We start from the raw sequence: 88,252 nt of genomic DNA on the forward strand, positions 1-88,252 counted from the left end.
GCGATGCGCGAGGGCGAGGGCGCGGCGCTTGCCACGGTGCTGGCGGCGCAGCTTGACGAGATCTCGCGGCTGACCCGGTCGGCTGCCGAGGCGGTGGAGGCCCGGCGCGACGATCAGGCCAAAAAGCTGGCGCTGGCGCTGGCGCGGGTCGGCGATGCCGCGCCCGGCATGGATCCCACACGCGTCGCGCAGGAGCTTGCGCTGATCGCCGTCAAATCCGACGTGACCGAGGAACTGGACCGGCTGGAGGCGCATGTGGGGGCGGCGCGCGAGCTTCTGGCGGCAGAGGGCGCGGTGGGCCGCAAGCTCGATTTCCTGATGCAGGAATTCAACCGCGAAGCGAACACGCTCTGCGCAAAATCTGCCTTCGCGGCATTGACGCAGATCGGTCTGACCCTCAAGACGGTCATCGACCAGATGCGCGAACAGGTGCAGAATGTGGAGTGAGACATGACCGACAGGCGCGGCCTGCTCATCATCCTGTCCTCGCCTTCGGGCGCGGGCAAATCGACCTTGGCCCGGCGGCTGCGGGCATGGGATCCGTCGATCATATTTTCGGTCTCGGCCACCACCCGTGCGCCGCGCCCCGGCGAGGTGGACGGGCAGGATTACCATTTCATGTCGCAGCCCGATTTCAAACGCGCGGTCAGCGCGGGCGAGATGCTGGAACATGCGCATGTCTTCGGCAATTTCTACGGCTCGCCCAAGGGCCCGGTGCGCGAGGCGATCCTTGGCGGGCAGGATGTGCTGTTTGACATCGACTGGCAGGGCGCGCAGCAGATCACCAATTCCGAACTGGGCCTGCACACGCTGTCGATCTTTCTGCTGCCGCCCTCGATTGCCGAACTGAAGCGGCGGCTGGTGTCGCGCGGGCAGGACGGCCCCGAGGTCATCGCCGGACGGATGCAGAAAAGCTGGGACGAGATCAGCCATTGGGGGTCTTACGATTTCGTTCTGGTCAACAACGATCTGGACGAGACCGAAGCGCGGCTGAAAAGCATCGTCACCGCCTCGCGGCTGCGGCGCAACCAGCAGCCCGGGCTTCTGACCCATGTGCGCGCCCTGCAGGCCGAATTCGAGGAGAGCGGAGAATGACCCTATACGCCCTGGACGGCATCGCGCCGCAGATCGACGCCAGCGCATGGGTCGCGCCGGGGGCGCAGCTGATCGGGCGCATCGTGATGGAGGCCGACAGTTCGGTCTGGTTCGGCTGCGTGCTGCGCGGCGACAACGAGGAAATCCGCGTCGGTCAGGGCTCGAACCTGCAGGAAAACGTGGTCTGTCACACCGATATGGGATTCCCGCTGGTGATCGGGCCGGGCTGCACCATCGGCCACAAGGCGATGCTGCATGGCTGCACCATCGGGGAAAACTCGCTGGTGGGCATGGGCGCCACCATTCTCAACGGCGCGCGGATCGGTCGCAACTGCCTGATCGGTGCGGGCGCGCTGATCCCCGAAGGCAAGGACATCCCCGATGGCAGTCTGGTGATGGGCATGCCGGGCAAGGTGGTGCGGATGCTGGACGAGGCCGCCATCGAGGGGCTGCGCGCCTCCGCGCGGGGCTACCAGCAAAATGCCCGGCGCTTTCGCGCCGGGCTTAGCGAAGTCTAGGCCAAGGCGGCCCCGGTCTCTGGCGGTCAGACCGCCGCCAGGGCACTTTCCAGTTTCGCGCTGATCTCGGGCTGAAGGCGCCGGGTCAGCAGCGGAGTGGGGATGCCGCGCAGGGCAGGCTTTCGGTTCGGCGCGCGTTGCTTTTCCTGCAGGAAATCAAGGATCAGCTCGGCATGGGCCCGGTTGCGCGCGACAAGGTGATGGCCGCGGACGGTCCATTGCCAATACGCATCTTCGGGCCAGTTGATGGTTGCGGGTTCAAAACGTTTGCAGCCCTTGCACCAGACCATGCCTTCATGGTTCAGCCGATAGCCCACGCCGGGCTCGTCTGACTGCAGGAAGTTCGGTTTGGGCGAGTCGGGCTGCGTCCAGCTAAAATGGTCGGGGAACAGTTCTTCGACAACAACTCGTCCCCAGGAATGGGCGTTTTCCGGAATTTCCTGATGACGAATGACACAGGTAAAACGGAACGGCTCGAAGAACTGTGCTACATGTCCGCAAGCGGAGCAACGCACATCGAGAGGGTCGTTTTGCATCGTTATGACGCTCCTGTGGGTGATAGGCGCCCCCACCTATACCTTGGGATTAAGAATGAAACACTCACCTCTGGCAACCTACATTTCTGCAAAACGCTACTTCCAGTTGTGCAATACGCTCCGCAAAGAGCGTGGCACAGAGGTCGTTGCAGAGGACTGGTTACCGAAGGAAAGACTGGAACACGCCGCGCGGGACCGAAACACCTGATCCTCGCGTTACCAGTTGTTACATAATAGACAAACATCCGCTGGTTGCAAGGCGGCATTCGCCCGCAAGTGCGCCAGATCGCCGCTGTCGTGACGTCATGCAGGGCGGCTTGTCTCGCTCCCGGGGCTGTGCAAATCCTTGCGCCAGCACAGGAGATTTCCATGGACATCCGCAAGACGCTTATCCGCCCGGTCGCTATGCCTGCCTCGTCTTCCTCGGCGGTGGTGACCCCGATCATGCCCGCCGTGGTCTATGCCTCCGACAGCCCGGACGCGCTGGATGCGCAGTATGAAGGGCGCAGCCCCGGCTACACCTATGCGCGCGAAGGCCATCCCAATGCCGATATCCTCGCCCGCCGCATCGACGCGCTGGAAGAGATGGAGGGCGGCATCGTCACCGGATCCGGCATGGCGGCGGTGGCGGTGGTGCTGATGGGGCTGCTGCGCGCGGGCGATCACGTTCTGGGGGCGGACCAGCTTTATGGCCGGTCGCTGCGGATGATGAAGGAGGATCTGCCGCGCATGGGCATCGCCACCTCGCTGGCCGATCCCACCGACGCCGCCGCGATGGAGGCGGCGCTGCGCCCCGAAACCAAGCTGGTGCTGATCGAGCTGGTGTCGAACCCCACGCTGCGCATCGCCGATCTGGACGGCATCGCCGCGCTCTGCAAGGCGCGGGGAATCCTGCTGGCGGTGGACAACACCTTCACCACGCCCGCCGCCATCGCCCCGGTGACGCGCGGCGCCGATATCGTGATCCATTCGGTGACCAAGCTGCTGGCAGGCCATGCCGATGTGACGCTGGGCTGGGTCGCGGCGCGCGATCCGGAGGTGGCGCAGCGGCTGCGGGTCTTTGCCGTCACCACCGGCATGACGGCGAGCCCCTTTGACTGCTGGCTGGCCGAACGCGGGCTGATGACCTTTCCGCTGCGGTTCGACCGCGCGCAGCAGACCGCGCAGCGGCTGTCGGAGTTTCTGTCCGGGCGGGCAGGGGTCGCGCGCGTGCTGTATCCCGGCCGCGCCGACCATCCCGATGCGGCGCGGGCCCAGTCGGTGCTGCGCGGCAATCCCGGCACCATGCTCAGTTTCGAGCTGGAGGGCGGGCGCGCGGCGGCCAATGCCTTTACCGAGGCCGCGAAGGGCATCGCCTTTGCGCCGACGCTGGGGGATGTGGGCACCACGCTGTCGCATCCGGCCTCGTCCTCGCATCGTGCGCTGACCGCCGAGGGCCGTGCGGCGCTTGGCATCTCGGAAGGGTTCTTCCGGGTGTCGCTGGGGCTGGAGGATCCCGACGCGCTGCTGGCCTGCTTCGCCGACGGGCTTGATGCCGCGCGGCAGGCGCGCGGCTGATGCGCGCCGAGGCCGGGGATCTGGTGGCGGCGATCCCGCTGCCTGCCGTGCTGATCCAGTGGGACGAGCGCATCGCCGCCACCAATATCGAGGCGGCAACCCTGCTGGGCGACGGTCTGGCGGGGCGGCATTTCATCACCGCGCTGCGCCAGCCCGCGCTGCTGGACGCGATCGAGGGCACGTTCCGGGACAGCGCGCCGCGCCGCACCCGCTACCACGCCACCGAAGACCGCCAGAATGCCAGCTTTGACGTGTCCTGCCGGGCGGTGAAGCTTGAATCGGGGGCGGGCGTGCTGCTGTGCTTTCAGGATGTGACCCATCTGGAGCAGGCCGGACAGATGCGCCGCGATTTTGTCGCCAATGTCAGCCATGAGCTGCGCACGCCGCTGACGGCACTCTTGGGGTTCATCGAGACGCTGCAGGGCCCGGCGCGCGAGGATGCCGGGGCACGGGACCGGTTTCTGACCATCATGCAGACCGAGGCCACCCGGATGGAGCGGCTGGTGGGCGATCTGCTGTCGCTGAGCCGGGTCGAGGCCGAGGAGCGGGTGCGCCCGACCGAGCCGGTGGATCTGCCCGGGCTGCTGCGGTCGGTGCTGAACGGGCTGGCGCCGCTGGCCGCCGAGGCGGGGGTGACGCTGCGCCCGGAATTTCCCGAAACCCGGCTGGAGGTGCCCGCCGATCCCGACCAGCTGCGGCAGGTGGTGATGAACCTTGTTGAGAACGCGGTGAAATATTCCGGGCGCGGCGCCTCGGTGACGGTGCGGCTGAGCGGGCCGGGCTATCAGCCGCGGCTGCGGGTCGAGGGGGTGGAGATCGCGGTGACCGATACCGGTCCCGGCTTTGATCCGATGCACATTCCCCGGCTGACCGAGCGGTTCTACCGCGTCGACAACCACCGCTCGCGCGAGATGGGCGGCACCGGGCTGGGGCTTGCCATCGTCAAGCACATCGTCAACCGGCATCGCGGGCGGCTGCGCATCGAAAGCGAGCCGGGACGCGGCAGCAGCTTCTGTGTCATCCTGCCGCTGCGCGCGTGAGACCGGGAGCACGGAGGGGGCGCTGCCCCCTCTGCGGCTGCGCCGCATTCACCCCCGGAGTTCAGGGGCAAGATGAAGGGGCGGCGGGCGGCGGGGCTTGTGCCCGGGGCAGAAGGCAGGTATAGGCGCGCGCACTGAACCCCGCAGGCGGGGTCGGGCCCTTGGGGGAGACATCCCCATCCGGTCCACCGGTTGTCCCCTATATGGGATGAGCCCCCGCCGAGGATACCGAAACCGGAAAGGAAAACGGACATGGCTCTTCCCGAGTTCAACATGCGTCAGCTGCTTGAAGCTGGCGTGCATTTCGGCCACCAGACGCAGCGCTGGAACCCCCGCATGGGCGAGTTCATCTATGGCGCGCGCAACGGCATCCACATCATGGATCTGACGCAGACCGTTCCCATGCTGGACGCGGCGCTGAAGGCCATCCGCGACACTGTCGCACGTAATGGCCGCGTGCTGTTCGTCGGCACCAAGCGTCAGGCGCAGCAGCCCATCGCCGATGCCGCAGAGCGTTGCGCACAGTATTACATGAACCACCGCTGGCTGGGTGGCACGCTGACCAACTGGCAGACCGTGTCGCAGTCCATCAACCGTCTGAAATCCATCGACGAGCGCATGGAATCCGGTGCCGAAGGCCTGACCAAGAAAGAACGGCTGGGCATGGAGCGTGACCAGACCAAACTGCAGGCGTCGCTGGGCGGCATCCGCGACATGGGCGGCCTTCCCGACATGCTGTTCGTCATCGACGTGAAGAAGGAAGCGCTGGCTGTGGCGGAAGCCAACAAGCTGGGCATCCCCGTCGTCGCGATCGTGGACACCAACTGCTCGCCGGATGGCGTGGATTACATTATCCCCGGCAACGACGACGCGGCCCGGGCCATCGCGCTTTACTGCGATCTGGTGTCGCGCGCGGCGCTGGACGGCATGACCGGCCAGATGGAAGCCGCCGGTGTCGACCTTGGCGCGCTGGAAGATGCGCCCGCCGAGGAACTGCTGGCCGGCGCGCAGCAGAACTGAGCCTGAGGCGGCGGTCCTGCGGGGCCGTCGCGCCAGTGTCACGAAAGCATGACAGGAGCGGGTGGCCCGGGGCGGGGCCGCCCCCAACGAATTTGAGATGAGGAGAGCCGAGATGGCGATCACTGCTGCACAGGTGAAAGAACTGCGCGAGATGACCGGCGCAGGCATGATGGATGCCAAGAAGGCGCTGACCGAGACCGATGGCGACATGGAAGCGGCGGTCGACTGGCTGCGCACCAAGGGTCTGGCCAAGGCGGCGAAGAAATCCGGGCGCACCGCGGCCGAAGGTCTTGTCGCCGTGCAGGTTCAGGGCGGCACGGGTGTCGCGGTCGAGGTGAACGCCGAGACCGATTTCGTCGCCAAGAACGCCGATTTCCAGGACATGGTGGGCAAGATCGCCGCGGCAGCGCTTGGCGCGTCGGACACGGCCGCGCTGGCCGATGCCGAAGTGGACGGCAAGAAGGTGTCGGACATCATCACCGACAAGATCGCCACCATCGGCGAGAACATGACCCTGCGCCGGATGGTGAAGATCGAAGGCGGTCAGGTCGTGACCTATGTGCACAATGCCGCAGCCCCCAACATGGGCCAGATCGGCGTGCTGGTCGCGATGACCGGCGGTGACGAAGCCTTTGGCCGTCAGGTTGCCATGCACATCGCTGCGGCCAACCCCGCTGCCCTGAACTCCGACGCGCTGGATCCGGCGGTGATCGAGAAAGAGCGTCAGGTCCAGATCGACATCGCGCGCGAATCCGGCAAGCCGGACGCCGTGATCGAGAAGATGATCGAAGGCCGCATGAAGAAGTATCTGGCCGAGATCACGCTGCTGGGCCAGCAGTTCGTGGTCAACCCCGACATCACCGTCGAACAGGCGGCCAAGGAAGCGGGCGCCGAGATCACCGGTTTCGTGCGTCTGCAGGTCGGCGAAGGCATCGAGAAGAAAGAAGAAGATTTTGCCGCAGAAGTGGCGAAGGTCGCGCAGGGCTGAGCCCGCGCGCGGGCCGGGTCATCCTGGCCGGGCCCGCGTCTGTCTGCTGAAAAATCCGGAGCCGCCCCTCGGGGCGGCTCCGTTTTCCTTTCCCGGCCCCCCGTGAACATTGGGGATGAGGCAGGGTGCCGAGGCGGGGGTGCCGGGCGGTCGAGGCGGTAATTGCCCCGGTCCGGCCCGACTCCGGCATAAACCGGCGGAGACGCAGCGCCCCAAAATCAGAGGGGATGCGCGCCCGTTGCTCCATGGCCAAAGCCACCACTCACGGAACGTAACGTAATCTCTCAATTTCTCTGGAACATTGAAAGTCCGGGGCGGTTAATTCGTGCCAATTTTGCGGGGCTTCCGGTAACGTTTGCGCGGATTTGCGCCCACTTTCCGGATTTTGGAAACCAACTCTCGCGATTCATAAAGTTGCAAACCCGGTTTTCCCGTAATGCGGGTATTGCGCTAACATGGATCACCGGAATTTTGCGGCGATCCGAATCGCGGTGCGGGGCAGGGGGCGGATCGAAGCCTCAGATATCCAAGACAAACATCTGGTTCTGGAACGCCGCCTTGGCCACGGCCTGTGCCGTGGTGTCGACATTCAGCGCCTCGCGCGCCAGCCGCAGGTGTTTTTCGACCGTGGCCTGAGTGAGCCCCATGATGATGGCGATGTCCTGCATGGTCTTGCCGTCGCCGACCCATTCCAGCGCCTCGCGCTGGCGCTTGGTCAGCGACTGGTTCGGCGGCACATAGGGCAGGGTGAGCACCTTGAGATGCAGCAGGTTGTTCATCAGCACGATCAGATCGCCCTGCGCCTGCCAGAGCGCGTCCACCGCGTCCTGATCCATGCCGGGGCGCGCGGTCAGCGCGATGGCGCCCTTGGCGCGGCTCGACACGGTGCGGAAGCTGACCGAATAGCCCGCCACCACGTTGCGGCTGCGGTTGAAGTCGATCACCCGGCGCTGGTCCGGGGTCAGGCTGCCGCTGGTCATCATCTCGGCCAGCACGCGCCATGAACAGGCGCCGTCGTGATCCAGCGCCCAGCGGACCATCGGCGCATGGCGGTAAAGCCCGTCGCCGATGAAGACATCGGTGTAGTCGCGGCTGTGATTGGTCAGCAGCAGGAAATCGGCGGGATCGCCCAGCGAGCTTTGGGTGCGGTAGCGGGTGAAGCCATAGAACAGCCGGTCAAAGCCGAATTCGGCCATACGCGCCACATGCAGGGCCCACGCGCATTCGATGCTGGGCGCGTGGGTAAGATCAAGCAGCCAGTCGCGATCCGCGGGCGTCACGAACGGCTCTCGTGGTGATGCAGCAGCGCGTCCATGGCCAGCGTATAGCCGCGCGGGCCGAAGCCGCAGATCACGCCCACGGCCACGCGGGCGATGTAGCTGACATGGCGAAACTCCTCGCGCGCGTGGACATTGGACAGGTGCAGTTCGATCGCGGGCACTTCGGCGGAACTGATCGCGTCCATCAGCGCGAGCGAGGTATGGGTGTAGGCGCCCGCATTGAGGATCAGCCCGTCCTTGGTGCCGCGGGCGGCGTGGATGGCATCGACCAGCGCGCCTTCGTGGTTGCTTTGCTGGAAATCCAGATCGACCCCCAGCGTTTCGGCATGGGCGCGGCACATCGCCTCGACATCGGCCAGCGTGGTGCGGCCATAGACCTCGGGCTGGCGCAGGCCCAGCAGGTTGAGATTGGGGCCGTTAAGGATCAGAAAGGCGGGCATGTCAGCGATCTCCGTAAGGTGATCCCAGATAGCGTTGATCCTGCGGTTTTGTCCAGAAAACTAAGGCTCCCGGGGGGATCTGTCCCTCATATTTTACCATAATACTGATTATAGGATAACTGTCTTCTTATCCTGCCCCGGGCAGATGCGCCACTCTGGCGGCGGTTTCGTAAAGGATTTCGCGCAAGGCACCGCCCGGTTCCCAATGCGCGGTCTGCACCGGCAAAGGCAGATCCTCGGGATCGGCGCCCAGACAGACCCGCGCCAGCGCCTGACCCAGCACTGTGCCCGGCGCGATGCCCCGCCCCGAATATCCCGTGATCGCATAGCCCTGCGGGCCGAGCTGCAGGATTTTGGGGATATGGTCGCCGGTCATGGCAATGCGGCCCGACCACCAGCAGGCAAAGCGCTGACCGGCAAGATGCGGATAAAGCCGCGCCAGTTTGCGCCGTGCCCAGCCCAGATGCAGCCTCTGGCCCAGCACATCCTCGGGCCGTCCCATGGCGCCAAGGATCAGCCGCCCCTCCGTGTCGCGCCGCCATGACGTCATGATTTTTGCGGTATCCCAGCAGCCTTCATGGCCCGGCAGCACGGGATCAGGCAGCGGATCGGTGGCGGCCTGAAAATAATACACGGCAGGAATTTTAGGAATATCAATGCCCTGAGTGCTGATGTGATAGGCATTTGTGGCGACCAGCAGCGCGCGGGCACGGATCTGGTGCTGCCCTGCCTGCAGCAGCCAGTCCGCGCCGTCCCGGCGGACGCTGCGCACCGGGGTCTGGCCGCAGAGCGTGGCGCCCGCCGCCTGCGCCGCGCGGGCCAGCCCGCGCAGATAGGCCAAGGGCTGGATCGTGCCCGCGCGCGGATCGTGCAGCGCGCCCCGCAGGCCAGCCACGCCGCTGCGCGCCTGTGCGTCTTCTGCGGAGAGCAGCACCACCGGCGCGCCTGTCGCGGTCAGCTGGCGGTGACGGTCGCGCAGATCGGCAAGCCCGCGCGCGTCCGGGGCGCAGTGCAGCGTGCCCGCACGCTGCGGCTCGCAGGCGATGCCATGGCGCGCGATCAGATCAAAGACCAGCCCCGGTCCCTGCCCCAGCATTGCGGTCAGCCGCGCCGCCCGCGCAGGCTCCAGCCCGCGCGCCAGCGCCTCTGGCGGCAGCCACAGCCCGGCATTCACCAGCCCGACATTGCGTCCCGATCCGCCATGTCCCGGCGCCAGCGCCTCGCAAAGCAGGACCGAAGCGCCCGCCTCTGCCGCTGCCAGCGCCGCCGCGCAGCCGGTAAAGCCGCCGCCCAGAAGGACCAGATCGCAGCTGCGATCGGTATCGAGCGGCGGTGTCTCCAGCCGCTCCTGCGCTGTTTGCTGCCACAGGTTGTCCGCGCGCATCTGGTCTCTCCCCCGGGGTCGCGGCCAGCAAAGCGCGCGCGCGGCGGCATCGCAACGGAAACCTGCGGCGCCGCGCGCAATCCACTTGCCGCGGCGCGGGGCTGCGGGCAAAACACCGGCATGACCACACGTCCCGACATTCTCTGTATCGGTTCCGTCCTCTGGGACGTGATCGGCCGTTCCGCCAGCACCATGCGTCAGGGATCCGACGTGCCGGGCCGCATCACCCGGCTGCCCGGTGGCGTGGCGCTGAACATCGCCATGACCCTGACCCGGTTCGGCCTGCGCCCCGGCCTGCTCAGCGCCGTGGGCCGCGATGCCGAAGGCGAAGATCTGGTGCGCGCCTGCGACCGGCTGGGCTGTCTGACCTGCGATCTTTACCGCTCCGACGATCTGCCCACCGATGTCTATATGGCGGTCGAGGGCGCCAATGGCCTGATCGCCGCCATTGCCGATGCGCATTCGCTGGAACAGGCGGGCGCGCGCATCCTCGCGCCGCTGCGCGATGGCCGTCTGGGCAGCGATGCAGCACCTTGGGCCGGGCCCGTGGCGCTGGACGGCAACCTGACAACGGCGCTGCTGGAAGAGATCCTGCACATGCCGGCGCTGGCCGCCGCCGATCTGCGCATCGCCCCTGCGAGCCCCGGCAAGGCCGACCGTCTGCTGCCCTTCCTGCGCGCCGGGCGTGGCGCGCTTTATGTGAACCTCGAAGAGGCCGGGCTGCTCTGCCAGCACGACTTTGCCACCGCGCCTGAGGCGGCGCAGGCGCTGCTGGCGCGGGGGGCGGCGCGCGCCGTGGTCACCGCAGGCGGCGCCCCTGCCGCCGATGCCACGCCCGAGGGCGTGCTGACCGAAAGCCCGCCCGAGGTGCTGGTGACCCGCGTCACCGGCGCGGGCGACACCTTCATGGCGGCCCATGTGGCCGCCGAACTGCGCGGCGAAGACCGCGCTGCGGCGCTGCACCGCGCGCTTCAGGCTGCCGCCGCCTATGTTTCCGGAGATATCCCCTCATGAGCCTTCTGCATCTTTCGCCCGATGTCGCCCGCGCGCTCAAGGACCGCGCGCCGGTCGTGGCGCTGGAATCCACCATCATCACCCATGGCATGCCATGGCCGCAGAACCTCGAGATGGCGCGTTCGGTCGAGGCCGCGATCCGCGACGCGGGCGCCACCCCCGCCACCATCGCCGTGCTGGAGGGCAAGCTCTGCGTCGGGCTCGATGACGCGCAGCTGGAACAGCTGGCCCAGACCAAGGGCGCGGCGAAGCTGTCGCGCGCCGACATGGCGGTGTGCATGGCGCGCGGCGGCACCGGCGCCACCACCGTGGCCGCCACGATGATCGCGGCCCGTCTGGCCGGGATCGAGGTCTTTGCCACCGGCGGCATCGGCGGCGCGCATCGCGGCGCCGAGACCAGCTTCGACATTTCCGCCGATCTGCAGGAACTGGCGCAGACCCCGGTGACGGTGGTGGCGGCGGGCGCCAAGGCCATTCTCGATCTGCCGAAGACGCTGGAGGTGCTGGAAACGCTTGGCGTGCCGGTCATCGCCTATGGTCAGGCGCAGCTTCCGGCCTTCTGGTCGCGCGATGCAGGCCTTGCCGCGCCGCTGCGCGCCGATACCGCCGCCGAGATCGCTCGCGCCCAGCGGATGCGCGCCGCACTCGGCCTGCCCGGCGGCCAGCTTGTCGCCAATCCCATCCCGGTCGAGGCCGAGATCCCGCGCAGCGAAATGGACCCGATCATCGCCCGCGCCATGGCTGATGCCGCCACCCATCGCATCACCGGCAAGGCGGTGACGCCCTATCTGCTGCAGCGCATCTACGAGCTGACCGGGGGCCGCTCGCTGGAGGCCAACATCGCGCTGGTGCTGAACAATGCCCGTCTGGGGGCCGCCATCGCCCGCGAACTGGCCAGCCTGCCCGCCACCTGACCCGATGCGCGCGGCGGCCCATTGTGGAACGCCGTGCGACCGCCTACCTTACGTCAGACATCTGCGGCTTCCGGGAACCCCATGACCAGCCCATTCGACGAGAAACCGCGCCGCCCCGGACTGTTTGCCGGACTGCGCGCCAGCTTCCTGACCGGCCTTGTGGTCATCATGCCGGTGGGGCTGACCATCTGGCTCATCTGGTCGCTATTCGGCTTCGTGGACGGGTTCGTGCTGCCGCTGGTGCCGTCCCGCTTCAACCCCGAAGCCTATATCGGCATCAACCTGCGCGGCGTGGGCGTGATCTTCTTCCTCGTCTTCACCATCGTGGTGGGCTGGATCGCCAAGGGGCTGATCGGCCGCTCGCTGATCCGCTTTGGCGAAAGCCTCGTGGACCGCACGCCGGTGGTGCGCTCGATCTATTCCGGGCTGAAGCAGATCGCCGAGACGGTCTTTGCCCAGTCCGAACGCAGCTTCGAAAAGGCCTGCCTCGTGCAGTATCCGCGCAAGGGCATCTGGGCCATCGGCTTCATCTCCACGCAGGCGCGCGGCGAGATCCGCGACAAATCGGCGGTGATGGGCGATCTGCTGTCTGTCTTCGTGCCGACCACGCCCAACCCGACCTCGGGCTTCCTGCTCTATTTCCCCGCGGAAGACGTGGTGGAACTGGACATGACCATCGAAGACGCGGCCAAGCTCATCATCTCTGCCGGGCTGGTCTATCCGCCCGACCGGGTGCCGCGCCCGCCGCAGGTCGAACCGGTGCGCAAGGCCTCCTGACGCTCAGCCGAACATCCGGCGCAGATCGACGGTCTGGCGCACGCCCAGACTGTCGCGATGATCCGACAGGAACGTGCCCGCCGCGCGCCGCCCCGCCTCGCGCAGCTGCGCGATGACCGAGGGCAGCGCCACCATCTTGGTGGCCACCGACAGCTGGTTCATCAGCGCGTCATCGGAAATCATGTGAACCCGCAGCTTCTTCATCGCGCCCTCTTCCACCACGCCCGAGCCGATCAGCCGCTGCACAAAATCGATGGCACGCAGATCGCGCAGCAGCGAGGAGTTGAAGCTGATCTCGTTGATGCGGTTCTGGATTTCCGGCGGGGTCACCGGCACCGCCTCGCGCACCACGGGATTGATGTTCACGATGACAAGATCGTTGGGCAAATGCTTGGCATATAACGGAAACAGCGCGGGATTGCCGGAATAGCCGCCATCCCAGAACGCCTCCATCGCGCCGGTTTCCGGATCCTCGATCTCCACCGCCTGAAACAGCGTCGGCAGGCAGGCCGAGGCCATGATCGCCTTGGGGGTCAGCCGGTCGCCGGAAAACACCCGCACCTTGCCATCGCGCACCGACGTGGCGCAGACAAAAAACTCCGGCCCCTCCGCCGAACAGATGCCGCTGAAATCCAGCCGCTCCACGATGCGCTCCAGCGGGTTGCGGTAAAACGGCCCCCAGGCATAGGGCGACATCATGCGCCCCACCGCCTCGCCCGCAGCGAAAGGCACCGAATATTGCAGCGACCGGCTGATGAAGCCGGGATCGGGTAGGAACGGATGCATCCATTCCGGTACCGCCAGATCGCGCATGCCCGCCACCTCGGACCAGAGCGTGTCAAGCACCTCGCGCGCGCCCTCGCGCCCGCCGCGCACCATCCCCGCCTTCAGCGCGGCACCGTTCAGCGCCCCCGCCGAGGTGCCGGTGATCGCGGCGATCTCCAGATCCTCCTCCTGCAGCAGCCGGTCCAGCACGCCCCAGGTAAAGGCGCCATGCGCGCCGCCGCCCTGCAGGGCCAGATTGATCTTCACCATGCTCTCGGCTCCCTGCCCTTCATCTTGCCCCTAAACTCCGGGGGTGAGCCCCGCAGGGGCGAGGGGGCAGCGCCCCCTCACCCGGTCACAGCGCGGTCCAGCCGCCATCCACGGAAATCGTCGTGCCGGTGATCTGCTCCGCCGCGTCCGAACACAGGAACACGGCGGTGCCGCCGATCTGCTCCACCGTCGCGAACTGCTTCGAGGGCTGACGGTCGAGAATCACCTTCTCGATCACTTCCTCCTCGGTCATGGCGTATTTCTTGGCGGTGTCGGGGATCTGCGCCTCCACCAGCGGGGTCTTCACATAGCCCGGGCAGATGGCATTGGCGGTGATCGGCTCTTTGGCGGTTTCCAGCGCCACGACCTTGGTCATGCCGACGATGCCGTGCTTGGCCGCCACATAGGCGGATTTATAGGGCGAGGCGGTCAGCCCATGCGCCGAGGCGATGTTGACCACCCGGCCCCAGCCCGCCTTGCGCATCATCGGCAGCGCGGCGGCGGTGCAGTGAAAGGCGGAGCTGAGATTGATGGCGATGATCGCATCCCATTTTTCCACCGGAAACTCGTCCAGCGGCGCCACATGCTGGATCCCGGCATTGTTCACCAGAATGTCGCAGGCGCCCGCCTGTTCGACCAGCGCGCGGCATTCGTCGCCCTTGGACATGTCCGCCTTGATATAGCGCACCTCCACGCCGAATTCCGCCGCCATGTCGCGGGCCAGCGCATGGTCCTCCTCGCGGTCGGTGAAGGAATTCAGCACCACCGCCGCACCGGCGCGGGCCAGTTCGCGCGCCACACCCAGCCCGATGCCGGAATTGGACCCGGTGACGATGGCCGTCTTGCCTTTCAGGGACATAGGAAACACTCCTCATTGCTGCAGGTGCAACATAGCACGCTGCATCGCAAAAATAAGGGCTTGTGGCTGCTCACGCCATGCCGCTATGGGTGTTGCCTTCGCTCCACAGTGGCAGAAAAACCGCTCTGGCCAAAAAAAACGCCGGCGCAAGGCCGGCGTCAAGTCGTTGAGGCAGGTTTCATACAGGCAAGAAACCTATCGAGCAGTGAGACTGTTATACGCGCTTTACCGCTGGAGTCCAACCTAAAAGTTTGAAAAGACGTGAAAGCCCGGATAGGCTCAAATGCCAAGAAAACAAGGGCAGGGCATGACTGTTGCATTTTTGGATACAATAAGTTTCCGCAATTCCGGGGTGGCATTTGTTGCTCTGGCGTTATCTTCATTTGTTGGAATCAGTGCGTCCGCAGACCCTGCTCATGCCATATCCATGTATGGTGCCCCTGCCCTCCCCCCAGATTTTGACTCCCTGCCCTATGTGAACCCGAATGCGCCCAAAGGTGGCCGCGCGGTCAGCGGTGAAGTGGGCAGCTTTGACAGTCTCAATCCGCACATCCTGAAAGGCAGCCCGCCCTGGCAGCTGCGTTTCCTTGCATATGAATCACTTATGGGGCGAAGCTGGGACGAAGCCTTCACGCTTTACTGCCTGCTTTGCGAGACGATCGAGACCGGACCGAATCGGTCTTGGGTGGAATTCACCCTCCGCCCCGAGGCGCGGTTCTCTGATGGCTCCCCCGTCACCGTCGAAGACGTGATGTGGAGCTACGAGACCTTGGGCACGCAGGGCCATCCTCGCTATCATGCGGCATGGGCGCGCGTCGCCGCGATGGAACAGACCGGGCCGCGCAGCCTGCGCTTTACCTTCACCGAACCCGACCGGGAACTGGTGCTGCTGATGGGGATGCGCCCCATCCTCAAGAAAGCCCAGTGGGAGGGTCGCGATTTTGCGCAGAGCGGGCTCGACGTGATCCCGATCACCACCGCGCCCTATGTGATCGATCAGGTGGTGCCGGGGCGGACGCTGGTGCTGAAACGCGACCCCGAGTATTGGGGCCGCGACCTGCCCTTCATGCGCGGACAGGCCAATCTTGACGAGCTGCGCATGGAATTTTTCGCCGATGGCACCGCGATGTTCGAGGCGTTCAAGGCCGGGCTGCTGAACGTGAACCGCGAGAACAACGCGGAAAAATGGGCCACGCAATATGATTTCCCGGCGGTGCGCGGCGGTGATGTGGTGCTGTCGGAGATCCCGCATGGCCGCCCCTCGGGCATGACCGGCTTTGCCATGAACCTGCGCCAGCCCGCCTTTGCCGACTGGCGGGTGCGCGAGGCGCTGCTGCAGGCCTTCAACTTCGCCTATATCAACGAGACGATGACCGGCGGGCGCCAGAAGCGCATCACCTCGTATTTTTCCAACTCGACGCTGGCCATGGATCACGGCCCCGCCTCGGGCCGGGTGCGCGCCCTGCTGGAGCCCTATGCCGAGGATCTGCTGCCCGGCGCGCTGGAAGGATACAGCCTGCCCGAAGGCGATGGCACCGCGCGCAACCGTGACGGGCTGCGCCGCGCGCTGGATCTTTTTGCCGAAGCCGGGTTCACGCTGGATCAGGGCCGCATGATGGATCCGTCCGGCCGCCCCTTCCGGTTCGAGATCCTGCTGCCGCAGGGCATGGGCGAGGAAGCCTCCATGCTCGACATCTATGCCCGCGCGCTGGACCGGCTGGGCATTGGCGTCACGATCAGCAGCGTCGATCCCGCGCAGTTCAACATCCGCACCGCCGAGTTCGATTTCGACATGGCATGGACCCGCATCGGGCTGTCGCTGTCGCCGGGCAACGAGCAGCGGCTTTACTGGGGCAGCGCTGCCGCCGACCAGCCCGGATCGCGCAACCTCATGGGCATCGCCTCGCCTGCGGTGGATGCGATGATCGACCAGATGCTGGCCGCCGAGGAGGAGGCAGAGTTCACCGCCGCCGTGCAGGCGCTGGACCGGGTGCTGACGACGGGGCGCTATGTCATCCCGCTTTATCAGTGGGACAGGACATGGATCGCCCATGCCAAGGAATTGACCTATGATGCGGCGCGTACGCCGGTCTATGGCGATTGGGTGGACTGGATGCCCAATGCGTGGTGGTGGCAGGACTGACCGCCGCGCTACATTCCAGAGACAACAAAAACAGCAACAACGAGCAGATCGATGAAACAGGCCCTTCTTCTTTCCCTTCTGGCGGCTCTCGCCGCCTGCGGCACGGTTGATGGCGTAGGCCAGGACATCTCTTCCGCCTCGCGGACGGTGCAGAGCTGGTTCTGAGCCCGGCTTCGACCTTTTGACACAGGACTCGGCTCCGCCCCCGCGCTAGTCTGGGGCGGAAGCTAACAAGAGGCGTCATGGCCATGGACCACCGGGCAACCCTCCTGTCCCCGACCGGAGACAGCCGCGCGCTGGTGGTGGATGACCATCCGCTGTTCTGTGACGCGCTGACGCTGACGCTGCAGTCGCTGGCGGGCTTTGCCCGGATCGACACCGCCGGCACGCTGGAGCGGGCGCTGGAACTTGTGTCCGACGGGGATCCGCCGCATCTGGTGATCCTTGATCTGACCCTGCCCGACGTGACCGGGCTGGACGGGCTGCTGCGGCTGCGGCGCGCGGTGCCGCGCGCGGCGCTGCTGATCGTCTCCTCCATGGCCGACAACCGCATGGTGTCGCATGTGATGAAGGCGGGCGCGGACGGGTTCGTGCCCAAACATGCCCAGCGTTCGGTGTTCCGCCGCGCCTTCGAGGCGGTGGCGCGGGGCGAGCCCTTCCTGCCCGACGGCTATATCGACCCGCAGGCGCCCGGCAGCGGCAGCGGCGCGGCAGAGGCGCTGGACCGGCTGGCCACGCTGACCGCGCAGCAGGCGCGCATCCTGTCGCTGCTCTGCGAGGGCAAGCTGAACAAGCAGATCGCCTATGAGCTTGCCATCGCGGAAACCACGGTAAAGGCGCATGTGACGGCGATCATGCGCAAGCTGGGGGTGCATAGCCGCACGCAGGCGGTGCTGATCGCGCAGGAGGCGCGGTTTGCGCAGGTCTTGCCAAGGGAGGCTGGCAGTCCCTAATCTGCATCACCACGCGAAAGGACAAGGATTTGGACGGAGCAGGCCATGGCTCCGGGGGGGAGGACAAGGGGCGGGCCGGTGCCCTCTGCGTCGCGCAGGTTGCCTGCGACGCGCCGGACCCGATCAGCGCGATCCACGCCCAGCTGGGACCGGGGCCCTTTGCGCTTGTCTGTCTCTTTGCCAGCCCCCGCGCCGATTTTATCGCCCTGACCCGGCAGGCGCAGGGCCGGTTCGGCGCGGCAGAGGTGCTTGCCTGCACCACCGCCGGAGAGATCGGCCTCAACGGCTATGAGGATGGCCAGATCATCGCCACCGGCTTTCCCGCCGATCTGTTTGCCGTGGACAGCTACGCCATCGACGGGCTGGACCAACTGGAAGCGCAGGCCACCATCGACGAGGTGATCCACCGGCGCCGGGCGCTGGCCGCGCGCGCGCCGCAGATGCCCTATGATTTCGCCTTCCTCATGGTGGATGGCCTGTCGCTGCAGGAAGAGAACCTGACCTCGGTTCTGGCCTCGGGCATGGGGTCGACGCCGCTTTTTGGCGGCTCCACCGGGGATGGCACCAGTTTCTGCAGCACATGGGTGGCGCATAACGGCGTGATCCGGCGCAATGCCGCCCTGCTGGCGCTGGTGCGGTCGCATTGCCCGGTCAAGGTGTTCAGCCTTGACCATCTGGTGCCGACAGAGGTGCGCATGGTGGTCACCGCCGCCGACCCGGACCGCCGTCTGGTGCAGCAGATCAACGCCGAACCCGCCGCCGCCGAATATGCCCGGCTTCTGGGCAAGGATCCCGGGCAGCTGGACGCCTTCACCTTTGCCGCGCATCCCGTGGTGGTCCGGCTGGGGGACAGCCACCATGTGCGGTCGATCCAGCGCGTCGACGAGTCGGGCCATCTGGTGTTCTTCTCGGCCATCAACGAAGGCATGGTGCTGACGCTGGCCCGTCATCAGGACATGGCCCGGCATCTGGAGGAGGGGCTGCGCGCCCTGTCGCATCCGGTGATGCCGCAGCAGATCCTTGGCTGTGACTGCCTGTTCCGCCGGATCGAGGCCGGGCAGTATCAGCAGACGCGGCGCGTCTCCGACATCCTGTCGCGGTTCAACGTGGTGGGGTTCAACACCTATGGCGAACAGTATGGCGCGCTGCATGTGAACCAGACCCTGACCGGGGTGGCCTTCTACCCGCCCGAGGGCCGCGGCTGATGTCGCTGGTCAACCCGCTGGATTCGCTGGAGCGGCAGAACGAAAAGCTGCTGAAGATCGCCGAGGCGCTGATGCGGCGGGTGGAATATGGCACCGCGCCTTCGGGGGCCGCCTATGCCCAGTTCGAACGCGCCGCCCTGCTGGAAAAGCGCGTGCGCGAGCGGACGCTGGAACTGGAACGCACGCTTGAGCTGCTGCATCAGTCCAACAGCCAGCTGGCGCAGGCCCATCACGACACCGAGGCGGCGCGGCGCAATCTGGCCGATGCCATCGAGACCGTCTCCGAAGGTTTTGCGCTGTTTGATCCCGGCGACCGGCTGGTGCTGTGCAACGCGCGCTTCTGCCGGGATTTCCGCGACACGGTGCATGATCTGCGCCCCGGCCTGCCCTTTGCCGATTATGTCGAAAGGATCAGCCGCTCGCGCCGTCTGGTGCTGCCCGAGGGGGTCAGCGCCGCAGGCTGGGCCGAACAGCGCCTGCGCCGTCATCAGGACCGCAGCGTGATGTTCAACGTGCGCCATACCGTCGACCGCTGGCTGCAGGTGTCAGAGCACCGCACCGGCAATGGCGGCACGGTGGTGGTGCAGACCGACGTCACCGACATCATCCGGCTGGAGCGGCAGGAACGGCTGAAGCTGCGCGACAAGCAGACCCGGATGATCCGCGCCACGCTGGACCATCTGGATCAGGGCGTCTGCATCTTTGACGAGACGGCGCGGCTGGTGGCGTGGAACCTGCGCATCGGGGCGCTGCTGGGCCTGCCGGTGCGGCGGCTGCATCTGGGCGCCTCCTTTGCGGCGCTGCTGGCGCGTCTGGACGAGGAATTCACCTTCGCCCGGGGCGAGGAGCGCGCGGGCTTCGCGCGCTGGGCGGCGGCCTCTGGCCCGCGCGATCCGATCCGGGTCGAGGTGATGCGCCGCGACGGCACCGTGCTGCGGATCTTTGGCAGCGACATGCCGGATGGCGGCTTTCTGTTTTCCTGCACCGATGTGACGGCGGAACGGGAATCGGCCCGCAAGCTGACGGAACTGAACGAAATTCTGGAACAGCGCGTGATGGAGCGCACGCTGGAGCTGGAGGATGCGCTGTCGGCGGCGGAACGGGCCAATGCCTCCAAATCGCGCTTCGTCGCGGCGGCGAGCCATGACCTGCTGCAGCCCCTGTCGGCGGCCAAGCTGTTCCTGTCCTCGCTGGCGGACCGCTGTGCCGACCCGCGCGAGGCGTCGGTGCTGGCCAAGGCGGAAAGCGCCATCTGTTCCGCCGAACAGATCATCGACGCGCTGCTCGACATCTCGCGGCTGGAATCCGACGGGCTGCGCTTTGACATCCGCCCGGTGGCGCTGTCGGACATCCTGCGCCCGCTGCGCGACGAGATGGAGGTGCTGGCGGCGCGCAAGGGGCTGGTGCTGCGCATGGTCGACAGCAGCCTGACCGTCAGCACCGATCCCGCCTTCCTGCGGCGCATCCTGCAGAACCTGATGGCCAATGCCATCCGCTATACCGACCGGGGCCGGGTGCTGGTGGGGGTGCGGCGCCATGGCGGTGCGGCCCGGATCGAGGTGCATGACACCGGGCCCGGCATCGCCGCCGAGGACCAGTCCGCCATCTTCGAGGAGTTCCGCAGGCTTGATCCCCGCGCCAGCCGCAATGACGGGCTGGGCCTGGGGCTGGCCATCGTCGAGCGCGCCTGCATCCGGCTTGGCCATCCGCTGGGGCTGCGGTCCGAGCCCGGGCGCGGATCGTGTTTCATGGTCAGCGTCGGGCTGGCCGGGGCGGTGGCGCCGGTGCGGCAGGCGGCCCCCGGCCCCGCCCGGCCTGCGGGGCTGGCGCAGGCCGGGCTGATCGTGCTGCTGGTGGAAAACGAGCCGCAGCTGCGCCGCGCCATTTCGGTGCTGGTGGAAAGCTGGGGCGTCAACGTGATCGAGGCCGGGGATGCGGCGGCGGCGCTTGATCTGCTCGACGATCTCGATCTGACCCCCGACGCGCTGCTGCTGGATCACCAGCTGGGATCCGGCCTTTCCGGTACGGCGCTTTTTGAGGAGATCAGCGCCCGGCTGGGCCGCCTGCCCTGTGCCATCCTCTCCGCCGACCGGTCCTCGGCGCTGCGCGACACCTGCGCGGCGCTGGCGGTGGAGCTGCTGCCGAAACCGCTGGACCGCCACAGGCTGGGGCAGTTTCTGGATGCGGCGGCACGGCGGATGGCGGCGGAGTAGCTTCTGCCCGGCGCCGCAGGGGGCTCTGCCCCCATCCCCCTGCGGGGGACTCCCCCGGGATATTTGCAGCCGCTGGAAGCACAGGGCAAGGCACGGTGGCGCGGGCGTCAGCGTGCCCTGAAGAGCGATCCCAGAATACCGCGCACCAGACGTTTGCCGGTGGTGCCGGAAAGCTCCTTGAGCACGGCCTGCCCCAGCGCCTCGGTCAGGGTGGCGGGGGCGGCGCGGGCCGGGCGGCGGTCTGCAGGCGTGTAGCGGCGGGCGCGGCTATGGGGGCGGCTGCCGGGGCTGTCGGCGTCGGGGGCTGGCTCGGGGGTGGCGGCGCGGGCGGCGGCCTCGGCCCGGGCGGCCAGCAGTTCATGCGCCGAAGGCCGGTCGAGGGGCGTGTCATACTTGCCCGCGACGGGCGAGGCAGCCATGGTCTCCGCCCTCTCCACGTCGGTGATCACGCCAAGGCGCGAGGCGGGCGGGCGGATCAGGGTGCGCTGCACCATGCCCGGCTCGCCCTTTGTCTGCAGGAAAGAGGTGACAGCCTCGCCGGTGCCGACCTCACGGATCGCGGTTTCGGTGTCGAAGGCGGGGTTGGGGCGGAAGGTTTCCGCCGCCTGCCGCAGCGCGCGGGCCTCGCGGGCGGTGAAGGCGCGCAGCGCGTGCTGCACCCGGTTGCCAAGCTGGCCAAGGATGTCCTCGGGGATGTCGGCAGGGGACTGGGTGACAAAATACACCCCCACGCCCTTGGAGCGGATCAGGCGGGCCACCTGTTCCACCTTGTCGATCAGCGCCTTGGGTGCATCGTCAAAAAGCAGATGCGCCTCGTCGAAGAAGAACACCAGTTTCGGGCGGTCGGGATCGCCGACCTCGGGCAGGGTTTCGAAAAGCTCGGACAGCAGCCAGAGCAGGAAGGTCGCGTAGAGCCGCGGCGCCGCCATCAGCGCCCCGGCGGCGAGGATATTGACCTGCCCCAGACCTTCGGGCGTGACGCGCAGCAGATCGGCCAGATCCAGCGCCGGTTCGCCGAAGATCTGCGCGCCGCCCTCGTTTTCCAGCACCAGCAGGCGGCGCTGGATCGCGCCCACCGAGGCGGCGGAGATATTGCCGTAGCGCAGCGACAGGTCGCGGGCATTCTGCCCCAGCCAGACCAGAAGCGCCTGCAGATCCTTGAGATCAAGCAGCGGCAGCCGCTGTTCGTCAGAGATCCGGAAGGCGATGTTCAGCACGCCCTCCTGCGCCTCGGAGAGATCGAGCAGCCGGGACAGCAGCAGCGGCCCCATTTCGGCCAGGGTCGCGCGCACCGGATGCCCGTCGCGGCCAAAGAGATCCCAGAACACCGCCGGAGTTGCCGCATAACGCAGATCCGGCAGCCCGATCTTGGCGCTGCGGGCGGCAAAGGCCGCGTGCAGCGGGCCCTCCGGCGATCCGGGGCGCGACAGCCCGGCCAGATCTCCCTTCACATCCGACAGGAAGACCGGCACCCCTGCGGCGGAAAACCCTTCGGCGAGGATCTGCAGCGTCACCGTCTTGCCGGTGCCGGTGGCGCCCGCGATCAGCCCGTGCCGGTTGGCCAGCCGCAAAAGCAGATGCTGCGCCTCGGCATGATCGCTGCCGCCACCGCCTACAAAAACGCCGCTCCGCATGGCATCCTCCCGCACCGCACGCAGGCTACCATACATCCTTAACCTTTTGGTGCCAGTGTGAAATCTGCCCGGGGTGACATGTCCTCTCCTGCTCCGGGCGGACTTCCTCCCTGTCTGACTGGCCGCGCCCCTCACAAGGCGCGGTCTTTTGTTCAAAAGTGAAGCTGCGGACTTGCAAACCCTGTTGACCGTTCCCAAAGGGTTTCGTAACGTCTTGGCAATGACATAGTCGGCCGGTCCGACAGGGAGCAAGGGAAAGGGGGTCGCAAGGCCCCTTTTCTCTTTCGTTTGAAGCGCTTCGCAGCTTTCCGCCGGTGCCGCGGCGGGTCCGGAATTTCCGGCCTGACACTGCGTGGGGCGCATGCTAAGCGGGCACCGAGACCGTTTCCAGAGCTCAGGGAGTTTCCATGACCAGACCTCTTACCTTGCTTCGTCTGCTGCCGCTGGTGGCGGGGCTGGCTGCCCTGCCCGCGCAGGCGCAGGAAGCCACCCAGACCGAGACCCCCGAGGCGGCGCAGAGCGCGCAGACCCCGTCCCCCGCTGATACCAGCGTCGGTGGCGGTCTGACGCTGGGCGAGCCGGCAGAGGGCGAGGCGGCGGCGCCCGCCCCGGGCCAGCAGCAGCCCGAGACCTATGTGAAGTCCACCAATGGCGACTGGGAGCTGCAGTGCCTGCGCGTGCCCGAAGGCACCGATGCCGAAGATCCCTGCCAGATGTATCAGCTGCTGCAGGACGGCAATGGCGGCAATGTGGCCGAGGTCAGCATCTTCCGCCTTGCCAATGGCGGTCAGGTCACGGCGGGCGGCACCTTTGTCGTGCCGCTGGAGACGTTGCTGACCCAGAAGCTGAGCATCGCCGTCGATGGCGGTCAGCCCAAGCGCTATGATTTCTCGTTCTGCACGCAGGTGGGCTGTTACGCCCGCGTCGGCTTTACCGAAGAAGACGTGGCCCGGTTCAAGGCCGGTCGCGGCGCCACGATCACCATCGTTCCGGCCATGGCGCCGGACCAGCAGGTGACGCTGGACATGTCGCTGTCGGGCTTCACCGCGTCTTTTGACGAAAGCTCCGCCCTGCGGCAGTAAGCGCTGCCCTCAAGGCTGGACATCCGCCCCCGGAGCCGCGGCTCCGGGGGTTTTTTATGGCAGGGGCTTTGGGGTATTGAGCCCGTCCAGCACGGCCATGGCGGCGCGGGTGCCGGGGGCGGCGCCACCCTGCCCCAGCCTTTGCATGGTCAGCGCCATGGCGGCGCGCTGCGGCTCCGGCGCGTCCAGCACCTGCAGCAGGGCGGTGGCGATGGAGTCGGGGCGGCAGGCCTTGCCGATGAATTCCGGCACGCTGCGCGTCTCTGACACCAGATTGACCAGCGTCACCGTGTCCACCCGCAGCATCCGCCCGATGATCTGCCGGGAGAGCCAGCCCATGTCATAGGCGATGACCATGGGCGTGTCCGCAGCCGCCAGTTCCAGCGACACGGTGCCCGACGCGGCCAGCGCCACATCGGCGGCGGCAAAGGCTGCCCGTTTCTCCGCCCGCCCCACCTCGCCCGCGCCGCGCGGGTCAAGGATCAGCGGCGCGCCCGGCCAGCCCGTGCAGAGATCGCTCACCAGCCCCGCCACCGGCGAGGCGGCGGGCAGCACGAAGCGCAGATCGGGGCGGGCTGCGTAGAGCCGCGCCACCACCTGCGCAAAGACCGGGGCCAGCCGCGTCACCTCCGACCGGCGCGAGCCCGGCAGGATCAGGCAGAGCGGCGCCTGCCCCAGCCCGTGCCGCGCCCGGAACTCTGCCGCCTGCTGCGGGCTGGCCTGCGGGTCGGTCACCACGGGATGGCCGACAAAATCGCAGCGCATGCCCGCCGCTTCCATATAGGGCGGCTCGAAGGGCAGCAGCGCCAGCACCTGATCCACATGGCGCGCCATCTTGACCGCGCGGCCCGGACGCCATGCCCAGACGGTGGGGGCGACGTAATGCACCACGCGGATGTCGGAGCGCGCCTTGACCAGTGCCGCGACGCGCAGGCAGAATTCCGGAAGATCGATGGTCACCAGCACATCGGGGCGCGCGGCGATGATCGCGTCAGCGGTCTGGCGGATGCGGGCCTTGAGCGCACCATACTGGCGCAGGATCTCGGTGATGCCCATGACGCTGATCTCGTCCATGGGAAACAGGCTGTTGAGCCCCTCGTCCAGCATGCGCTCGCCGCCGATGCCGTCGAAGCGGATGTCGGGGACCATCCCGGTCAGCCCGGCCATCAGCGCTGCGCCCAGCTTGTCGCCTGAAGGCTCGCCCGCGATCAGAAACACCTTCATGCGCCGCGCTCCCGCACCCAGAGATACATGCCCGCCGCGTCCAGATCGCGCAGCACGCGGTCGCGGTCCAGCACCATGACGCCGCCCGCCTCGATCACCAGCCCGTCAAGCCCGGCACGGGCGGAGCCCGCCACCGTCGCGGGGCCGATCACCGGCAGATCGGCGCGGCGGTCCTGTCCGGGCTTGGGCGCTTTATACAGCAGCCCGCCCTGACCGGGCGCGAGGCGGGCGAGCATGGCATCGGTGCCCGCGTCATCCTCCTGTGCTGCCACCCTGCCGCCGCGCAGCACCGCCGCCTGCCCCAGATCGGCCCGGCCCTGCGCCGCGCTGACCCTGTCGCCCAGCAGGGCAAGGGCTGCGGCCTCCGGCCCGGGCTGCGCCGCGGTGAGGATGCCAGCGGGCGGCAGCAGATCGGGGGCGGCCTCATGCGCGCCCAGAACCTGAAACCCTGCGCCTTCAAGAATGCCGATCACGATGCGCAGCGCGCCATCATCGCCGCGCCGCAGGGCACGCACCACCCGGGGCAGCAGCCGCAGCGTTGGCAGATCCAGCGCCCGCAGCGACAGCGCGGGCCGGGTCACCCGCCCGCACATGCAGATGCGCGTCACGCCCCGGCGGCGCAGGGCGCGCAGAAAGCCGCCCAGCCGTTCCAGCCGGAACACCAGATCGGGCTCCACACGGTCGGGCAGCGCATGGGCCAGCGCGCAGACCAGCACCGGCTCCGGCGCGGCCTTGGCCACGGCGCGCGGCAGATCGCCCTGCCCTGCGATCAGCGCCAGCACGGGCTTAGCCCGGGGTCAGGAAGTGGCGGTCACTGTCGCCAAGGATGAATTCGACGATCTCGCGCACATAGGGGCTCTGCGTTTCGTCCCCCAGCCGCTTTGCCCGGTCGGCAAAGGCGCCTTCGCCCTGTGCCAGCATCTGGAAGGCGGCGCGCAGCGCGGTGATGTCGGCGCGGCTGACGCCCCGGCGTTTCAGCCCGACAAGGTTCAGCCCGTCGAGCTTGCCGCGCGGCGCCTGCACCAGCCCGTAGGGGATCACGTCATTGGTGACCATGGTCAGCGCCCCGATGATGGCACCGCGCCCGATGCGCACCCATTGGTGCACGCCGGACAGCCCGCCCACGATCACGTCATCCTCCAGCACGCAATGCCCCGCCACGGCGACATTGTTCACAAGGATCACGCGGTCGCCGATCTGTGCGTCATGGGCCACGTGGCAGCCCGCCATGAACAGCCCGTCATCGCCGACCCGGGTGACGCCGCCACCGCCTTCGGTGCCGCAGTTCATCGTCACATGTTCGCGGATGCGGTTGCGGGCGCCGATCTGCAGTCTGGTCTTTTCGCCGCGGAATTTCAGATCCTGCGGAATCTCTCCGATCACCGCGAAGGGAAAGACCACGGTGTCTTCGCCGATCTCGGTCATTCCGGTGACGATGACATGGGATTTAAGCTCCACCCGCGCGGCCAGCACCACCTCGGGACCGATATGGCAGAAGGGGCCGATGCGGCACCCCTCGCCGATCTGCGCCCCCGGCTCCACGATGGCCGACGGATGGATCACGGTGCCGGTCAAGACGGCAGATCCATCATCGCGGTGAATTCGGCCTCTGCCGCCATCTCGCCCTCGACCTCGGCCATGCCGGAGAATTTCCAGACCTTGGCGCCCGGCTTGCCGCGCTTGGTGGTGATGCGCATCTTCAGCACGTCGCCCGGCACCACCATGCGGCGGAACTTGGCGCTGTCGATGGCCATGAAATAGACCTTCAGATCCTTGTCCGCCAGATCCAGCGCCGTCCCCACCATGACCGCGGCGGTCTGCGCCATGGCCTCGATGATGGTGACGCCGGGCATGATCGGCCGTCCCGGGAAATGTCCCTGGAAATGCGGTTCGTTCATGCTGACATTCTTGATCCCCAGCGCAGAGGAGAAGCCGTCGATCTCCACCACCCGGTCCACGAGCAGGAAGGGATAGCGATGCGGCAGGATGCGCTGGATGAGGTCGATATCCGCGCGCAGCAGGGTCTCGGTCATCGGCGGCCTTTCTTCTGAAAACAACGCCCCGTCCCTAGCAACCGGCGGGCGGCGGGGCAAGGCACCTCAGGGATCGGTGCCGGGCGCCGCAGGGTCAGGCAGCGGCGGCTCGGGCAGCAGATCCGGCCCTTCGCCGATTTCGGCATCGATCCGCGAAATGGCGGTTTCGGTGATGTCGATGACCTCGGCGGCCAGCAGCACCTGCCGTTTGTCGAGGATGACCGCAGCCCCCGCCTCGCGCATCAGCTCGGCCAGAACCGGCTCCGCCTCGGCCAGAAACTGCCGCCGCCGGTTGTCGGACAGATCCCCCAGCATGCGCGCCTTGGCATCCTGTTCGCGGCGCAGCGCCTGCACCTTCTGGTCGAAGGCATCGGCCAGCGCGCGAAACTCGGCAGGCGGCAGGCTGCGGCGCTGCTCGGTCAGGCGGCGTTCCTCTTCGGTCAGATCGCTTTCGATGCGACGGTTCTCGGCGGCCAGATCGGCGCCCTGCTCCTCCAGCGCGGCGCTGACCTTGCGGCCATAGGCGCTGTCCGCATAAAGCCGGTCGACCTCCAGCGTCAGGATCGGGCTTTGCACCACGCCCGCCCGCGTGGCGTCCTGCGCGCTGGCGGCAGCTGCCGACAGCACGCAGGTCAGGGCCAGCAGCAGCGCGCGGACCCGTCCCGCCATGTCAGAACTGGCTCGACAGCGACAGGCTGAAGTTCTGCTCTTCGTCGTATTTTTCCTTCTTCAGCGGCTGCGAGAAGTTCAGCCGCAGCGGCCCGAGGATGGAGTCCCAGAAGACCGACACGCCGATCACGTGGCGCGCGCTGGCCTCTTCATAAAGGATGGAGTTGCTGCCCGCCGCGGCTGCGGTCGAATCCGACAGCCCCCAGACCGAGCCCACATCGTAGAAGACGCCGCCCGACAGCCCGTATTCTTCGGGCAGGCCCAGCGGGAATTCCGCCTCGAACCGGGCGACGGCGAAATAATCGCCCCCGATGGAATCGTCCACATCCGCCGCGTCCGAATATTCGCGCGGGCCGATGCCGCCATAGGCAAAGCCGCGCATCGTGCTGTCATTCAGCAGGAAACGGTCGGTGACCCGGCTTTCGCCGCTGGAATAGTTCAGCGCCCCCGCCTCGAACGAGGCGCGCAGCGTGACTTCTTCGTTCCAGACGGTGGTCTGGGCCACGGCGCGCAGGTTGGTCTTGATGAAGGTGGTGTCGCCGCCGACCCCGCCAAAATCCTGACCGAATTCCAGCAGCACGCCGGAATTGGGATCAAGCCCGGTGCGCCGGGTGTCATAGCTGAGCGTGTAGCCCACCGAGCTGTCGATGCGTTCGCCCAGATCCTCTTCGGACCGGATGACATTGCCTGCATCGCCATCATAGGCGTCGGAAATGTCGCTGAGCCGCGCGGTGTAGCGCAGGCCAAGCCGGGCACGTTCCGACACCGGGAAGGTCAGGCTGGGCCGGAACACGCCTTCGGTGGTGTCATACTGCGTGTTGCTGTAATCGGTGGTGTTGTAGGCAAGGTTCAGGCCAAACGCCACGTCCCGGCCCAGAAACGCCGGTTCCACGAAGCTGAACGTGTAGGACTGGGTCGAATCCGAGGTGTTGATGCCGAAGGACAGCCGCTGCCCCCGCCCGAGGAAGTTCTGTTCGGCAAAGCTGATCGCGGCGCCAAACCCCGAAGAGGTCGAATAGCTGCCGCCAAAACCGATGGAGCCGGTGGGCTGTTCGGTCACGTTCACGTCGACGATGACCTGCTGCGGCGTGGTGCCTTCGCGGGCCTCCACCTCGGCATTTTCGAAATAGCCAAGCGCGCGGATGCGTTCGGCGGCCTCGCGGATGGCGCGGGGGTTGAACGGATCGCCTTCGGCGGTGTCGAACTGCCGCCGGATCACCCGGTCAAGCGTGGTGGTGTTGCCTTCGATGTCGATGCGTTCGACAAAGATGCGCGGGCCGCGGGTCAGCTGGAAGGTCACGTCCAGCGTCAGGTCGCGGTCATTGCGGGTGATCTGCGGATCGATCCGCACGAAGTTCAGCCCCTGCTGCACCGCCAGACGTTCCAGCCGCGCGATCTCGTCCTCGACATCCGAAGGCGAATAGGTCCGGCCCGACCGCAGCGACAGCACGTCGCGGAACGATTCCACGTCAACCTCGGCCAGATCGCTGGCAACATCGATCTGCCCGAACGAAAACTGCTGGCCTTCCTCGACGTTGAAGGTCAGGAAATAGCCGTCCTGTTCGTTGGCGAATTCCGAATTCACGCCGGTGATGCGGAAATCCACATAGCCGCGCGAGGCATAGAAATCCTGCAGAAGCTGGCGGTCAAAGGCGACGCGGTCTTCGATGAAGGTGTCGCTGCGGATGATGGCGCGCAGCAGACCGGCCTGTTTGGTCTGCAGCACGCGGCGCAGGCGGCGGTCGGAAAAGGCCTGATTGCCGACAAAGCCGATCCGCTCGATCTCGCTCACGCCGCCTTCGAAGATCTCGTAAACCAGATCGACGCGGTTGTCGGAGCGGCGGATCAGCTTGGGCTGCACCCTTGCTGCCAGACGGCCCTGCTGCACATAGGCCTCGGCAATCGCCTGCGCATCCTGTTCGGCGACACGCGGGCTGTAGACGCGGCGGGACTGCGCCCGCACGATCGTGGCCAGTTCCTCGTCATCGATGCGGTCATTGCCTTCAAAGGCGATGCGGTTGATGGTGGGATATTCCCGCACCTCGATCACCAGACGCGACCCCTGCGGGGTGATCTCCACCGTTTCGAACAGGCCGGAGGCGAGGAGCCGCTGATAGGCGTCGTTCAGTTCCGCAGCGCTGACCGTCTGGCCCCGTGCGATCCCGGCGTAGCTGAGAATTGTGCCCGCCTCGATCCGCTGGTTGCCTTCGATGGCCACGCTGTCAAAGGCGTAGGACTGCGCAAGGGCCCGATCCGGCACCCCCGCAAAAGCCATTGTCAGTGCTATGGAAACCGCCGCCGCAGACACGCCTGCCCGGTAACCGCACCCTTTGCGAGGGGGGGTGACCCCCGTGAGCAATTTGCCCATGCCAGTATCCACTCCGCCACGTTTTAGGAGTGACTACCGGGAACGGCTGGACTTGTCAAAACCGGATCCGGTCCCCGGTCAGAGCGAGCCCAGAAAGGCGCCCAGATACAGCGCCGCCAGAATGGTCAGCGGGAACAGCAGCCTGTCCCAGTTGATCGTAAAAAGAAGGCTGAGGCCCTGATAGCCGTGCTTGAGCGTCTGCATGGGATCACCCGGACTCCGGTTGCGTTTCCCGTGCAATAGTCTGGGAATATGGCCGAAATTGGGCTGCGGGGCGGGGTTTCCTTGGCGGTTGTCCCCGCCCGCGCAACGATCAGGGGCAGAACAGGTCGTTTGTCAGCGCAAAGACCATCAGCGACAGGATCAGCGCCAGCCCGACCGACATGAGAATCCGCAGCGCCTTGTCCGAGGGCGGTTTGCCGGTCACCGCCTCGTAGCCGAAGAACACCAGATGCCCGCCATCCAGCACCGGCACCGGGAACAGGTTCAGAAGCCCCACCGCCGTCGACAGCACCGCGATGAAGGTCAGGAAGCTTTGCCCGCCCTGCGAGGCCATGGCGCCCGAGGTCTCCGCGATGCCGATCGGCCCCGACAGGTTGCACGAAGAAATATTGCCCGCCACCATGTGCCAGAGCCCCGACAGCGAGCCTTGCGCGATCTCCCATGTGCGTGACACCGCTGCCCCTGCCGCCGTCAGCGGCCCGGTGGTTTCGGTGGCAGGCTCGAAGAACAGCCCACCGACGATGCCGATGCGATAGACGGTGCGGAAGCCGCCTTCGGGCAGCGGCTCGTCGGTGCGTTTGGGGGTCAGCGCCAGATCCAGCACCTGCCCGTCGCGCCAGACCTCCAGCCCCAGCGTTTCGCCATTGGAGCCTTCGACCCGCTGGCGCAGCTGTTCGAAGGCAAAGATCGGCACGCCGTCAATGCCAGTGATCACGTCGCCCGGCTCTACCCCGGCGGCGCTGGCGGCAGAGCGTGGCGCGATGGAGGTTGCAAGCGGCGGATAGACATAGGGGCCCGCCACCACCTCTTCGCGACCGTCGCGGGACACTGTATAGTCCAGCGTCGCCTGCATCGGCAGCGCCTTCAGGAAGGCGTCAAAGCCTGCCGCATCCTCGAAGGCGGGCGGTGCTGCGCCCTCGATTTCAAGGATCACGTCACCCTGCTGCAGTTCTTGCACCGACGGTATGGGCCGCAGGTCGCCCACCGTCAGCGGCTCGGCGATGACGCCGCGGAACATGAAGAGCCCGGTGAACAGCAGGATGGTCAGCGCGAAGTTGAACACCGGCCCCGCCGCCACCGTGGCGGAGCGCGCCCAAAGCGGCGCGCCGTTCATGGTGCGGCGCAGTTCTGCCGGGGTCATCTGCGACAGCGTCTCGCCATCCGCCCCGCCAGAGGCATTGGCGTCGCCCTTGAATTTCACATAGCCGCCAAATGGCAGCGCGGCGAGCTGCCAGCGCGTGCCGCGCCGGTCCACCCGCGACAGCAGCACCGGCCCGAACCCCAGCGAAAACACCTCGGCATCGATGCCGGACCAGCGGCCCACGATGTAATGGCCATATTCATGGATCGCCACGATCACCGACAGGGCAATGACAAAGGCCAGAAGCGTCCAGAGGACGCCCCCGAATTGCGGGATCAACTGGGGGATGTCCAAGTGCTCTGCCTCTCAGGTTGGTGTCATGATCTCGTCGGCGGATCTACGCGCGAAATGGTCGGCCTGACGGACGTTATCAAGGGTGATCCCGGCCTGCAGCAGCCCGGGCTCGCCCGTGGCGCGGTCCAGCACCTGTTCCACCACCTCCGCCATCTGCAGAAACCCGATCTGCCGCGCGATGAAGGCATCCAGCGCGCGTTCCTTGGCGGCGTTGAACACCGCCCCGGCAAGCCCGCCCGCAGCCATCACCTCTCGCGCCAGCCGCAGCGCGGGCCAGCGCGTCTCGCAGGCGGGGCGGAAGGTCAGCTGCGCCAGCTTGGCGAGATCAAGCCGCTCTACCGGCAGCGGCGCGCGCCCGGGATGGTTCAGCGCAAAGCCGATGGCATGGCGCATGTCCGGCGCGCCCATATGCGCCATCAGCGCGCCGTCGCAGAACCCCACCAGCGCGTGGATCAGGCTTTCAGGATGCACCACCACATCGATCTGATCGGGGCGCAGGTCAAAAAACTCTTTGGTTTCGATGACTTCCAGCGCCTTGTTGAACATCGACGCGGAATCGATCGTGATGCGCTGCCCCATGGCCCAGTTGGGATGGGTTGCGGCCTGCTCCGGGGTGGCATGGGCCAGATCCTCGGCGGGCCAGTCACGGAAGGCGCCGCCGCTGGCGGTCAGGATCACCCGTTCGACGCAGGCGATGTCTTCGCCGATCAGCGCCTGAAACACCGCCGAATGCTCGCTGTCCACCGGCAGCACCCGCCCGCCATGGGCCGCGGCAGTGGCCAGCACCAGAGGCCCGGCGCAGACCATGCTTTCCTTGTTGGCCAGCGCCAGCGTCGCCCCCTGTTCCAGCGCGCGCAGACCGGGCGCCAGCCCCGCCGCGCCGACGATGGCCGACATGACCCAGTCGGCGGGCCGCAGCGCCGCCTCTTCCAGCGCCTCTGCGCCAGCGGCGGCGGCGATGCCGCTGCCCGCCAGCCGGTCACGCAGATCGGGCAGCAGCGCGGGATCGGCGACCACAGCCAGCTCTGCGCGGAATTTCATTGCATCTTCAGCCAGTTGCGCGACGTTCCTGCCACCGGTCAGCGCCACGACCTGATAGGCCTCGGGCGCGCGGGCGATCAGATCCAGCGTGTTCTGTCCAATGGATCCGGTGGCCCCCAGAACGGAAACGCGCCTCATTGCAGCCCCGGCGGGAAGTCCACGATCTGCCCGGCGATCAGCAGGAACAGCGCCGCCCCCAGCATCCCGTCAAAACGGTCCAGCAGCCCGCCATGGCCCGGCAGCAGGTTGGAACTGTCCTTGACCCCGGCGCGGCGCTTGACGGTGCTTTCGGCCATGTCGCCGATCTGGCTTGCCATGGAGATGGCGATGGACACGCCGACAAGACCGATGCCGACCTGCGACACGTTCATGAAGGCGATCCCCACCAGTGCCGCACCGACCCAGCCCGCCACGGCGCCGGACCATGTCTTTTTCGGGCTGACGCGCGGCCAGAGCTTCGGCCCGCCGATGGCGCGACCGATGAAATAGCCCGCCACATCGGTGATGACGACGACAGAGGTCAGCCACAGCATCCAGACCAGCCCGAATTCGGCCCGCAGCGCCATGATGCCATAACCCGCAAGCAGGATCATCGCGGTAAAGACGGCATAGGTCACGCCGCCCCGCTCCATCTGACCGAACCCGGCCATGGAGGGCAGCAGCAGCAGCGGCAGCGCGAACAGTTCCAGCGGCGCGGGCAGCTGGATCGAGGCCAGCGCGCAGCCCCCCGCCACCAGCGCCAGAATCCGGGCGGACCGGCGGCGGTTGGTGTCCACCATGTTGACCAGTTCCCAGACCATCACCCCGCAGAACAGCGAGATCAGCCCGCGCCACCAGATGCCGCCCAGCCAGACCGCAATCAGGCTGATCACGATCAGCACTGAGGCCGACAGCATGCGGGGCCCCAGATCGGTCCAGCGCTGCGTGCTCATGCGATCACACCGCCGAAGCGCCGCTCGCGCTTGCCATAGGCGCCGACCAGACCGGCAAATTCCTCGGCGGTGAAATCCGGCCAGAGCGTGTCGACAAATTCATATTCCGCATAGGCGGATTGCCAGAGCAGGAAGTTGGAGATGCGCGCCTCGCCGCTGGTGCGGATCACCAGATCGGGATCGGGCAGCACGCAGGTGTCGAGGTATTTCGGCAGCGTCTCCACGTCGATCTCCTCGGGGCGCAGGCGGCCTTCGGCCACGTCCTGCGCCAGCCGCCGCGTGGCGCGTGCCACCTCGTCGCGGCCACCGTAATTGATCGCGATGGTCAGGTTCACCCCGGTGCAATGCGCGGTCATCACCTCCAGCTCGTCCATCAGCGTGATGAGCTTGCGGTCAAGCCGCACCCGGTCGCCGATGAAGCGCACGCGGACGTTTTCGCCCATCAGGGCGCGGGCTTCCTTGGTGATGTAGCGGCGGAACAGGCTCATCAGCCCCGCCACCTCGGTCTGGGTGCGTTTCCAGTTCTCGGTGGAAAAGGCGAAGATGGTCAGATAGCGCACGCCCGCATCCGGGCAGGCCTCGACAATCTCGCGGACGCGCTTGGCGCCTGCATGATGGCCGAAAAGCCGGGGCCGGCCCCGGCTCTGCGCCCACCGGCCATTGCCATCCATGATGATGGCCACATGGCGCGGGCCGGTGCCCTCGCGGATGGGTTTGGGCATCGGCCCCCTCCTCCTGTCAGGCTCAAGCCCGATCAGACCTGCATGATCTCTTCTTGCTTGGTCTCCAGCGCGGCATCGATCTTCTTGATGTAGCTGTCGGTCATCGCCTGAACTTCGGATTCCCAGAACTTCTGGTCGTCTTCCGACAGCCCGTCGGCCTTGGCCTTCTTGATCTGGTCCATGCCGTCGCGGCGCAGGTTCCGGATCGCCACGCGGCAATGCTCGGCATACTGGCCCGCCACCTTGGTCAGATCCCGGCGGCGTTCCTCGTTCAGCTCGGGGATCGGCAGCATGATGATGGTGCCGTTAAGCTGCGGGTTGATGCCCAGCCCCGACTCGCGGATCGCTTTCTCGACCTTGCCGACAAGGCCCTTGTCCCAGACGTTGATCGTGACCATCCGCGACTCGGGCACGTTGACCGTGCCCACCTGGTTGATCGGCGTGGGCGAGCCATAGGCATCCACCATCACCGGCTCCAGCATGGAGGCCGAGGCGCGCCCGGTGCGCAGCGAGGCAAATTCCGTGCGCAGATTCGCCATGGCGCCATCCATGCGGCGCGTGAGGTCTTCGGTGTCGAGTTCAAAATCGTCAGACATGGTCATGCTGCCCGTTCAGGTCGTTCCATTCGAAAGGCGTTCTATGACAGGTGCGCCCGGATGTATAGCCTGCAGCGCCGCCGTTCCCGCCCTGCGGCGGCTCAGGCCGCGTCGGCCTCGGCCCGGATCCGCTCTACCATGGCGCGCAGACCGTTCGATCGCTGCGCCGAAAGATGCTCGGTGAGCCCCAGCCGCCCCAGTTCGGCGCGGGCATCGGTGGCCAGAACCTCCTGGGCCGACAACCCGTCATAAAGCCGGTGCAGCACCGCGATCAGCCCGCGCACGATCATCGCGTCGCTCTCGCCCTGAAAGCGCAGCCGCGGGCCGTCCCATGTCACATGCAGCCAGACCTGACTGGCGCAGCCTTCCACCTTGGTGGCGGGCACTTTCAGCGCCTCGGGCAGTGCGGCCATGTCGCGGCCCATCTCGATGACCATGCGGTAGCGGTCTTCCCAGTCCTCAAGGAACTCGAAATCCCCCACCAGTTGCTCGAAGCCAGCCTGTGCCATGCGCCCTCCTGTTCCGGCCCCAGAGGTAGGCGGCGCCCGGCCAAAGGTCCAGTGCCCGCGAAGGATGCTTTTCAACTTCGGCAAAACAGGCTAGTCCCGGAGGCGACAAGACGGGACCAAATCGCATGTTCAAACCCTTCACGTTGCTGGTGATCTCTGCGGGACTGCTTGCGGGCTGCGCCAGCGTGCGCGACTCGCGCGTCAATCCGTTCAACTGGTTCGGCGGCGGCAGCGGCCCCGTGCGGTCGGCCGGGGCCGAAGCCGGCAGCGCCAATCCCCTGATCCCCGAACGCAGCCGCGTCAGCCTGCTGACCCGCGAGGCGCCCGACTATGCCGGCCGCCCCGTGGAGCAGATCAGCGAAGTGCTGCTGGAACGCCGTCCCGGCGGCGCCATCCTGCGCGTCACCGGCGTGGCCGACCGCGTCGGCCCCTTCGACGTGCGGCTGGTCGAGGACGAGACCGCGCGCGGCACCGGCAGGCTGGCCTATACGCTGGCCGCGCTGCAGCAGGCGGGCCCGCGCAACACCGGCGCGCGCGCGCGCATGGTCACCGCCGCCGTCTGGCTCACCGATCAGGAACTGGCCAGCGTGAGCGCGATCCGCGTCGCGGGCCGCAGCAACGCGCTGGAAACCCGCCGCTAGGCGGCCCCACACGCCCCGCGCCGGGGGGGAGAGCCACAGCCCGCGCCGCACGGGCTCTGCGGCACATGCCGGTTTCCATTGGCCAGAAATATCCCGGGGGAGTCCGCGCCAGCGGACGGGGGCAGAGCCCCCATCCTGCTTCGTCCGGCCCTCGCACAGGGCATCCGCCCGTGACGGACGCTTCCCTTTGGCGAAAGAGGAGAGCAGCCCCCTCCTCCGCCCCCGCCAAGCGGCTCAGATCTCGATCACCGCCACGGTCTTGCCCTTGGCCGCCAGCGCGATGCGCCCTTCGCAGAGCCGCAGCGCGTCGGCGCCGAACACCTCGTGCCGCCAGCCCTGCAGCGCCTTCACGTCGCGCTGACCGGCGGCGATGGCGTCAAGCTCCGCCGCAGGCGCGATCAGCCGCGAAGCCACGCCCGAGCTTTCGGTCTTGGCCTTCAGCAGCACCCGCAGCAGATCGGCCAGCGCGGGGTTCACCTGCAGCTGGTCGCGCTCGTCCTCGGCCTGCGGCAGCTGCTCCTTGGGGCAGTCGAGCCCCGCCTGCACCGCCGCAAGGATGCCCTCGGCGATCGGACCCTTGCGGGCTTCGCGCAGCAGCAGGCGCGACCGGCCCAGATCGTCCAGCGTCGCGGGCTTGGTCGAGGCCAGTTCCACCAGCGCGTCATCCTTGTAGACCCGGGTGCGCGGGATGTTGCGCGACTGCGCATACTCCTCGCGGAAGGCGGCCAGCGCCCGCACCAGCGCCAGAAAGCGCGGGCTGGAGGACCGGGTGCGGATCTTCTGCCACGCCTCGTCGGGGCGGGTGATGTAGGTCTCCGGATCGGTCAGCACCGCCAGCTCTTCGGTCACCCAGCGGGCGCGCCCGGTCTCGGCCAGCTTGTCGGCCAGAAACTCGTAGATCACCCGCAGATGGGTCACATCGGCCAGCGCGTATTTCTTCTGGGCATCGGTCAGCGGGCGGCGCGACCAGTCGGTGAAGCGCGAGGACTTGTCGAGCTGCTGCTTGGCGATGCGCTTGACCAGCGTCTCGTAGCCCACCTGTTCGCCAAAGCCGCAGACCATGGCCGCGACCTGCGTGTCGAACAGCGGCTCCGGGATCACGCCATGATCGATGTAAAAGATTTCCAGATCCTGCCGCGCGGCGTGAAAGACCTTGATCACGTCGGTGTTGCGGAACAGCTCCAGCAGCGGCTCCAGCGACAGGCCGCTCTCCAGCGGATCGACCAGCACCGCATCCTCTTCGGCGCTGCCCGGAATGGCCAGCTGCACAAGGCAGAGCTTGGAATAATAGGTGCGTTCGCGCAGGAACTCGGTGTCCACGGTCACATAAGGGGCGGAGGCCGCCCGCGTGCAGAACTCTGCCAGATCTTCCGTCGAGGTGATTGTCTTCATGCGGGCTCCGGCCATCTTGCGTGACATAACTGTTCGCGCCTCCTACACCCGCAGGCGCGCAAGATCAAAGACCTCCGCGCGCGGCAGCCGCGACCTGTGGCGGAATGGGCAGAAACGCTGCAGGCCGCGGTCAGGGCAGCAGCAGCGGGCTGCGGTCGCCTTGGGCAAAGCGGCGCAGCACGGCGGGATAAAGCTGATGCTCCATCGCCAGCACGCGCGCCGCCAGCGTGTCGGGCGTGTCGTCCTGTGCCACCGCCACCCGCGCCTGCCCAAGGATCGGGCCCTCGTCGAGTTCCGGCGTCACCTCATGCACGGTGCAGCCATGTTCGGCATCCCCCGCCGCCAGCGCCCGGGCATGGGTGTCGAGCCCGCGATATTTCGGCAGAAGCGACGGGTGGATGTTCAGCATCCGCCCCGCCCATGGCATCACGAACCCCGCCGTCAGCACCCGCATGAACCCGGCAAGGCACAGGATGTCGGGGGCGGCGCGGTCAAGCTCGGCCTGAAGCGCTGCCTCGAACCCGGCCCGGTCACCCTTGAAGGGCCGGTGATCCACCACCGCCGTGGCGATGCCGCGCGCGGCGGCAGCGGCAATCCCGCCCGCATCGGCGCGGTTCGACAGCACCAGCACGGGCCGGCCCGGATGATCGCCGGTCATGCTGTCGACCAGACGGAGCATGTTCGACCCGCCGCCCGAGATGAAGATCGCGACGCGCTTCACCCCAGCTGGCCCTCGTAGCGGATGCCCTGCCCTTCGGTCACGGTGCCAAGCGTCACCACCGTCTCGCCTTCGGCGCGCAGCAGATCGGCCAGCGCGGGCGCGCGGTCCGCCGCCACCACCAGCACCATGCCGATGCCGCAGTTGAAGGTCTTGAGCATTTCCGCCGCCTGCATGCCGCCGGTCTGCGCCATCCAGCCGAACACGCCGGGCAGCGCCCAGCTGTGCAGATCGATCGTGGCGCCGCAGCCTTCGGGCAGCACGCGCGGCAGGTTTTCGGTCAGGCCGCCGCCGGTGATATGCGCCAGCGCATGCACGCCCCCTGCCCGCACCGCCGCCAGCGCCGGCTTGACGTAAAGCCGCGTCGGCGTCAGCAGCACCTCGCCAAGGCTGCCTTCGGCCCAGGGGCAGTCCGCCTCCCAGCCCAGCCCCGAGATCTCCACAAGCTTGCGCACGAGGCTGTAGCCGTTGGAATGCACCCCGTCAGAACCAAGCCCGAGCAGCACGTCGCCCGCGCTGACCTCGCGCGGCAGATCCTGCCTGCGCTCCATCGCGCCCACTGCAAACCCCGCAAGATCGAAATCCCCCGCCGGATACATGCCCGGCATCTCTGCCGTCTCGCCGCCGATGAGCGCGCAGCCCGAGCGCACGCAGCCTTCGGCGATGCCCTCGATCACCCGCGCGGCGCTGTCGGTGTCGAGCTTGCCGGTGGCGAAGTAATCCAGAAAGAACAGCGGCTCCGCGCCCTGACAGACCAGATCGTTGACGCACATGGCCACCAGATCGATGCCCACCCCGTCCAGATGCCCGGTGTCGATGGCGATGCGCAGCTTGGTGCCCACGCCGTCCGTGGCCGCCACCAGCACCGGATCGCTGTAACCCGCCGCCTTCAGGTCGAAGAGCGCGCCGAAGCCGCCCAGCCCCGACATGGTGCCGGGACGGTTGGTGCGCTTGGCGGCAGGCTTGATCCGCTCCACCAGCGCGTTGCCCGCGTCGATATCCACCCCCGCATCCGCATAGGTGATGCCGTTCTTGCTGTCGGTCATGCCGCCCTCCAGGCCAGTTTCGCGCGGCTTTAGCGCAAGCCGTGCGCGAAGAAAAGCGTCCATCCCCCAACCGACCCGCCCTCCGCCGCGCCGCCCGTCTTGACCCGCGCGCCCGGAATGGTAGTGAACCCCAAGGTGGGCCTGTAGCTCAATCGGTTAGAGCAGGGCGCTCATAACGCCTTGGTTGGGGGTTCGAGTCCCTCCGGGCCTACCAAAAACCCGAAAAAATCCAGCAAAATCAATGGGCATGTGGACCGCGAAAGCGGTCACGCGGTCCATAATAAATCAATGGCTTGCGAGCGATGTGGACCACGCTTCCCGGCAGGCCTCAGTGCGATTCCACACAGGAGGAACCGATGGGTGATTTGATCGTAGGGCTGAGCTCATTCCTATTCACGGTCTATGTCTTGTTCGGGCTGGCGGCGGGCATCAGCTGGCCGTTCTGGCTGATCCTGTGGCTGGTGAAGGGGTGACCTGGCATTACCTGATCCGCCCCTGTCGCAACGGTGCGCCCGGCTGGCTCGCCATGGCGAAGCGCTCCCCATTTGTCGGCGACGTCTGGGGGATGGAGCCGGGCCAAGTCTGGTTCCAGTTCGGCGACAGCGAGGAAGAGGCGCGGGAGAAGATCGAGGCTGAGGTGGGGCGGATGTCGCAGTGACGGACACGGCATGTCGCGGACCGGAGTAGTGTCCTCATCTTTCGCGCGGCGCCTCGACGACGCCGGAGGTATTGAAGCGGTAGAAAAAAGGATGGATTTTGAAACTGACTTGCAGGACATCTCTATGGGAGAGCGAAAGTAATTTCTCAGCGCCGGGCTTTTAGTTCTCAGGTCAGTGATTATTGCTGCATGACGCAATATCTCCGCTAGCGCGGAAGTTTGATGTTTGGGTTGGGGTGTGCAGGACCGCTGATACGGTCTACATTTGGCCACACGAGGTAGGCAGCCCAGTTCCGTCCGTCAGGCGTACAATAGACGAGGTATTCACCACTGTTCCGAGCACTAGGCTTGTGGTGAAATTCGCCGCATCCCCGAACGTTGTTCGAAATGAGAGTACGTGTAATGTTGCTGGGCGCATCGGATCTCCATTTTCCGAGGTAATCCTCAGCGGTCTCTTGTCTCGGACTAGCGATCTCTTCTTCTGTAAAGAAAAGCCAACTGCCGCTCCAATACGCGACAGTGGCGAACAGAAAGCAAAAGCCGACCAAAATCGCATTCCCTACCGCCCCAGGACGGGTGTCATCTTCCCCGAGGTTGAGCGCGATCAACGTAACCAAAGCGGTGATCACCAAAAAGCAGAATCCCGCGAAGATCGCCCCCACAACAAGTGTCAAGTATCGTTTCCTCGGGTAGAGTTCTCTTGTTCCCGATGAATCTACAGCATTAAGGAGGGCAATGCGAGCCCTCTTCAGAGTCCGTCAAAACGAGCGTTCGGTCGAAGCCGTCTCGGGGTGGCGCTCCAGCCCGGCCCACAGATCAACCATGGGGCGGCGCAGTCCATTGCAGATGCCGGGCACAGGGGCGGACCGGTCTGCGTACTCCACCTTGGTGACTACAACAAGATGCCCGCTCACCGCCGCCGATCCACATCCGTCTCCGGAAGATCATCCGTCGCGCCCTGCCTGACTTTCTCCAGCGCCTGTTCCAGCGATTCCGCATAGCCATGCACTGACGGATAGGTCCATGTGCCCCACCACCAGACTAGATCCCCGCCCGCGCTCATGCCGAGACGCTGCTGCATCACCCGGCCCACGTCCCGCCCGTCGCGCTTCACCACGAAATCGTTCGGGCGTGACGTGCCAGCGATGATGCAGGGGCGATAGGTCCAGCGGGTCATGCCCGGCAGATAGGGCGCAGGCACAAAAAAAGAACCCCGCGCCAAGGATGGCGCGGGGTCAAGCGTAGTCGATTAGGGATTTCGTTTTCTAAGAATCTTGAAATGTTCCAGGCAGACTCTCGATTTCACGAAATACCAAAAGCGGCGTGACTCCATAGGCGTCGCGTGGCCGTCCGAGCATCTGCCGAACTACTGGTGCAAGCGCCTCAAAAAGCTTAGCAAGCATTTCCTCCCCACCCGGTGTCTGGTCTCGCACTTTCACGTCGCGGTCCATAAGTGGATGGGCATCCAGAATTCCCAAAATGGCCCACTCTCCTGGGATCGAAACACCGTGATTGAGCGTGATATTTCCCGCAGCAACCGTGAGCCCGCCCTTCTCTAAGCTACTCCAAACCTTAACGCCATTTGAACCGGAAACACTTGATTGTACAGTGTGCGGCAGAAGCGGAATTATCTCTGAGAATAAGTTCAAATGATCTTCGGCAGCGCTTCTCGTGGCCTTCACTGCCTTCTGCGCTTGGATTAATGTTGCGTTATTTCTAAGCGATTTTGGTATTTCTGGTATGTCCGGAAGAGATTTAGTCATAAATTTTCGCATTGCCGGAGCTCGCCATATCCCCGCAAGCATTTCCAAATCGTATATTGAGAGGTCACCAGTAAATAAAACAATTTGACCGATTTGTGCAGAAGAAATATCCCGAACGATTAGCCCTCGACCGTCCAGTTGATCTAACAATTCCCGCGCATTTGCCCACATCGGATCATAAACACGTGAAATTTCTTCTTCATGAGCGCGATGTACGTGTTCCTTATTTGCGCTTTGTAATTTAGCGATGGCAGGAACGCCGCCCGATGTCATTATGTCAGTAGTGCTATCTCTTGCCCGCCTTGCAGAGCGACCCTCTGACAGCTGCGTGAGGTGACCAGACGGGTCGAACTGCGCGAGAAGAGATGCAATCCTGCGACCGTCATGATAAAGGAAGTCATAAACGGAATCTGTGATCTCCTCTTCTTGCACCCTTTCTGATTTCTCGTTGAGCTCTCTGTTCATCTTCCTTGATATCCTTCGCTTCCTCGCGGATTTCCCGATCTTTTTGATCGATTCTATCCGAAACCGAGGAAAAGCGTCTTAGCAGGCGCAGGCAAGGTATCTTTTTCATGCCTTCCTTCCAGTTCACCATCTTACCCCCAGTGGGTTTGCTTCATCGAAGCTTAGCTTGGCTACGGCGATCCTACCAGTAAGCAGTTAGTGTAATCCTAACGGTCCCGCGCCGGGGTGGCGCGGGGTCAAGCGATCAGAACAGGCTCAGCTGCGCCGGGGGCGGCGCGCGTCGCGGCGGATCACGGGGGCGGCATTTCGGGCACCGGCAGTGGTGGCCATTCGCCTGCAGCCACTGCCCCGCCTGCGCCAGATCGATGACGCCCCAACCCTTCACCTGCATCACCATGATGGCGAACGCCTCCCCCCGCTCCGCCGCCAGATCGACAGCGACAGAGAAGCGGAAGGCGTCATGGCCGGTGCAAGCCTCAAGTCTTACCGCCAAGCGCCTTGGCCCACCGCGACCACGCAAAGGTGCCGCCGCTCACGAGGCCATACAGAACCACGGCCAGCGTGATCGATGCCGCGTTCACGTCGATGGTGAGCAGCCCCGCCGCCTTGTCAAAGGTGACGAACGGCAGCGTCGCGGCGAGGCCAGCGAGGGGCAGCAGGATGAACACCCGCAGCAGCAGGGCGATTTGTCCGGTCATGGTCTTTTCCTTTCGGGGGATGCGCCACAGGCGCAGAGGTTGCGCGGCAGGCAGCCGCAGAGAGGACCAGCGCCACGCGCCAGTCGGTGATCGGGAGGAGGAGGCGCATCAGTCGAGCCGCGACAGGCGCTGCAACGCATGCACCGCGCCCTCATAGACGGCCCGGGATTCCGGCCGGGCACGAGGCGTCACCTTGCAAGCCAGCAGGATGAGCCGTCCGGCAAGCCACAGGCGGTATTCCTGCGCCACAATCGCGATCTTATGCCGGATGCGCGCCATCACGCGGCCCACCCGGCAGGTGCCCAGTCCTCGGGCGTGACGACGAAGCCCGGGCAGAGCTTGGCCGCGAACTCATTGTGCCCGGCGATGCGAGTGATGGGCGTGCGGGCACAGGCGCGGGCGATCACGCCGCGCATCGCGGACAGGGTGGCCTCGGTGTAGAAATCCTCTGCCCGGCCCATGCGGGTGATGGTGCGGATCGGCACCATGGAATAGCCCAGCGATCCGGCGTTGTGGCCGACCACATGCGCGCCGATCTCGCCCCAAGGGCGGCCCTCGATGATCTCGCCATCGGGAAAGATCACGCCGTGATAGCCGATATCGCGCCAGCCCTTGTCCATGTGCCAGCGCCGGATCTCCGCGAACATCTGAGCGTTGGTTTTGCCCTGCCACCAGCTGGTCGGTGTGGCCGTGGTGTGCAGGACGAACAGCCGGACCAGATGCCCCGCCCTGCCCTGAAACAGCCGGTTTCCGTGCCCCGGGCGCAGCGGCGGGCTGGCGGGCTGCGTCGTGGCCTCGATGACGGCCCCAGAGCGCGGCAGGCCATCGGCGGCGATCAGCTCGCCAAGGGTCCGGTCCAGCTCCGGCGTCCATGCCCGGCTCAGCGGCCCTTCGGTCAGATAGCCCAGGTCGATCAGCGCCCGCCCGATCTGCAGCACCGGGTCACCCCAGCGACCCTGATGGGCATCGCGCAGCGCCTCCAGACCGGCGCGCGTCTTCGGCCCCCACAGCCCGTCAGCCGGGCCGACCGTGAAGCCAAGCGCCGACGCAGCCGCCTGCAGCAGGCGGATTTCCTGTCTCATGGTGATCTCCTTGCAAAGGAAAGCCCCGCGCGATGGCGGGGCTTGATGGGTAAGCATCGATAGTTCGGATCGGAGGGGCGGAAAGCGTGAGTGCTTCAGCCCAGGACACGCACCGCATGAGTGGCGCCTCGAATGTCGCGCTCACATTCCGAACAGACGAGCGGCGCGCTCGGGGGGAGAGATAATGCTGTTCTTTGGGAAGCAGCATTTCGTATTTGCAGAAGCCGATCGCCGCCGGTATCTTTTTGGCTGAGCGCGGCAGGTTGATGTTCAACGTCCGACGTATGCCCCTTACCTTAGGACAGCCGCGCTCACTTCTTCACAAAACTGTTGCTTTCATGTGCAACTGCACCCCAAGTGATGGGCATGAGCACAGTTTGTGGTTTTAACGAGTTTGGACCGCAAACTTTGCCAGCTGCGCTCATGCGGTCCGCCATCACTTCTGCCCCTCCCCGCCGCCTGCCCCGGCGCGCAGCAGCGCCATGACGAAGCGGGACAGCGCGGGGGCCTCCACCCCCAGCGCCAGCAGGCCCAGCATGGGATAGACCCACTCGGGCACTTCCTTGGCGAGGATATCGAGGCCGATATCGGCCACGAACAGGGCGATGATCGCCAGAAGGCTCAGCACCTGCGCCCAGCGGACGCGCTTTTCTGTCTTGCTCATGCGGCCCCGTGGTGGATCCGGCGCAACGTCCGGGTCACGAATCTGACGGCAGACCATGCCGCCAAGAAATGCAGCGCGCCGGGCGCGGTGGTCAGCGCCAGCAGCGTGACGACAGCGAAGGGCACCAGCCCGGCATACAGATCGAGATAGTGCCGCGACAGCGCGGTGAGGAGTGCGGGGATCATCGCGCCACCTCAGCCCGGCACGCACATCATTTCAAGCCATGCGACCGTCATGATGCGCCCGCCGCTTACGGCATCCGGATGGATATCGTCCGACGAAAACAGGGGGAAATCAGCGTCGCTGTCGTAGTCATCCGGGTGGTCGCCAAAATACGGCTGCAGATCGAGGTAGGCGGTGCGATTGGCAATGGCCAGCCGCCGCCCCTCCTGCGCATAGGCCGCGATCGGATGCACACGCGAGGTCTGCGCGTTTTCGGGCGGCATCATGATCATCAGATCCGGCGTCGCTGCGGCCAGCCGCACACGGTCGATCAAGGTCTGCATATCTGCCGACCACTCCGCTGTGGTATCGCCCTGCGACTGGCTGTTGGTGCCATCCATGATGGTGACAGAGTGCAGCCCCAGCAGCGCCCACGCGGCCACCTGCTGTGTCTGGTCCACGCTGGCCCACTGGTCGATCCACGATCCACTGCAGCCCAGCTTGTGGAACCTGACACCATCGGCATCGCTCATCGCGTTGTCGCCGCAGAGCGTGACCGTGCCGCTCACCACCTCGATCTGCACGGTATGCGCGCCGCCGGTCAGGGCGATGTCAAACGACCCGATATTGCCAACCGTGCCCTGCACATTGACGTTGCTGGACCATGCCCCGCCGTCGATCCGGTAGCGCACGACGCCATCCGCAGTCCCGATATACAGCACCCGCAGGGCCGTATGGTCGGGTGTCGCGGGCACGCCGCGCTCGATGTAGTCTCCTGCAGTGCTCGACGTGACCGCGCCCATGTCGGGCGAGACCGTGCCGGTATAGGTGCAGGCCCACGTGCCGCTGTAGCTCACCGGGTATTCGGTCGCCCGGACGTTGCCGTTGACCCCGCCGGGCTGGTTCGAGGGAATGACATAGGGCGTGGAGCCGGGGTTGAAAAAAGCGTAGCCGGTCCAGCCGCCGCCGCCGTCACCGTATTTCGCCACCAGATGCCGCGCGGCGTTTTCGGTCCACCGCGCCGCGCTCTGGCTGTAGCTGTCTCCGATGGCCGCGAAATTGATCTGATCTTCATACCCGAACTGCAGCCGCCCGAGCCTCATTTTGCCCTGCTTGAGCCGCGCCTTGTTGAGCGTCGGCTCCAGCGCAGACCCGACGAGCATATCGACCGGCACAGACATATTCAGCACGCGCCGCTTGTTTTCGTAGAGCGTCGCCTTAGCTGCTTTCTCAACCTGAAAAACTGTTTCGCTATACCGGAAAACAGTCGCCCGGATGAAAGCGATACCTTCCGGCACGGTATAGCTGCTGATCGTGCTGTTGCTGCCTGCCGCGCTTTGCGGCGCTTTACTCGAGTCAAATGCCGTCAAAAATCGCGCCCCTCCGCCGAGGGGGGGCATTCTCAGGCTATAGGTTTCGCCCTCCTCGACGGGGATGTAGTCCGAGACGGAGTAGGTCGCACTGGCAGTCAGCGCGCCAGCAGCATTCATGAAGAAGTCAGGCAGGATCGTGGAAGCGTCGTAGAGGTTACTCCCCTCCGCGGTAAACGACGCCTTTTCAGGCGACACAGACCCATCCTCGAACGATTCAGAAGTCAGGCCAAAGACTCGCGCAGGGGCGATGGCCCCGCCAAACGGGCGATAGATTTCCAGCGCCTCTGCGCCCTGGACAATCCAGTAATTGTCCGGTGTCGTATCGCCCGTGGTGTCGTATCCAGTGCGCGAATAGGCCGCTTCGTCAGGCGCAGTAAGGGTGTTTACTGAGCTGGCCGCAACGCCGGAAATGAATACCCGCGAGGCATCATACCAAGCGGTATTGTGCCGCTCCTTGAAGGTGTATTGCTGCCCCGCCGTGACCGGGATGAACCCGGTGACCGCAGTCCCCACGTTGTTCGCAAGTTCGCCATTCGAGGTGATGACGCGGAAATCCTCTGCCGCATCCGGATCGTTTTTATTGAAGATGTTCGGGCTGGTCGTCAGCACGTCCGCCGTGGCCGCCAGCGCAGTCACCACCGATGTGCCGCCCACGCTCAGGTTGCCAGACACGGCCAGATTTTCCGCCGTGGCATCGCCGGTCAGCGCGGCGTCGGCTGCGGGTGCTTTGGTGGCAAGAGCGGCGGTCACCGTGGCGGCATCGGCCTTGTCAGCAATCGCCGCCTCTGCCGCGTCCATGTCCTCCTGGGAGGCGGCGCCGATGTTGCCACGCACCTCACCCGCAAACGGGCCGCTGAACTCAGAAAGCCGGGCGCTGATGGAGAGTTTGCTGGCAAGCCCGCCGCCGTCCACCCAAGTCCACTGCCCCGCGCCGGTGCCAAAGGCGGTGTAGCGTCCGGCATTGTCGACAGTCGCGCTGGTCTGCGGATCGGAGTGGGTGCCGGTATCGTCAGGGCTGACCTCGGCCTGCTGGCCGATACCGTCGGGCGCGAGCGTGGCGAGGGCGGTCCAGCTCTCGCGCAGGATGCTGGCATAGGATAGAGCCGTGCCAAACTCTTGGTATTCGTCGCGCATCTCCGTCAGGAGCGTGGTCATTTCCGCAGGCACAGGGCGCTTGTTCGGATCGACTGGGCTGCCTTCAATGACCTCTTGCGGCGTCTTGCTCAGAGCCATGTGCTACCTCGTGCGGTGATTTGTGTCAGGAGATGGTGGTGGTGATGGGGCCAGACGCGGTGCCCGGGATCCCGGAGCCGTTGATCGGCGTCAGCCAGTAATAGACGGTCCCGGGGGCCAACCCTGCTTCGGTCAGCGTGCCGTTGGCATTGGCCGGGGTGATGACCGTGCCGACAAGGGTGGCGTCGGCATAGGTGGTGGTCAGGCCGCGCCGGATCTCGACGGCGCGCATGTTCCCGTCATTGGCCGCCGTCCACGCCAGATCGGCCTCGCCCGTGCCACCGGTGGCCGAGGCGCTGACGAGTGCCGCAGGCGGCGTGGCGTTGGCCGTGACGGTGATCGTCTCGATGTCGCTCCACTCTGTGCCCTTGCTGCCGCTGCTGGTGACCGTCTTCCATTGCACGTCATAGGTCGTGCCATCCGCGACCAGCGCGGAATAGGCCTGCAGCTCGTCCATATCGACGGTGAAATATTCATGGGCGAACGTGCCGGTCGGGGCATAGCGGAACCGGAAAAACAGATCGTCCCGCGCCGGGGCATCGAACACGGCCCGCATGCGCACCGCCTGCCCGCTGTCGGTCTGGATCGCCTGCGAGGTCAGCACCACGCCGGTGGCGTCGGGCAGGCCGTCGTCAATCTCCAGCTCGGGCGTGGGGGCCGGAGGCGCACCCTCTTCGCCAGCATTCAGCGTCCAGCGATCGGGCGCCAGCGGCACCACGGCCATGGTGCAGGCCGCGCCGTCGGCGCCCTCCTCGACCGGCCCGACAATCTCATGAGGCCCGTCGAAGACGGCGTCATAGGTCAGATCGATCGCCCGCTCCCGCTTGGCGAGGATGCCCTTGACGGTGGTGCCGAGCGCGGCCCGGAACCGCGCCTGCTCACGCCCGCCGATCGCCTTGGCCAGCCGCACCGCCTGATTATGCGACTGGCATGCCAGCACATCGACAATCAGGAAATTCGGCTCGCGCGCAGGGTCATAAAAGTCGGGATTTTGCCACGGCGCGCAGGGCTGCTTGGTGTAGCTGTGATCGGGGGAGAGGTAATTGACCACAACCCCGTCCATGGGCTGTTCGCCGTCATCCACGCCCTGCGTTGCCGCCGTGAAGATGTCGCGCGCCGCCGTGAGCGACAGCGTCGGCGCCCGGTATTTGCCCGGCACGGGATAGGCGCGGCCCTGATCGTCATAGGCCACGAAGGCGTCCATCGCCTTCAGGATCTCCTGTTCCCCCTCGTGCCGCGTCTGCGTGTCGGGGATTGCCACCCCGGCCCGATACCGCGGCACAGTATCGCCGTTGCGGTCGGTCAGAATGTCGTCGCAATCATCCGCCGCCGCCGCCACCATGTCCCAGTTGATCAGCGTGTGATCCTGCGCGCGCCCCCATCGGTTCAGTCGCCACCAGGCCCAGAGGATCGCCGGATTGCCGTCGCCCGGCAGCCATGTGGACGGGTCGGAGACGTCGACACCCTCGACGCGAGGATCCGGGACGCGGCTGAAATTGGCCACCAGCTGCACCGCAGGTTCGCCAATGCCGATCGGGCCGCGGAATCGCCGCATCCGAGAGAGTGCGGGCTGGCGGATCGACGCGCAGCGCACGATCGAGTAGCAGACCCCGGCCAGAAAGAAATCCTCGGGCAGCGCCGGGAAGGATTCGGTAAACCATTCGGGCAGATCGCCATATGGCTGGTCTGCGGTCGGGCTCACGGTGAAGACGTGATAGGCCAGCCGCTTTTCGCCGTTGTTGTCCCAGATCTCTGCATCGTCGTTCCAGCAGAATTCATCGGTTATGACCGACCCCGCGCGCAGCGCATCCGACCAAGGATCGGTCAGCACGAACTCCACATCATCGGTCCCGACCACCACATCGGTGGTCAGCTCCCACCGGCCAGCCGAGAGGCCGCCGCCGAACCCCCCGAAAGCGGAAGGCGGCGGGATCAGCAGGCCGCGCTCGACGCTGGCGCCGCTGGCCATGTCTGAGGCGCGGGAAAGAGAGAAAAACGGAGTGCCAGAGCCATCGGTCAGGCCGGTGGCGTCCAGCTCATAGGTTCCGTTCTCGCGCGCGTCGGTCTGGCCGGTCAGCAGGACGCGATCCCCATCCTCGCGCGAGGTGCTGGCCAGCATGCCGGACAGAACCAGATTGGTGGTGAACACCTGATCCACGGCGGTGCCGATGCGCTGGTCATACTGCTGCAGCTCGACCGGGATGCCATCGAGGTAATACTGCGGCTCGCCGACCAGCTCAGCGTCGCCGTGGATCACCACATACCAAAAGTTCCCGCCGGAATCGTATTCGGCAAAGGCGCCCGCCGCGCCGCCGATCTTGACCCGCCCGCCCAGCTGATAGCGCTCCGCCTGCGCGATGCGCGTGTTGACCTGCGCTTGTTCGATGCGCGGCGGCTCGGGCTGATCGGGGCGCAGCAGATAGGCGATGCCGACGTTCAGGAGCAGCGTTCCGAGGATATTTTGCCCCAGAAATGCGCCCAAGGCATAGCCGACGGCGGTCAGGCCACCGATGGCGCTTGCCGTAGCCGCTGCGACACCCGCCGCACCGGAGCCCGTGAAGCCCGCGATGAAGGCCGAGACCGGGTCAGCCGCCGCCAGCGTGGGCGTGATGATGGCCGTGGTGGTCAGCAGGATCAGCCGCATCACGCGCATGGCCACGCCTCCAGTACCGGCGCCGGCCAATCGACCAGCCCGCGCCCTTCCAGTCTGAGCATCGTCTGCCGCCCCCCAAGGAATATGCCTGTGATTTCGTGGCCGAACATGTCGACCACCACCGCCGCGCCCGGCACCGGCTCGCCCGGCACGAACCCGGCCCGCGCCATGCCGTGCCGCATCAGCCCCAGCGCGGCGCCGTGGCGCAGGCAGATCGCCTCCGCGCCCTCGGGCGTGCAGTAGCTGCCCCGCCACGGCGCCGCCGGATCGATGCCGGTGCGGTCCAGCAGGTAATCGCAGACGCTGATGATGCAGTCCGCTGCGCCCCATGCGAACGGCTCAGACCGCCAGCGCGCCCGGGCCCGCTCAACTGCCGGGTGAAACCTACCCGACACGGAATGTCCTCTGGCTGTTCTTGGCGACGAAGACGCATCCGCTGTCGCTTTCCAGCCCCAGCAGCCGGGCGCGGTCGCGCTGGCTGGTGTCGGTATAGGTGCCGCCCGGGTAGCGGGACCGGCCAGCCTCGCCAGAGCGCGCGGTGACGGTGGCGGAGTAGATGCGCTTGATCACGCCATCCTCGCGCTCCTCCAGCGCCTGGGAAAAATCCACCTTCTGCATCGTGAGCCGCCAGGCAAAGCGCAGCGGAGTGGCGGGCAACAGCCCCTCATCTGCAAGAAATATCGCGTGGTAGCAGGTCAGGCTGCGCCCCGCGGCCTTGGCCTGATCTGCCTTGATCGCGCTGAAGGTTTCATGATCCAGAAACGGCAGGCCGAATGTGTAGTTCGGGGCCGTTCCGTCCCGGTCATCTGCCACCGCAGGCGCCTGATGCACATTCCCGCCCATGCCATCGCGTGTTCCCAGCCATTCGGTGGCGGCCACCATCTGCCCGTCTGGCAGGGTCATCGGGTCACCCACGCCCACCGTCGTCGTCAGCAGGCCGACGCCATCCCACAGCCGGACGGGAGAGCCGTCGAAGTCATAGAAAAAGCAGCGCCTGACTGCGGCGCGGATATCCCATGCATCATCTGCGCCCCCAAGGGCGGCCAGCAGCTCCTCTTCGAACGTGCTCACAGCAGCGCCTCCACAAACTGCAGCTCACCGAGCGAAATCCGGTTTCGGCGGGTCAGCCCGACCAGGGCGGAGGCGGCATTGCGGCAGACCACCATGACGCGCGGGCGGAACTGCATCGCGTCGTCCGTGGTCACGGCCCGGCGCAGCGGCGGGCTGACAGAGATCGTCGCCACGTCGCCAGCGCTGTAGCTGATGTCCATGACCTTGTGGGCGAAATCCAGATTGCCCTGGCTGAACCCGATCACATCACCAATCACCAGCACCTGCCCGAATTCCGACAGATCGGCCTGAAACGACGCGCTGCCCCGCGCAGCCGAAGCCGCCACCGGTGCGGCCGGGCGCCAGCCCCAGTTTTCGCTGTTGGCCCATGGCTCGCCATTTGCCCACGGCTGACCGGCATCAGTGCCCCCCAGATCGGCGGCGGACACCAACTGGACAGAGGGCAGCAGGGGGATGCGCATGATCGCCCCCGCCGACAGCCGGGTGATGGTCCATGACGCATCCTTGTTCCGCGCGCGATCCTTCCAGAACGGCGGAAAGCTCATGCGCAGATGATACCGGCCACCCGGCTCCGGATTCTCGGTCAGGAATCCGCCAAGCGTCATGCCGCCCATGTCGGACTGTCCGGGCTGCAGGAACACCTGCCCAACATTGCAGAGCCGGGACCGCCAGTCGTAAATGGGGGGCATCACGGCGCTCCGTAAATCTTGGTGTTGCGGTTCCACGCAGGCAGATTGCGTTTCACCGTGTTCACGGCAGACGCCTCTGCGGCGCGTGAGCCCTGGATGACTGCCCGCTTGACGTAGGCTTGCACCCTGCCGTCATCATCGACGGTGACGCCGATTTCCCCGGTCAGCACACCCGCCACACTGCTGGAGGCTTCTGACCGCCGGGCCATCGGAATCTGCGGCGCGACACTGGGCATCACCGGGCCGCCATTGGCATAGCCGCCCATGCCCCGCCGCATGGCCTCCACCATGCCGACGCCGCCCGCGCGCCGCACATCCGACTGCGACCAGACCACCTCGCCCTTGTGGACGATCCCCGCCGGCGTCTTGCGCCCCCCGGGGCCGGTATAGCCACCACGCTCAAAGCCGATCGCGCGCAGGAAGGTGCCCACGGTGCCGCTGAGACCGCCGCCAGACCCAGCCCCGCCCGGCCCATCCCAGAGCCGCTCAAAGCTCTTGTCCAGAGTCAGCTCCAGCAGCTTGGCCCCGATCTTGGCGAGCGCATCTTCGAACGTCAGGGCACCGGTGATCAGTCCATCAAAGACGCCCTCGGTGAATGACCTGAAGTCGCCAAGCTGCGCCTGAAATTCTTCGTGACGCTCCGCCGCCATGGCCAGCGCGGTGTCCGCCTGCTGCCACTGTTCGGTCAGGTGGCGGACCTGCATCGCCAGTTCGGCGGTGATCGGCACGCCCTTGTTTTGCAGCTGCTGCAGCAGCTCCGCCTCTTTGCGGGCCGCCGCGACCGCAGACCCATAGAGATCTTGGCCGAGCGTCAGTTCGTTCAGCGCGTCAGCTTCGGCGCGCATGCCCTCGATTTCTTTCAGGATCGCGTCGTCATAGCGCTCCACGGCTTTTTCGGTGGAGCTTTTACCTTTGGATCCTCCTCCGCTCCGAGGGCTTCTGGCGTCGTCAGCGGCGAGGTTACCGGTCGCGATCGCGCGAATCTGATCCTCCGTCAGCGCCGCACCCGCTTTGGCAGCGTCGGTTCGGACAGAGGCCATTTCTCTTTCCAGCGCCAGCTGGTCTTTGGTCAGCGCCTGCAAGCGCTCCTGTTCAGCGATGAATTCTGCGCTGGCCTTAGCAGCCTTCGCATCAGCGCGGCGCCGGGCGACCTCAGCATTGCCATCGCCGCGCCCGGGTGTTGCCCCTCCTGCAGCAGCAACAGCAGCAGCGGCTGAGACGGCGGCGGCGCGAAGCGAATCCAGCACACCGATTGCGTTCAGAACATTGGCGATCAGCGGGCCGAAGCCGGGGGCCGACTCCCCAAGATCATCGATGGCGGCCCTGGCATCATCCGCCGACCGCTCCCCCTTCTCGAATTCGTCGATGATCGCGACGATCTGTTCTACCACGGGCGCGGCAAAGTTCTTTTGCCCCAGCAGATCCAGTTCATCCCGATAAGCCCGCAACTGGTCATTGGCCTCGCGCAGCGCCGGACTGTCGCCCAAGGCTTCCTGCTGTCGGATAAGCGCCTCGGTAAACGGGGCAGCATCCCTCAGCCTATCAACCAGTTCTTTAGCCGGAGCGCTGATGTCGAGCTGCTCAAGAGCGTTGAGGCGATCCCGAAGCTCCAACGCCGACATGCTGCCTTGCATAAGAGCGGCAGAGATCCGCTCGACTTCGGCAAGAGCTTCTTTGTCGCTGCTTTCGAACGGGCTGCCCCAAATCCCCGCCATCTTCTGACCGCGAAATGCTTCCTCGCGAATGACTGGCAGGGTGTCATTTTCGCGGCCCAGGAGCTGCCCCAACACCGTTCCATCCCGCAGCCGTTCAAGTTCTTCGCGGATTTCTCGAATCTTGCGCACACGCTCCGCCTCAGTCAGGTCGTCGATCGACGTTGCCACTTCGTCGATCGCATCCGCAGCCTGCGGCGCATAAAGCCCCAGCTCCTCCATTTCCGCCTTGAGGCGATTGGTGCGCTCCTCCGCCTTAGAACTGGCATCCGAATACAGCACCATCGCCGTGGCGGCTGTGGCGCCCAGCAGGAGGCCAATCGGACCAGCCGCTGCTGACACACCAGCCAGCGCCGTGGCGATGCCCGTGATGCTGGACGCTGCCCGCGCCGCCGCAACGAACTTGGTGATGGCGCCTGCAGCGAGGCCAAGCTTGGCGATCATGCCCCCGATCGACCGCCCCAGCAGGCCTGCAGCGAAGATGCTGGCCACCTTCAGCGTGACATCGGCCACCGTGTCGAAATTGTCCGCCAGAGCCGTCAGACCAGCCACGAGACGCTGCGACGCTGACAGGCTTTCATCGGTCTGGCCGATGTATTGGGTGAAGGCATTGTTCACCCGCGTGACGCCATCCTGAATGGTGGCGTTGGTGGTGGCGAACGCGGCCTCAATCTTCGGCTGTGCCGCAAGGATCGCGCGGAAGACGCCCTCTGAAGTGATCTTCCCCTCTTCCCCGAGCTTTTTCAGTCCGGCGATGTTCACCTGGTAAAAATCGGCCAGCGCCTGGGCGAGGATCGGCGCGTTTTCCCGGACCGAGCGCAGTTCATCCCCCTGCAAGATACCGCTGCCCAGACCCTGCGAAAGCTGCAGGATGCCAGCAACCTGTTCAGATGCTGCAGCACCGCCCGCCTTGAACGCCTTGTTGACGATCTCTGTGGCGCGGGCGACCTCCAGTTCCGACTTGGCCACGCCCGCCGTCGACCGCAGCAGTTTGGAGTAAAGGTCCGCCGTCTCTGCAAGCCCGCTGCGCGTGTCATCGGCGATCTTGTTCAGATCTTCTAGGCTGCGGGCCTGCGTCCCGGCGATCTGAGCCGAAGCCGCGATCTTGTTGCCGGCCACTGTCCATGCGTCCGCGTAGCGGGCCACTTCACGAACCGAAAGCGCGGCACCGATACCAGCCAGCGGCGCAATGATCGACTGAGCCGCGCTGCGCCCGATACCGTCGAGATTTCGGCTCATATTGCGGTAGCGGTTTTCAATCGCCTTTGCCTGTTTCTGCGAAACGCCGACCGCCTTGCGCATCTCCCGCTCGTATTGCTTGATATCCGCAGAGAGCTGGACAATCAGCTTTTCGACATCAACTGCCATTTCAGACCCTCAGGAGATTTCATGAAACTTCGCATGCGTTTTTCGCCAACCGGCTCGCTCGGCGCGATCTTCTTCATCGGTTCGGTCGCGATCAGCGGTTATTCCTACGTCGCGACCATGGAGCGTCTCACCCGCGGGCAATCGCCCGTCGGCATCCAAGGTGAGCCTTATCTTTACGTGCTTCTTTCGACGATCGCCGCGCTAGGCATTGCAATGATGCTTGGAGGTCGAGAGATAGTTTCCGATGGAGATTTGATCGTCGAGGACTCGGGGCCTGACGGCATCCCTACCCGCTCCGATCAATGACGCCCTGCCAAAGATCGTCCTCTTCCTCGGGCGTGATCGCGGGGCCATCCTTGGCCCCGTGCGCAGCGCTCCAGCCTTCTATCGCCGCGTTGAACTGCCACCATGAGCAGCGTCCGACCTGATCCGGGCTTAGGCCGATGGCGGCGCCGCTTCCGTAGATCTGCGCGAACCGGACTTTTCCTCGGGGAAGTGGTTCGCGCTGGTCTCGCCTTCCCCCTCCGGCTTTTCCGGCTCATCTTCCGGCACGCCCTGCAGCGCGACGCTGATCACAGAAAACGCCACCGGCATGTTTTCCGCAAACTGGCCGGGGCCGACATAGGCGCGGACCTTTTTGAGCGCCGCCATCGCCTCCATACCGCCTCCGATCAGGCCAAGGCGGATCACCTCGGACACGTAGGCAGGCGACATGTCCCGAGGGGGCGGAGAACCGATGCTGCTGGCCAGCATGGCCGACTGCAGCGCCCACTGGACATACCACGGCCCTGCGTCGCACTTCTCCTGCAGCTCGGTCAGCTGCGCGATGGTCAGGGCGAACGGATAGGTTCCGTCCGCCCAGTCCAGCGTCACGCTACCGCTGCGGCTCATGCGCCCGTGGTCCGTTCATAGGTGATCGGGCCATCGGACTGCATCGAGATCGACGCGGTGACCCGCTCACCGCGCGTTCCGGTGATTTCGAAGGATTCGAGGTGGAAGGCGCCGGTGTAAACGTCGCTGTCGCCATCCGGGTATTCGAATTCCACCTCGCACTCGATGCTGTCTTCGCTCGCGAACGCAGCTTCCCAAGCGGGAACGGCGCTTTTTGCCAGAACTCCCTCTCCAGTGATCGAGCCCGACCTGCTCTGGGTATCGCGGACGCTCCAGGGCGCGAGGTCGGGGTTATCGCAATCCGGCAGGTTCGTCTCGCCAAACGTCTTCGTGCGGTTGAAGGATTTGCTGGTGAAACCGCAGGGCGCGGCAAAGGTCGGGGTTTCTGCCCCATCGGAAAGCCGGACGAAGAACTTTCCGAACTTGATCGTGGTGGGAAGTGCCATCTCAGGGCTCCATAGAAAAGCCCGCTGGATCAGCGGGCATCGGCTTGCCGAAGGCCATGTCTCAGCACCCTGCCGATGGCAGGCATTTCAGCGCATGCGGCGTCAGCCGCCCTGCGCCGTGGCGCGCGCCGCATCGCGGACGGCTTTGCGAACCTCGCGGCGCACCTCTTTGCGGTAGGCGCGCCAGCTGACATAGAAATACGGGCTGGCGGGCATCTTCGTGGTCCCGAATTCCAGCCACCGCGCGTAGAAGGCGATGGTGCTGCCCGCGTAGATGGTCAGTGTCAGGTCACCGCCGACGCCCGCCCCTTTCAGCGTGGCGATGGCAAAAGACCCTTTCGGCGCCTGCCCCCATGTCCAGCCGATGCTGTCACGCAGCGTGCCGGGCGGCTGACCATGCGAGCCGTCAGAGCTAGATGGCGCCAGCCTCTTCATCATGGCGACGATCTTGTCGGCGCCCTTTTCCATGGCCGCGCGGATGCGCGTTTTGGTTGCGGTCGGAAGCCGTTTCAGCTTCCGGTCAAGTCGCGCCAGATTGAGGATCTTCGTCGGCATCGGCCTCGCCCTCCGCGCCTTTGACCGCCTCGATCTTGACTGCGGCGCCGGTGGAGATGGCCTTTTCCGCGCAGCGCCGGGTGACGTTCTTCCGCGTGCCTGCGGCATAGCGGGTCGAGGTGTTCGGCGTAGCGCGCCAGCGGAACACCCGTGTGAATTCAACCCAAGGCATGGCGTCTCCCTTCTCAGGTTTCGGTTTCGATGATCGACCGCACTGAAATGACCGCGTGCGCGGTCAATCCGTCCGGGTCTTGGAAAGCTCTGATCGAGGCAACTTCGATCAGCGCCAGCGCATAGGGGTCAGGCAGCGCGAGGTCGGCCCGGTGGAGAGCTTTTCGGATGGCGTCTGCGATGCGCTTGGCGCTAGAGAGGCGCCCGTAGTCCTGCGCCCAAACGTCGAGCTGCAGGACGTGCTCCACCCCGTCGATGCAATCGGCGTCCGCATCGTCGCTGTCTGCAGGACCGAAGGTCACATCGGGAAAGACTCGCGCACCCTTTGGCGGCGGCGCCTCATAGACCCGGTTATTGACCAGCGCCACGACAGCGGCGTTGGCCAGCAGCGTCTCTTCGACCAGCTGCTGAAAGGCATCGGCGGAACTCATGTCGCGACCCCGCTTTCAGCCGTGATCTCCAGCCACTGGCGATCGACGGTCGGCACCACGGCCCGGACGTTATATCGGGTGCCACCGCGCACATCGCGCATCACCCAGTCCGTCGTGATGGAATCCGCCACAGACGAACGCCGAATAGTCACGACGACAGGTTGCTTGCCGTCCAGCCTCGCTGCCTGCACCGACTCACCACCACGAAGGTAGCGAACTTTTCCGTTACAGATCAGCAGATCAGGCTGCATCCCGACTTGAACGCCACGCGCATCATAGACTGGGCCATCAAATGCAAAACGGTCCCTCAAGTTCCCCGCAGGCTGCTGAAGCCTTTGGCTCTTCCGCTGACCGATCATATGACAGACCAACGATAAGGCGCGATCAACCGATCGTACGCGGGCTCAGCGATGGAAATGCCCTCCCGTTCTGCAAACATGTGAGCGACCATCTGCAGAATCGCCACTTTTATCGGAAATGGCACCTGTGCAGCGGACGCGAACCCGCAGGTGAATTCCACGAAGATCGGCGCAGGGCTGTTCTCATCAAGCGGCGGATTTGACCAGTCACGCGGCAAGCGCAGCAGGGTGCCGGTCGCGATCGCGTGACGGGTGACGCTCGGGCCCGGCTGCTCTGCTCCGTTGGGGTCGAGATACCGGATTTCAGCTGCGGAAACATCCGGCGCTGGCAGGATCAGATCTCCGCGCCAACGGTCCAGATGCAGCTGCCAGGTCTGGCTGATGATCGCCCGCCCGAGCACGCCGGAAAAGCCGTCAAAATGGGCCGTGGCCGCGGCAATCAATGCGGTGATCTCGTCATCAGATTCGCTGTTCTCGACAACGGCGTGTTTGCGGCAATCCTCGACCGTGACCGGCATCTCCGCCGGGGCCGTCACGAGAGTGGGCCGAAAGGGCGCGGTCACTTGGAGGCCTTGTGCTTCGGGGCCGACACGCCCTTGTTCTGCACCGGCGGAGCCGCCTTGTTCAGAACATCAGGCGCCGCCTTGCGCAGCACGCCGCGGTCGACCAGTTGCTGCACCTCGACCTCGCGCGCGTCGCGCGTGTCCCCGACTCCATACCATTTGTCGCCTTGGTGGGCGCGCAGAACATCGAATTTCATGGGCTGTCCTCCTTCGGCTCATTGAGAGGGCGGGATGACCCGCCCTCCTTAAGAACCGACCTCACTCGGTGACGAAGCCGAGATCCCCGTAGATGAAGGCCTCGGGGCGGTAGACCGCCAGCGCCAGCCGCTCCTCACCCAGCAGGGTCACGAGGTTGCGGGTGAAGTCGTCGTTGACGTAACCCGCCTCCACGCGCGCGTCCCAGCGGTCGAAGATCTGTGCCCCGAGCCGGAATGCGCCGGTCAGGAACTTGTCGACACCCATCGCCTGCGTGGCGACCACGGGCAGGTTCCAGAGGGTCGGGCTGATGCCGCCCTGCGGGTTGCCGATGATGTAGCGGCCATCGGCATCCTTGGTCAGTTCGATCCGGGCCCAGTCGATGGGGTTCATCACATGACCGGTGGCCGGATATTCGGCCAGCGCCGCCTGCAACATGGCGAGCCGCATGGTGTCGATCGCGGTGGCCGAGGCCGGTGCGAAGGCGGCGGAATAGGCCGTCGCATTGGTGATCAGGCCCGACAGGTTCTGACCAGTCCCGTCGCCATTCAGCAGCTGGTTCTCTTCGGCAAAGGCAAGGCCGTAGATCAGGCGCTGATCGATCATCGAACGCAGGAACGAAACGTCATCGAGCGCCTGACGGCTGACCTTCATCCAGTGGGCGATAACCTTCGCGGAGGAGCTTTTCAGGTCCAGCTTGATGTCAGACGACGGCTTGACCGCGCCTTCCGCCACCGGCGCCGCGTTGTTGTTGAACCCCGTCTCCTGAACGTATTCGATCGAGGTGCCTTCCATCCGCCCGGACGACAGCAGGTCGCGCACAGTCATGCGCCGCTGCGGCAGTTCCTGCACCCCGGGGAGCCGCGTGGGTGCTGCACCGTCGCCGACCGAGCCATCGGCGTCGGTCGTCAGCATGGTCAGATTCGCCTTCACGCGCAGATCAGCCTTGCCGCTGCTCGGGCTGCTTTCGAGCCATGCTTTGACGTTCTCGTCCTCGACGAAGCGCTGACCGAGCGATTTGCGCTGGATGTCATCCTGACCGCCGCCGCGTGCCATCTTCTGCTCGAGATCAGCCATCTGGCCGGTGAGCTCGTTCATCTTCAGCAGCGCTTCGTCGGCCTTCTCCTTCAGCGTCGCGGTCAGAGCCTCGCCGGCCTTCGCCTTGCCAAGCGCTTCGTCGGCGATGCCCTTCACGTCATTGATCGACTTTTCGTGCGCAGCTCTGATCTCGGCGGCAAGTTGCTCCGCCGTTTTGGTTTCTCCCGCCATGGGAACCTCCGATATGTGGGTGTGTGGCCGTCAGGCCGAGAGGGCGCGCAGAAAAGCGAGCCCTTGATCCGCATCGGCAGGTTCCCCCTGCCCTTTCAGGTGGAGGCGCGCGGCACGCTCCGCCTGTGCATTCGAGAAGCCCAATCCCTTGAGCCACAACTCGAATTGCCGCTCTGTCAGCCGGTCCCCGGCCTTGAGCATTTCCGAAAGATCATGATGCGCTTTCGCCGCCTTCACGCTGGCGACGGTGGCATTCTCATTGGCGCCGATGGAGACCACCGACACCTCGCGAAGGTCCAGCTTCTCCAGTGTCCAGACTTGGGTGTCGGTATCGACCGAATATTCCCGGATCCGATAGCCGATCGACAAGCCGTCGATGTCGCCTTCCTTCAGCAGCGCATAGGCCTCCTTGGCCTGCTGCACAGCCATGTTGAGCTTTCCGCGCATCAGCAACCCACGCGCATCTTCGCTGGCCTCCAGCCATTTGCCGATCGGGCGGCTGCTGTCGTGCTGCCAGAACATCTTGGGCATCGTGCCGCGACTGCGGTGCTCTTCAAGGCTTTCCGTGAAGGCGCCCGGGGCGATCACATCGCCATACACATCGGGATCACCGCCAAAGGTCGAACCGTATCCCTCAAATTCCCCCGTTTCCTTCAGAGCCTTGATCTCTAGGACCGGGCTGGCAACCTTATGCATTGCTTCCATCACCTGTCTCCATGTTCGATCCGGCTTCCGTGATCGGGACGTTCTGCATCTGCATCCGTGGCACGTCACCGCCTTCGACAGGCGGCAAGTTCTCGCGCTCGCGGACTTCGTTGATGGTCAGCCAGCCATTGCTGAGGCCGGACTTGTAGAAATTCGACCGGCTGACGCTGTCACCGCGCAGCAGGCCCTCGATATTGAACTCGACGTAGAAGCCCCGCGCGCGATCGACGGGGGTCAGCAGCTGCTTGTTCACCGCCTGCTCGATCCGCTTGAGCCTGCGGCGGAGCGTGAATTTCTGGAAGGCCAGGGTCTGCTGCTCCAGCCCGGTGCCCCAGCTGCTGCTCTTCTCGGTGTGGCCGATCATGTGCGGCGGAACGCCGAAGAAACGACAGACTTCCTCGACCGAGAATCTCCGGCTTTCCAGCATCTGCGCGTCTTCCGGATTGATCGTCAGCGCCTCCCATTTGGTGTCACCTTCCAACACCATGGGGCGCCCGGCATTCTGCGCACCGACGAATTTTTCCACCAGCTTCGATTCTGCCACCGCGCGCTTCTCGGGACTGAGCCATTCCTTGAAGGTCAGCGCGCCAGAGGGCCGCATTCCATTTTTGAAGGTGGTCGACGCCGCCTTGTCGACCGCGCGGGCAAGGCCAAACGCCTGACGCCCGAAATGGAGCGTCGACATTCCACCCAACGGATTTCCGCCGAAACCGCGGATGTGGAGCATGCCGGTGTCAAGCCGCACCTGATGGCGGCCCTCATCGGTCCATCGGTATTCAAGAGCACCATTCGGCAGGCGTCGAACGCTGACAAAATCGGGGCGGATCGGGACCAGTGCCGTCAGCTTGCCGCCGCTGCCCCTTTCGATCGACGCATAAGCATTGCCCCAAAGCTCCAGAGAGGCCGACACAAATTCCCAAAAATCCAGCGCGGTCTGATCGTAGTTCGGACTGTCATGCAGCAGGCGAAACAGCGGGTGATCCCGCGCCACCTCACGGGTGCCATCCCCAGCCCGATAGGTCATCACCGGCAATGAGCCGATCGTGCCGGCCAGGAGGTTGGTGCAGGCCCAGACTGCGGAAAGCCCGAGCACGGTGGCATCGCTGACAACCTCGCCGCTGTCTGCAACCTGCGTCGATGGCGCCCACCCCTCCGGATCTCGCACCGTCAGCGGACGGACGATGGCGGATTTTATCCATTCCGTCAGCTTCAACTCGATGCCTCCAATGCGGCGAAATAATCATCGGACCCCGCAACACCAGTCGCGATAGGGTTCCAGCTCATCAGCATCACGGCGTTGAACATCGCCATCAGCGGGTCGATCTTGGCCGAGCCGCTCACCGCTTTCGTCACGATCACCGCGTTGCCGCGGGCTTCGGTCTTCGCGTTACCCACGCACCAATCCATGATCCGCTGACCGCAATGGATCATGGACCCGTTCTTCAGCTTCACCGGGGCCATCTTGATGGCGGCGTTGAGCTTGTAGCCCTGACTGACCGGGCGGATATCCTCGATGCGGAAGCTGGCCTCGGTCAGCGCGTCGATGATGCTGCCGACTCCCTCCGGGTCCATCCCGATGCCATCCTGCTCCGGCATCCGACCAGCCAGCTTCAGGCGGCTGCAGATATCGACGATTTCCGGGTTGGCCTCAGCCTCGATATTATCGACCAGCTCCAGCTCGCCCGCCGCCACCAACTCTTCCAGCTCGGTCGCAATGCTCTTGCGCAGCGCGAGCACATCCCGATCGGCCCATGCCTTGACCCAGACCTGCCACGCCTTGGTTTCAGCGTGACGACCCATCACACAGAGGCCGAGAAGGTCATCCAGGCCGCCGCCGTCGATCCCGACCACACAGACCTCCGACGTGCGGATGATCTCGTCGAGCGTGAGCACCTCGCGCGCCGCTTTGCCCCAGTAATCCGCACCCACCCAGCGGTCATCGTGGAGGCCAAGGCCGATCTCGATGTTGAGGTGCTGCGACACCCAGACCTGTTCGGCCTCGGGCGAGATCGAGCCGTTGTTGGTATAGTCGTCTTCCAGCCGCTGGCGGTTGATCGACCGCCCGAGGTTGGGCAGCAGCAGCCCCCAGTTTTCGCGCTTGCGCCAGAACGCCTCCATTTTCTGGAGTTTTTCCGGGAACTCATACAGCACCGGCAGCATAATCGGCGCCAGACCGGCCTTGCCGTCGCGGACCGCACGCGCCTTCTGGAGCTCGGATTTCCAGATCCCCGCGGGGCGCTTGTCCGACTGGGTGGTGATCATCATCAGCTGACCACCGTTCATGGTGATCCCGCCGCCCCTGATCTGCTGCATCACCTGAATCGCGCCGGCCTTTTTGCCCAGCTCGTGCAATTCGTCGATGAAGGTCGCCACCGGGATCTCACCGGTGATGATCGAGGTGTCGAACGTCTTGACGTCCAGATGTGTCCCCGTCTTCACGCGGGTGATAGTCTTCGTGTGATCTTGCACCGAAAAGATGCGCTTCAGATCAGCGTCCAGCCGGATCATGCCCTGCGCCTGCGCAAAGCAACGCGCCGAGATGTTCTGCGACGGGCCGATCAGCAGCATCTGCCCGTTCGGCACCTCGCAGAGGTAGAGCGCGGTGAGCGCCAGCGCCGCCGTGTAGGTGCTCTTGCTGTTCTTCTTTGGCACCATGCACAGGCATTCCCATACCGTGCGTTCCAGCGTTTCCGGATCCTCGCTGGCCAGAAACGCCACCAAGACTTCCTTGAACCAGTCTCCGCAGGCCTCCCGCATGGTTGGGTTGCCTGGCACGTCAGGCAGGCGAAGTCGGTTAAAGAAGGCCAGCGCCTTCGCGGCTTTGTCCGCATTCAGCGGCACATCCGCCATCGGCGTTTCGCCCGCCTTCAGCTTGGCCCACCAGTCCGGGCAGGCGAAGCGCGGCAAAGCCTCAGTGACGATGACCACCCGAGGCCTCACGCTCCAGTTCGGCCATCAGCTGGGCATCGGCCTCTTCGGCGGCGCGCGCCGCCGATTCCTTCTTGCCGATCCGCTCCTTAGGCTTCGGTTCGTCTTGATCTGGGCGCCCCATCCGTCCCTCGGCCAGCATCATGTCGTTCTTGTCGACCAGCTTGTCGAAGAACCGCATGGCGCCGACATTGCCCTGTTCGAAGGCGGCGGTGGCCGCGACCTCCAGCTGCCGAGCAATCAGCCGATCGCGGGCGAAGTCGCGTTCCTGAAGCTCGGATCTAAAATACCGCTTTAGCGTCGGTTCCGAGATGTGCTTGCCGGTGCGTGGGTCGATGATGCAGCGCGCGATCCGCGAGTTTGACCAGCCCATTGCCAGCAACATACTGACTTTGTTTGCGTTTTCCTGCGTCCGCTCAAATGCCGGTCGACCGCGCTTGCCCTTGCGGGTGAAGACGCGGTTGCCCCACAGATCGACCACCTCCGAATTTTCGTCTTCCAACAGAAAAAATCCCTAGATGTGGGGGACGCGGGTCTGGGCCGTTTGTTCCCCCAAAGTTCCGCCTACCCCCCCCCTGTGTTTCCCTGACACCACACTTTCGGCCCAAACCGCGCCTTTTCGGCAACATTTCGGCCATTTCCGGGGCCATCGCGCAACTTTATTGCGCCGCGCCCGGCCCCGCGGCGATCTCGGGCCGGATACCCGCCGGGATGCCAATCAGGCCAGCCCGCGCCGCTCCAGCCGCTGCTTGGTGCTGTCGTGCCATGCCTTGCTGACCGACTGGAGGTTGTCTTCGTCCCAGAACAGCGCCGGATCGCCGCGATGCGGAATGATGTGGTCGACCACCGGACTGTCGGGCGCCGGGTGCTTTCCGATCAGCAGCACCCCGGTCTGGCGGCAGATGTAGCTGTCGCGCTCCAGCACCTTCAGCCGCACCCGCTGCCAGCGCGACGTGTTCAGCCAGTCCTTGGATCGGCGCGCCGGGTCTTCCTTGGCCTGCGCAGGCGCCTGCGCGCTAAGCCGGGAGCGAGGCGGGCCAAGCCGGGGCGGCATGCCGCGCCCTTTCAACTGTCCCATGCTCTGCCTTGATGTTGATGGATCGCCGCCCCGCCGCTGCAGCGTCCCTGCTCAATCGCGCCTGTCGGCGGGCGCGCTGGGGTATCCCCTGACATAAGAACGCCCGGCAGAGGGGTTTCCTCTCCGGGCGCACAAGGGTTCTGTGGCAAAATGTCAATAGAGTGGTGCTGAAGTCAAGAGCCTTTCGACCATGGCGTGCGCGGCGGCATCGCATCGGTCACCTCGAAGGCGCTCAGGCCATAGGTCTGGAAGGTCGCGCGCAGCTCCAGAAGCGCGCCCCACCACTTCAGCCACTCCCTGCGCCGGCCTGCGTGCTCCCTTGCATCGCCCTCATACCGGACAAGGCAGACATAACCGTCACCCTTGCCCAGATGGTTCGCCGGCCAGCGTGCAACCCGTGCATCGCCCGTCCAGAGCGTGCGCTCGGCATAGGCCCCGTATCTGCACTGGCGCCAGCCCATCGGGACGCAGCGCGGCGGCAGGTCAGACCCCCAGTCCGGCATGACACCCGCCCGGGCCAGCTCGGCAATCCAGATCGCCATGCTGGCGCCGCCGCAGCCCTCGGGCAGCACCGCCAGCGCAGAGGCGACCATATCGGCATCAGGATGCGAGTCTGACCGGCCACCGCCATCCACCGCGCAGCCAAGGTGACCGCGCTGCATCAGGATGTATTCGATGCCCACGGCTGGACGCTCACCTGCCAGCCGCGCCAGTTCGTCAAATTCGATCGACACCCGCTCCACCTGAAAGGCCCAGACCAGCAGTTCCCAGATGCTGACCGGGCGCTTAGCGCCGCGTCCGGGCCGGATTTTTGCGGCAGAAGCTGCCCCGGTTTGCTCTGCGCGTCGCTCCTGTTTCAACATATCGGTTATACCTCGCCTCTTTTATCAAGATGTTGATTTCGGATGTTTTGAAGATGGGTCGAATGGGTCGAAACCGGAAAAGATGGGCAGCAAGAAAGCCGCAGGACCATGGATCGCAAGCCATTGACCGGAAACGGGAATGTCGGAGGTGATGGGCCGCTTGGGTGGGTTGGGCAGATTTGTGCAGGAAACGCATGGAACACATATCTCCCCCGAACCCCGGCAAATCTGTGTCGCGCGCGGCACCTGACAGAAGCGGCCCAAGCGGCCCAACAGACCCAAGCGAGGCGGCAAACCCTTGTCGTGCATAGATTTCCCCCCGACCCCACCGCAGAGGCATTCGACCCATGGCAGGGCCGAATGGGCCCAAGCGGCCCATGATTTTCCGAAGGAAGGTTGTGGGGGTGCGGGGCGCGGGCGGCATCTGGCCGCAGGCGGGCGCCCCGCAGGGTCATGGCAGTCGCCTCGATGGGGTGATGCGATGCCGGGCGCGCGTCACTGGTCTGCGCTCCCCTGCCGAGGTACGGGCTGGCCTTTGGCATCGCGCGGGGCCATGTCGAAGTCGCGCTGGAACTCGCTGGCAAGCCGGATGCCGATGAACTTCTTCACCCCGCTCTTGATGCGGGTGAAGGTCTGGCCCTGCGGCCCCTTGTGGCGGCCCGCCCGGTCATTGAGCCGCCGCCCGATGGTGTTGGGTGTCCACATGTTGTGACCGTTCAGCGCCGCCCAGAAGTTGAAGGCGCGGCCGAGATCGGCGGAGAAGATGCCGTGCGACGGATCGCCGGTGATCTCGCAGACGCCATCGAGGAACTGCCCGATCGGATCGCTGTCGGCGCGGTATTCCTCGGTGGCCAAGCGCACCTTGTCCGGCTCGCGCAGTCCCACCTCAAGGTATTCGAGCAGCCCGTCGACCACCCAGTTCAGAATCCCCGACCGTTCCTCGCGCCAGATCGTGGCGCCAAGGCGATCATCACGTTCCTCGCGCGGGATCTGCACCTCAAAGGGCACCAGCAGCACCCGGCGCCAGATCCCGTCATCGGTGCCACGGATGTCGGGCTTGTGGTTGCCCGACATGGTCAGCTTGAAGAACGGCTCGCGTTCGATGAAATCGCCATGGAGCTTGCGGACAAGGATCGGCTCGCCGCCGGTGATCTCTTTGATCAGCCCCTCCTGCAGGCGCTCGCCCTCCTCCGGTTCCGAGGTGCGCACCATGCGCGCCCAGATCAGCGGGAAGATGTCGGGGGTGGCCTCGCCGCCCTTGCGGCGGTTGGCGCCGGTGAAGCTTTCGATCTTGGCGGAATGCGCATAGCCCGCCAGCAGCCTGGCCATCAGATCGACCAGCACGGATTTGCCATTGGCGCCGTCGCCATAGAAGAACGCGAATTTCTGGATCTTGAGCCCGGTCATCGACAGGCCGAACCAGCGCTGCAGGAAGCGACGCATCTCCGGATCGGGCTGGACGCGGGCAAGGAAGGCGTCGAATTTCGGGCACTTGGCCTCGGGATCATACTCCGCCGGGATCACCTTGGTGATCAGCTGCGGCAGGTCCATGCCCTCGACCGGCACCAGCCGCCGGTGCGGATCGCAGCGGATCGTGGCCACCGGCGAATGCCCAGCTTCGGGACCGCCCTCCACCCCGAAGCGCAAGAGCCAGTTCAGCGTGTTGACGGAAAGCGGGTCGGCATCCATCTGGTCGATCGAGCGCGACAGCGGCACTTTGGCCTCTTCCAGCAGGTTGTTGATGCCGCCGGTATTGCCGGAGGATTTGGCGAAGCCCAGATGGCGCTGCCGGGTCGATCCGCGCCCCCAGAGCTTCTCCCGGAGCCCTTCGCGCTCCGCCTTCATCTTCCCCACGGTCTCGGCATGATCCTCTGCCGACATGTCTGCGGGACAGGTCTTCAGGTCATCGAGGCGGCGCTCGAGCGCCAGTGCCCGCTCTTCCATGGCGCGTTCGGAGCTGCTGAGGCGCAGATGCGGGATCTCGTCATGGATCTTGTGCTGGATCTGCTGCGCCTTGCGCCGCACCTCCACCTTGTCGTCATCAAGCTTCCAATGGGTGCCATCCCAGAGATGCCATTCGACGCGCGGGACATGCATGACATCTTCGCCAAAATAGAGCGCGAAACGCTGGCCATTGCCGGTATCGTTCAGCGGCAGCAGCGCGCCCTGCGCTTCTGGCGGCTCTGCGGTGTCGGCCTGCCCGTCCTGCCCTCCGCCGGCGCCGTGATCCCGTTCGCCAGCATCACGCTCGTGCATGCCGACATCATCCTGCTGTGGCGCATCTGCCGCCACGGCCTCGGGCAGGTCGACATCCTCTGCGGCGGCAAAGCGCGCGCGCACCTCTTCTCTGCGATCGGTCATCGGTCGGCGGGCCTCCCGAGTTCGGGGGATCGACGGTGATGCGCGTATGTCAGGAAATCCGGCCGGGCGTCGGCGGGCAGCGCGCACCAGTCCAGAAACACCCGTTCGATCTGCGACCGGCGGCCCGATTCAATCTCCCGCAGGCGGGCATTCAGCACCGCGGCGGCCTCGGCAAAGGCGTAGACCCCGACCAGCTGCAGCACCACATGCTGCACTTCACGGTCTCGAGGCGAGGCCTCCGGCAGCGCAATCTCGGTCATTCGTTGTCCCTCGTGTCGTCTTGTTTGTCCCGTCCCGTCAGGACATCGTTTAGATCCACCCCCTCCCCAGGATGGACGATCTGGCCGCGCAGGCCGGGCCGCAGCGCCATGGCGCGGCGCAGCCCGCATTCGAGCTTGTGCCGCGTGGCGCGCGGGTCGGAATCGCCGTCCTGGATGAAGATCAGCCGCCGCACCCAAGCGGGCGGCACGAAGGCTTCGCGGTCCTCGAGATCGGGCAGACCGGCATAGCGCAGCCCCTCGCCGCGCCGCGCCCGGCCCGCCATGTTGCCCAGATCCACCCCGGCCCAGTAGGCGGCGCCCGGCACCGCGCCGGCCGCCATGGCGGTCAGCGTGGTTTCGATCCCCTCACCCATCACCAGCGTGTCGGCGCCCTCGGGCGTGCAGAGCCGGATCGCGGCGCCCTTCTTGGATCCGCGCACCATCTTGGCGGGCATCGGCGTGCCCTGCCATGTGATCCGCGCCTTGCCGTGGGGCGGCTCTGGATCGACCCAGGTCTGATGCACCGCCGTCAGCGCGCCCCCGGCATCGAGCACGCCCGCGATCATGCAGGGGCCGCGATGCACGGTCACCAGCTCGTGCCCGATCTTCTTGACGCAAGGGTGATCGACCAGAAAGCGCAGCGCCTCGGGCAGCTCCGGCAGCATCTCGGGGGTGAAGCCGCGCGCCCGCAGATAGGCGCGCACCACGCCCTGCGAGCCGGGCCGAGACCGGGCCCAGATGTCGCGCGCATCGCGCAGGCTCTGTTCACGATAGCGGTTCTGCGCCTCGCGCTGGCGCTGCTCTGCCGCCTCTGCCAAGGCCCGGCGCCGCGCCGCCTCCTTGGGATCGATCGACGCGGGCGCTTCGCCGCAGGCCCAGGTCAGGGCGTCGGGGAAGCTCAGGTTCAGCACCTGCCGCACAAGCTCGATCGAGTCGCCGCCGGTGATGCCGCATTTGCGGCAGAGGAAGGCGCGGCTGTGCAGGTTGATGCCGAAGCGGTCCCGGCCACCGCAAAGCGGACATGGCCCGACCAGCTCGCCGCCAGCAACCCGCAGCCCGGTGATGCCCAGCCGGTCGACCAGCTCGCGCACCGGGATGGCTTTGGCCTCCGTCAGCCGAGGGTCCATGACGCCTCCTGCCGCAGATCGAGGCCGAGCAGATCGGCCCGCGACGTCAGCGCCGCCATCTCGCCCGGGAAACAGGCGCGCTGCCGCGCATGGCGCAGCTGCCAGAGCCAGTCCTTAAGCTCCGGCCGGGGCAGGTCCGCGATCATCGCCAACTTGGCCTGTGGATCCAGCACCGCATCAGCCATGGCCAGACCCCTTGATCGGGGGAACGCATTCCGCGACATGGCGCCAGCCTTCGGGCAGCGGCCCGGGCGCCTCGCCCTGCACCACCGCCAGCACATCGCCCGGCCAATTGTCCGAAATCACCACCAGCCACGCTTCCAGCCAGCCCTGCAGGAACCGCCCGGCGCAGGGCACGTCATGCCGGCACAGCGCCAGAAACTCCCGCACCGCATCGCGGGCGCGGGCATCCCCGGCGGCCCAGTCCAGTAGGGCCTCGACCAGATCGAGCATGTCCCGCTCCGACAGGCACGCGGCCTGCGCCTTCACCGCGACCGCCTGCGCGCGCAGCCCGAAGGCAAGGATGGGATCGGAGGCGCGGATCATGCGGAGGGCGCACCACGCAATTCGGCGATCTGCTCTGCGCTCAGCCGCTCGCCATTGATGGCAAGGGAAGCATAAACCTGCCGCGCCTCGGTCAGCGGCAGGAGCGGAGCGCAGCCGGCCATGGGTCCGGTAGTGATGAAATCGGGAGTAAGACGGCGAACAGTGATCATCGCAAGGAATCCTCTATCGGGGGGTGTGGGGCAGTTGGAGAAACGGCACTGACCAATCTGCCGGGCGCGGCACGAGCCGCCCCGCGTCCAGCAGGGCGGCGACATTCGCCGCCTCTGAAGGTCGATCGAACGGAGCTTCCAGAACATGGCGCCAAGCGGCGTCCGAGGTGTCGCGCGGAATCGGCTTGTGGCCATCGGAGAATGCGAGCGAGCTCATGCTTGCCCCCTCCACCAGCGCGGCTTCATCCCGCCGTCGCGGTTCGCCTTGCGCCGGCACAGGCAGTCCAGCGGCTCGACCTTGTCGACACGGAACATCTGCCCCAGCACCGCACTGCGCGTCATGCCGAAGCGGGTGGGGATCTGGCCAGCCGTCCATTGCTCCACATCGCGCAGATGCAGCATTTCCAGCAGCCGCAGATCATCGGCGCGGGTTGCCTGATGCCCATTCATGCGGCGCCTGCCCGGCGCGCCGCGCGGCCTGATCCGGGCGCAGAGCCGCTGGCCCCGCGCGATCTCATCGTGGCGATGTGCGTCATGGTTACCTCACAAAAAGGCCCCGCGCCGCGGGGGCGACGCGGGGATCCAGTCTGACAGGAAGCAAACCCGCGCCGATGACCCCCGGCACGGTTGGGGATGACGTGCGGCGCGCGAGGACATCGGGGAGGATGGGGGACACCCCGCGCGCCGGGCGGCGGGGCACGAGGGCACCCCGCCGCGCCGCACCGTATCCGTCCGGATAGGCGCGGTATCCTTGATGCGCCGCAGTGCAGCGCAAAGATGTATTCAGGTTGTGGAGATAGCGGGTCACGCGAGTCATTCGGCGACCTGCTGTGAAATTAGCTGAGGACCCTTCTCTTGCGAAACGATGGAATCCGCGTCGCAAACCTCTTCAAGCCAGACAGTGACCGGAACATGATCGCTAGTCGCTTTTTGGATACGTACAGCAAGCGACAGCCCTGGCTGCGCGCGTCCGGCCTCTAGCTTGGAGATGATGCTTTGATGGACGCCAACGAGGTCAGCGAACTCGCGCTGACTTATCCCGACCTGCTTCCGATATTCTGCCAGTTTTTGCATGAGGCAGAAAATGCATGATGTGCATCAAAACGTCAAGATGCATGATGCTCAACATGCATTTGATGGATTCTCAGCCCTCATGCATCATCTGCATATGGATATTTCACGCTTCAGGAAGGCAAAGAACCTATCGCAGCGCGACGTCGCTGAGATGATAGGCGTTGATCAGTCTACAATCCAAAGAGCCGAAGCGCTGCACAAGAGCGCAAAGATGGCCACCTACCTGCAGTATGCCAGCGCACTTAACCTCGAACTTCGCGACCTATTTTCTGAAGACGTCTCGGAAGTTGAGATTGACCTTCTGAGGGCGTTTCGCCGCATCCCCGAGTCGAAGCGCCCCGAACTTCTGGCACTCCTTCGTTTAGTTCAGGAAAATGATCCTGCATCAAGCGAAGAAGCCTGACACGCTGCGAGGACGTTAGCGCCGCCACTGCGTCGATGAACTCTTTCTCTTCCAATTGCCCACCCGCGTTCACTTTGTGTTCAGACTAAAACGCAGCAGCGGGCAGGGTCAAGAGGTGCGGACGCTGGTTAGCGGCAGCCTGAGAACGGGAAACCCCCATCACCCTAGCGCCATCTTTAGGCCCGCCCCTTGGCGGGCTTTTTCTTGCGCGGCTATGGCCCACCTCTAGAAGCGACGCCGTTCGCTGCGAATCAATTGACGCACCCCATTGATGCACTTTGTGCATATTTACACTTGACCGTAAGATGCATGATGTGCATTTTCTGCCCTACACCACCGCGGGCAGAGGCCAGCGCCGGGGCACCTGACCGCCCCTCAACTCCCGGCGCGGAGACACACAGTGTTCGGAAAACTCAAAGAACGTCTGACCGGCGGCGCCAAGCGCCTGCAGGGCAAGACCGACCTGCTGGAAGGCGTCTGCTCGATGGCGGCCCTTGTCGCCTGCGCTGATGGCGACATCGAAGACAGCGAGGTTGAGGCCACGCTTGACGCGCTGATCGGCCACGCCACGCTTGGCGAAGCGTTCGGCCCCTCCGAGATCGAGCGCGCGCTGGACAAGCAGCTCAAGCGCGCCAAGGGCGGCGCGGCTGGCAAGCTCGCCCTCAAGCGCGAGATCGAGGAAATGAAGGCGAAGAACGCCGCCGATGACCTCGAAATGGCGCTGATGATCGCGCTCGACGTGGCCAGCGCCGATGGCGAAGTCGAGCCCGAGGAGCGCAAGGTGCTGGACGATCTGGCCAAGCGCCTTGGCTTCAATCTGGCGAATTACCTCTGATGGACTGGCTGCGCAGCCACGTCCTTGGCTGGACCACTTCGGCAGCCGCCGCGCTGACCGCAGCCCAGATCGTCACGCCGAGCTTCGCCGACTGGATCCTGGATTGGATCGTGGTCGGGCTCGTCGCGGTCGCCGCGCGCCTCGCCAAGCGGACCTGACCGATCGGTGCGCGCCCGTGCTGCGGGCGCCATCCAATCGGACAGAAAGGAGCCTTCACATGTCCCTTATCGAAAGCCTATCCAGCGAAACGCAGGCATCTTCGGAGCCAGGTCCGGTCACGTTGGCCGATCTGCATTGTCAGATTTTGGCACTGGCCGTTAGCGCCCCCGGAAACGGCACTGTGCGTCGGAGGCTGCTGAAGGCAGCAACAGACACCGCAGATTGGGCCGGAGATGACACGGCCGAGCGAACCGCCGCCGCGCTGGCGGTGGTCAACGCTGCAACGCTTCGGGCTTTCTACGAAACTCACGCCCGCCAGATCATGGAAGCCGGGAGACCGTTCGTATGCAGCTGCCTGTTTTGGGCCGCAACCGAACTGGAGGACGCAGAAGCTGCAGCCGAGGCTATTTCGGAATGAGTTTTGCGTCGGTCAACAGGTTTTTGAGATCCGAGATCCGCAGCTTCAGCGCCTCAAGCTCCGTGTTTACCCCCCTTAGGGTAATGGGTTTGCCGCTGGTGCTGAAGCTGCCGCCGTCCGAGCTGAACGAGTCAACTTGGCCTCTGAGGTATTCGACCGTCTCCTTGAGCTCATCGATTTCAGCCTGCATCGCAGCGATCCGCTCGTCATTCTCATCTTCCATTTCCCGCGTCTCCTTGCCGCTGGCGTGGGGAATCGCGGGGGGCGTTGCAGCGCCTCCCGCACCTTTCACGGATCATCCCGGATTCACTGCCGCCGACAACCCCGCATCGCGCTGACCGATTGGTGCGCGCCTGCAGCGCGGGCGCCATCCAATCGGACAGAAAGGAGCCCTCACATGCCCGAAATCGAAACCCATCTTGCCGCGCTTCGGGACGCCGCGCTGCGCGACGACGAGGACGCGGCAGCAGAGGCAGCGCGTCGCGTCACCCGTGCGCTGCGCCCCATGCGCGTCAGCCTGCCACCCATGCCGCGAGCGCTGATCGAGGAGGCGCTGGCATGCTGACCGATCCCATCCTGATGACCGGCCTTGGCATGGTGGCGCTGGCCGTCTGGGCTGCCGTGTGCATCGAACGCGCGGCGCGGCAGCAGCAGGCGATGCTGCCCGATTTCAGCGCGCCGGACTTTGCCCGCGAGATCGAGCGGTTCAACAGCGTCGGGCTCTGCGCCCATGCTTGGCGCCTGATGACGCTGCGCGACCCGGCACCGCTTTACGCCGCTGCGACCCAGACCACGGAGGGCGCGACATGCTGAACGATCCCTTGGCCACCGCGCACGAGGCGCCCGATTCCAGCCTGCCGCCGTTTACCTGGCACGTCATGGCGCAGGGCGACGTGGGCGCCATGATGCCGCTGCCCTGCCCGGTATCGCGCGCAGGCGCGTTCGACGCGGCGCGCGCCGCCATCGCTGCCGGGCGCCGCGTCCGGGTGGAGATGGTCCAGCGCAACACCTCAACAGGTGGCGCGCTAGCCATCAGCGACGTGACCGGGCTGGTGCTGGCGCTGCCCGGTTTGCTGGACAGCGACGATGCCTTGACGCTGGCCGATCACCCCGCGCCGCGCTGCGGCCCAGACCGCCGGGCAGAGGCGGAAGCGCTGGCCGAAGATCTGCGCCAGATCGACCGCATCGAGCGGCTGGAAAAGCTGCGCCGCCGCCGCTGCCACAGTGACCTGTCCGGCCTACAGGGCGGCGCCGTGCTGCGGCGCTGGGGCTGGACAGCATCCTGACCCGCGTGCTGCGCGCCCTGCGGATCGGGGGTGCGGCATGACCGCCGCACCCGAAGACATCGACCTGCATGCCGAGATCGCCTTCCTGCTGGAGGCGGTCCCGGCGGAAGATCAGCCCGACACCATGCGCAAATTGGTCGAACGCACCGGCGGCTTGTGGCTGGTGCCGGAAGATGCGCCGGGCGTCACACACTATCACGAGCTCATGGTCGGCGGCATCTGCGCGACGGGATCGACGATGTCGGAAGCAGTCGGGAATTACCTCGAGCTTGCGGCGGGCAAGGGCAGCAGGACGGCAGCCACCACTCACGAAACCACCGTCCCGACCCTGCGCGAGGCCCGGGCCACGCTGGCGGATGCCGCTCACCATGCGCCCGGCGATGTGCTGACCGCCTGCATGGTGATCGAGGATCAGACCGACGATCCTGCCGAGGCCGCGCAGCCCCGCGATCTGCGCGCGGTGCTGGAGTGCCAGGCATGAACAGCCCGCTCTATCGCACCGCGCCCATCCTCACCAGCGTCAGCAAGCGCCGCCGCGCCGTCGAGCGGGCCACATTTCAGTTCTACGAGCGCGTGCAGAAAGCGAAGTCGGACGCAGAGCGCCTGGCCGAGCTGGAGCGCCATCTGCGGCGCATCGGCAAGCTGATCCATCCGCCACCCAGCAACTGAACCCCCAAGGAGGGCACCATGCAGGAAGACATGGCTGACACCGCCCGAGGCAAGGTCAAATCCTTGCCGACGGTGCCGAAGGCAGAGGACGGGCTCGACCTGCGGTTTGTCCCTCTGGAAGACATCGTGATCGATCAGGCCTATCAGCGTCGGATCAGTCGGGGCGGCATGTCTCGCATCACGAAGATCATCAGCGGATTCGACTGGTCACGCTTCGGCGCGCTGACCCTGTCCGAAGGCGATGACGGGCGGCTGTATGTGGTCGACGGGCAGCACCGAATGGTTGCGGCGCGGGCTCTGCGCATCACGATCGTTCCGGCGGTCATCACCCGCAACACGCAGGCCGGCCAGGCGTCGGATTTCGTGGCGATCAACACGGTGCGCACCACCGTCGCCTCGATCGACAGCTTCCGGGCGCGTATCGCCTCGGGAGATGCCACCGCCAAGGCGGTCCAGCAGATGCTGGATCAGCTGAACATTTCCACCGATGTCCCTGCTGGCGCGTCTATTGGCCCGCGCGAGACGCGGGCCGTGTCGCTGCTGGAGAAGATGCTGAACCGCCATGAACAGGGCATCGTCTTCACCGCCCTGGAAATGATGATCGACGCGCAGCCACACCAGAAGAACCTTCTGACGGCGTTCGCGATCGGCGTCACGGTCCCGGTGGTGGCCAAGATGATCGCCGCCGGGCGCGACCTCGACCGGCTGGCCACGATCCTCGAGGAAACCGATTTCGACACCCTCAAAGAGGAAGCCGCGCAGCTGGTGAAGCTGACAGGCGGGCAGACGCAGGGGCGCGGCACGGAGCTGCTGCTGCAGAAGGTCAACAAGGGCCTGCGGGAGAGGCTTGGATGAACCGCACCATCATGGAGAAGATCGACAGCTTCAGTGACCTGCGCGACCGCGCGCGGCACAAGGCGCGGACCTCCCGGATTCCCCGCCTGCAGGTGGTCTATGCGGCGATCGCGGCTGAGGCTGACCGGCAGGTGCGCAATCTGCGTCGGGCCACCCGGGAACTGCAGGAGGAGGCGCTGTGATGCACCAGCTTGACCTCTTCGCCCCGCAGCCGCCGCGCCTTGAGCCGGTCGATCCGAACGGCCCGGTGATCCAGGGCGAACCGGACATCGTGCTGCGCCTGCCGCATCCGCGCTTGGCGTGGGCGCTGGCCGAGATCGAACTGCACCAGCATGACGATGGCCGCTGGATGTGGGCAACCGGCACATGCGGCGGCGGTTACAAGGTCGGGCCGAAGTGGGGCAAGTTCGCGCCGACCCAGCAGGACGCCACGCGACACGCCGCCGCCGAGTTGCTGGACGCCGCGCAGAAGCTCGGCCCCGGCCATTGCGCCACGGCGGCTCAGATCGAGAGCATTGCGGATTTTGCACGGGGGTTCCTATGATCCACGACACCCCACACACCGGCTGGTCGCCGTGGCGGCTGATCATCTACGTCACCTGCGGCCTCGCGCTGTGGGCATGCATCGTCTGGGGCATCTCGGCGGCGGTGCAGTGGCTGGCATGATCAGAGATGACGAATACGTGGTCTGCCCGCACTGCAAGTATGAGCACGGTGACGCCATGGAATGGTGCACCTCCGAACAGCCGCAGTTTGTTCGGTGCGACGGCTGCGGAAAGCCGTTCAAGGCATGGGCCGAATACGAGGTCCATTACGTCACCGCCGCGATCCCCGACACCACCACCAACCCCCGGAGCAACACATGACCGACCCTGTTTTCTACGCTGAAGACCCGGAAGGCGCCCTGCGGCGCTGGCGGCCCACACCGGAAATGATGCGCGGCAATGAGATGGCCCGCGCGATCCGTGGCGGAACTGCCATGAACGATACGCCGACCCTGATTGACTTCCTCGCCGACAGGCTGGTCGAGGTCTACGGCGAAAACGCCCGGGTCGATTTCATCCTTGCCGCAAAGGAGCGCGCGGCCATGCTCCGCCGCTCTCTGCCGGAATCCGCTCCAGCGCACGACATGCGCGCTGAAACACCGGCCCCGACGCGCGGACAGCAACGGCAGATCGCCGATTACTTGGACGAGATCGCAGACGAAAAGCTGATCGGTTACCCGCTGGGACGAACCGACCCAATGACCGCCAACCGCCTCTCTTTGGCAGCGGCATACCGTCTGGTCGCCACTGACATGCGCGCGCTGTCGGATGGCGAAAGCAGCGGGAGAGACACATGACCGACCCCATCCAGAAAGAATACCGGCAGGCCATGAACGGCATCGCGCGCTGGATCGATCAGAGGCTGAACGGCAGGCGCAAGGCCGGTCTAAAACCGAAGGTTGGTTTCATCCTGCTGACCGCCGAATTCGGAAAGATCGAAGGCGGGCGCGTCAACTACATCAGCAACGGTGAGCGCGAGGACATGATCGCGATGCTTCGCGAATATCTGGCCCGCGTCGAAGGCCGCTACGCAGAACCCACCAACCGGCCCCAGTAAGCCGATCCACCATTCCCGGAGCGAAACATGACCGACCCGCATTACACGATGGCGATGGATGCCCTTGGCTTCGCCGCGCAAATCCTGACCCCGCACGCGGAGCAGTTCTCGGGGCTGGTGAGGGCCGAACAGTCCATGCACAGCTACCTGCATATCACCGACCCTACGCTCTACATCCGCGCGAACCGCGATGACGGCCTGCGGCAGCAGGTCGAACTCGCCAAGGCCGCGCTGGCGTTCATCCTCGCCGTTCAGAAGGTGAAGAACGAGCTTGAGGCAGCGGCGCCGCAGGAAGGCGGTGCGGAATGACCAGCCTCACCAAAGACGCCAACCGCGCTGCCGTGGAGCGGCTAATCCAGTGTGCATCAAAATCTGTCGCAGCTTTTGCGGAGCTGGACATCAGGCTGGACGAGACCACCGCAGCGATGCGCGAGGCCGCGCAGATCATGAGTCAGAGGAGGAAGGGATGATCCAGACCCCCCGCACCCACACCAGCGCACAGCCCCTGCTGCGGCGCGTCCAGCCAGCGACACCGCCTACCGGTAAGAAACTGGAGGAGCCCGATTTCGCCAGGCTCTGGAGCGCCATGGCAGCGGCAGAGGGCCATCGCCGCGTCCTGCCGCCCTCCCCGCCCGCACCGCCGCCGCTCGACGCTGACGGGCTTGCGGTAGGCTCTGCCGGTGCCCGCCTCCTCAAGGCCCTGCGCACCGGCCCTGGCACCCGGGCTGATCTACTCGAGCGCGCGGGCATCAAGCGCGGCATGTGGTCCAGCGCGCTGTTTCATCTGCGCGCTGCCGGAATCGCTGTGGTGACCGAGACCATCCGCAGCAAAACCTCGCGGACAATCTATCGGCTGGCGGATGATGTTTCCGCGACAGCAGAACAGGGAGTGACAGGGGAATGACCACGTTTGAGCGGAACCTGAAGCACCTGATCGAGGTCCGTTATGGGGGCAATGTGAGCAAAGCTGCCAGAACCATGAAGATGAACCGGGCGCAGCTCAACCGGTATCTGATGGACGGCGCATGGCCGCGCGAGTCTCAGCTTCGCAGGATCTGCGATCACTTCGCGGTGGACGCGTGGGTTCTTCTGGAGCCCCTGCAAGATGATCGACCGCAGGTCGGCGCACTCCCGAGGTCTTCCCAGGAGGTTCTGGCCGTTCTCTGGGAATGGACAGACAGCGAATTCGCGGGCAGCCGTTACTGGGGCTGCCACAGCGCGGGCGGCGATGGACGGATTCAGCAATGGCAGCAGATCGGTGCACGGCCCCTTGGCGCGGCAGTCGTGACCGTCACAGAGGGTGAAGGGCTGCATCTGCTCACGACTACGCCCCCCGCGCAGGAAGGCGGTGACGCATGACAGTGATCCGCGTCATGCTGCAGGACATCCGCCGCAACCTGCCCTTCTTGGCGTTCTGCGCTTTGCTTGTGTGCGCGCCAATCGGCGGAGCGGTGCTGTTCGCTCTTCTCGGTTTGGACCCAGGGCTTGGGGTCGGAGTCGCGCTTCTCATCTTAGCCATCTGCCACCCTATTTACCTGTGGGTCGCATCCGCGCGGAGACGAGCGCGGGAACGCGATCGGGAATGGACAGCATGACCCCCCGCCGCATCCAGGTGACGCGCGCCCGCCCGTGGCGCGCAGAGCACCCCGAGGCGGTGATCGTGGCGCGGCCCACGAAGTGGGGAAACCCGTTCGATTACCGCGCAGCAGCTGAGCTGGGATATGGCGACGGGCGCGGCGCTGCTGTTGATGCATTCGCGGGATGGCTGCGCGGCGAGGACTGGGGGATTCCGCAGGGGCAGACCCGCGCCAGCATGGCCGCGAAACGTGTGGTGATCCGGCGCAGCCTGCACGAACTGCGCGGGCGCGATCTCGCGTGCTGGTGTCCGCTGGACGGGCCCTGCCACGCGGACGTGCTGCTGCGAATTGCGAACGAGGAGGACGGTATGACAGAGAAAGCCAACACCGAACTGACGCTGGAGGAATGGACCGAGCGCTTCACGGCGCACATGGTCAAGATGGCAGGCTTTACCCATTTTGATGATGGCGCAGCGGTCGAAGACTATGCTCGCGAGGTTGCGCCAGCCAGCTGGCACGATCCGCTTAATCGCGAAGACGGCCCAGAGACCTGCGCAGAGTCCGACATGGACTACTGGGGAGAGGACTGAGACCATGGCGCTCGCCAAGGATTTTGCGCCCCGGCTGATGCCCGCACCGCAGGCGGCGCATTACATCGGCGTGTCGGTGACCAAACTGCGCGAGTTGCCCATCCCCCGCAAAATCCTCGACGGCAAGCGCCTCTATGACCGCCTCGACCTTGACTCCTATGCCGATGGCCTCGCTACAGAGGGGGAGCTCGAAAATGGGGGGTGGTGACATGCGGCTGAAATATCCCGGGCTGGTGCCACGCAGGGTCAAGGGCAAACCGACCAGCTGGCGGGTCCGGGTCGACGGCGACGTGAACCGAAAGATCACGCTGCCGGTCGGGCCGGATCACCCCGACTTCCACACCCATTACCGCGCCGCCCGTGCCGGGGTGAAGATCGCCGCGCCTCAAGACGCCGCCCCCGATCGCGGCACTTTGGGCTGGCTGCTGAAATCCTATCTCGCGCATCTGGAGCGGCAGGTGGCGGCGGGGCAGGCATCGCCCCTCACCTTCAAGGAACGCCGCAATCTGGTGGCCTATGTCCTGTCGCAGAAGAGCGAACAGCGCGCGTCGAAGGGCAAGGCCTATGGCGGCCTGCCGATGACCATCCCGGCCTCCGAGCTGACCGCGTTCAAGGATCGCATGGCCGCCACCCCCGGCAAGGCCCGCAACGTCTGGAAGCTGCTGACCGCTGCCTTTGATTTCGGCGTGGAGCGCGGGCACTGCGGCGTGAACCCCGCCCGCGCGGTGGCCGCCCCAGCCTATCGCAGTCAGGGCGGGGCAACCCCGTGGACGGTGAAGGATCTCGAACGGTTCCGGGAACGGCACCAGCCGGGCAGCACGGCCCATCTGGCGCTCACGCTGTTCATGTTCAGCGCGTGCCGGATCGGCGATGCCTGTTGGCTTGGCCGGGATCAGGAAGAGCGGCACGGCGGCACGCTGTGGCTCGCATGGCAGCCCCGCAAGAAAGGATCGCGGCATGTCCGGATCCCGGTGCTGGCGCCGCTGGAACGCGCGATCCGGGCGCAGACGGTGGTCGGCCCTGCCTATCTGCTGACCGCCCACGGCAAGCCCTTCGCCAGCCCCGAGGCGCTGCGCAACAAGATGAAGCAATGGGTGCTGGAGGCAGGCCTGCCCGCCGATCGATCCTCGCACGGAATCCGCAAGGCGGCGGGTCACCTCTTGGCCCTTCACGGGGCGACGCAATACGAGATCATGGCCGTGCATGGACATGCCAACGCGGCGACATCGCAGGTCTATACCGAGACCGTCGAGCGCATGCGGTTGGGCGAGATGGCGGTGTCGAAATTGGCCGGGATGGAGTGGTAAAGTGGACCACGGCACATCCGTATTGAAACACAGGCCATAAAAGGAAGGTATTTCAATTGCTTATGTCTGCGCTGCAAGTCCCTCCGGGCCTACCAGTGCAGCCTTTCTGTCACACAGACGCTCGCACATTCCCCCCGCCCGCCGCGTCTCTGAACAGCTGCCGGCACGGGCCTGCGCGGACTGCAGACCTTGCCTTCCCCGAAACCTCCATCGCTTAAACTTTGCCGATGTCGGAACATTGTCGAAGAGCACCTGTTGGGAGAGTGGGCGCCGCAGAGGCGTCCGCGAACACCGCCCTATGAGCATGGTGGTGCCGTCGTTGTGCGGAAGTGGTCACAGTGGTCTGGCGCAGAGCGGGTGCAAGAGGCGCCCCGGACGTCCAGCGGATCCCCGGCAACGCGGAAAAATGTGCCGCTCAGCGGTCCGGCTTGCATCACGTCGGATCCGGCACTGCAGAAACGGAAGGAGTATCCGATATGAAGACGTTCACGAGCCTCCGCAGCGTGCTTTTGGGCACCGTGCTGTCCGCGCCTTTTGCGGTCACCGCAGGCGCCCAGCAGATTCAGATCAATGACAGCGCGCTGACCGGCCTGACCGAGGAGTGCCAGCAACTGGCGCAGCTGGTGAAAGACCGCGATCCTTCGATGATCGACACTCCCCGCGAAGACATCGTTGACGCGATCAACACCGACACCGCCGCAGACTGCACCGCCATCCGGACCGAATTCGAAACCGTCCTGCGCGACGTGCAGAACGGCGAAGACAGCGCGCGCGTGACGGAAGAAGACAGCGAGCGCGTGACGGAAGAGGTCGATCTGTCCGAAGAAGCGACCATCGAGGGCGAGGCGGTGGTGACCGTGCCGGAACCGGAGGTGGATGTCCGCACCCCTGCCCCGCGCGTGCGGGTCACCGAACAGCAGCCGCGCGTCGCGATCACCGACCAGTCGGCCCAGATCGAGCTTGAACAGGAGCGTCCCCGCATCGCGGTCGAGATCCCCGAGATCATCGTGAGCGTCGATATCCCGGCGCCCAAGCTCTACGTGCTCCAGCAGGAGCCGCAGGTGGAATATTCCGAAGATGATCCGCAGGTCGAGGTCATGCAGGGCGAGCCGCAGATCCGCGTGAGCCAGGCCGATCCCGAGCTGAATGTCGATCTGGATGTCGAGGCGGGCGAAGGCGACGAGGCCATGGCCGAGGCCGAGGCCAGCGACACCGCGGAAGGCGGCCAGCCGGAGCAGGTCAGCGGCGATGTCGATGTGTCGGAGAACGAGCCGCAGGTCGAGATCGTGCAGGCCGAAGGTGGCCCCGAGCTGACCTACACTGCGGGCGAGCCGAACCTGTCCTTTGAGCAGCTTGAGCCGGCCATTTCGGTGACCATGGCAGAGCAGCCGACCATCCGCGTGCAGCAGAGCGGCGAGGCCACGGTGGTGGTCGAGACCGAGCAGCAGCGGCAGGAGCGTCGCCAGCAGCAGCAGGCGGCAGCCGAGCGTCCCGAAGGTCAGGCGCAGGAGACGGCTCAGGCCGAGGCCGAAGGCGGCGCCACCATGCCCGTCAGCGATCTGATGGTGATGGAGGTGGTCACTGCCGATGGCGCCGAGCTTGGCGCGCCCGCAGCCTTTGTCGAATTGCAGGGCCGGACGCATCTGGTCGTGGAGAACGGCGGCTTCCTCGGGATCGGCGGCAAGGAAGTTCCCGTACCGATGCAGCGCGTCTCCATCGACGGGGATCAGCTGCTGCTTGACGAGATGACCGAACAGGAAATCGAGGCGGCCAACAACTTCACCTATGACGAGAACCGCCGCCTCGCCGACGACCAGCAGATCCGTCTGGGAAGCTGAGCACCCCTGACCGACCGACTGCTGACGTGGTCTGAAGGCTGATGATACACAGGAAGGAAGGGCCGCCGCGGCGGCCCTTTTCGCATGCGGGGCAAGGTAGCATGCTTCTGGCAGCGGACCGGGGATCGGACATGCTGCCGCGCAAGATAGCTGCGCAGAGGCGGCACGCAGGCTCGCGGTGCCGACGGTCTCGGCGATTTTGTGAAGCTTCGGCTGGCTGCTGCGGGTGCTGGCACCGGGGCGACCTCTGGGCGTGGCATGGCATTGCTTTCCCGAGGAACGCCACAAGGACGACGGGCAGCACTTGTCCTGTCCGGGGCTGGCGCATGGGCGCTGTGCCGTGATCTGTCACCACACCAGCTGGCGCCGTGGCGGCCATGCTGCCGAGGCCGATCACCGGCTGCGCGAGAACGGGTTGCCGGGGCTTGTCGTGCGGCCCCGCGCCTACAGCCCGCGCAGCTTTTTCGTGCTCAATCCCGATCCCAAGATCGCGGCGCGGCTCCAGGCCTTCTGCACGACATGACAGGGACTTCGGATCTGCCTCCCTGACCCAGCTGCGGCGGAGAGCTTTTCGTCAGATGCGGGCACCCGGCGATGAGCTGCCAGAGCGCTAAGGAGCGCGCAAAGCGGTCACACACCCGCCTGACCGGACAAGCCCTTGGTACCCAAGGCCGGACTCGAACCGGCACGCCTTGCGGCGGGGGATTTTGAATCAGGCAGATTCATCTTCCGATCAAAAGCTTAAGGTGGTTTCGCTCACACAGACAAGTCGTGAACGAATCGCGATGTGTGAACCAGCGTTCCTTGCCCTGCTCAAGGAACTTGCGCATGGCGAGTCAGGCCATCCGGATCGCAGTCTGCAAGATCCGGTGGCGACGCCTGCCCGTCCGTCAAAAACCCTAGTGATGCCTTGAACAGACCGCATTCGCCGGGCCTTAAGGTGCCATCATGCCGTATTCGAATTTGCCCGATCATGCCTTCTGGAAACTCTGCCGCGCCGATCCGGCGTTCAGGCAGAGCGATCTCTATGCGCCGAAGGTCTCGTTGGAGCCCGGTATGCGCGTCGCAACCGCCGGGTCCTGCTTTGCGCAGAATATTGGTCGTTACATCCGCGCCTCCACACTGCATCTGGTGGATATGGAGCCCGCCCCGACTACGATGCCCGTCGATGTGGCCACGTGCTACGGCTATGGCCTGTTTTCCGCGCGCTATGGCAATGTCTACACGACCCGTCAGCTGCGCCAGCTGCTCGAAGATGCAGAGACGGCGCATGTGCGCGACTGCGCCGTCTGGACCGATGGAGACCGCATCTTTGACGGGCTGCGCCCCAACACCGAACCGGACGGCTATGGCTGTGTCGAGGAACTGGCCGCGCATCGACGCGACCACCTGCACCGGGTGCGTGCGCTCTTCGACGAGACCGATGTCTTCGTGTTCACCCTCGGTCTGACCGAGGCGTGGGCAGACCGCGACAGCGGCACGATCTTCCCTACCGCGCCCGGCGTCGTCGCTGGCCGTTTCGATCGCGCCCGGCAGCGCTTCGTCAATCTCGGAATGGCAGACACGCTCGAGGATCTTGACGCGGCGATCCGGCTAATGCGGCGTTACCGCCCCGGACTGAAGATCCTATTGACCGTCTCTCCGGTTCCGCTGACCGCCACTGCCAGTGGAGTCCACATCCTGCGCGCTACAACCTATTCCAAGGCGGTGCTGCGCGCCGTGGTCGAGGAAGTGGCGGCGGGGGATCCGGATATCGACTACTTCCCGTCCTATGAGATCATAACCGGCGCGCCGTTCCGTTCGGCCTTCTATGCCGAAAACCTGCGCAGCGTAACGCAGGAAGGGGTGAGTTCGGTCATGTCCGTCTTCTTCAGCGCGCATCCCGCGCTTGGCCACGCCCCCGAACCTGCCCTGCCGCAAGTCGGCGTCGCCGAGCCGGCAGAAGGCACCGACGAAACTGTTTGCGAGGAAGCCCTCCTGGAGGCATTCGCGCGGTCATGAGGCTTTGCGTCATCGGAAATTCCCATGTCGCCATGCTTATGGCGGCGCATGCCGCAGACCCGGCGGGTATCACACCCGCATGGTTCGCCAAGCCCGGACTGAGGCCGGACGAGATGGTGCTGAACGGCACGGTACTGAGCGCCGCCAGTGAGGAGTTGCGCGCGCGTCTCGACGGGTTCGGCACGGCGCCGGTTCTGGACCTTGCCGCGTTCGACGCAGTGGCGATCGTGGCGTTGGCGCCTTCGGTCTTTGCCGCAATGCGGCTGTTGCAGGACCATGACGTGACTGGCTGGCCCTCGGGCACGCGGCGGGTTGCCAAGGCCCTGCGTTCCGAACGTCCACTGAAACGCCCGCTGCTGACCAGGGCCGCGCTACGCGCAGCATTGATCGGGCAGATGCAGGCCAGCCCCGCAGCCGGTCTGGCCGCAGCCCTGCGCGCCACGGCTCCCGACCTGCCCGTGTCCTTTATCGCGCAACCTTTCCCCGCAGAATCCATGCTGTCGGCCGAGAGCCGCTACCCGGTCTTCCGCCGCATTGCCGAGGCCGGGGACGGTGCGGCGCTGGCCGAAGACCTTTCCGCCGCCGAGGACGCGGTCTTCTGTCCGCTGGGCACCGCGATCCTGCGTCAGCCCACCGAGACCGTGGCCCGCGGTTGCCACAGCCGGGATGTCGTGATGCGCGGGGCTAAGCGCCTCGCCGGCGGACGGCAGCAGGACGAAGATCCGCTGCACGCCAACGCGGTGCTTGGCGCAGACCTGCTTTGCCGCCTCTATAGAAGTCACGAAAGTCACAAAATTACATTAAAAACAGATATTTAAACTTCTTTCCTCAGAGAAAGAATTAAACACCGTCGTCTAGCGTCCCCCTTCCAGAGAGAACGTGGAGGGACCGATGCCGACGCCGATCATCGTCTTAGCCGGGCAAAGCAACGCCGCCCGCCTTTCGGGTGAAGTGATCCGCAGCCTCGACGAAAGATACTGGGCAGGCCAATACGAACTGGTGCGGGTCTATTCCTCTGGCGCGCCGCTGACCTCGACGCGCGCGACGAAATCCGACTGGCTGACCTCGGGCGAATTGCGGAGCCAGCTTGTGACCGCCACCGTGGCCGCGCTGCGCCAGCATTCGGACGGCTATGTCGCCGGTGTCATCTGGGTTCAGGGCGAAGCCGATACCGACAGCTCCGGTATCCCGGCGCAGTATGACGATGCGTTCTTTGACCTGCTGGACGACTTCCGGGACGGCGTGCGCAGGGTCATCGGCACCCGCGCGCAGGTCGATACCGCGCCGGTGGCGATCTCGGGCCTGTCCGAGCACGCGCCGGAGGCCCCGAACCGCAAGCACTGGACCACCATCCAGACTACGCTTGACGCGATCGGCGCGGCGCGGGCTGGCATCGTCACCGTCGATCCCGACGCGGTGGCCAGCGAACAGAGGCTGCGGCCCGGCGCGATGTTCTCGGACGGGCTGCATTATTCGAACGGCTTCAGCCCGATGCTTGCCAATGCGCTGGTTGGCGGCCTGGACGCCGCCACGCGCGAACTAGGGAGCGGCAGCGCGTTCGGGCGCGTGCACAGCCTCCCGGATGCCGCGCGCATGATCGGCGGCCAAGGCGATGACATCTTTTATGTCGATGACAGGGGCGACCGCGTGGTCGAGGATGCCGGCCACGGCAACGACACGGTGATATCCTCCATCAGCTTCGCCCTGCGCGACCATAGCCAGCATCTTGAGGTGCTGGACCTGACCGGCACCGCGGACCTTTGGGGCACCGGCAACGGCGCCGCAAATCGAATTACAGGCAATGACGGCGACAACGTGCTGAACGGTGCATGGGGCAACGACACGCTGATCGGCGGCAATGGCAACGACAGGCTCTGGGATAGCAAGGGCGCCGACAGACTGGTTGGCGGGCGCGGCAACGATGTCTACCTCTATGACAACGACGGCGACCAAATCGTCGAGGCGGCGGGCGAAGGCATGGACATGGTCTATGCCACGCGGTCGATCGAACTGCGACATCACAGCCAGCATATCGAACGCTTGGCCCTTCTGGGCGCTGCGGCGATCAACGGCACCGGCAATGGCGCCGATAACATGATCATCGGCAATGTCGGGAACAACATGTTGAACGGTGCCTGGGGCAATGACACGCTGCGCGGTGGCGCCGGCAACGACACGTTGCGGGACAGCGCCGGCAATGATGTGCTCGAAGGCGGAAGTGGGGCCGACGTTTTTGTCTTCGGCGCGGGGTTTGGAAAAGACGTCGTGACGGATTTCGACCCATTGCAGCGTGGCGAGGTCATTGACCTGTCCGGGGTACCGACGATCGACGACTATGCCGACCTGCGCCAGAACCACATGACCCAAAGCGGTGACAACGTGCTGATCCGCGACGGCGCGGGCAACCATGTCATCTTGCTGGACGTCTGGCTTGGCCAGTTGTCAGCCGACGATTTCGTTTTCTGATTCCGGTCAGTCGGAATTTCGACCATTCGGGGCGCGGACTGCGAGGATGACTTCCTCAAAGAAGGCCCTCTCTTGGGCACCTGCCCCGACAAAAGGCACGGCGCAACTGTCACATTTGGCCAGCATCCGGAGCCTGACAAGTACACAGTGACAGGTTTCCTAATGCTGAGGCCCACGGCAGTCATCGGACCAATTCGGCCATTGACGGGCGCTATTGTCGCTGCAGCGCAGCTTCCCCGAACCAGTCATTCGAGGCATCGCGCAGCATTTCGGACGGGCCGAGGTCAGCAGTGCGCAGGAAGACGAATTTGCAAAGTTTGATGAACGGCCCAAAGTCGACTTTGGGCACGGTAGTCGAATTTTGCGCGTGCGCCCACCCTTCCGGCCGGGCCCATTCAAAGCTTACTCGCTGACGCTTTCCGCGACCCGTCTATGAAATGAATCGGTGAAGTGGTCTCACCCCTCGTACCTGCCGCATTCTTGATCTCAAGCAGGCGCTTGTCCTTCCGCCCCATGTATCCAACATCAACGACCACGTAGAAGCCGGACAGAGTTTCTTCGGCTGTTTTGTAGGTCTCAAGCTGTTTGGTATAGCCATCGATAAGCTTGGGATTTCGGGAAAGTTTGATCTCCACGACGACGCGCCCTGAGAAACCTGCGGACACTTTGAAATCCACTGGGCCGTTGCCGGTCTCCGCTTCCGGCGTCAGGTCAAGATCGTTAGCTTTGCAGTAGGCATGTGCAACGGCGAAAAACAATCGCTGTGCGGCGATCTCAGGGCGAGGCTTTCCTTGGTGATAGAGTTCTTCAGAGAACCGCCGGCCCTCGATCAAAAAGCGGAACTGCTCGATGATAGTCTGGACAACGCTCTCGACGCCCTCCAGGTCCATCTTGGCTGGCGCTGAGATTGCCAGTGGCTCTGCCTCGGCTAAGGCGCCTGCGATCTTGCGCCAAAACACTTCACCCAAAGGGTCGCCATGCATGTCATATGCGGTTGGGCTGGCCCCGCGCAGCATTTCCATGAAAGTTTGGAAGGACGCCTTATCGGACAATGCCCACCGGCGGATTTCATCTTTATCCCTCTTGCTCTTTACCCGCCACATGGGCGTTGTTGCAGAACTCAGTCGGTGAAGGATTCACATCGGGAATCCATGCGGTTAGACGATCTGCATGAGCAAGCCCAAGCCCGCCCGCTACCGCACGACGAACTGGTCCAGCTACAACGATGCGCTCAGGAAGCGCGGATCGCTGCTGATCTGGCTGGACAAGGAGATGACCTGGCACGCGCCGCATGAGGGACGCCCAGGGCGCCCGCCGGTCTTTTCGAATGCCGCGATCCAGTTTTGCCTGTCGCTCAAGGTTCTGTTCAAGCTACCGCTCAGGCAGACAGCCGGAATGGTCGCGAGCCTCCTGCGCCTGGCAGGGCTA

112 protein-coding genes and 1 tRNA gene (1 of these 113 running past the window's edge) are annotated in these 88,252 nt (G+C 65.4%); 49 read left to right on the forward strand and 64 right to left on the reverse strand.

Translation table 11 applies throughout. The features are described 5' to 3' along the window. The 3 genes in view from BLR51_RS15510 to BLR51_RS15520 are tightly spaced (at most 3 nt apart) and all read left to right on the forward strand, a layout consistent with a single transcriptional unit that may run on beyond the window. Positions 1-447, forward strand: the 3' portion of a protein-coding gene (locus tag BLR51_RS15510; RefSeq protein WP_089848635.1) for a YicC/YloC family endoribonuclease. The gene continues 444 nt to the left of window position 1, outside the view; 447 of the gene's 891 nt are visible here — the last part of the coding sequence; its start codon lies off the left edge, out of view; the stop codon is at positions 445-447. Between the two features lie 3 nt (positions 448-450). Then, positions 451-1,095, forward strand: coding sequence for a guanylate kinase (gene gmk / locus BLR51_RS15515; RefSeq protein ID WP_089848637.1), 645 nt, complete (start codon positions 451-453; stop codon positions 1,093-1,095). Next, entirely contained in the window at positions 1,092-1,613 is a 522-nt protein-coding gene (locus BLR51_RS15520; RefSeq protein WP_089848639.1) for a gamma carbonic anhydrase family protein, read from the forward strand. Before gmk ends, BLR51_RS15520 begins: the two co-directional genes overlap by 4 nt. 26 nt (positions 1,614-1,639) lie before the next feature. Here BLR51_RS15520 and BLR51_RS15525 read toward each other — a convergent pair whose 3' ends face one another. Then, a complete protein-coding gene (locus tag BLR51_RS15525; protein ID WP_230797051.1) occupies positions 1,640-2,149 on the reverse strand; it encodes a hypothetical protein in 510 nt (169 codons plus the stop codon). Positions 2,150-2,518: 369 nt separating this feature from the next. Between BLR51_RS15525 and BLR51_RS15530 the strand changes: the two genes are divergently transcribed. From BLR51_RS15530 to tsf, 4 genes are all read left to right on the forward strand, one after another. Beyond that, positions 2,519-3,706, forward strand: a complete 1,188-nt coding sequence (locus BLR51_RS15530) for a trans-sulfuration enzyme family protein (protein WP_089848641.1) — start codon at positions 2,519-2,521, stop codon at positions 3,704-3,706. Next, on the forward strand, positions 3,706-4,746 hold the full coding sequence (locus BLR51_RS15535) for a sensor histidine kinase (RefSeq protein WP_089848643.1): 1,041 nt from the start codon (positions 3,706-3,708) through the stop codon (positions 4,744-4,746). The genes BLR51_RS15530 and BLR51_RS15535 overlap by 1 nt, the downstream gene beginning before the upstream one ends. Before the next feature lie 252 nt (positions 4,747-4,998). Continuing rightward, positions 4,999-5,766: a 30S ribosomal protein S2 gene (gene rpsB, locus BLR51_RS15540; protein WP_089848644.1), complete on the forward strand. Its 768-nt coding sequence runs from the start codon at positions 4,999-5,001 to the stop codon at positions 5,764-5,766. Between the two features lie 112 nt (positions 5,767-5,878). Continuing rightward, positions 5,879-6,754: a translation elongation factor Ts gene (tsf, locus tag BLR51_RS15545; protein ID WP_089848645.1), complete on the forward strand. Its 876-nt coding sequence runs from the start codon at positions 5,879-5,881 to the stop codon at positions 6,752-6,754. Positions 6,755-7,272: 518 nt separating this feature from the next. Here tsf and BLR51_RS15550 read toward each other — a convergent pair. The 3 genes from BLR51_RS15550 to BLR51_RS15560 form a co-directional block, all read right to left on the reverse strand. Beyond that, positions 7,273-8,034 (reverse strand): LuxR family transcriptional regulator, encoded by a 762-nt coding sequence (locus BLR51_RS15550; protein WP_089848650.1) that lies wholly within the window; start codon positions 8,032-8,034, stop codon positions 7,273-7,275. Then, positions 8,031-8,474, reverse strand: a complete 444-nt coding sequence (gene aroQ / locus BLR51_RS15555) for a type II 3-dehydroquinate dehydratase (RefSeq protein WP_089848652.1) — start codon at positions 8,472-8,474, stop codon at positions 8,031-8,033. Before aroQ ends, BLR51_RS15550 begins: the two co-directional genes overlap by 4 nt. Before the next feature lie 127 nt (positions 8,475-8,601). Further along, complete coding sequence (locus BLR51_RS15560; RefSeq protein WP_089848654.1) at positions 8,602-9,858, reverse strand: NAD(P)/FAD-dependent oxidoreductase; 1,257 nt, start codon at positions 9,856-9,858, stop codon at positions 8,602-8,604. A 120-nt stretch (positions 9,859-9,978) separates the two neighbouring features. Between BLR51_RS15560 and BLR51_RS15565 the strand changes: the two genes are divergently transcribed. From BLR51_RS15565 to BLR51_RS15575, 3 genes are all read left to right on the forward strand, one after another. Further along, the gene (locus tag BLR51_RS15565) at positions 9,979-10,872 is read left to right on the forward strand and encodes a PfkB family carbohydrate kinase (RefSeq protein WP_089848656.1); all 894 of its coding nucleotides are present in this window, start codon (positions 9,979-9,981) and stop codon (positions 10,870-10,872) included. Continuing rightward, a complete protein-coding gene (locus BLR51_RS15570; protein ID WP_089848658.1) occupies positions 10,869-11,786 on the forward strand; it encodes a pseudouridine-5'-phosphate glycosidase in 918 nt (305 codons plus the stop codon). The genes BLR51_RS15565 and BLR51_RS15570 overlap by 4 nt, the downstream gene beginning before the upstream one ends. An 81-nt stretch (positions 11,787-11,867) precedes the next feature. Beyond that, a complete protein-coding gene (locus BLR51_RS15575; protein ID WP_089848660.1) occupies positions 11,868-12,563 on the forward strand; it encodes a DUF502 domain-containing protein in 696 nt (231 codons plus the stop codon). A gap of 3 nt (positions 12,564-12,566) precedes the next feature. On the opposite strand, the gene BLR51_RS15580 is transcribed toward BLR51_RS15575, so the two are convergent. Beyond that, positions 12,567-13,598 (reverse strand): patatin-like phospholipase family protein, encoded by a 1,032-nt coding sequence (locus BLR51_RS15580; RefSeq protein ID WP_089848662.1) that lies wholly within the window; start codon positions 13,596-13,598, stop codon positions 12,567-12,569. 85 nt (positions 13,599-13,683) lie between these two features. Next, positions 13,684-14,457, reverse strand: coding sequence for a 3-hydroxybutyrate dehydrogenase (locus tag BLR51_RS15585; RefSeq protein WP_089848664.1), 774 nt, complete (start codon positions 14,455-14,457; stop codon positions 13,684-13,686). 307 nt (positions 14,458-14,764) lie between these two features. Between BLR51_RS15585 and BLR51_RS15590 the strand changes: the two genes are divergently transcribed. The 5 genes from BLR51_RS15590 to BLR51_RS15610 all read left to right on the forward strand — a co-directional run bounded on the left by BLR51_RS15590 (position 14,765) and on the right by BLR51_RS15610 (position 20,971). After that, positions 14,765-16,600, forward strand: a complete 1,836-nt coding sequence (locus BLR51_RS15590) for an extracellular solute-binding protein (protein WP_089848666.1) — start codon at positions 14,765-14,767, stop codon at positions 16,598-16,600. Between the two features lie 51 nt (positions 16,601-16,651). Continuing rightward, positions 16,652-16,765, forward strand: coding sequence for an entericidin EcnA/B family protein (locus tag BLR51_RS15595; RefSeq protein WP_089848668.1), 114 nt, complete (start codon positions 16,652-16,654; stop codon positions 16,763-16,765). An 83-nt stretch (positions 16,766-16,848) separates the two neighbouring features. Continuing rightward, entirely contained in the window at positions 16,849-17,553 is a 705-nt protein-coding gene (locus BLR51_RS15600) for a response regulator transcription factor (RefSeq protein WP_089848833.1), read from the forward strand. Positions 17,554-17,582: 29 nt separating this feature from the next. Next, positions 17,583-18,758, forward strand: a complete 1,176-nt coding sequence (locus BLR51_RS15605) for an FIST N-terminal domain-containing protein (RefSeq protein ID WP_089848669.1) — start codon at positions 17,583-17,585, stop codon at positions 18,756-18,758. Next, positions 18,758-20,971, forward strand: a complete 2,214-nt coding sequence (locus tag BLR51_RS15610) for a sensor histidine kinase (RefSeq protein ID WP_089848671.1) — start codon at positions 18,758-18,760, stop codon at positions 20,969-20,971. Before BLR51_RS15605 ends, BLR51_RS15610 begins: the two co-directional genes overlap by 1 nt. A gap of 107 nt (positions 20,972-21,078) precedes the next feature. Here the strand turns inward: BLR51_RS15610 and BLR51_RS15615 are convergent, their stop codons facing one another. Further along, entirely contained in the window at positions 21,079-22,605 is a 1,527-nt protein-coding gene (locus BLR51_RS15615; protein ID WP_089848835.1) for a helicase HerA-like domain-containing protein, read from the reverse strand. 407 nt (positions 22,606-23,012) lie between these two features. Between BLR51_RS15615 and BLR51_RS15620 the strand changes: the two genes are divergently transcribed. Further along, positions 23,013-23,687 carry an invasion associated locus B family protein gene (locus tag BLR51_RS15620; protein WP_089848673.1) on the forward strand — a complete coding sequence of 225 codons (675 nt, stop codon included), beginning with the start codon at positions 23,013-23,015 and terminating at the stop codon, positions 23,685-23,687. 54 nt (positions 23,688-23,741) lie between these two features. On the opposite strand, the gene lpxB is transcribed toward BLR51_RS15620, so the two are convergent. From lpxB to BLR51_RS15680, 13 genes are all read right to left on the reverse strand, one after another. Then, positions 23,742-24,911: a lipid-A-disaccharide synthase gene (lpxB, locus tag BLR51_RS15625; RefSeq protein ID WP_089848675.1), complete on the reverse strand. Its 1,170-nt coding sequence runs from the start codon at positions 24,909-24,911 to the stop codon at positions 23,742-23,744. Then, positions 24,908-25,693 (reverse strand): LpxI family protein, encoded by a 786-nt coding sequence (locus tag BLR51_RS15630; RefSeq protein WP_089848678.1) that lies wholly within the window; start codon positions 25,691-25,693, stop codon positions 24,908-24,910. Before BLR51_RS15630 ends, lpxB begins: the two co-directional genes overlap by 4 nt. 4 nt (positions 25,694-25,697) lie before the next feature. Further along, complete coding sequence (gene lpxA / locus BLR51_RS15635; protein ID WP_089848680.1) at positions 25,698-26,486, reverse strand: acyl-ACP--UDP-N-acetylglucosamine O-acyltransferase; 789 nt, start codon at positions 26,484-26,486, stop codon at positions 25,698-25,700. After that, complete coding sequence (fabZ, locus tag BLR51_RS15640; RefSeq protein WP_089848682.1) at positions 26,483-26,944, reverse strand: 3-hydroxyacyl-ACP dehydratase FabZ; 462 nt, start codon at positions 26,942-26,944, stop codon at positions 26,483-26,485. Before fabZ ends, lpxA begins: the two co-directional genes overlap by 4 nt. 66 nt (positions 26,945-27,010) lie before the next feature. Next, a complete protein-coding gene (locus BLR51_RS15645) occupies positions 27,011-27,613 on the reverse strand; it encodes an OmpH/Skp family outer membrane protein (RefSeq protein ID WP_089848683.1) in 603 nt (200 codons plus the stop codon). Position 27,614: 1 nt separating this feature from the next. Beyond that, positions 27,615-29,888 carry an outer membrane protein assembly factor BamA gene (gene bamA, locus BLR51_RS15650; RefSeq protein ID WP_089848685.1) on the reverse strand — a complete coding sequence of 758 codons (2,274 nt, stop codon included), beginning with the start codon at positions 29,886-29,888 and terminating at the stop codon, positions 27,615-27,617. 171 nt (positions 29,889-30,059) lie between these two features. Next, on the reverse strand, positions 30,060-30,185 hold the full coding sequence (locus BLR51_RS28480; RefSeq protein ID WP_269062039.1) for a hypothetical protein: 126 nt from the start codon (positions 30,183-30,185) through the stop codon (positions 30,060-30,062). Between the two features lie 109 nt (positions 30,186-30,294). Next, positions 30,295-31,638 carry an RIP metalloprotease RseP gene (gene rseP, locus BLR51_RS15655; RefSeq protein WP_089848687.1) on the reverse strand — a complete coding sequence of 448 codons (1,344 nt, stop codon included), beginning with the start codon at positions 31,636-31,638 and terminating at the stop codon, positions 30,295-30,297. A 12-nt stretch (positions 31,639-31,650) separates the two neighbouring features. Then, positions 31,651-32,817 (reverse strand): 1-deoxy-D-xylulose-5-phosphate reductoisomerase, encoded by a 1,167-nt coding sequence (gene dxr / locus BLR51_RS15660; RefSeq protein ID WP_089848688.1) that lies wholly within the window; start codon positions 32,815-32,817, stop codon positions 31,651-31,653. Beyond that, positions 32,814-33,611 (reverse strand): phosphatidate cytidylyltransferase, encoded by a 798-nt coding sequence (locus BLR51_RS15665; protein WP_089848690.1) that lies wholly within the window; start codon positions 33,609-33,611, stop codon positions 32,814-32,816. Before BLR51_RS15665 ends, dxr begins: the two co-directional genes overlap by 4 nt. Further along, positions 33,608-34,333: an undecaprenyl pyrophosphate synthase gene (gene uppS, locus BLR51_RS15670; RefSeq protein WP_089848692.1), complete on the reverse strand. Its 726-nt coding sequence runs from the start codon at positions 34,331-34,333 to the stop codon at positions 33,608-33,610. The genes BLR51_RS15665 and uppS overlap by 4 nt, the downstream gene beginning before the upstream one ends. Positions 34,334-34,365: 32 nt before the next feature. Further along, on the reverse strand, positions 34,366-34,929 hold the full coding sequence (frr, locus tag BLR51_RS15675; RefSeq protein ID WP_089848837.1) for a ribosome recycling factor: 564 nt from the start codon (positions 34,927-34,929) through the stop codon (positions 34,366-34,368). Positions 34,930-35,030: 101 nt separating this feature from the next. Beyond that, positions 35,031-35,438, reverse strand: coding sequence for a SufE family protein (locus BLR51_RS15680; RefSeq protein WP_089848694.1), 408 nt, complete (start codon positions 35,436-35,438; stop codon positions 35,031-35,033). 125 nt (positions 35,439-35,563) lie between these two features. On the opposite strand from BLR51_RS15680, the gene BLR51_RS15685 reads away from it, so the two are divergent. Next, positions 35,564-36,079, forward strand: coding sequence for a hypothetical protein (locus tag BLR51_RS15685; RefSeq protein WP_089848696.1), 516 nt, complete (start codon positions 35,564-35,566; stop codon positions 36,077-36,079). A gap of 234 nt (positions 36,080-36,313) precedes the next feature. Here the strand turns inward: BLR51_RS15685 and rnd are convergent, their stop codons facing one another. The 3 genes from rnd to purM all read right to left on the reverse strand — a co-directional run bounded on the left by rnd (position 36,314) and on the right by purM (position 39,235). Further along, complete coding sequence (gene rnd / locus BLR51_RS15690; RefSeq protein WP_089848698.1) at positions 36,314-37,471, reverse strand: ribonuclease D; 1,158 nt, start codon at positions 37,469-37,471, stop codon at positions 36,314-36,316. A gap of 130 nt (positions 37,472-37,601) precedes the next feature. Then, positions 37,602-38,192, reverse strand: a complete 591-nt coding sequence (gene purN / locus BLR51_RS15695) for a phosphoribosylglycinamide formyltransferase (RefSeq protein WP_089848700.1) — start codon at positions 38,190-38,192, stop codon at positions 37,602-37,604. Further along, positions 38,189-39,235 carry a phosphoribosylformylglycinamidine cyclo-ligase gene (gene purM / locus BLR51_RS15700; RefSeq protein ID WP_089848839.1) on the reverse strand — a complete coding sequence of 349 codons (1,047 nt, stop codon included), beginning with the start codon at positions 39,233-39,235 and terminating at the stop codon, positions 38,189-38,191. The genes purN and purM overlap by 4 nt, the downstream gene beginning before the upstream one ends. A gap of 137 nt (positions 39,236-39,372) precedes the next feature. Between purM and BLR51_RS15705 the strand changes: the two genes are divergently transcribed. Both BLR51_RS15705 and BLR51_RS15710 read left to right on the forward strand, forming a co-directional pair. Further along, positions 39,373-39,449, forward strand: a tRNA-Ile gene (locus tag BLR51_RS15705). A 255-nt stretch (positions 39,450-39,704) separates the two neighbouring features. Continuing rightward, the gene (locus tag BLR51_RS15710) at positions 39,705-39,893 is read left to right on the forward strand and encodes a hypothetical protein (protein WP_089848701.1); all 189 of its coding nucleotides are present in this window, start codon (positions 39,705-39,707) and stop codon (positions 39,891-39,893) included. A 206-nt stretch (positions 39,894-40,099) separates the two neighbouring features. Here BLR51_RS15710 and BLR51_RS27425 read toward each other — a convergent pair whose 3' ends face one another. The 15 genes from BLR51_RS27425 to BLR51_RS15770 form a co-directional block, all read right to left on the reverse strand. Next, positions 40,100-40,567 carry a hypothetical protein gene (locus BLR51_RS27425; RefSeq protein ID WP_131821821.1) on the reverse strand — a complete coding sequence of 156 codons (468 nt, stop codon included), beginning with the start codon at positions 40,565-40,567 and terminating at the stop codon, positions 40,100-40,102. A 236-nt stretch (positions 40,568-40,803) separates the two neighbouring features. Continuing rightward, a complete protein-coding gene (locus BLR51_RS15715; RefSeq protein ID WP_165616836.1) occupies positions 40,804-41,070 on the reverse strand; it encodes a hypothetical protein in 267 nt (88 codons plus the stop codon). Between the two features lie 88 nt (positions 41,071-41,158). Continuing rightward, positions 41,159-42,121, reverse strand: coding sequence for a hypothetical protein (locus BLR51_RS27430; RefSeq protein WP_131821823.1), 963 nt, complete (start codon positions 42,119-42,121; stop codon positions 41,159-41,161). Positions 42,122-42,365: 244 nt separating this feature from the next. Beyond that, positions 42,366-42,614, reverse strand: coding sequence for a hypothetical protein (locus tag BLR51_RS27435; RefSeq protein ID WP_131821824.1), 249 nt, complete (start codon positions 42,612-42,614; stop codon positions 42,366-42,368). Continuing rightward, positions 42,598-42,819: a hypothetical protein gene (locus BLR51_RS15720; RefSeq protein ID WP_089848705.1), complete on the reverse strand. Its 222-nt coding sequence runs from the start codon at positions 42,817-42,819 to the stop codon at positions 42,598-42,600. The genes BLR51_RS27435 and BLR51_RS15720 overlap by 17 nt, the downstream gene beginning before the upstream one ends. A gap of 108 nt (positions 42,820-42,927) precedes the next feature. Further along, on the reverse strand, positions 42,928-43,098 hold the full coding sequence (locus tag BLR51_RS27740; RefSeq protein WP_165616837.1) for a hypothetical protein: 171 nt from the start codon (positions 43,096-43,098) through the stop codon (positions 42,928-42,930). After that, on the reverse strand, positions 43,098-43,901 hold the full coding sequence (locus tag BLR51_RS15730; protein WP_165616838.1) for a peptidoglycan recognition protein family protein: 804 nt from the start codon (positions 43,899-43,901) through the stop codon (positions 43,098-43,100). Before BLR51_RS15730 ends, BLR51_RS27740 begins: the two co-directional genes overlap by 1 nt. Positions 43,902-44,337: 436 nt before the next feature. Next, complete coding sequence (locus BLR51_RS15735; protein WP_089848713.1) at positions 44,338-44,565, reverse strand: hypothetical protein; 228 nt, start codon at positions 44,563-44,565, stop codon at positions 44,338-44,340. Next, on the reverse strand, positions 44,562-44,750 hold the full coding sequence (locus BLR51_RS15740; protein WP_089848715.1) for a hypothetical protein: 189 nt from the start codon (positions 44,748-44,750) through the stop codon (positions 44,562-44,564). The genes BLR51_RS15735 and BLR51_RS15740 overlap by 4 nt, the downstream gene beginning before the upstream one ends. Before the next feature lie 9 nt (positions 44,751-44,759). Further along, entirely contained in the window at positions 44,760-47,333 is a 2,574-nt protein-coding gene (locus tag BLR51_RS15745; protein WP_089848717.1) for an SGNH/GDSL hydrolase family protein, read from the reverse strand. Between the two features lie 25 nt (positions 47,334-47,358). Next, on the reverse strand, positions 47,359-49,986 hold the full coding sequence (locus tag BLR51_RS15750) for a phage tail protein (protein ID WP_089848718.1): 2,628 nt from the start codon (positions 49,984-49,986) through the stop codon (positions 47,359-47,361). Then, complete coding sequence (locus BLR51_RS15755) at positions 49,977-50,381, reverse strand: DUF6950 family protein (protein ID WP_089848720.1); 405 nt, start codon at positions 50,379-50,381, stop codon at positions 49,977-49,979. Before BLR51_RS15755 ends, BLR51_RS15750 begins: the two co-directional genes overlap by 10 nt. Further along, a complete protein-coding gene (locus tag BLR51_RS15760) occupies positions 50,371-51,057 on the reverse strand; it encodes a hypothetical protein (RefSeq protein ID WP_089848722.1) in 687 nt (228 codons plus the stop codon). The genes BLR51_RS15755 and BLR51_RS15760 overlap by 11 nt, the downstream gene beginning before the upstream one ends. Continuing rightward, a complete protein-coding gene (locus BLR51_RS15765) occupies positions 51,054-51,746 on the reverse strand; it encodes a hypothetical protein (RefSeq protein ID WP_089848724.1) in 693 nt (230 codons plus the stop codon). Before BLR51_RS15765 ends, BLR51_RS15760 begins: the two co-directional genes overlap by 4 nt. Beyond that, complete coding sequence (locus tag BLR51_RS15770; RefSeq protein ID WP_089848726.1) at positions 51,746-54,826, reverse strand: tape measure protein; 3,081 nt, start codon at positions 54,824-54,826, stop codon at positions 51,746-51,748. The genes BLR51_RS15765 and BLR51_RS15770 overlap by 1 nt, the downstream gene beginning before the upstream one ends. A 21-nt stretch (positions 54,827-54,847) precedes the next feature. Here BLR51_RS15770 and BLR51_RS15775 point away from each other — a divergent pair, with 21 nt between their 5' ends. Next, on the forward strand, positions 54,848-55,132 hold the full coding sequence (locus tag BLR51_RS15775) for a hypothetical protein (RefSeq protein WP_089848728.1): 285 nt from the start codon (positions 54,848-54,850) through the stop codon (positions 55,130-55,132). 129 nt (positions 55,133-55,261) lie between these two features. On the opposite strand, the gene BLR51_RS15780 is transcribed toward BLR51_RS15775, so the two are convergent. The 24 genes from BLR51_RS15780 to BLR51_RS15885 all read right to left on the reverse strand — a co-directional run bounded on the left by BLR51_RS15780 (position 55,262) and on the right by BLR51_RS15885 (position 70,818). Next, complete coding sequence (locus tag BLR51_RS15780) at positions 55,262-55,717, reverse strand: gene transfer agent family protein (RefSeq protein WP_089848730.1); 456 nt, start codon at positions 55,715-55,717, stop codon at positions 55,262-55,264. Beyond that, the gene (locus BLR51_RS15785) at positions 55,714-56,163 is read right to left on the reverse strand and encodes a phage tail protein (RefSeq protein ID WP_089848732.1); all 450 of its coding nucleotides are present in this window, start codon (positions 56,161-56,163) and stop codon (positions 55,714-55,716) included. The genes BLR51_RS15780 and BLR51_RS15785 overlap by 4 nt, the downstream gene beginning before the upstream one ends. 102 nt (positions 56,164-56,265) lie before the next feature. Continuing rightward, a complete protein-coding gene (locus BLR51_RS15790; protein ID WP_089848734.1) occupies positions 56,266-56,718 on the reverse strand; it encodes an HK97-gp10 family putative phage morphogenesis protein in 453 nt (150 codons plus the stop codon). Continuing rightward, complete coding sequence (locus tag BLR51_RS15795) at positions 56,684-56,890, reverse strand: hypothetical protein (RefSeq protein ID WP_089848736.1); 207 nt, start codon at positions 56,888-56,890, stop codon at positions 56,684-56,686. Before BLR51_RS15795 ends, BLR51_RS15790 begins: the two co-directional genes overlap by 35 nt. 13 nt (positions 56,891-56,903) lie before the next feature. Next, a complete protein-coding gene (locus BLR51_RS15800) occupies positions 56,904-57,320 on the reverse strand; it encodes a DUF3168 domain-containing protein (RefSeq protein ID WP_089848738.1) in 417 nt (138 codons plus the stop codon). Beyond that, the gene (locus BLR51_RS15805; protein WP_089848740.1) at positions 57,317-57,679 is read right to left on the reverse strand and encodes a phage head completion protein; all 363 of its coding nucleotides are present in this window, start codon (positions 57,677-57,679) and stop codon (positions 57,317-57,319) included. The genes BLR51_RS15800 and BLR51_RS15805 overlap by 4 nt, the downstream gene beginning before the upstream one ends. Next, positions 57,676-58,242 carry a head-tail connector protein gene (locus tag BLR51_RS15810; RefSeq protein WP_089848742.1) on the reverse strand — a complete coding sequence of 189 codons (567 nt, stop codon included), beginning with the start codon at positions 58,240-58,242 and terminating at the stop codon, positions 57,676-57,678. Before BLR51_RS15810 ends, BLR51_RS15805 begins: the two co-directional genes overlap by 4 nt. Further along, the gene (locus BLR51_RS15815; RefSeq protein WP_089848744.1) at positions 58,239-58,439 is read right to left on the reverse strand and encodes a hypothetical protein; all 201 of its coding nucleotides are present in this window, start codon (positions 58,437-58,439) and stop codon (positions 58,239-58,241) included. Before BLR51_RS15815 ends, BLR51_RS15810 begins: the two co-directional genes overlap by 4 nt. Before the next feature lie 61 nt (positions 58,440-58,500). Beyond that, a complete protein-coding gene (locus BLR51_RS15820) occupies positions 58,501-59,706 on the reverse strand; it encodes a phage major capsid protein (protein WP_089848746.1) in 1,206 nt (401 codons plus the stop codon). A 30-nt stretch (positions 59,707-59,736) separates the two neighbouring features. Next, the gene (locus tag BLR51_RS15825) at positions 59,737-60,411 is read right to left on the reverse strand and encodes an HK97 family phage prohead protease (protein WP_207543640.1); all 675 of its coding nucleotides are present in this window, start codon (positions 60,409-60,411) and stop codon (positions 59,737-59,739) included. Then, the gene (locus BLR51_RS15830; RefSeq protein WP_242656753.1) at positions 60,395-61,624 is read right to left on the reverse strand and encodes a phage portal protein; all 1,230 of its coding nucleotides are present in this window, start codon (positions 61,622-61,624) and stop codon (positions 60,395-60,397) included. The genes BLR51_RS15825 and BLR51_RS15830 overlap by 17 nt, the downstream gene beginning before the upstream one ends. Further along, positions 61,621-63,339: a terminase large subunit domain-containing protein gene (locus tag BLR51_RS15835; RefSeq protein ID WP_089848750.1), complete on the reverse strand. Its 1,719-nt coding sequence runs from the start codon at positions 63,337-63,339 to the stop codon at positions 61,621-61,623. The genes BLR51_RS15830 and BLR51_RS15835 overlap by 4 nt, the downstream gene beginning before the upstream one ends. After that, the gene (locus BLR51_RS15840) at positions 63,323-63,841 is read right to left on the reverse strand and encodes a hypothetical protein (RefSeq protein ID WP_089848752.1); all 519 of its coding nucleotides are present in this window, start codon (positions 63,839-63,841) and stop codon (positions 63,323-63,325) included. The genes BLR51_RS15835 and BLR51_RS15840 overlap by 17 nt, the downstream gene beginning before the upstream one ends. A gap of 216 nt (positions 63,842-64,057) precedes the next feature. Continuing rightward, positions 64,058-64,417: an HNH endonuclease gene (locus BLR51_RS15845; RefSeq protein WP_089848754.1), complete on the reverse strand. Its 360-nt coding sequence runs from the start codon at positions 64,415-64,417 to the stop codon at positions 64,058-64,060. Positions 64,418-64,590: 173 nt separating this feature from the next. Then, positions 64,591-65,280 carry a hypothetical protein gene (locus BLR51_RS15850; RefSeq protein WP_089848757.1) on the reverse strand — a complete coding sequence of 230 codons (690 nt, stop codon included), beginning with the start codon at positions 65,278-65,280 and terminating at the stop codon, positions 64,591-64,593. Positions 65,281-65,775: 495 nt separating this feature from the next. Continuing rightward, the gene (locus tag BLR51_RS15855) at positions 65,776-67,641 is read right to left on the reverse strand and encodes a DNA primase family protein (RefSeq protein ID WP_089848759.1); all 1,866 of its coding nucleotides are present in this window, start codon (positions 67,639-67,641) and stop codon (positions 65,776-65,778) included. Then, complete coding sequence (locus BLR51_RS15860) at positions 67,638-67,901, reverse strand: hypothetical protein (RefSeq protein ID WP_089848760.1); 264 nt, start codon at positions 67,899-67,901, stop codon at positions 67,638-67,640. The genes BLR51_RS15855 and BLR51_RS15860 overlap by 4 nt, the downstream gene beginning before the upstream one ends. Continuing rightward, positions 67,898-69,028, reverse strand: a complete 1,131-nt coding sequence (locus BLR51_RS15865) for a DUF7146 domain-containing protein (protein WP_089848762.1) — start codon at positions 69,026-69,028, stop codon at positions 67,898-67,900. The genes BLR51_RS15860 and BLR51_RS15865 overlap by 4 nt, the downstream gene beginning before the upstream one ends. Next, positions 69,013-69,213: a hypothetical protein gene (locus BLR51_RS15870; RefSeq protein ID WP_089848764.1), complete on the reverse strand. Its 201-nt coding sequence runs from the start codon at positions 69,211-69,213 to the stop codon at positions 69,013-69,015. The genes BLR51_RS15865 and BLR51_RS15870 overlap by 16 nt, the downstream gene beginning before the upstream one ends. Further along, entirely contained in the window at positions 69,206-69,574 is a 369-nt protein-coding gene (locus BLR51_RS15875) for a hypothetical protein (protein WP_089848767.1), read from the reverse strand. Before BLR51_RS15875 ends, BLR51_RS15870 begins: the two co-directional genes overlap by 8 nt. Further along, positions 69,571-69,744: a hypothetical protein gene (locus BLR51_RS27745; RefSeq protein WP_165616840.1), complete on the reverse strand. Its 174-nt coding sequence runs from the start codon at positions 69,742-69,744 to the stop codon at positions 69,571-69,573. Before BLR51_RS27745 ends, BLR51_RS15875 begins: the two co-directional genes overlap by 4 nt. A 13-nt stretch (positions 69,745-69,757) precedes the next feature. Continuing rightward, positions 69,758-69,961, reverse strand: coding sequence for a hypothetical protein (locus BLR51_RS27440; protein ID WP_131821826.1), 204 nt, complete (start codon positions 69,959-69,961; stop codon positions 69,758-69,760). Next, the gene (locus tag BLR51_RS15880; protein WP_089848769.1) at positions 69,958-70,194 is read right to left on the reverse strand and encodes a hypothetical protein; all 237 of its coding nucleotides are present in this window, start codon (positions 70,192-70,194) and stop codon (positions 69,958-69,960) included. Before BLR51_RS15880 ends, BLR51_RS27440 begins: the two co-directional genes overlap by 4 nt. A 363-nt stretch (positions 70,195-70,557) precedes the next feature. Beyond that, positions 70,558-70,818 (reverse strand): helix-turn-helix transcriptional regulator, encoded by a 261-nt coding sequence (locus BLR51_RS15885; RefSeq protein ID WP_089848771.1) that lies wholly within the window; start codon positions 70,816-70,818, stop codon positions 70,558-70,560. Between the two features lie 10 nt (positions 70,819-70,828). Here BLR51_RS15885 and BLR51_RS15890 point away from each other — a divergent pair, with 10 nt between their 5' ends. The 4 genes from BLR51_RS15890 (at position 70,829) to BLR51_RS15900 (ending at position 72,633) form a co-directional block, all read left to right on the forward strand. Further along, positions 70,829-71,221: a helix-turn-helix domain-containing protein gene (locus tag BLR51_RS15890; protein ID WP_165616841.1), complete on the forward strand. Its 393-nt coding sequence runs from the start codon at positions 70,829-70,831 to the stop codon at positions 71,219-71,221. A 400-nt stretch (positions 71,222-71,621) separates the two neighbouring features. Further along, a complete protein-coding gene (locus BLR51_RS15895) occupies positions 71,622-72,056 on the forward strand; it encodes a tellurite resistance TerB family protein (RefSeq protein ID WP_165616842.1) in 435 nt (144 codons plus the stop codon). Further along, positions 72,056-72,214, forward strand: a complete 159-nt coding sequence (locus tag BLR51_RS27750) for a hypothetical protein (protein ID WP_165616843.1) — start codon at positions 72,056-72,058, stop codon at positions 72,212-72,214. Before BLR51_RS15895 ends, BLR51_RS27750 begins: the two co-directional genes overlap by 1 nt. Before the next feature lie 59 nt (positions 72,215-72,273). Continuing rightward, the gene (locus BLR51_RS15900; RefSeq protein ID WP_089848776.1) at positions 72,274-72,633 is read left to right on the forward strand and encodes a hypothetical protein; all 360 of its coding nucleotides are present in this window, start codon (positions 72,274-72,276) and stop codon (positions 72,631-72,633) included. Here BLR51_RS15900 and BLR51_RS15905 read toward each other — a convergent pair. Beyond that, on the reverse strand, positions 72,620-72,856 hold the full coding sequence (locus BLR51_RS15905) for a hypothetical protein (protein ID WP_089848778.1): 237 nt from the start codon (positions 72,854-72,856) through the stop codon (positions 72,620-72,622). The genes BLR51_RS15900 and BLR51_RS15905 overlap by 14 nt on opposite strands. Positions 72,857-73,030: 174 nt before the next feature. Between BLR51_RS15905 and BLR51_RS27755 the strand changes: the two genes are divergently transcribed. The 24 genes from BLR51_RS27755 (at position 73,031) to BLR51_RS16015 (ending at position 86,824) form a co-directional block, all read left to right on the forward strand. Then, the gene (locus BLR51_RS27755) at positions 73,031-73,198 is read left to right on the forward strand and encodes a hypothetical protein (protein WP_165616844.1); all 168 of its coding nucleotides are present in this window, start codon (positions 73,031-73,033) and stop codon (positions 73,196-73,198) included. Continuing rightward, positions 73,192-73,446: a hypothetical protein gene (locus BLR51_RS15910; protein WP_089848780.1), complete on the forward strand. Its 255-nt coding sequence runs from the start codon at positions 73,192-73,194 to the stop codon at positions 73,444-73,446. The genes BLR51_RS27755 and BLR51_RS15910 overlap by 7 nt, the downstream gene beginning before the upstream one ends. Further along, the gene (locus BLR51_RS15915) at positions 73,440-73,919 is read left to right on the forward strand and encodes a hypothetical protein (protein WP_089848782.1); all 480 of its coding nucleotides are present in this window, start codon (positions 73,440-73,442) and stop codon (positions 73,917-73,919) included. Before BLR51_RS15910 ends, BLR51_RS15915 begins: the two co-directional genes overlap by 7 nt. A 37-nt stretch (positions 73,920-73,956) precedes the next feature. After that, positions 73,957-74,400: a hypothetical protein gene (locus BLR51_RS15920; protein WP_089848785.1), complete on the forward strand. Its 444-nt coding sequence runs from the start codon at positions 73,957-73,959 to the stop codon at positions 74,398-74,400. Then, positions 74,397-74,588 carry a hypothetical protein gene (locus BLR51_RS15925; RefSeq protein WP_089848787.1) on the forward strand — a complete coding sequence of 64 codons (192 nt, stop codon included), beginning with the start codon at positions 74,397-74,399 and terminating at the stop codon, positions 74,586-74,588. Before BLR51_RS15920 ends, BLR51_RS15925 begins: the two co-directional genes overlap by 4 nt. Positions 74,589-74,606: 18 nt before the next feature. Continuing rightward, a complete protein-coding gene (locus tag BLR51_RS15930) occupies positions 74,607-75,443 on the forward strand; it encodes a ParB/Srx family N-terminal domain-containing protein (protein ID WP_089848789.1) in 837 nt (278 codons plus the stop codon). Then, positions 75,440-75,625, forward strand: coding sequence for a hypothetical protein (locus tag BLR51_RS15935; RefSeq protein ID WP_089848791.1), 186 nt, complete (start codon positions 75,440-75,442; stop codon positions 75,623-75,625). The genes BLR51_RS15930 and BLR51_RS15935 overlap by 4 nt, the downstream gene beginning before the upstream one ends. Further along, positions 75,625-75,987, forward strand: coding sequence for a hypothetical protein (locus BLR51_RS15940; protein ID WP_089848793.1), 363 nt, complete (start codon positions 75,625-75,627; stop codon positions 75,985-75,987). Before BLR51_RS15935 ends, BLR51_RS15940 begins: the two co-directional genes overlap by 1 nt. Further along, positions 75,984-76,109 (forward strand): hypothetical protein, encoded by a 126-nt coding sequence (locus BLR51_RS28485; protein ID WP_278184864.1) that lies wholly within the window; start codon positions 75,984-75,986, stop codon positions 76,107-76,109. Before BLR51_RS15940 ends, BLR51_RS28485 begins: the two co-directional genes overlap by 4 nt. Beyond that, positions 76,106-76,309, forward strand: a complete 204-nt coding sequence (locus BLR51_RS27445) for a C2H2-type zinc finger protein (protein ID WP_131821827.1) — start codon at positions 76,106-76,108, stop codon at positions 76,307-76,309. The genes BLR51_RS28485 and BLR51_RS27445 overlap by 4 nt, the downstream gene beginning before the upstream one ends. Further along, positions 76,306-76,785 carry a hypothetical protein gene (locus tag BLR51_RS28205; protein ID WP_242656754.1) on the forward strand — a complete coding sequence of 160 codons (480 nt, stop codon included), beginning with the start codon at positions 76,306-76,308 and terminating at the stop codon, positions 76,783-76,785. Before BLR51_RS27445 ends, BLR51_RS28205 begins: the two co-directional genes overlap by 4 nt. Next, the gene (locus BLR51_RS15950) at positions 76,782-77,045 is read left to right on the forward strand and encodes a hypothetical protein (protein WP_089848796.1); all 264 of its coding nucleotides are present in this window, start codon (positions 76,782-76,784) and stop codon (positions 77,043-77,045) included. The genes BLR51_RS28205 and BLR51_RS15950 overlap by 4 nt, the downstream gene beginning before the upstream one ends. Before the next feature lie 27 nt (positions 77,046-77,072). Further along, the gene (locus BLR51_RS15955) at positions 77,073-77,354 is read left to right on the forward strand and encodes a hypothetical protein (RefSeq protein WP_089848797.1); all 282 of its coding nucleotides are present in this window, start codon (positions 77,073-77,075) and stop codon (positions 77,352-77,354) included. Beyond that, a complete protein-coding gene (locus BLR51_RS27760; RefSeq protein ID WP_165616845.1) occupies positions 77,351-77,515 on the forward strand; it encodes a hypothetical protein in 165 nt (54 codons plus the stop codon). The genes BLR51_RS15955 and BLR51_RS27760 overlap by 4 nt, the downstream gene beginning before the upstream one ends. Beyond that, a complete protein-coding gene (locus BLR51_RS15960; protein ID WP_089848799.1) occupies positions 77,512-77,949 on the forward strand; it encodes a hypothetical protein in 438 nt (145 codons plus the stop codon). The genes BLR51_RS27760 and BLR51_RS15960 overlap by 4 nt, the downstream gene beginning before the upstream one ends. Beyond that, complete coding sequence (locus BLR51_RS15965; protein ID WP_089848802.1) at positions 77,946-78,404, forward strand: hypothetical protein; 459 nt, start codon at positions 77,946-77,948, stop codon at positions 78,402-78,404. Before BLR51_RS15960 ends, BLR51_RS15965 begins: the two co-directional genes overlap by 4 nt. 223 nt (positions 78,405-78,627) lie before the next feature. Further along, positions 78,628-79,212, forward strand: a complete 585-nt coding sequence (locus tag BLR51_RS28210; RefSeq protein WP_242656755.1) for a DUF4326 domain-containing protein — start codon at positions 78,628-78,630, stop codon at positions 79,210-79,212. 4 nt (positions 79,213-79,216) lie between these two features. Further along, positions 79,217-79,420 carry a DNA-binding protein gene (locus BLR51_RS15985; protein WP_089848805.1) on the forward strand — a complete coding sequence of 68 codons (204 nt, stop codon included), beginning with the start codon at positions 79,217-79,219 and terminating at the stop codon, positions 79,418-79,420. Then, positions 79,407-80,519, forward strand: a complete 1,113-nt coding sequence (locus tag BLR51_RS15990; RefSeq protein WP_165616846.1) for a site-specific integrase — start codon at positions 79,407-79,409, stop codon at positions 80,517-80,519. Before BLR51_RS15985 ends, BLR51_RS15990 begins: the two co-directional genes overlap by 14 nt. A gap of 476 nt (positions 80,520-80,995) precedes the next feature. Further along, positions 80,996-82,357, forward strand: coding sequence for a PRC-barrel domain-containing protein (locus BLR51_RS15995; RefSeq protein ID WP_089848810.1), 1,362 nt, complete (start codon positions 80,996-80,998; stop codon positions 82,355-82,357). 253 nt (positions 82,358-82,610) lie between these two features. After that, on the forward strand, positions 82,611-82,880 hold the full coding sequence (locus BLR51_RS16000) for a hypothetical protein (RefSeq protein WP_131821828.1): 270 nt from the start codon (positions 82,611-82,613) through the stop codon (positions 82,878-82,880). 425 nt (positions 82,881-83,305) lie between these two features. Continuing rightward, a complete protein-coding gene (locus BLR51_RS16005) occupies positions 83,306-84,358 on the forward strand; it encodes a GSCFA domain-containing protein (RefSeq protein ID WP_089848815.1) in 1,053 nt (350 codons plus the stop codon). Next, positions 84,355-85,176, forward strand: a complete 822-nt coding sequence (locus tag BLR51_RS16010; protein WP_089848817.1) for a hypothetical protein — start codon at positions 84,355-84,357, stop codon at positions 85,174-85,176. Before BLR51_RS16005 ends, BLR51_RS16010 begins: the two co-directional genes overlap by 4 nt. 73 nt (positions 85,177-85,249) lie before the next feature. After that, complete coding sequence (locus BLR51_RS16015; protein WP_089848820.1) at positions 85,250-86,824, forward strand: calcium-binding protein; 1,575 nt, start codon at positions 85,250-85,252, stop codon at positions 86,822-86,824. Between the two features lie 395 nt (positions 86,825-87,219). Here the strand turns inward: BLR51_RS16015 and BLR51_RS16020 are convergent, their stop codons facing one another. Beyond that, positions 87,220-87,927, reverse strand: coding sequence for a DUF8371 domain-containing protein (locus tag BLR51_RS16020; protein WP_089848822.1), 708 nt, complete (start codon positions 87,925-87,927; stop codon positions 87,220-87,222). Positions 87,928-87,994: 67 nt separating this feature from the next. Between BLR51_RS16020 and BLR51_RS16025 the strand changes: the two genes are divergently transcribed. Further along, the coding region (locus tag BLR51_RS16025; RefSeq protein ID WP_207543641.1) for a transposase at positions 87,995-88,252 on the forward strand (258 nt) is incomplete at its 3' end.

Source organism: Salipiger marinus (assembly GCF_900100085.1).
In the GTDB taxonomy this organism is placed as follows: domain Bacteria; phylum Pseudomonadota; class Alphaproteobacteria; order Rhodobacterales; family Rhodobacteraceae; genus Salipiger; species Salipiger marinus.

Bases quoted from the DNA above. Each gene is read 5' to 3' on its own strand.
- gmk (WP_089848637.1), top strand. From the start codon at position 451: ATGACCGACAGGCGCGGCCTGCTCATCATCCTGTCCTCGCCTTCGGGC.
- BLR51_RS15520 (WP_089848639.1), top strand. From the start codon at position 1,092: ATGACCCTATACGCCCTGGACGGCATCGCGCCGCAGATCGACGCCAGC.
- BLR51_RS15525 (WP_230797051.1), bottom strand. From the start codon at position 2,149: ATGCAAAACGACCCTCTCGATGTGCGTTGCTCCGCTTGCGGACATGTA.
- BLR51_RS15530 (WP_089848641.1), top strand. From the start codon at position 2,519: ATGGACATCCGCAAGACGCTTATCCGCCCGGTCGCTATGCCTGCCTCG.
- BLR51_RS15535 (WP_089848643.1), top strand. From the start codon at position 3,706: ATGCGCGCCGAGGCCGGGGATCTGGTGGCGGCGATCCCGCTGCCTGCC.
- rpsB (WP_089848644.1), top strand. From the start codon at position 4,999: ATGGCTCTTCCCGAGTTCAACATGCGTCAGCTGCTTGAAGCTGGCGTG.
- tsf (WP_089848645.1), top strand. From the start codon at position 5,879: ATGGCGATCACTGCTGCACAGGTGAAAGAACTGCGCGAGATGACCGGC.
- aroQ (WP_089848652.1), bottom strand. From the start codon at position 8,474: ATGCCCGCCTTTCTGATCCTTAACGGCCCCAATCTCAACCTGCTGGGC.
- BLR51_RS15560 (WP_089848654.1), bottom strand. From the start codon at position 9,858: ATGCGCGCGGACAACCTGTGGCAGCAAACAGCGCAGGAGCGGCTGGAG.
- BLR51_RS15565 (WP_089848656.1), top strand. From the start codon at position 9,979: ATGACCACACGTCCCGACATTCTCTGTATCGGTTCCGTCCTCTGGGAC.
- BLR51_RS15570 (WP_089848658.1), top strand. From the start codon at position 10,869: ATGAGCCTTCTGCATCTTTCGCCCGATGTCGCCCGCGCGCTCAAGGAC.
- BLR51_RS15575 (WP_089848660.1), top strand. From the start codon at position 11,868: ATGACCAGCCCATTCGACGAGAAACCGCGCCGCCCCGGACTGTTTGCC.
- BLR51_RS15580 (WP_089848662.1), bottom strand. From the start codon at position 13,598: ATGGTGAAGATCAATCTGGCCCTGCAGGGCGGCGGCGCGCATGGCGCC.
- BLR51_RS15585 (WP_089848664.1), bottom strand. From the start codon at position 14,457: ATGTCCCTGAAAGGCAAGACGGCCATCGTCACCGGGTCCAATTCCGGC.
- BLR51_RS15590 (WP_089848666.1), top strand. From the start codon at position 14,765: ATGACTGTTGCATTTTTGGATACAATAAGTTTCCGCAATTCCGGGGTG.
- BLR51_RS15595 (WP_089848668.1), top strand. From the start codon at position 16,652: ATGAAACAGGCCCTTCTTCTTTCCCTTCTGGCGGCTCTCGCCGCCTGC.
- BLR51_RS15600 (WP_089848833.1), top strand. From the start codon at position 16,849: ATGGACCACCGGGCAACCCTCCTGTCCCCGACCGGAGACAGCCGCGCG.
- BLR51_RS15610 (WP_089848671.1), top strand. From the start codon at position 18,758: ATGTCGCTGGTCAACCCGCTGGATTCGCTGGAGCGGCAGAACGAAAAG.
- BLR51_RS15615 (WP_089848835.1), bottom strand. From the start codon at position 22,605: ATGCGGAGCGGCGTTTTTGTAGGCGGTGGCGGCAGCGATCATGCCGAG.
- BLR51_RS15620 (WP_089848673.1), top strand. From the start codon at position 23,013: ATGACCAGACCTCTTACCTTGCTTCGTCTGCTGCCGCTGGTGGCGGGG.
- lpxB (WP_089848675.1), bottom strand. From the start codon at position 24,911: ATGAAGGTGTTTCTGATCGCGGGCGAGCCTTCAGGCGACAAGCTGGGC.
- fabZ (WP_089848682.1), bottom strand. From the start codon at position 26,944: ATGACCGAGACCCTGCTGCGCGCGGATATCGACCTCATCCAGCGCATC.
- BLR51_RS15645 (WP_089848683.1), bottom strand. From the start codon at position 27,613: ATGGCGGGACGGGTCCGCGCGCTGCTGCTGGCCCTGACCTGCGTGCTG.
- bamA (WP_089848685.1), bottom strand. From the start codon at position 29,888: ATGGCTTTTGCGGGGGTGCCGGATCGGGCCCTTGCGCAGTCCTACGCC.
- BLR51_RS28480 (WP_269062039.1), bottom strand. From the start codon at position 30,185: ATGCAGACGCTCAAGCACGGCTATCAGGGCCTCAGCCTTCTTTTTACG.
- dxr (WP_089848688.1), bottom strand. From the start codon at position 32,817: ATGAGGCGCGTTTCCGTTCTGGGGGCCACCGGATCCATTGGACAGAAC.
- BLR51_RS15665 (WP_089848690.1), bottom strand. From the start codon at position 33,611: ATGAGCACGCAGCGCTGGACCGATCTGGGGCCCCGCATGCTGTCGGCC.
- uppS (WP_089848692.1), bottom strand. From the start codon at position 34,333: ATGCCCAAACCCATCCGCGAGGGCACCGGCCCGCGCCATGTGGCCATC.
- frr (WP_089848837.1), bottom strand. From the start codon at position 34,929: ATGTCTGACGATTTTGAACTCGACACCGAAGACCTCACGCGCCGCATG.
- BLR51_RS15680 (WP_089848694.1), bottom strand. From the start codon at position 35,438: ATGGCACAGGCTGGCTTCGAGCAACTGGTGGGGGATTTCGAGTTCCTT.
- BLR51_RS15685 (WP_089848696.1), top strand. From the start codon at position 35,564: ATGTTCAAACCCTTCACGTTGCTGGTGATCTCTGCGGGACTGCTTGCG.
- rnd (WP_089848698.1), bottom strand. From the start codon at position 37,471: ATGAAGACAATCACCTCGACGGAAGATCTGGCAGAGTTCTGCACGCGG.
- purM (WP_089848839.1), bottom strand. From the start codon at position 39,235: ATGACCGACAGCAAGAACGGCATCACCTATGCGGATGCGGGGGTGGAT.
- BLR51_RS15715 (WP_165616836.1), bottom strand. From the start codon at position 41,070: ATGACCCGCTGGACCTATCGCCCCTGCATCATCGCTGGCACGTCACGC.
- BLR51_RS27430 (WP_131821823.1), bottom strand. From the start codon at position 42,121: ATGAACAGAGAGCTCAACGAGAAATCAGAAAGGGTGCAAGAAGAGGAG.
- BLR51_RS15720 (WP_089848705.1), bottom strand. From the start codon at position 42,819: ATGACCGGACAAATCGCCCTGCTGCTGCGGGTGTTCATCCTGCTGCCC.
- BLR51_RS27740 (WP_165616837.1), bottom strand. From the start codon at position 43,098: ATGGCGCGCATCCGGCATAAGATCGCGATTGTGGCGCAGGAATACCGC.
- BLR51_RS15730 (WP_165616838.1), bottom strand. From the start codon at position 43,901: ATGAGACAGGAAATCCGCCTGCTGCAGGCGGCTGCGTCGGCGCTTGGC.
- BLR51_RS15735 (WP_089848713.1), bottom strand. From the start codon at position 44,565: ATGAGCAAGACAGAAAAGCGCGTCCGCTGGGCGCAGGTGCTGAGCCTT.
- BLR51_RS15740 (WP_089848715.1), bottom strand. From the start codon at position 44,750: ATGATCCCCGCACTCCTCACCGCGCTGTCGCGGCACTATCTCGATCTG.
- BLR51_RS15745 (WP_089848717.1), bottom strand. From the start codon at position 47,333: ATGGCTCTGAGCAAGACGCCGCAAGAGGTCATTGAAGGCAGCCCAGTC.
- BLR51_RS15750 (WP_089848718.1), bottom strand. From the start codon at position 49,986: ATGCGCGTGATGCGGCTGATCCTGCTGACCACCACGGCCATCATCACG.
- BLR51_RS15765 (WP_089848724.1), bottom strand. From the start codon at position 51,746: ATGCCCCCCATTTACGACTGGCGGTCCCGGCTCTGCAATGTTGGGCAG.
- BLR51_RS15770 (WP_089848726.1), bottom strand. From the start codon at position 54,826: ATGGCAGTTGATGTCGAAAAGCTGATTGTCCAGCTCTCTGCGGATATC.
- BLR51_RS15775 (WP_089848728.1), top strand. From the start codon at position 54,848: ATGAAACTTCGCATGCGTTTTTCGCCAACCGGCTCGCTCGGCGCGATC.
- BLR51_RS15780 (WP_089848730.1), bottom strand. From the start codon at position 55,717: ATGAGCCGCAGCGGTAGCGTGACGCTGGACTGGGCGGACGGAACCTAT.
- BLR51_RS15785 (WP_089848732.1), bottom strand. From the start codon at position 56,163: ATGGCACTTCCCACCACGATCAAGTTCGGAAAGTTCTTCGTCCGGCTT.
- BLR51_RS15790 (WP_089848734.1), bottom strand. From the start codon at position 56,718: ATGCCGACGAAGATCCTCAATCTGGCGCGACTTGACCGGAAGCTGAAA.
- BLR51_RS15795 (WP_089848736.1), bottom strand. From the start codon at position 56,890: ATGCCTTGGGTTGAATTCACACGGGTGTTCCGCTGGCGCGCTACGCCG.
- BLR51_RS15800 (WP_089848738.1), bottom strand. From the start codon at position 57,320: ATGAGTTCCGCCGATGCCTTTCAGCAGCTGGTCGAAGAGACGCTGCTG.
- BLR51_RS15805 (WP_089848740.1), bottom strand. From the start codon at position 57,679: ATGATCGGTCAGCGGAAGAGCCAAAGGCTTCAGCAGCCTGCGGGGAAC.
- BLR51_RS15815 (WP_089848744.1), bottom strand. From the start codon at position 58,439: ATGAAATTCGATGTTCTGCGCGCCCACCAAGGCGACAAATGGTATGGA.
- BLR51_RS15820 (WP_089848746.1), bottom strand. From the start codon at position 59,706: ATGGCGGGAGAAACCAAAACGGCGGAGCAACTTGCCGCCGAGATCAGA.
- BLR51_RS15825 (WP_207543640.1), bottom strand. From the start codon at position 60,411: ATGGAAGCAATGCATAAGGTTGCCAGCCCGGTCCTAGAGATCAAGGCT.
- BLR51_RS15845 (WP_089848754.1), bottom strand. From the start codon at position 64,417: ATGGGACAGTTGAAAGGGCGCGGCATGCCGCCCCGGCTTGGCCCGCCT.
- BLR51_RS15850 (WP_089848757.1), bottom strand. From the start codon at position 65,280: ATGTTGAAACAGGAGCGACGCGCAGAGCAAACCGGGGCAGCTTCTGCC.
- BLR51_RS15855 (WP_089848759.1), bottom strand. From the start codon at position 67,641: ATGACCGATCGCAGAGAAGAGGTGCGCGCGCGCTTTGCCGCCGCAGAG.
- BLR51_RS15860 (WP_089848760.1), bottom strand. From the start codon at position 67,901: ATGACCGAGATTGCGCTGCCGGAGGCCTCGCCTCGAGACCGTGAAGTG.
- BLR51_RS15865 (WP_089848762.1), bottom strand. From the start codon at position 69,028: ATGGACCCTCGGCTGACGGAGGCCAAAGCCATCCCGGTGCGCGAGCTG.
- BLR51_RS15870 (WP_089848764.1), bottom strand. From the start codon at position 69,213: ATGGCTGATGCGGTGCTGGATCCACAGGCCAAGTTGGCGATGATCGCG.
- BLR51_RS15875 (WP_089848767.1), bottom strand. From the start codon at position 69,574: ATGATCCGCGCCTCCGATCCCATCCTTGCCTTCGGGCTGCGCGCGCAG.
- BLR51_RS27745 (WP_165616840.1), bottom strand. From the start codon at position 69,744: ATGATCACTGTTCGCCGTCTTACTCCCGATTTCATCACTACCGGACCC.
- BLR51_RS27440 (WP_131821826.1), bottom strand. From the start codon at position 69,961: ATGAGCTCGCTCGCATTCTCCGATGGCCACAAGCCGATTCCGCGCGAC.
- BLR51_RS15880 (WP_089848769.1), bottom strand. From the start codon at position 70,194: ATGAATGGGCATCAGGCAACCCGCGCCGATGATCTGCGGCTGCTGGAA.
- BLR51_RS15885 (WP_089848771.1), bottom strand. From the start codon at position 70,818: ATGCAAAAACTGGCAGAATATCGGAAGCAGGTCGGGATAAGTCAGCGC.
- BLR51_RS15890 (WP_165616841.1), top strand. From the start codon at position 70,829: ATGCATGATGTGCATCAAAACGTCAAGATGCATGATGCTCAACATGCA.
- BLR51_RS27750 (WP_165616843.1), top strand. From the start codon at position 72,056: ATGGACTGGCTGCGCAGCCACGTCCTTGGCTGGACCACTTCGGCAGCC.
- BLR51_RS15900 (WP_089848776.1), top strand. From the start codon at position 72,274: ATGTCCCTTATCGAAAGCCTATCCAGCGAAACGCAGGCATCTTCGGAG.
- BLR51_RS15905 (WP_089848778.1), bottom strand. From the start codon at position 72,856: ATGGAAGATGAGAATGACGAGCGGATCGCTGCGATGCAGGCTGAAATC.
- BLR51_RS27755 (WP_165616844.1), top strand. From the start codon at position 73,031: ATGCCCGAAATCGAAACCCATCTTGCCGCGCTTCGGGACGCCGCGCTG.
- BLR51_RS15910 (WP_089848780.1), top strand. From the start codon at position 73,192: ATGCTGACCGATCCCATCCTGATGACCGGCCTTGGCATGGTGGCGCTG.
- BLR51_RS15915 (WP_089848782.1), top strand. From the start codon at position 73,440: ATGCTGAACGATCCCTTGGCCACCGCGCACGAGGCGCCCGATTCCAGC.
- BLR51_RS15920 (WP_089848785.1), top strand. From the start codon at position 73,957: ATGACCGCCGCACCCGAAGACATCGACCTGCATGCCGAGATCGCCTTC.
- BLR51_RS15925 (WP_089848787.1), top strand. From the start codon at position 74,397: ATGAACAGCCCGCTCTATCGCACCGCGCCCATCCTCACCAGCGTCAGC.
- BLR51_RS15930 (WP_089848789.1), top strand. From the start codon at position 74,607: ATGCAGGAAGACATGGCTGACACCGCCCGAGGCAAGGTCAAATCCTTG.
- BLR51_RS15935 (WP_089848791.1), top strand. From the start codon at position 75,440: ATGAACCGCACCATCATGGAGAAGATCGACAGCTTCAGTGACCTGCGC.
- BLR51_RS15940 (WP_089848793.1), top strand. From the start codon at position 75,625: ATGCACCAGCTTGACCTCTTCGCCCCGCAGCCGCCGCGCCTTGAGCCG.
- BLR51_RS28485 (WP_278184864.1), top strand. From the start codon at position 75,984: ATGATCCACGACACCCCACACACCGGCTGGTCGCCGTGGCGGCTGATC.
- BLR51_RS27445 (WP_131821827.1), top strand. From the start codon at position 76,106: ATGATCAGAGATGACGAATACGTGGTCTGCCCGCACTGCAAGTATGAG.
- BLR51_RS28205 (WP_242656754.1), top strand. From the start codon at position 76,306: ATGACCGACCCTGTTTTCTACGCTGAAGACCCGGAAGGCGCCCTGCGG.
- BLR51_RS15950 (WP_089848796.1), top strand. From the start codon at position 76,782: ATGACCGACCCCATCCAGAAAGAATACCGGCAGGCCATGAACGGCATC.
- BLR51_RS15955 (WP_089848797.1), top strand. From the start codon at position 77,073: ATGACCGACCCGCATTACACGATGGCGATGGATGCCCTTGGCTTCGCC.
- BLR51_RS27760 (WP_165616845.1), top strand. From the start codon at position 77,351: ATGACCAGCCTCACCAAAGACGCCAACCGCGCTGCCGTGGAGCGGCTA.
- BLR51_RS15960 (WP_089848799.1), top strand. From the start codon at position 77,512: ATGATCCAGACCCCCCGCACCCACACCAGCGCACAGCCCCTGCTGCGG.
- BLR51_RS15965 (WP_089848802.1), top strand. From the start codon at position 77,946: ATGACCACGTTTGAGCGGAACCTGAAGCACCTGATCGAGGTCCGTTAT.
- BLR51_RS28210 (WP_242656755.1), top strand. From the start codon at position 78,628: ATGGACAGCATGACCCCCCGCCGCATCCAGGTGACGCGCGCCCGCCCG.
- BLR51_RS15985 (WP_089848805.1), top strand. From the start codon at position 79,217: ATGGCGCTCGCCAAGGATTTTGCGCCCCGGCTGATGCCCGCACCGCAG.
- BLR51_RS15990 (WP_165616846.1), top strand. From the start codon at position 79,407: ATGGGGGGTGGTGACATGCGGCTGAAATATCCCGGGCTGGTGCCACGC.
- BLR51_RS15995 (WP_089848810.1), top strand. From the start codon at position 80,996: ATGAAGACGTTCACGAGCCTCCGCAGCGTGCTTTTGGGCACCGTGCTG.
- BLR51_RS16005 (WP_089848815.1), top strand. From the start codon at position 83,306: ATGCCGTATTCGAATTTGCCCGATCATGCCTTCTGGAAACTCTGCCGC.
- BLR51_RS16010 (WP_089848817.1), top strand. From the start codon at position 84,355: ATGAGGCTTTGCGTCATCGGAAATTCCCATGTCGCCATGCTTATGGCG.
- BLR51_RS16015 (WP_089848820.1), top strand. From the start codon at position 85,250: ATGCCGACGCCGATCATCGTCTTAGCCGGGCAAAGCAACGCCGCCCGC.
- BLR51_RS16020 (WP_089848822.1), bottom strand. From the start codon at position 87,927: ATGTGGCGGGTAAAGAGCAAGAGGGATAAAGATGAAATCCGCCGGTGG.